The sequence below is a fragment of the Catenulispora subtropica genome (assembly GCF_039531675.1).
GTDB classification, from domain to species: domain Bacteria; phylum Actinomycetota; class Actinomycetes; order Streptomycetales; family Catenulisporaceae; genus Catenulispora; species Catenulispora subtropica.
This window is the reverse complement of sequence record NZ_BAAAQM010000048.1, coordinates 1-84,612: the sequence shown is the minus strand read 5'-3', so window position 1 is coordinate 84,612 and position 84,612 is coordinate 1. Positions and strand designations below refer to the sequence as shown.

Here is an 84,612-nt window from a genome sequence, read left to right as displayed (position 1 = left end):
CCGGGGCGGGCCGGCCGCGTCCGCCCAGCCTCCGCGAGCGGGAGGCGGCGGTGCGCGCCTTCGGCGCCGGCCTGCGCCGCTCCCGCCGCAGGATCGCGGCCGTCGCGGCCTCTCTGGTGCTGGCCGCCGCCGTCGCTGCCGCCGCCACCGCCTGGTTCGACGGCGTCGCCGGCGCCGCCGACCGGGCCGCGGTGGTCTCGTTGTCCGTCGACTCGGTGGTGGACGGCGACCCGGCCGTCGCTAAGTACGACGCCGCGCACATGTCGGCCACGGCCGAGTACGTGGTCGAACTCGCCAACAACAGCCCGGACGCGGTGACCCTGGCCTCGGTCGGCTTCGACGCCGGCACGCTGATGGCCAGCACCGGCTGGAAGCCGGTCGGCGGCTCGCCGCGCATCCCCGGCGGCGCCACGGCCGAGGTCACGCTCAGCGTGCGGCTGTTCTGCCCGATGATGGTGGTGGGCGTGCAGACCGGGAGCTTCGGCGTGGCCGCGCGCGGCGGCAACGGGGCCTCCTCGATGCCGTTCCCGGCGCTGGACGTCGTGGTCCGCGACGGCGCCGGCGACGAGCGCAGCCTGACCCTGCCGACCCACGTCACCGTGCCCTCGCTGCTGCGCGGCGACTCCGGGGACCTCACGTTCGTCGGCAGCGGCCTCGAGCCCATCCCGCAGGTCGTCACCGCCGACGCCGGGGCCTGCGCGCAGTGGGAGGCCGACCGCGAGCGCCAGCTGCTCCAGCGCGAGCTGGCGACGCCCCCGGACACCGACCCCGAGCGGACCACCGGCGGCCTGGCCTTCACCTACGACAAGCCGCTGTCTCAGTCCGGCTCCACCTTCACCCTGGGCGTCAACGTGCGGAACACCACCACCCACGCCCTGACCCTGACCACCCGCAGCGACGCCGGCTCCCTGCAGAATCCGGCGGTGCGGACCGAGTGGCAGCCCACGGACCTCACCATCGCCGCGGGCCAGACACAGCAGGTGCGGCTCACGGTGACGGTCCGGGAGTGCCGCGAGCTCCAGAACGGCGACGTCGGTCGGGGCGGCGTCCCGGGGCTGGCCGAGGCGCTGCTCGAGGTCGACGACCCGGGCGCCGGCGTGACCTTCCCGGTGTACCCCGACCAGCTCATGACCGGTTCCCTGCGCATGGCCCGCGACACGGCCCAGGAGATCAAGGCGGCGTGTGCATGACCGACCTCATCGAGTCCGAGGACGAACTGCTCGAGCCGCAGCCGGCGCCCGGCCCCTCCGGGGTCACCGGACTGGCCGCTCTGACCCGGCGGCTGCGCGCCCGGACTCCGTTCGGCGGCTCCGGCGCCGACCCGCAACGGCGCCCGCGCGCCGCCCTGGCCGGCGTGCTCGCCGTGGCCCTGGCGGCCGGCGCCGCCGCCGCGGGCGTCGCCGTGCACCGCGCTGACCTGCACCGCGAGCGGACCCGCGGGCAGGACCGGATGCTGCTGCACCTGCTCGGCGGCGGAGCCTCGCTGGCCTACGCCGGCACCGGCGCCCGCAGCGGCCAGGCCCTCCCCGACGCCTTCGACGCCCCGCTGCCCACCGACTTCACCATCGGGGTCCGCAACGACGGCGCGAAGGCCCTGGAGATCACGGCCGTCCGCATCCGCCAGCCCGGCATGGACGTTGTGGACTCGGCGCCGAAGGCCATGGTGAAGCCCGGCGAGTCGGTGGCGCTGACCACCCGGGTCGCTGTGCACTGCACCGCCTCGGACCTGCCCCGGTCCCCCACCGGCGCGACGGTCGTCGTCCGCACCGCCGCCGACAAGGGCAAGAAGGCCGGCGACCCGATCGAGGTCCCCCTGACGTTCACCAGCGGTTCCGCGGAGGGCGCCGTACCGAACCCCAACCAGTCCCAGAGCTACCTGGTCGGTTCCTACGTCACCGGCAACTTCTACCACCTGTGCGCCAACGTGCTGGCGAAGATGCCGGCCGGGATCAGCGTCCGGGCCTCGACGCTGGACGCCACCCTGGGGAACCCGGTGGTGCGCTACACCATGCACATCGACGGCACCCGCGGTGCCTCCCAGATCGTGACGGCGTCGACGACCGCCCCGACGATGCCCGGAGTCACCTCCGAAACCGATCTGAAGGGTCCACTGCCGATCGGGGCCTCCGGGGTGGACGTCGCGATCACCGACCGGATCACCGACTGCACGGCGTTCGGCGACTACCTCGCCATCCGCGGCGGGGCGGCGACGGCCGCCCTCTGGCTGAGCTCGGTGGCGCCGCTCAGTGTGGAGGCCGCCGATCCGCGGTTCCGGCTGCCGCAGGAGCAGAGGTCGATGATGCAGAGCCTCGAAACGTTCGGGGAGCTGAGCGACGACAGCTTCCAGGACGCGTTGCTGGGACAGCTGGCCGCCGCCTGCCCCGCCTTGTGAGGCGGGGGGCGGTGGGGGCTCGCACCCTGCGGGCCCCGGCGCGGCTGCCGGAGCGGATCAGGCCCCGGCGGGGGGCGGCACCGCGGAACTGCCGCCCTCCGAAGCCGCGATCAGCTCCAGCACCTCGGCGCCGTACCGGTCCTGCTTCGCCTTCCCCACTCCGGCGATCTTGGTCAGCGCCGCGGGCGTAGTCGGCCGCGCCTCGCCGATCGCGATCAGTGTGGCGTCGGTGAACACGCAGTACGCCGGCAACTTCTGCTCCTTCGCCCGCGCCGAGCGCCACTCGCGCAGCGACTCGTACAGCTCCGGGTCCAGCGTGCTGGGGCAGTCCTCGCAGCGGCCCATCTTGCGCTCGGCCGGGTCGATCAGGGCCTTGTGACAGGACCGGCAGGTGATGGGTTCGACGGCCCGCCGGGACCGGCCCTCGCCGTCGCCGGAGCCTGAGCCGGAGGTGGGGCGCCGCCGCCCGGCCCCGCCGCCTCTTATGACGCCTCCGGCCGCGCCTTCGCGCGAGTCCCGGCCGACGCCGCCCCGCAGGCCGTCCAGGAACCGCGACGGGCTCCGGTTCGCCCGGCCGCCCGGGGAGCGCGCCAGCGACCACGACAGGAACAACCGCTCCCGGGCGCGGGTGACGCCGACGTAGAGCAGCCGCCGTTCCTCCTCCACCTGCTCGGGGGTCTCGGCGTAGGTGATCGGCATCATGCCCTCGGTCATCCCGACCAGGAAGACCGCATCCCACTCCAGGCCCTTGGCGGCGTGGAAGGTCGACAGGGTGACGCCCTCGACGGTGGGCGCGTGCTGGGCGTCGGCCCGCTCGCGCAGCTCGGCGCTGAACCGGTCGAGGCCGGCGTCGGGATGGGTGCGGCCGTACTCCTCGGCCAGGGCCACCAGCGCGGCCAGCGACTCCCAGCGCTCGCGCAGGCGGCCCGCGCCCTTGGGTGCCTGCGGGCTCCAGCCGTGGCTGGAGAAGATGGCGCGGACTTCGGAGGCCAGGTCCTCGCCGGCGTCCGAACCGTCGGCACGGCCCGGGCCGCCGGTGCCCGGCACCATGTCGCCGGCGTGGTCGGAGCGTGCCTTGGCGGCGCCCCGCAGCCAGACCTGGATCGCCTCGCGAACCTCGGGCCGCTCGAAGAAGCGCTCCACGCCGCGCAGTATGTAGGGCACGCCGGCGTCACTGAGCGCCTGCTCGTACTCCTCGGACTGCGCGTTGATCCGATAGAGCACCGCGATCTCGGACAGCTTGCCGCCGGCGTCGACCAGCTTCCGGATCTCCCGGGCCACCTCGCGCGCCTCGGTCTCGGCGTCGGAGTACTCGGCGAACTTCGGCCGCGGGCCGTCGGCGCGCTGCGCGATCAGCTGGACCCGGGCCTTGGCCGCGCGGCCCTCGGCGCGGTCCAGCAGCGCGTTGGCCAGGGCCACCACCTGCGGCGTGGAGCGGTAGTCGCGGACCAGCTTGACCACGGTCGGGTCGTCGTAGCGGTCGGCGAAGTCCAGCAGGTAGCGCGGGTCGGCGCCGGTGAAGGAGTAGATGGTCTGGCTGGCGTCGCCGACCACGCAGACGTCGGCCCGGTCGCCCAGCCAGCAGTCCAGCAGCCGCTGCTGCAGGGGGTTGACGTCCTGGTACTCGTCGACGGTGAAGTACCGGTACTGGTTGCGCACCGTCGCGGCGATGTCCGGGCGGTCCTCCATGATGCCGATGGTGAGCAGCAGCACGTCCTCGAAGTCGATGGCGTTGCGGTCCCGCTTGGCGCTCTCGTACTCGGCGTAGACCTTGGCCACCTCCGCGGCGTCGCGCGGCGGGGTCCGCAGTGCCTTCGCGGCGGCCCCGGCGTAGTCGTCGGCCACGACCTGCGTCGACTTGGCCCACTCGATCTCGCCGGCCAGATCGCGCAGCTCGGCCCGTTCGGCGTGCAGCCGCAGCCGCCGCACCGCCTCGGCGACCAGCGGGATCTTCGACTCGATCAGCTGCGGCGCCGGCCCCCCGACCGCCTTGGGCCAGAAGTACTGGAGCTGGCGCAGCGCCGCGGCGTGGAACGTCCGCGCCTGCACCCCGCCGGCCCCGAGCTGCCGCAACCGCCCGCGCATCTCCCCCGCCGCGCGCTGGGTGAAGGTGACGGCCAGCACCTGCGAGGGGATGTACTCACCGGTGCCGACGCCGTAGGCGATGCGGTAGGTGATGGCCCGCGTCTTCCCGGTCCCGGCCCCGGCCAGCACGCACACCGGCCCGTGCAGCGCCTCGGCCACCGCCCGCTGCTCGGGATCGAGCGCGTCGAGCAGCGCGGCTGCGGGTAAGGGGGCCTGCCCTGGTGTCGTCTGCGGCATCTGCCCATGTTCCCATCCGACCCCGACACACTCCGCACGACTTCGCGGAAGAATCGAACGCCCGCCGCGGTTGCACACAACCGGATGTCCCCGACAGCGACAGGATGTGAGAGATGAGCGACCAGATCACGATGTACTCGACGACCTGGTGCGGTTACTGCCGCCGGCTCAAGAGCCAGCTCGAGCGTGAGGGCATCGGATTCGCGGAGGTCGACATCGAGCAGGTGCCGGACGCCGCGCAGTACGTGATGTCGGTGAACGGCGGGAACCAGACCGTGCCGACGGTGGTCGTGCTGTCCCCGTCCGGGGAGAAGGTCGCGATGACGAACCCGTCGCTCGCCCAGGTCAAGCAGGCAGCGGGGATCTGAGGCGGCTCGTCCGCCGCTGCTGCGCGTCAGGCCTCCGGCCCACCGGCCGGAGGCTCTTCGTCGTCCGCGAGCGGCTCCCCCTCCACGAACTTCACGTCCGGCTCCGAGGCCGGGTTGATCCAGGCCCGCATGGTGATCGACGGTGACCAGGCCTTCGGTTCCTCCTGCCAGGCGGCCACGGCCTCGCGGAAGTCGGGGTTGGCTATACCGAGGGACAAGCTCGGGAAGGTCTGGACGGTCGTGGAGTCGTCCTCTAGGTAATGGCCCCAGGACTTGCCGCACTTGCAGAAGCGCTTCTCGGGAAAGAGCTTCACGATGTCGTGGCAGTGGGCGCAGTACATCAGTTTCATGGCCGCACGGTAGCGGCGCCCTTCCCGCGAAGGCACCGCCTTTTCCGGCACCGTCTTTTCTTCGGCGGCCACCCCACCTTCGAGTGGCTTACCCACACACCGCGTGACGATCCCATCACTCTGCGACTACACCTGATCTCATGCTGACCAAGGCCGCAGGGATCCTCGTCGCCCTCATCATCGTCGGGGTCGCGACCACGCACTCGCACGCCGCCCGCCCCGTCTGCCCCTCCGGGCCGAGGTCAGCTCACGCGACGAACACCGCGACGAGCACCACGGGGCGTTAGCGCGGGCTACGGCGCCGGCGAACTGTCCGCGATGGTGAACAGCTGCTTCGCCTTCGCGTCCAGATAAGGCCCGGCCAGCCAGTTCCCGCCGTGCGCGTTGTGCGCACTGCCCACCGACGTGTTGGTGATCAGCGAGAGGTCGCCGGCGGCCTGCCCGGGTGCGCGGGCGAACCAGCCGCCTCCTGAGGCGCCGCCGGTCAGATCGCAGCCGGCCCGGTACTCCTTGGCGTCCGGGCCCAGCTCGGTCACGTTCAGCAGCTGGACCGAGTCCGCCGTGCAGCCCCACTGCGCCATGCCGTTGAACGGCTCGGCCGCCGGGTAGCCGCGGATCGTCATGGACGGGGTCTTGTCCTGGCCGGTCGGGGCGTTGAACCAGAGCGGGACCGGCTTGGCGCCCGCCGCCTCGACCGCGTCGTCCAGGGTCTGGCCGTCGTCGTTGCGGCCGACCTCGATCACCGCGTAGTCGTGGGCGAGGTCGCCGCCGTGCTCGTCGCCGGTCTTCACCCACTCCGGCGAGGTCCACACGTGCACCGCCGAGAAGGTGCCCAGCGGGGCGTACTGCGCCAGGTCCGAGGGGTCGACGTTGGGGTCGCCGTCGTTGTTGTCGAAGGCGGGCACGAAGACCATGCCCGAGTGCCAGGTGCCGTCCTTGCCGTCGTGGACGCAGTGCCCGGCGGTCCACACCAGGCTCCGGTTCCTGCTCTTGATCACGGTGCCGGAGCACACGTAGTAGTTCCCGGAGTTCTGGTCGCCCTGCCGGTAGAAGAACAGCTTCCCGGTGATCGCGCCGCTCTTGTTCGTGTACGGGCCCGCGATCTGCCGGGCGGCCACCGGGCTGGGCAGCGGCGCGTTGTCGAAGGAGGGCAGCGAGGTCCCGGTCAGACCGCCGTCCCGGCCCTGGCGCGCGCCGCCGGCCGCGGACGGCTGCTTCGTCGGGCTCATCACCGAGCCGACGATGTCCCCGCCGTCGGAGGAGGCCTGGCCGACGACGCCGTTCTCGGCGCACCCGGCGAGCAGCGCGGCGGCTGCGGCGAGCCCCAGTAGCGTCGAAACCACTCGGCCCTTGTCCCGTCGGTGACGTCGCGGGCGTATCAGCATGGCGTTTCCTCCCCTCCCTTCGACGCCACGACCCTACCAAGCGGTTCTCTGAAAGAAGTCTGACTCGCCCGTGGCCCGGGTTACCCCGCCACCGGGTCGCCGCCGTACCAGTGGTTGATCAGCCGGCGCGAGATGGAGATCTCCAGCGGCAGCATCAGCAGCTCGCCGGTGCTGACCGCCTCCTTCAGCTCGGCGCGGCTGTACCATTTCGCCCAGTCCAGCTCGGTGCCGTCCAACCTCAACGCCGAGTCCTCGACGGTGGCGGCGAAGCCGAGCATCAGCGAGCGCGGCAGCGGCCAGGGCTGGCTGCCGAGGTAGCGCACCGAGGTGACGCGCAGCCCGGCCTCCTCCTCGCACTCACGGGCCACCGCGGCCTCCAGCGTCTCGCCGGGCTCGACGAACCCCGCGAGCACCGAGGCCCGGTTCGGCGGCCAGGAGGAGTTGCGGGCCAGCAGCAGCCGGTCGTCGGGGTCGGTGACAGCCATGATCACCGCCGGGTCGGTGCGCGGGAAGTGCTCGGTGCCGCAGTGGTCGCACTGCCGCACCGAGCCCGCGGACGTGGTGCGGGTCGGGTGCCCGCAGACGCCGCAGAACCGGTGCGTCCGGTGCCAGTTGTCGAGCCCGACCGCGTGCGCCAGCAGCCCGCCCTCGCGGTCCGGCAGCAGCGCGGCGATCTCGCGGACGTGCCGCAACTCGCCCAGCTCCGGCACGTCCTCGGCGGCCGGCGGCCGCGGCGAGGTGAGCGCCGCGCCCGGGGTGGAGGCCGAGCCGGCGGTCGAGGCCGTGGGCTCGCCGTCCGGGCCGGGCGAGCCGACGCTCACGGCGAAGTACGCCGTGCCGTCGGCCACGCCCAGGAAGAGCCGCTCGGCGTCCGCGTGGCGGGCGTCGAAGAACGCGCCGTCCCGGAACACCAGGCTCGGAGCCGGGTCGAGGAGGGCCTCGGCGCGGGAGTCGTCGACCGCGAACACCCGGGTGCCGGGGTCGGCCCAGGCCGCCGCCAGCCACGCGTCGTCGACGCGCCGCTCGGCCGAGCGGTCCACGTCGGACCGGGCCAGCAGCATCCGTCCGAGTTCGCCTTCGAAGTACCGCGCCTGCTCGCTCATGTCGATTCCTCCCCGAACCGATCCCGATCCGTACCGTGTCTTCTCCGCCCGGACTCGCCTCAGCCCTTCTCGGCCAGGTCGGACCACAGATACGCGGCGGCCTCGGCGCCCTTGAGCAGCAGCGGCATCGTCATGCTCTCGTTCGGAGAATGCCAGCCGTCGGAGGGCAGCGAAACGCCGAGGAACACCACCGGCGCCCCGATGACCTCCTGCAGGTCGGCCTCCGGGCCGGAGCCGCCCTCGCGGGTGAACAGCACCTCGCGCGGGGCGTCGGGCTCACCGAAGGCCTTGCCCATGGAGCGGGTGACCGCCTGCACCGCCGGGTGGTCCAACGGGGTCATGCAGGGCTTCACGCCGTCGGACTCCCAGTGGTGCGACCCGGTCAGCCCGGCCGGGACGTTCGCGTAGAACCAGTCCTCGAACTTCTTCGCCACGTCCAGCGGCTCCTGGCCGGCCACCAGCCGCATCGAGATCTTGACGTGCGCCGCGGCCGGGACGATGGTCTTGTGCCCGGGGCCGGTGTGCCCGCCCCAGAAGCCGTTCAGCTCGAAGGTCGGCCGCGCCCAGACCCGCTCCAGGGTGGTGAACCCGGCCTCGCCGGCGGTGGCCGCGGACTTCGCGTTCCCCAGCCAGGCCTGCTCGTCGAACGGCAGCTTCGCGAACATCTCGCGGTCGGTCTCGGTGAGTTCCACGACACCGTCGTAGAACCCGGGGATGGTGACCCGCTTGTCGTCGTCGTGGACCCGGCCCATGATCCGGACCAGCTCGGTCAGCGGGTTCGGGATCGCGCCGCCGAAGGAACCGGAGTGCACGTCGTTGGCCGGGCCGCTGAGATCGACCTGGCCGGTGATCATGCCGCGCATGCCGGTGCAGGTGGACGGCGTCTCACGGTCCCACATGCCGGTGTCGGAGACCACGACGACGTCGGCCCGGACCCGGTCGCGCTTCTCCTCCAGCAGGGCGCGGAAGTTCGGCGAGCCGGACTCCTCCTCGCCCTCGGCGATGATCTTCAGGTTCACGGCGGGAGCGGTGCGGCCGGTCGCGGCCAGGTGCGCGCGCAGACCCAGCAGGTGGAACGCCAGCTGCCCCTTGTCGTCGGCCGAACCGCGCGCGTAGAGCCGGTCGCCCTTGACCGTCGGCTCGAACGGCGGCGTCTCCCACAGGTCCAGCGGCGTCACCGGCTGCACGTCGTGGTGGCCGTAGAGGGCGACGGTCGGCGCGCCCTCGTCGCCCGAGGGCCACTCGGCGAACACCGTCGGCAGGCCCTGGCCGCCCGCGGTCTCCCAGATCTCCACCGTCGGGAAGCCGACCTCCCGCAGCTTCGCCGCCAGCCACTCCGCCGACTTCCGCACATCCGGCGCGCTCGCCGGGTCGGAGGAGATCGACGGGATGCGCAGCCACTCGCTGAGCTCGGCGAAGAACTCGTCGGCGTGTTCGGCGACGTACGGACGGACGGCCTTGTCCGAAGCAGAAGTCATGCCGGAGACATTACTCCTGCCCCGGACGGGACGATCATCCGATCAGATCGGCCGGAACGCCCTGCAAGGCAGCGGGGCGTAGGACGCCCCCGAGGCTTGCGGCACCTACCGGGAGAACCTGCCGCGCGACCGGTCAGCCGACCAGATCGGCCGGCACGCCCTGCAACGCCACCGGCCGCGTGAACCGCCGGATCGCCTCGGTGCCCACCGACGTGCTCCACGCCGCCGAGGTCGCCGGCCACGGCCCTCCGTGCTGCATGGCCTCGACGACCGCGACGCCGGTCGGCACCCCGTTCCACACCACGCGGCCGGCCTTGGCGACCAGGCTCGGCAGCAGCGCGCGGGCCGCGGAACGGTCGGCGTCACTGGCGTCGTCGGCGATGATCGTCGCGGTGAGCTGACCCTCCAGCGAGTCGGCGAGCGCCGGGTAGTCGGCCGGATCGGCCTGCACGAAGACGGTCGCCGGGCCGAAGTGCTCCTCGCGGTAGTCGCCGGTGAAGTCCTTCGCGGAGATCCGCACCGCGAACGGCAGCCCGTCGCGGGGATCAGCCTCCTGCCCGGAGGCCCCCCGCGCCTGGTTCTGCTCGCTCCACCGCCGGTGCGCGGCGGCCATGCCCGCGGTGAGCATCGGGATCGGGCCGGCGCCGCCGATCCGGGACGCGGCGAGGTCGGCGAGCGTCTCGCCGTCGTCCGTCTCCGGCACGAACACCACACCGGGCTTCGTGCACAACTGCCCGCCGGATCCGGTGACGGCCGTCGCCAGCGCCGTCGCCCACTTCTCCCGGCCCGCCTCGTCGGCGACCGCGCCCGGCAGCACGAACACCGGGTTCACGCTGCCCATCTCGGCGTAGACCGGAATCGGCTCCGGCCGGGCCGCGGCGGCGTCCATCAGCGCCCGCCCGCCGCCGAACGACCCGGTGAACCCGACCGCCTTGATCACCGGGTGCCGCACCAGGTCGATGCTCAGCTTGTTCGGGTCGCCGTCGGTCGACTCCGCGTCGAGGAAACCGAAGGTGCCCTCGGGCGCGCCGGCCCCGGCGACGGCCCCGGACAGCACCTCGGCGATCCGCCGCGACAGCCGCAGCTGCGCCGGGTGCCCCTTCACGACCACGGGACAGCCCGCGGCCAGCGCGGACGCGGTGTCGCCGCCGGGGACGCCGAACGCGAACGGGAAGTTCGAGGCGGCGAAGACCGCGACCGGGCCGAGTGGGACGTCGACCGTGTAGACGTCGGCGCCGCCCGGGGCCGCGCCCGGCGAGGTGCGCCCGGACAGGTGCCGGCCGGCCGCGACGTGGTCCCCGTACAGCCGCAGCTGCCCGGTGGTGCGGGTGATCTCGCCGTCGAGGCGCTCCCTGGTCAGCGCGGTCTCGGCCCACGCCAGGTCGACGAGTTCGGGCCGCGCCGCCTCCAGGGCGTCGGCGCAGGCGTGGAGCAGGTCGCGCCGGCGCTCGGCGCTCCAGGCGCCGTAGCCGCCGGCGGCCGCGGCCGCCGCGGCGACCGCCCGGTCCAGTGTCGTGTGATATGTCACCGACCCAGGGTAACCCGGTCCGGCCGCCGCCCCAAGGGCCGACCGGGGGATGGACGCCGTCCACCCCGCCGGCCACTACCCGTGCGGACCCTACTTGGTCGGCGGCGCCGCCTGCCAGAAGGCCCCGGAGTCGGCCTTCAGCTTGCCGATGAACTGCGCGGCGGTCATCTTGCCGGTCATGAAGTCGACCGCGTTTTTCTGAAACACGGTCGTGTACCACTTGGAGTCGTCGCGCATCAGCGCGTCCTGGTCCGGGAAGACCGTGCGGTTGGTGAGGGCCATCTGCACGGAGGCCAGCACCTCCGGGGCCTGGATGTCGGGCCGCGGCGTCATGTTGCCGGCCTCGGTGGAGATCGCCGTGAGCCGGTCCTTGTTCATGAAGTAGAGGACGAACTTCTCCGCGGCGGCGGCGTTCTTGCCGGCCTTGGGCACGGCGAAGCCGAAGAAGTTCACGCCCGCGGAGTTGTCCGCGCGGATGCCGCCCAGGTCCGGCATCGACGGGAAGACGAAGCTGTCGACCCCGTCGGTCCGCTTGGTCTCGCTGGGCGTCCAGGTGCCGCCCAGGATCATCGCGGCCTTGCCCTGCGCCCACGCGTTCTGCTGGTCCTTGGCGTGGGTGCTGTTCGCGCTGGTGTCCTCGGTGGCGTAGCCGGGCGCGAAGTAGCCGCCCTTGACCAGGGCCTCCAGCTTCTTGGCGCCGTCCAGCAGCCGGGCGTCGTCCCAGCGGCTGTCGCCGTCGACGTGGGTGGGGTCGCGCTCCTCGGCGGTGCGCTTGAACTGGCCGGGACCGACCTCGCGCTCAAACGTCCACTCCACCCAGTAGGCGCAGTTGCCCGGGATCGGGTCGAGCGCGAGCGGCGCCTGGCCCTTGGCCTTCACCGCGTCCAGGGTCTTGACGAAGTCGTCCCAGGTGCGCGGGGGGTTGGAGGACAGCTGCGGCAGCTTGGTCTTGTCGAAGAAGATCGCCTCGGACGCGATCTCGTAAGGCACCATGACGACGGCGCCGCCGGAGTCGGTGAGCAGCGGGATGTACTTGTCCGGCACGACGTCGGCCAGATTCTGGTTCTCCCCCGGCACCGGCTGCTGGTAGACGGGGCTCAGATCGGCGACCGGCACCCCGTTGGCAGCCGCTCCCAGAATGGTGTTGATGCTGCCGTCGGCCAGGTCCGGGGCCGGCTTGCCGGCCTTGATGGCGGCGGCCACGTCGTCCAGGACGGCGCGGCCGTGCCACTCGACGGTCACCGTGACGCCGGTCTCCGTCTTGTACTTGGCCAGCGCCTCCTTGATGACAGCGGCCTGTGGCTCGGACTCCTTCCACATGGACCAGTAGGTGAACGTCTTCGACGACCCCGAGGCGGGCGCCTTCGACGTGCTGCTGGAACAGGCGGTCACGCCGGTCGCGGCGACCACCGCCGCAGCCGTCACGGCTATGTTCCGCCTCTGATGTCTTCCCCTGGACTGCGAACGCATGAGGGTAAGGTACGGGCTCCGGGAAAACGCTTTCAACGCGGGGTTCCGACCCTGACACGAACAGCGTGTGACCGGCGGCTTTCTCAGCCCTCGGCGAAGAGCTCCTCGAGCTCCTCCCGGCCGGGCAGCCCGGCCGGGCGGACGGTCTGCCCGTCGCGAACGTAGACGAACGCCGCCGAGACCGACTCCAGCGCCACGCCCCGCATCTCGGCCCAAGCCAGCCGGTAGACGGCCAGCTGCACCGGATCGGCGTCGTGGGCCCGGGAGGTCTTCCAGTCGACGACTTCCCAGCCGTCAGAAGTCTTATATACGGCATCGATGCGCCCGCGCACCACCCGTCCGGCCAAAACCACCTGAAAGGGTTGTTCGACCGCGGCGGGCACGGAGTCCGCCCAGGGGGTCCGCAGGAACGCGTCCTGCAGTTCCTTGAGATCCACCTCGTCGGCGATGTCCTCGTCCGCGGCGCCCGGCAGGTCCTCGTACTCGAACAAGGCCTGCTGCCCGAACAGCGACTCGATCCACGCGTGGAACTTGGTGCCCAGCCGCGCCGACGGCGCCGGCGGCTGCGGCATCGGCCGCGCCAGCTCCCGCCGGAACCGCGCCGGATCGGTGCGGTAGCGCAGCAGCTGCGAGGCGGACATCGACGACGGGAGCGGCGCCTGGCGCTGGATGCTGCTGCCGCGCTTGAGCTCCTCCAGGAGCGCTTCGAGATCGCGGTCCCAGGAGGCGATGGCGGCGCGGTCCTCGGCGGAGGCGGCCTCGGCGTGCTCGGCCGGACGCTGGCCGGGCAGGCCGACACTGACGTCGGTCGAAGCCGCGGCAGCGTCGGCGGCGGTCACTTCAGCGAGTCCAGACGTGGCGGTGCCGGCATCGCCAGGCGCACCAGTGCGGTCAGAGCCATCAGTGCTGCCAATGCCGCCAGTGCCGCCAGGCGCCGCGGCAGGCACAGGCACACCGCCAGCCGTCCCGCTGTCGGCCGCATCGCCCGTGGCGCCGTCAGCCTGCTGCGGCACCGAAGCGGCCTGCCGCTTCCACAGCGCGGCCACCACCATCTCGGCCCCGATCCGCCGCCGCTCGGCGGCCTCGGCGTCGGGCAGCACCGGCCACCGCGCCTCGACCGCGCCCAGGCTCGGGTTCACCGCCTCCGCGTCCGGCTCCGCCGCCCAGGCCACCACCTCGCCGTGGCCCTCCTGGCAGTGCTCGCGCAGCGCCGCGAGCCAGGTGTCCGGCCCGCGCCGGCGCTTCTGCGTCGGCCCCCACCAGTGCCCGGAGGCGACCAGGTCGTAGCGCGGCCGCGTCACCGTCACGTACTCCAGTCGCAGGTCCTCCCAGGACTCGTACTCCTTCGCCTGCTCCTTGAACGCCTTGAACGCCGCCGTGTTGCCGGCGTCGTCCAGCCGCGGCAGGTGCTCGGCGTCGCCGCGCAGCGGGTACGGCAGCACCGCGCCCGACCCGACCCACGACTCCCGCGGCTTCTGCCCCGCGCCGGCCAGGTGCGGGACGAACACCGCGTCCCACTCCAGGCCCTTCGACTTGTGCATCGTCAGCAGCTTCACCGAGTCGCCCTGCGACGGCAGCGAGGCGTCGATCCCGCGCTCGTGGCGCTCGGCCGCCTTCAGGTACGCCCGGAACGCCGTGACCGACTGGTCGCCCTCCAGGTCCTGGAAGTCGGCGGCCCGGCCCAGGAACGCCGACAGCGTCTCCGCCGAGCGCTGCGCCACCAGCTTCGGCGACGCCGCCACCTCCACGTCCAGCCCGGTCACCGAGATCACCCGGTGCAGCACGTCCAGCACCGGCTCCGAGAGCCGCCGCCGCAGGATCCTGATCTCCGCCGCGAACCGCGCGAACCGGATCCGCGCCTCCTCCGAGAACGGCAGGTCCGGCCCCGGATCGGCCAGGGCGTCGGACAGCGAGACCACCTCGGTCGGGTCCGACCCGGCGACCGCCTCGGCCAGCCGGTCCCGTCCCGCGCGGTCCGCGTACTCGGCCGGGTCGCGCACCAGCTCCCGCGCCCGCATCCCGAGCAGCGCCAAGTCGCGGGGCCCGATCCGCCACCGCGGCCCGGTCAGCAGCCGCACCAGCGAGGCGTTGGCGATCGGCTCGTCCAGCACGTCCAGCATCGCGATCAGGTCCGCCACCTCCGGCAGGTGTACGAGCCCGGACAGGCCGACCACCTCCACCGGCAGCCCCTGCGCGTGCATCTCCTCGTACAGCGGCGGGATCTGGTTCCCCTTGCGCACCAGCACCGCGATCTCGCGCAGCGCGATCCCGCCGCGGTAGTGCGCGTCGGCGACCATCCGCGCGACCCACTTGACCTCGTCCTCGGCCGTTTCCAGCAGCCCGACCCGGGTCCAGCCCTTGTCCGCCTTCTCCTCCGACGGCCGCAGCCGCCGCACCCCGGTGTGCTTCTGGCGCAGCGGTTCCGACACCACGTTCGCGAACTCCAGCAGCCGGCCGCCGCTGCGCCGGTTCTCGGTCAGCGCGTAGCCGCGCGACCGGGAGCCGTCGGCGCGCGCGAAGTGCTCGGGGAAGTCGTCCAGGTTCGCCACCGAGGCGCCGCGCCAGCCGTAGATGGACTGGCACGGGTCGCCGACCGCGGTGACCGGATGCCCGCCGCCGAACAACCCCACCAGCATCCGCCGCTGCGCCACCGACGTGTCCTGGTACTCGTCGAGCAGCACGACCTTGAACTTCTCGCGCTCGATCGCGCCGACCTCGGGCCGCTCCTCGGCCAGCCGCGCGCCGAGCACCATCTGGTCGCCGAAGTCGATCAGGTCCCGCCGCAGCTTCAGGTCCCGGTAGCGCTCGACCAGCTCGGACAGCTCGATCCGCTGCTTGGCGACCTCGGCGGCCTTGAGGAAGTCGGTGTAGCCGCGCTTGGCCTTGCCGTTGCGCGGATCGCGGAACGACTCGGCCTGCCCGATGAACGCCTCCTCGTGCTCACGCAGCTCGGCCGGGGACACCAGGTGCTCGCTCAGCTCGCCGTCCAGTGCCAGCACCTTGTCGGCGAGGTCGGCGACCTTGCCCTTGAAGTACTTCAGCTCCTTCGGCCCGCGCACCGCCGTGACCGCGAGCTGGTAGCGCGTGGCGTCGGCGAGCAACCGGGCCGAGGGCTCCAGGCCCAGCCGCAGGCCGTGCTCCTTGATGAGCCGGTCCGCGTACGCGTGGTACGTGGACACCGTCGGCTCCCCCACCGACTCCTCGGCGTCGGTGTCCGGGTCGTCCAGTTCCTCGTCCTCCAGCTTGCGCAGCGCCTTGCGGATCCGCTCGGCCAGTTCGGCGGCCGCCTTGTTGGTGAACGTCAGCCCGAGCACCTGGTGCGGCCCCACCTGCCCGGTCCCGACCAGCCACACCACGCGCGCGGCCATCACGGTGGTCTTCCCCGACCCGGCACCGGCCACGATGACGGCCGGCTCCAGCGGAGCCGTGATGGCTTCGAGCTGTTCTTCCGTGTAGGGAACCCCGAGCAGTGCTTTGAGATCTTCGGTGTCCCGGATCAAAGGAGTTGCTTTCCCTCGGGCTGTTTCGGGCAGCACTTGCGGAAGACGCACGTACCGCACTGCTTCTCGCCGTACGCGGCGAAGTTCTCGTCCAGCACCCGCGCGGCCATCGTCGCGAGCTTCTTCTCGATCGGCGTGTCGCCGGGCCCTTCCACCGCGGGAGCCTGATCAGCGGTCTTGGGCAGCCCCGACGCATCGCCTTCCCGCAGGAACACCAGCTCCGCGCCGCCGGACTCGTTCGAGACGCCCTTGACCGCGCCCTCGCGCACCGCCAGCTGGTAGACCGCGAGCTGCGGGTGCTCCTGCGCCTCGCTCTTGGTCGGCACGTTCTTGCCGGTCTTGAAGTCCACGACGTAGACCAGCCCGGCCTCGTCGGTCTCCACCCGGTCGAACGAGCCCCGTATCCGCAGCTGGAACTCCTCGACGTCGATCCGCACGTCGAAGTCCTGCTCCGAGGAGTGCAGCAGCCGCCCGCGGTCGGTGACGTGCCACGCCAGGAACCGCTCCAGCGCGGCCCGGGCCTCCTCCTTCTGCTGCGGCGACTGCCACTCGGCCTCGAACGACAGCCGGTCCCAGACCCGGTCCAGCCGCTCCATGAGCACGTCCAGCCGCGCCGGGGTGTCGCCCTTGGCCACCTCGTCGGCGAGCACGTGCACGACGTTGCCGAACCCGAGGGCCACGGTCTTCTGCTCGTGCGCGGCGGCCTCGTGGTCCAGGAACCAGCGCAGCGAGCACTCGTCTATGGCCGCGACCTGGCTGGCGGACAGCAGCAGCGGCTTGTCCGGGTCCCGCACCGGCTGTTCGGAGTCGGTCTCCTCGAGCAGCCCCCACCACTTGTCGGGATGCGCCGACGGCACGAGCGGCCGCCCGTCGCCGGACTGCGCGTCGGCCAGCTGCGCGAGCCGCTCGGCGGCGGCCTGCCGCAGCTGGTCCGAGCTCTTGGGGTCGGTCAGCGCCCGCCGCAGGTCGGCGACCAGCGCCGGGATCGCCAGCGCCCGCTTGCGCAGCCCCGGCAGCGGCTGCACGTCGACGCCGAGCTCGTAGACGAACCGCGAGGGCGACTCGGCCGCCGCGTCGTCCCCGATCAGCGCGCTGTCGACGGCGGTGACCACGAGCCGCTCCCGCGCCCGTGTGGCCGCCACATAGAACAGACGGCGCTCCTCGGCGAGGAGCGTCGCCGCCGTCGGGATCTCGTCCGGCGACCGCAGGCCGTGCCGGCCGATCAGGTCGGCCTGCAGCAGCGACCCCCGCATCCGGAGGTCGGGCCACAACCCGTCCTGCACGCCAGCGACGATCACGAACCGCCATTGCAGACCCTTGGACTTGTGCGCGCTCATCAGCCGCACCGCCCCGCCGCGCGAGGACTGCGCGGCCATCGAGTCGCCGGCCAGCTCCTGCGCCTCGAGGTCGGCGATGAAGTTGCGGACGCCCCGGCCGGTGGCCCGGTCCTCGGCGCGCGCCGCGTAGTCGAACAGCACGCACACCGCGTCCAGGTCGCGGTCCGCCGCGCGTCCTGTGTTGCCGCCGCGCTGCGAGGTGCGCTCCAGCCGCTCGGGCCACCGGGTGGAGCTCCACAGCTCCCACAGCGCCTGCTCGACCGATCCGCCACCGCGCAGGATCTGGCGGGTGCGCAGCAGGAGCATGCCGAGCTGGTACGCGGGCCGGGCGACGTCCTCGTCCATGGCGATCAGCCGCGCGGGCTCGGCGAGCGCCTCCCGCAGCAGCACCTCGCTGGGCCGGACGCCGTTCACCGTGGCGTCGGTGACCTCCCGCGGCTCCGGCGCGACGGCGTTCTGGTTCGCCACGCGCTCCTCGGCCCGCAGGGCCCGAGCCAGCTTGCGCAGTTCGAACGCGTCCATCCCGCCGAGCGGCCCGGACAGCAGCGACCGCGCGACGTCCGGCGTCAGGGCCTGCTCGCTGTCGGCCACCCGCAGCGCCTGCAGCAGCACCGCCACCGCGGGCTCGGCGGCGAGCGGCAGCTCGTCGCCGGACGTGTCGACCGGCACCCCGGCCGCGATCAGTCCCCGGCGCAGCGCCGGGATCGACCGCGTCGCGGACCGGACCAGCACCGCGATCTCGTCCCAGGGGACACCGTCCTCCAGGTGCGCGCGGCGGACCAGGTCGACGATGTTGTCGAGCTCGGTGCTCGGCGTCGGGAAGGTGAAGACGTCGACCGAGCCCTGCACCGGCTCGCCGTCGACCTCCGGCCCCTGCGCCGCCAGGTCGCGGTGTTCCCGCACCTTCTCCACCGGCAGCAGCGGGATCGGCATCCGGCGTGTCAGCTCCCGCGATGCCTTCAGCAGCGCCGGGCCGCACCGCCGGGAGGTGCGCAGCACCGCGGTCTCGGCGGGCGAGCCGTCCATACCGCGGAAGGACTCGGGGAAGTCGAGGATCCCGCGCACGTCGGCGCCGCGGAACTGGTAGATCGACTGGTCCGGGTCGCCGAACACCACCAGGTCGGCGCCGTCCCCCGCCAGCGCCTGCAAAAGCCGCACCTGGGAGGGATCGGTGTCCTGGTACTCGTCCACGAACACCGCGCGGAAGTCGTGCCGCAGCTCGCGCCGCACGTCCTCCTGCCCGGCCAGCAGCACGGCGCGGTGCACCAGCTCGCCGTAGTCCAGCACCCCCTGGACGTCGAGCACGTCCAGGTACTCCTCGAAGAACGCCGAGGCCGCGTACCAGTCGCCGCGGTCGGCCCGCCGCGCCGCCCGCGCCAGCTCGGTCGGGTCCAACCCGAGCTCCCGGGCCCGGGCCAGCACGGTGCGCAGCTCTTCGGCGAACCCGCGGGTGCCGAGCGCGGCCCGCAGATCCTGAGGCCACTGGATGCGCTCACCGAGTGCGCCGCCCCCGATGCCGACGTCGAGGCTGCCCGCCACCAGGTCGCGGACGAACACGTCCTGCTCGGGTCCGGACAGCAGCCGGATCGGCTCGGTGAACAGCTCGGGGTCCTGGAACCGCCGCACCAGCGCGTAACAGAAGGAGTGGAACGTGGTCGCCAGCGGTGCGACACCGCTGTTCGAAAGCCGGCGGCCGATGCGGTCGCGCAGCTCGGAGGCGGCCTTGCGGCTGAAGGTCAGGACCAGGACCTGGTCGGGGCGCAGGGCCGCGCGATCAGGGTCCGTCCTCGCGACGACGGCCTCGACCAGCGTGTGCGTCTTGCCGGTTCCGGGACCGGCCAGCACGAGGAGCGGTCCGGACGCGTGTTCGACGACGCGGCGCTGCGCCGGGTCCAGCGGGGGTCCGCTGACCTGGGGCGCGGCCTGCAAGTCGAACAAGGTTTCTAACCCTCCGCGAGCGGGTATACCCGGCTGATACACCACGGTCCTCTATGACAACACAGACCACCGACTGTCACGCGCGCATTGACGACAAAAGGACCCGCGGGGATGTCCCCGCGGGCCCCTCATCATGCCCAACCCGTTCCCGCCCTCCGCCACCGCCCCGCCCGCGGCCGACCGCCGCCCGTCGAGGAGGCGCTCCGCGTCGCGGTGCCGACGGGCCTCACTCGCTCCGCAGCACCTCCGAGATCGACAGCCGCGCCGCAGAGCGCGCCGGCACGAACGACCCGAGCACCGCGATCCCGACCCCGGCCAGGAACATCCCCGCCAGCAGCGGAGCCGAGTACACGTGCTCCAGGCTCGCCGGCAGGTCCATGCCCTGCGCGTGCTCCATCAGCGGCACGACCACCCGGTAGAGCAGGTAGCCCAGCGGCAGCCCGACGATTCCGCCGACCAGGCCGAGCACCCCCATCGACGTCACGATCATCGCCACCACCTGACGCGGGGTCATGCCGACCGACTTCAGCATCCCGAGGTCCCGGCGGCGCTCGCGGGTGTTCAGCAGCACGGTGTTGAACACGCCGAGGGCGGCGACCAGGCTGAGGACCAGGGTGATCGCGGTCGAGAAGTACTTCATCTCGGCGTTCGGGTCCCCGTAGTCGCGCACCTGCACGGTCCACGACGGGTCCAGGTCCCGGAGCCTCGCCGCCAGCGCCTGACGGTCGGCGCCGGACGCGGCCCGCACCTCGAAGTGGTCGGCCCGGCGGCCCGGATCCAGCTGCTGCAGGGTGGTCCAGTCGGCGTTCAGGGAGCTGTCACCGCCGGTGACGTCCTCGCCCACGATGGTGGCGCGGGTGGAGTGGCCGTTCAGCTCGATGGTCAGGGACTGTCCGAGGGCCAGGTGGTGCCGGTTCAGGAACCGGGCCGGGGCGACGATCTGGTTCGGGCCGTCCAGCCAGTGACCGCGCACCATGGTCCAGCCCATCTTCGCCGAGTCGCCGCCGTAGAAGACCGCGTTGATCGCAGTGGTCATGCCGGCCACGCCGACCATGTCCTGGGTGCCACCCGACACCCCGTCCACGCCGGGGGTGGCGCGCATCGCCTTCTCCAGCGCCACCGCGTCCAGGGTCCCCGGCTGCGCCGGGTCGCGGTCGACGTCGTAGCTCACCGCGCCGATCCGGTCCGAGGCCGCCGAGACCCCGGTCATGGCCCGCGCCAGACCGTTGGCGAACACCACGGTGGTCACTCCGAGCAGCACCGCCGCCAGGGTCAGGGCGCTGCGGGCCGGGCGGGCGAACGGCAGGCCCAGTCCCATGCTCACGGACCGCGGCAGCCGCGAGCCGGCCAGCTTGCGCTGGACCACCAGGCCCCGGCCGCGCCTCGGGGCCGCGCCGGCCGAGATCGCGGCGTTCGCCGACATCCCCGCCGCGCGCCGGGCCGGGACGAGCGCCGTCAGGCCGACCAGCAGCGGCACCCCGAGCAGGCAGACGACCTCGGCCAGCGGGCTGATGCCCTGGTTCCCGCCGAGCGAGCTGAACGCCTTGGCCAGCAGCGGCTGGCCGACCACGGTGCCCAGCGGGATCCCGATCACGGTCCCGGCCACCGCCGGCACCGCCATGGTCGCCACGAACACGCTCACGACCTGCCGCGGGGTGTAGCCGATGGTCTTGTAGACCCCGATGTCCCGGTAGCCGGAGACCACGGCGCCGCTGACGACGTTCAGCACGATCAGCACGGACACGGCCAGGGCCAGCGCGCCGAACGCGATCAGCATCGGCAGCAGGGCCTCCAGCTTGGCCAGCATCGAGGCGCGGGTGGTGCGCCAGGACTGGAAGCCGGTGAGGGCGTCCGCGGGCAGTTCCTTGGTCGCGGCCGCGAGGTCGGCCTTCACCTGCTCGTCGGTGTCAGCGTTCTGGAACCGGTACAGCATCTGCAGGTGGTCGGGGTGCAGCGCCGACATCTGGCTCGGCGCGACCCAGGCGTCGGCGGAGCCGGACACCGAGTAGGCGTAGCCGACGACGGTGAAGGTCGGCAGGCCGGGACCGGTGATCGTGTGCTGGTCGGTCGGCCGACCACCCTGGGTCACGGGGCCCATCAACCGCATCCCGGGCGGCAGGGCCATGACGATCTCGCCCGGCGCGGTCGCCCACCGCCCCTTCCACAAGTTCACGCGGTCGACGTCCCCGGAAGCCGGCTGCGCTCGGCCCACCACGGTCATGTGCTCCCCACGGCCGCCCCCGTCCGGCCCCATCACGAGGGACACCGACGCGGCCTGGAACGGCCCGGCCGCGCCCGTGACCCCCGCGGCGTGCGCGGTGGCGGACAGCTGTGCCGCGGAGGCCTTCGCCGCGTCGAAGGCCGCGACGGCGTGCGGGCCGTGCTGCTGTCCGAAGGCCTGCTCGAACGGCCCGTTCGCGGCCTGCAGCAGGCCCAGGCCCAGCACCGCGCTGAACGCGGAGACGGCCACCACCATCCCGATGACGACGGTCTGCACCTTGCGGTGCTTCACGATGGCGCGCGAGGCCCGCCACACGGGCCCTCTGCTCGGCCTGATCACGGCGCTCACGCGGTCCTCTCCAGTTCGCGCTCGGCCACGATCCGGCCGTCCGCGACCTCGACCAGGCGGCTGGCGCAGCGGGTGGCCAGGCGCGGGTCGTGGGTCACCATCAGCAGGGTCTGTCCGAGCTGGTTCAGGTCGATCAGCAGGTCCATGACCTGCTCGCCGGAGCGGCTGTCGAGCGCTCCGGTCGGTTCGTCGGCGAGCAGCAGCGCGGGCCGGTTCATCAGGGCCCGGGCGACGGCCACCCGCTGGCGCTCGCCACCGGACAGCCGCTGCGGGTAGGTGTTCCCGCGGTCGGCGATGCCCAGTTCGCCCAGCAGCTCCAGGGCGCGGCGCCGGGCCTGGCCGGCCGGCGTGCCGGTGAGCTGCGCGGCCAGGGCCACGTTGTCGAGCGCCGGCAGGTCGTCGATCAGGTTGAAGAACTGGAAGATCATGCCGATCCGGCGGCGGCGGAACAGGGCCAGGCCGGTCTCGTTCAGGCGGCCGAGGTCCTCGCCGTGCACCACGACCCGGCCGGAGCTCGGCCGGTCCAGCCCGGCGACCAGGTTGAGCAGGGTCGACTTGCCGCAGCCGGAGGGGCCCATGACGGCGACGGCCTCGCCTTGGCGGATGTGCAGCGTGACACCGTCGACGGCGGCGGTGTCACCGAAGTCCTTGCGGACGTCGTCGAGACGGACAACGGGCTCGTGGGAGGTCATGTGATCACCGTAGGGTGGGGGCTCGTCGCGGCTCATCGGTCCGTGGTGGTAATCGTCCGGGCCACTCATCCTGGGGATGTAGACACGATGGCAGTGCTGGTGGGGGTACTGGTGGGGGCGCTGCTGGCGGCTTCGGCCGCGGCGGGCAGGCTGGCCGTGCTGCTGCGGCGCGAGCGGAAGCGGTACGCCGGATCGGTCGAGGAGCGGGGCTGGCTGCTGGAGCGCGAGCGGGAGAGCTCGGCGCGGACCGCGGTCGACGCCGAGCGCGCGCGGATCGCGCGGGAGCTGCACGACATCGTCAGCCACAACGTCAGCATGATGCTGATCCAGGCCGGGGCGGCCCGGCAGGTGCTGGCGGCCGACGCGGCGAACAGCGACGAGGCCGAGGGCGCGCTGCTCGCCGTCGAAGGCGCGGGGCGCGCGACGATGACGGAGCTGCGGCATCTGCTCGGTGTGCTGGCCCCGGCGCAGGACGGCCGCGACGAGGAGGGCTCGGGCCTGTCACCACAGCCGACGCTGGCGCGGCTGTCGGCGCTGGTCGACAAGATCGCGTTCGCCGGGCTGCCGGTCGAGGTCCGGATCTCCGGCGAGCCGAGGCCGCTGCCCGGCGGGATCGACGCGACGGCCTACCGGATCGTGCAGGAGGCGCTGACCAACGCCCTGAAATACGGCGGGTCGAGCGCCGACCTGACCGTCCGCTACGACGACCGTTATCTCCGCATCGAAGTCCTGACCGCCGGCTCCGCCTCGCTGAACGATCTGGGCTCGGCCGCCCCCGCGGGCGAGAAGCTCGGCACCGGCCGCGGACTGATCGGTCTCCGGGAGCGCGTCGCGGTCTACGGCGGCGACCTCGACGCCCGCCGCCGGCTCGGGGGTGGGTTCCGGGTCCGCGCGAAGATACCTTTGGACGCGCCCACCCGTCTCCCACCACCGCCCGTTGAGGAGACGCTACGCGTCACTGGAAGTAATCCCACCCGTCTCCCACCACCGCCCGTTGAGGAGACGCTACGCGTCACTGGAAGCGATCAATGAGCCCCCGTGTCCTGATAGCCGACGACCAGTCCCTGGTCCGCACCGGTTTCCGCATGATCCTGACCGCCAACGGCATCGAGGTCGCCGGGGAGGCGGCCGACGGCGTCGAGGCCGTCGCGGCCGCTGCCGCCCTGCGCCCCGACGTGGTCCTGATGGACATCCGCATGCCGAACCTCGACGGGCTCGAGGCGGCGCGCCGGATCCTGGCCGCCGACCCGGACTGCCGGATCCTGATGCTCACCACGTTCGACCTCGACGAGTACGTCTACGAGGCGCTGACGGCCGGCGCGTCCGGCTTCCTGCTGAAGGACGTGACGCCCGAGCACCTGGTGGCGAGCGTGCGGCTGGTGGACACCGGCGACGCGCTGCTGGCGCCGTCGATCACGCGCCGGCTCGTCGAGAAGTTCGCGGCGCCGGCCGCCGAGCGCGCGGGCGGGGCGGCCCCGGCCGTGCATCGCGACCTGGCCGCGCTGACCCCGCGCGAGCGGGAGATCCTGACCCTCATGGGGCGCGGCCTGTCGAACTCGGAGCTGGCCGGACAGCTGGTGCTGTCCGAGGCGACGGTGAAGACCCACGTCGCGCACATCTTCACCAAGCTGTCGCTGCGGGACCGGGCCCAGGCGGTGGTGGTCGCGTACGAGACCGGGCTCGTGGCGCCCGGGGACGGGGACTGAACCGCCCCCGGGCCCGCCCTTTGTGCGACGGCGCGCTGGTCGCGAGCCTCAGCGCGCCTCGATCACGGCTGGAGGGACCTCCCCGTCCTCGGGCCACCAGCGGGCCCTGGCCATGTCGATCCGCCCGCCGTCGGGCTTCAGAGGCGTGCCCTCCTCGCGGTAGTTGGCCAGCGCCTCGCGCTCGTGCCCGGGCAGGAAGCCGCCGTCGCTGCGCACCACCCGCCACCAGGTGACGGCCCCGCCGTAGCGGGCCATCGCGGTGCCGACCTGGCGCGGGCCCCCGTCGCCGAGCCACTCCGCGATGTCGCCGTAGGCCATCACCCGGCCCGGCGGGATCCGGTCGACGACATCGAACACCCGCTCCACATACGGAGGCAGTTCGGGTGGTTTGGCCACTTCCATCACTCCCGTCGAAGTAATCCCGCGCGCTCGCGGCGGCCCCGTCGTGGGACGATCAGCCACAGTCGCCGCATGCACGGGGCGCCAGGGACTATCGTCCTTGTGTCCGGCAGAGCGCAACACGAACACAAGACCAGAAGACAGGTGGACAGTGGCAGGGGAGCCCGGCACCGCCTCACCGGCCCGCCCGGGTCCGGTCGAGGCCGTCACGCCGGCCCTCAGCATGCCCGTGCTCGGGCCGGGCCCCGCCTCCGCGCCGCCGCCCCCGGGCCACACCCCGGTCATCGACGAACCGCCGGAGCCGCGCCGCATACGCAGGCCCGCGGACCTGCTGCGGGCCGTGGCCTCCTTCGTGTTCATGCTGCTGTTCCTGGCCCTGGGGATGGTCGCCGGCGGCACCACCCGCGGCGCCGAGTCGGACATCTCCAAGCTGTCGGCCGACCAGAGGCTGCCGCTGGGCCTGGTACTGGGAGTGACGTCGGTTCTGCTGGCGGTGGTTCCCATCGTGCTGGCGATCGACCGCCTGTACCGGCGCGACACGCGGCGCGTGGTGGACTCGGTGCTGTCCGCGGCCATGGCGTACCTGGCGGCGGTGGGGCTGAACGCCGTGGTGGCGTCGCCGCACACGCCGAAGGCCATCCGCGACGCGCTGACCCTGCCGACCAACGCCGCGGGCAACACCGCGGCGTTCCACATCTACCTCACGACGGTCGTCGCCTACCTGACGATCATCGGCTTCGGGAACCGCCACAACTTCCAGACCGCGACCTGGATCGCGCTGATCGCCTACGGCGTGGTGACGCTGATCCAAGGGGACGCGACGCTGATCAGCCTGGCCGAGACCGTCCTGCTGGGCCGGCTCGTCGCCTTCGGCTGGCGCTGGGCCCGAGGGGTGATCAACGACCGGCCCACCGGAGAGGCGGTGTACTCGGCGCTGCTCTCGGCCGGGCTCGGACCGCTGTCCTGCCGCCGGGTGCCGGACGTCGAAGAGGTGCGGCGCTACCGGGTGGCCACCCGCGAGCGCGGCGACCTGGACGTGATCGTGCTGGACCGCGACCAGCAGGCGGCGGGGCTGGTGTACCGCCTCTACCGGCGGCTGCGCCTCCGCGGGCCGGCCCAGCGCCGGAACCTGCTGACGCTGCGGCGGATGCTGGAGCAGGAAGCGCTGATGTCGTACTCGGTGACGGCCGCCGAGATCCGCACGCCCCGCCTGCTGGCGGTGCGGGACCTGGGGCCGGACACCGGGATGCTGGCGTACGAGCTGATCCCGTCCCGGGCCCTGGACCAGCTCGAGGAGGCCGAGCTCACCGACGGCCTGCTGGACGACATGTGGGCGATGCTCGCCGAGCTGCACGAGCACCAGCTGGCCCACCGCCGGCTGTCGGCGAACGCGTTCGTGGTGGACGGCGGGGGCCGGCCGTGGCTGACCGACCTGCGCCTGGGCGAGGTGGCGGCGGGGACGCTGTCGCAGCGCCTGGACACGGCCGAGATGCTGACGGTGACGAGCCTGTACTTCGGGTACGAGCGCTCGGTCGCGGCGGCCGTCGACCGGCTCGGCGAGGACGACGTGGCGGCGGCACTGCCGATGCTGCAGCCGGTGATCCTGACCCGGAACACGCGCACCGCGCTGAAGAAGTCGAAGGGACTGCTCCGGAACATCCAGGAGGCGGTGCAGGCACTGCACCCGTCGGTGGAACCGGAGCCGGTGAAGCTGGAGAGGTTCAGCCCCCGCACGCTGTTCTCGGTGGTCGGCCTGTCCTTCGCGGCCTACGCGCTGATCGCCACGAACCGCTCGTGGTCGAGCCTGACCGCGGTGAACTGGTGGTGGACCGGCGCCGCGGCCGTCGCCTCGGTGGGCACGTACGCCGCGGCGGCGATGGCCCTGGACGGCTTCGTCCCCGAGAAGCTCCGCTGGGGCCGCACGATCCTGTCCCAGGTGGCGGCCTCGTTCGTGACCCTGGTCGCCCCGGCCGCGGTCGGCGGCGTCGCCGTGAACACCCGCTACCTGCAGCGCACCGGCCTCCCGACCCGCGCGGCCGTGACCGCGGTGGGAGCCCAGCAGGTCGTCGGCCTGGTCCAGCACCTGCTCCTGATCCTGGTCTTCGGCGTCATCGCCGGAAGCTCCGGCGACAACAGCGGCGGCGGCTCCCACGCCTCCAGCGCCACCCTGATCGCGATCATCCTGGCCCTGGCCCTCCTGGTCCTGCTGATCGGCACCATCCCCCAGCTCCGCCACTTCGCGGTCAACCGCCTCCGCCCCCTGGTCGCCGGCTCCCTCCCGCGCCTGATCGAGGTCGCCCAGAACCCCCTGAAGCTGACCACCGGCCTCAGCGGCACCGTCCTCCTGTCACTGCTCTACATCTTCGCCCTCTGGGCCTCCATCCAGGCCGCCGCCACCGACGGCCACGCCGCGAAGATCAACTTCGCCACCGTGGCCATCATCTTCCTGACCGCCCAGGCCGCCGGCTCGATCGTCCCCACCCCCGGCGGCGTCGGCGGCGTCGAAGCGGCTCTGACCCTGTCCCTGACGACGTTCGGCCGCCTGGACACCGGCCTGGCCACCACGGCCGTGCTGCTGTTCCGGCTGATGACCTTCTGGCTGCCGGTGCTGCCGGGCTGGCTGGCGTACAACTACATGACGAAGCGCGGGGAGTTGTAGGCGATCACTCGGTCGCCTGAGCGTGACAACCCCAAAAAATGGACCGCCGCCCCGAGCAGGGACGGCGGTCGATCTCGCGCGAACCGCTGAAGCGGCGGTGAACCTCAGTACGTCGGCTTCTCCGGCTCGATCTGGTTCACCCAGGCCAGCACGCCGCCGCCCACGTGCACCGCGTCCTTGTAGCCCGCCGCGTGCACGACCGCGAGCGCTTCGGCCGAGCGCACGCCGCTCTTGCAGTGCAGGACGACACGCTTCGTCGGGTCCAGCTTCTCCAGTGCGCCGCCCATCAGGAACTCGCCCTTGGGGATCAGCGTCGCGCCGGGGATGTTCACGATCTCGTACTCGTTCGGCTCGCGGACGTCGATCAGCTGGATCTTCTCGTCGGCGTCCAGCCAGTCCTTCAGCTGCCGGACGGTGATGGTCGAGTCCTTCGCCGCGTCGGCCGCCTCCTCGGAGATGGCGCCGCAGAAGGCCTCGTAGTCGATGAGCTCGGTGACGGTGGGGTGCTCGCCGCAGACGGCGCAGTCGGGGTCCTTGCGGACCTTCACCGTGCGGTAGGTCATCTCCAGGGCGTCGTAGATCATCAGGCGGCCGACCAGGGGCTCGCCGATGCCGGTGAGGAGCTTGATGGCCTCGGTGACCTGGATCGAGCCGATGGAGGCGCACAGGACGCCCAGGACGCCGCCCTCGGCGCAGCTCGGGACCATGCCCGGCGGCGGGGGCTCGGGGTAGAGGCAGCGGTAGCAGGGGCCGTACTCGGACCAGAAGACCGACGCCTGACCGTCGAAGCGGTAGATCGAACCCCAGACGTAGGGCTTGTTCAGCAGCACGCAGGCGTCGTTGACGAGGTAGCGGGTCGCGAAGTTGTCGGTGCCGTCGACGATCAGGTCGTACTGGGCGAACAGCTCCATGACGTTCGTCGAGTCGAGCCGCTCCTCGTGCAGGTTGACCTGCACCAGCGGGTTGATCTCGCGCACCGAGTCGCGGGCCGACTCGGCCTTGGAGCGGCCGACGTCGCTCTGGCCGTGGATGATCTGGCGCTGCAGGTTGGACTCGTCGACCACGTCGAACTCGACGATGCCGAGCGTGCCGACGCCGGCCGCGGCCAGGTACAGCAGGGCCGGCGAGCCCAGGCCGCCGGCGCCGACACAGAGCACCTTGGCGTTCTTCAGACGCTTCTGGCCGGCCATGCCGACGTCGGGGATGATCAGGTGGCGCGAGTAGCGGCGCACCTCGTCCACGGTCAGGTCCGCTGCCGGCTCGACCAGCGGGGGTAGGTTGCTCACAACGTCTCCCAGAGAAGTCTTCGAGGCGCCTGGGGGTAATCCGCGGCATTCAACGACAACCGTCGCATGCCCGGCTCGATTCCCGGACGCGCGGTCCACTTTCCGAGACCGATGGACGACCCGGTCGGATCAAGCTACCCGCGCGTAGACTGACGACCATGACCACAACCGACGCCGCCTACGCCGAGGCCGCCACGTCCCGGCAGCGGTCCGCCAGGCTGCCTCGGAGCGCCCGCCGCAACCAGTTGCTCGGAGCCGCCGAGGAGGTGTTCGTCGCGCAGGGCTACCACGCCGCCGCGATGGACGACATCGCCGAGCGCGCCGGCGTCAGCAAGCCGGTGCTCTACCAGCACTTCCCGGGCAAACTGGAGCTCTACCTGGCGCTGCTGGACAAGCACTGCGACCAGCTGGTCGCCCAGGTGCGCGGCGCGCTGGCCTCCACCTCCGACAACAAGCAGCGGGTCGCGGCCACCATCGGCGCCTACTTCGACTACGTCGAGCACGAGAGCGGCGCCTTCCGGCTGGTCTTCGAGTCCGACCTGAACAATGAGGCGGCGGTCCGGGAGCGCACCCACCGCGTCACCCAGGAGTGCGCCGAGGCGATCCGCGACGTCATCGCGACCGACACCGGCCTGTCCGACGACGAGGCGATGCTGCTGGCCGTCGGCCTGACCGGGGTGGCGCACGTCACCGCGCGGTACTGGCTGTCCACCGAGGGCGGCCGGATCCCGCGGGACGCGGCGGCGCGGATCGTGTCGCAGCTGGCGTGGCGCGGCATCGGGAACTTCCCGCGCAAGGATTCTGTCTAGATAGCTGGCACGCCAGAGCACCCCAGCCCCTGGCACGCTAGAGCACACCAGTCATCTGGCACCGCTTCGAGCACCTAAGGAAGCCTTCGTGGAAATCAAGATCGGCATCCAGCACACCGCGCGTGAGCTGAGCCTGGAGTCCAACCAGCCCCCCGCCGACGTGGAGGCGGCGATCGCCGCCGCGCTCAAGGACGGCGGCGTGCTGACCCTGGTCGACGACAAGGACCGCAAGGTCCTGGTGCCGGCCGAGAAGATCGCCTACATCGAGCTCGGCGAGCCCACCGGCCGCCGTGTCGGGTTCGGGGCGATCTGACCCGGTTCGAGGGGTGACAGTGGGGTAAAAGGGACGCATGTCCTTCTTCTCACTGCTGTGGCTGGCGGCCCTGGGGCTGGGAATCGGCGCCCTGGGCCGCGCCGTCGTCAAGAACGGCACCCCGATGGCGACGTGGATGACCACGGTCGTGGGCGTCGTCGGCGCGGTCGGCGGCGGCGGTGTGATCCACGCGATCCTCGGCGACGGCCACCTGCTCATCGGCACCGGGCTGGGCGTGGCGCTGGCCGTGCTGCTGGTGACGGCCGTCACCGGCTGGCAGCGCACGCGGGGCCAGGAGTCCTGACCCGCGCCGGGCCCGCACGAACGCGCCCGGCCGGGGCCGCCGGCCACCGGGGCCGGCCGGATCTACGCGCTCAGCCCCAGGGTCGCCATCCGCGCCCCATGGCCCTCGGTCAGGCGCGTCAGCATCTGCCCGACCCGCGCGAGGTCGTCCGCGGTCTCCGCGTCCGGCGCCGCCAGCACCCCGGCCAGCAGCGCCGCGAGCGCAGGCCGTCGCGTCGCGATCTGCTGGGCCTGCGTCAAGGCCTCGCCCATGATGCGGCGCCCCCACAGCGCCAGCCGCCCGGCGACCTTCGGATCGGCCTCGATGGCCGCGCGCACGTGCTCCACGACGAACACGCCGTGGCCCATGTCCTCCAGGACGTCTTCCACGACCCGGCGGGAGTCCGCGTCGAGGAAACGGGCCGCCTCACGGTAGAAGTCGGCGGTGAGCGTGTCGCCGATGTAGGCCTTGACCAGGGATTCGAGCCAGTCCGCGGGCCTGGTGTGCTCGTGGAACGCGTCGACCGCCTCGACGAACGGCTCCATGGCGGCTGTGGGCTCCGCCCCGAGTTCGGCCAGCCGCGTGTGCACCTTCCGGAAGTGGTCGAACTCCGCCGCCGCCATGCTCGCGACCTGGGCCTTCCCGGCCAGCGTGGGAGCCAGGGCGGAGTCGGCGGCCAGGCGTTCGAACGCCGTCAGCTCTCCGTACGCGACCAGACCCAGCAGGTCTGTGACGGCTGTCTCGTAGGACACGGTGGTCGCCGGAGAAGTCATGAGGGCAGTTTATTCAGGTGTTTTCCGTCGGGTACACTGACGGTGACTAGCAGGATGCCCGGTCGGTGGCCCGATCGGCTCCGACCAACTGCGGCAACCGGACTCACCGAGAGTCCCCAGAAGCCGCGAGGTTCGCCCGCTCCTCCAGAAGTCTCATCGCTGGGGTAGACGCGGGCACGTACGCAAACAGCACCAATAGCACCGTGCTGCCCCCCTCGCGCAGTGCCGCTCGACAGAAGAGGCATACATCATCAGCGCTGTCACCACTGACACCGAAGAGCGTCCCGGCACGACCGAGGCCGCCGAAACCCCCGAACCCATCCAGCAGACGTTCCGCGACCTGGGCGTCGACGAGCGGATCGCCGAGGCCCTGGCGGCCGGCGGCATCGTCACGCCGTTCCCGATCCAGGCCGCGACCATCCCGGTCGCCCTCACCGGCACCGACGTGATCGGCCAGGCGAAGACCGGCACCGGCAAGACCCTGGCGTTCGGCATCCCCGTGCTGCAGCGGATGGTGCGCGAGCTCGCCGCCGCCGCGGCGGCCGCCGAGGACGCCGCCGCCGGCGCCCTGACCGGCGGCGTGGCGACAGCCGAAGCCATCGATGCGGACACCGTCTCCGCCGCCCCGGGCGCCGAGACCGCCACCGTCCCCGCCCAGTCCGGGCCGGGCCGCGGCGGCGGCCGGACCCGCGGCCGGGCCGGCCGCAAGCCCTCCTCCGCGCCGTCGCCGTCCGGCACGCCGGGCCGTCCGCTCGGCCTGGTGGTCGTGCCGACCCGCGAGCTGGCCGTGCAGGTCACCGAGGACCTCTCCTCGGCCGGCAAGGTCATGGCCGCGCGCGTGCAGTCCGTGTACGGCGGGCGCGCCTACGAGCCGCAGATCGCCGCGCTGTCGGCGGGCGTCGACGTGGTCGTCGGCACCCCCGGCCGGCTGCTGGACCTGGCCAAGCAGGGCCACCTGGACCTGTCCGGCGTGCGCATGCTGGTGCTGGACGAGGCCGACGAGATGCTGGACCTGGGCTTCCTCCCGGACGTCGAGCGGATCGTGAAGCACGTCCCGAACGACCGCCAGACCCTGCTGTTCTCGGCCACGATGCCGGGCCAGGTCATCGCGCTGGCGCGGCAGTACATGAGCCGCCCGACGCACATCCGGGCCTCCGACCCGCACGACTCCGGCACCACGGTCGCCAACATCACGCAGCGCGTCTACCGCGCGCACGCGCTGGACAAGACCGAGATGCTGGCCCGCATGCTGCAGGCCGAGGGCCGTGGCCTGACGATGGTCTTCTGCCGCACCAAGCGCACCGCGGCCAAGGTCGCCGAGGAGCTGGACGACCGCGGCTTCGCCGCCGCGGCGGTGCACGGCGACCTCGGCCAGGGCGCCCGCGAACAGGCGCTGCGCGCCTTCCGCAACGGCAAGGTCGACGTCCTGGTGGCCACCGATGTGGCCGCCCGCGGCATCGACGTGGAAGGCGTCACCCACGTGGTGAACTTCCAGTGCCCGGAGGACGACAAGACCTACCTGCACCGCATCGGCCGCACCGGCCGCGCGGGCGCCTCCGGCACCGCGGTGACCTTCGTCGACTGGGACGAGGTCCCCCGCTGGAACCTGATCAACAAGACGCTCGGCCTGGACTTCCACGAGCCGCGCGAGACCTACTCGACGTCCGAGTGGCTGTTCGAGGAGCTCGGCATCCCGGCCGGTTCCAAGGGCCGGCTGCTGAAGTCGCAGCAGACGCGTGCCGGCCTGGCCGCCGAAGAGGTCGAGGACCTCGGCGAGACCGGGCGCGGCGCCGGGGTGCGGGCCCGCGGGACGCAGCGGCCGGACCGGTCCGAGCGGGCCGAGCGGTCCGAGCGGGCCGAGCGGCCGGCCCGGGCCAAGCGCGACCGGGTGCGGACGCGGGGCGGCCAGCTGGTCGCCGAGGATGCCGCGCTCGCCGGCGAGACCGGGATCGTCGCTTCGGCCACCGGCCAGGCTTCCGCTGACGAGGCTCTGGCCGTGTCGAACGGCGGCGAGACCGGGGAGCGGCCGAAGCGGACGCGGAACCGGACGCGCGGCGGCGCGAAGACCGAGGCGCCGATCGCCGACGCCGTGGTGGAGGCGGCCGCTGTCGCCGACGCCGTGGTGGAGGCCGGGCAGGCGACCGCGCTCGTCACGGACGCCGCCGAGGACGCGACGAAGCCGAAGCGGACGCGGAGCCGCTCGCGCGGTGGCGCGAAGGTCGAGACCTCGATCGTCGAGACCTCGATCGTCGAGACCGCCGTCGAGGCGGAGCAGGCCGATCCCGCCGACGTCGACGCGGAGGCCACGCCGAAGCGCACTCGGAGCCGTTCGCGGAGCGGAGCGAAGGCCGAGACGGCGATCGCCGAGTCCGCGACCGACGTTCCGGCCGCCGAGGCCGAGGAGAAGCCGAAGCGCACCCGGACGCGGAACCGCGTGACGGCCGCCGAGGTCGAGACGGCGATCGCGGAAAGCGTTGCGGGGGCCGCGGAGGCCGCGGAGGCCGCGGACGCCACCGAGGCCGACAAGCCCAAGCGGACGCGGACGCGCAAGGCCGCCGCGGAGACCGCCGCCGTCGAGGCGGAGGCTCCGGCTGAGAAGCCGGCGCGCACGCGGACTCGCAAGGCCGCCGCCCCCGCCCAGGCTCAGGCGGCCGCCTCCGCCGAGAAGCCGAAGCGCACGCGCCGAACGGGCTCCGACGGCTCGGGCCTGACCGCGACCGGCGTCGCCGTGACCGGGAACTACAACTCGTAGTCGTCGCCATGCCGACGGCCCGGGACCGATCGATCGGTCCCGGGCCGTCGGCATCGCAGGGCATGGGCGCCTCAAGCGCCTCACGTCCCCGCCGACTACCCTCATCACCATGAGCACCCCGCCCTTCGTCGACCTGCCGCCCCACACCAGCGCGGTCCAGCTGCCGACCGTGGGCGGTCCGCTCGCCGCGTTGCGGGCCGTGCCGCCCGCCGGCGTGACGCTTCGCGGCACCGCGGTGCTCGTGCCCGGATACACCGGATCGAAAGAGGACTTCATCGCGGTGCTCGCACCGCTGGCGGAGGCCGGGTACGACGCCGTCGCCATCGACCAGCGCGGCCAGAACGAGTCCGGCGGGCCCGAGGACCCGGGCGCCTACACGCTCGCGCGGCTGGCCGAGGACCTGGCCGACGTGGTGGAGGACCTGGGCGGGGAGCCGATCCACCTGCTCGGGCACTCCTTCGGGGGCCTCGTCGCCCGGGAGTACGCCCTCGCCCATCCCGGCCGCATCCGCAGCCTCGCCGTCTTCGACTCCGGACCGGCGGCCGTGCCGGGACGCTCGGCCGAACAGGCCAAGCTGCTCGTCGCGGCGGCCGGGTTCCTCAGCACGGCGCAGATCTGGGCCGAGATGCAGAAGCTGGCCGCGGCCGAGGGCGCGCCGCAGCACCCTGACGCCGGGGTGCGGACGTTCCTGCGGCGGCGGTTCGAGGCGAACGACCTGGCCATGCTCGCGGGCATGGGGACCGCGATCCTCGAGGCGCCCGACCGGACCGACGAGCTGGCCGCCGCCGGTCTGCCGCTGCTCGTCGCGGCCGGCGTCGGCGACGACGCGTGGCCCGTCGAACTGCAGAAGGACATGGCCACGCGCCTGGGCACCGAGCTGGTCCTGATCCCGGACGCCGCCCACTCCCCCGCCGCCGAGAACCCCGCGGCGACCGCTCGGATCCTGAAGGAGTTCTGGGCTCAGAACGGCTGAACGCCGCTGGAGCGCGCCACCAGCTCCGCGTACACCGCGGGGTCGGTGGTCTCGACGCCCAGCGGTGTCGACTTGCGCGAACCGTGCCAGTCCGACGAGCCGGTGGTCAGCAGCCCGAGCCGCTGCGCCAGGTTGCGGATGTGATCGCGTTCCTTGGGGCCGTGGTCGGGATGGTTCATCTCGATGCCGGCCATGCCGGCTTCGGCGAAAGCGGCGATGTCCTCGTCCCCGACCACCGGTCCGCGGCGCCAGGCCAGCGGGTGGGCCATCACCGTCACACCGCCCGCGCCGCGGATGAGCTCGATCGCCCGGAACGGGTCCATGTCCAGCTTCTCCGCGCGGGCGCGACCGCCCTCACCGAGCCAGTCGGGGGTGAACGCCGCGTCCACCGACGGCACCACACCCGCCTCCACCAGCGCGGTGGCCACGTGGGGGCGGCCCACGACACCGCCGTCGGCGATCTCCTGCACCCGCTCCCACGTGATCGGCGCCCCCAGGTCGCGCGCCTTGGCCACCATGGCCTCGGCGCGGTGCGTCCTCGATGCGCGGATCTCACCCAGTGCGGCGTCCAGGTCGGCGTCGTCGGGGTCGAACAGGTAGCCGAGCATGTGCAGGCCGACACCGTTGATCTTGCAGCTGATCTCCACGCCGGGCACCACGGTGCGGATGTTCGACCACACACCGGCCTCGACGCCGTACCTCAGGGCCCGGCGGGCCTCCGACCAGCCACCGGTGCCGTCGTGGTCGGTGATGGCCACCACGTTCAGGCCCGCGGCCTCGGCCATCGCCACCAGCTCGGCCGGCTCGTAAGTCCCGTCGGAGGCGGTGGTGTGGGCGTGCAGATCGATACGCATGCCCCCACGCTATGCCAGGGAGCCGTCCGCTAGCGGGTCACGGTGCCGCCGTCGACGACCATCGACTCGCCGTTCACGAACGACGCCCCCTCCGAGCACAGCCACACCGCCGCCGACGCGATCTGCTCCGGCCGCCCCACGAACCCGCCGCCGAGCGCGTTCGCCCCGGAGGCCTCCCGCGACTGCTTGGCCACCTCCGGCCGCTCCGCCGCCGAGGCCCGGATCATCGGGGTGTCGATCACGCCGGGGCAGATCGCGTTGATCCGCAGCCCCGCGTTCCGGTACTCCTTCGCAGCGGTCTTCGTCAGCCCCAGCACTCCGTGCTTCGCCGAGCAGTACGGGGACAGATACGGCACCGGCACGAGTCCCGCGGCCGAGGCGATGTTCACGATCGTCCCGGCCCGCTCCGGCAGCATCGCCCGGATCTCGTGCTTCAGCGCCAGGAACGTTCCGGTCAGGTCGATCCCGACGACCCGGTTCCACTCCTCCAGCGCCATGTCGGCGATCTTCGCGCCCGAACCGGCGACGCCCGCGCAGTTCACCGCCGCGTCCAGCCGCCCGAACTCGGCCAGCGCCACCGCCACCGCGGCCTCCATCTCGGCCTCCACCGCGACGTCGGCGCGCACGAACAGCGCGGTGCCGCCGGCCTTGCGCACCAGCTCCACCGTCTCCGGCCCGGAGTTCTCCCCGGACTCGGTCAGATCCACCACCACGACCGCCGCGGCACCCTCGGCGGCGAACAGTTCGGCGGTGGCGCGGCCGATGCCGCTGCCGCCGCCGGTCACCAGAGCGATCTTCCCGTCTGCCAGCATGCGCGCACCGTAGGGCAGACGGCACCAGCCGTCCATCCTCATCGACACGGGTAATAGGCTGGCGCCCGTGGACCAGGACCTTCCCACGTGGGACGACACCCGAGCCGCCGACGTCTTCAACGAGCACCGAAGGCTCCTGACTTCGGTCGCCTACCGGGTGCTGGGCCGCTGGAGCGACGCCGAGGACGTGGTGCAGGACGCGTGGCTGCGCTGGAGCGGCTCGGACTACGCGCGGATCGAGGACCCGAAGGCCTTCCTGGTCACGGTCACCACGCGCCTGGCGATCGACCAGCTCCGCAAAGTCCAGACCCGCAAGGAGTCCTACGTCGGCCCCTGGCTGCCGGAGCCCGTGCTGACCCGGGACGGCGCGGACAGCTCCCCCGACGCCGCGGACCGCGTGGTCCTGGACGACACCGTCTCGCTGGCGATGCTGCTGGTGATGGAGACCCTGTCACCGCTGGAGCGCGCGGTGTTCGTGCTCCGCGAGGCGTTCGACTACAGCTTCGCCGAGATCGCCGCGATGCTGGACCGCACCGAGCCCGCGGTGCGGCAGCTGCTGGTCCGGGCGCGCAACCACGTCCACGAGAAGCGTCCCCGCTACCCGCTGGACGACGCCAAACGGCAGAGCATCGCCGACCGTTTCCTCGCGGCCTGTGTGGGCGGCGACGTCCGGCCGCTGCTGGAGCTGCTGTCGCCGGAGGTCACGCTGGTCGCCGACGGCGGCGGCGTCGTCACCGCGGCCCGGCGGCCGGTGGAGGGCCAGGACCACGTCGCCCGGTTCCTGCTCGGCATCGTCGACAAGTACGCGAAGTTCATGCAGGAGGGCGCGGACCTGCGCATCGAGGTGGTGGCCGGCGGGGTCAACGGCTCGCCGGCGATCGTGGCGTTCCTCGACGGCAAGGTGCTCTACGTCTACACGCTGGACCTGGACGAGGACGGCAGGATCCGCGCGGTGTTCGGCATGGCCAACCCGGAGAAGCTCGAAGGTGTGCGCGCCCTGGAGGTTTGACCTGGTGTGAGGCAGGTCACAGGGAGGCTTGTCACAGGACTCCGGGCGGTCCCGTCCTTGTGGTCGAGAGCGCGGCGAAACCGCCGCCAACCAGACCAAAGGAGAACATCATGCGCATCCTCCTCGCCGGTGCCAGTGGCGTCTTCGGCCGCGTCCTCACCCCGGCCCTGGTCGACGCCGGCCACGACGTCGTCGGCATCACGCGCACCCGGGACGGCGTCCGGGGCATCGAGGCCATGGGCGCCTCGGCGGTCATCGCCGACGTCATGGACCGGGAGCAGCTGCTCGCCGCTCTCGAAGGAGAGCGCTTCGACGCGGTGATCAGCCAACTCACAGCGTTGAAGAAGCCTCCGATGCGCAACAAGGACATGCGCCAGACCAACGTCCTGCGCACCGTCGGCACCGAGAACCTGATGGCCGCCGCCAAGGCGACCGGCGCCACGCGGTTCCTGACCCAGTCGATGATCTTCGGCTACGGATACGGCGACCTGGGCGCCGGGCCGATCACCGAGGACGCGTACTTCGGCCCGTCCCAGCGCAAGGCGTTCGCCGAGCACGGCGAGGCGATGCGGCGCAACGAGCAGATCGCCTTCTCCGAGCCGGGCGTCGACGGCATCGCGCTGCGCTACGGCCTCTTCTACGGCGGCCCCGCGACCGACGTCTACGTGAACCTCCTGCAGGCCGGCAAGCTGCCGATCATCAAGGCCGGGACCGACTCCTTCATCCACCTCGCCGACGCGGCGAGCGCCACCGTCGCCGCCCTGGAGCGGGGGCGAGGCGGGCAGGCGTACAACGTCGTGGACGACACCCCGATCCCGTTCGCGGACATCACGCTGGAGATCGCCGAGGACTTCCACACCAAGAAGCCGCGGACCGTCCCGGCGTGGCTGATCAAGCCGATGCGGTACCTGGACGCGGTCGTCACCGGCCGCTACGTGATCAGCAACGCCAAGGCCAAGGACGAGCTCGGGTGGAAGCCGCAGTACCCGTCCTACCGCGAGGGCGTCCGCGCCGACGCGCGGGGCTGACCGGCGGCACGGCGGAACGGAAGCGGCCCCTTGATCCGGTGAGGGAATCGGATCAAGGGGCCGAGCGTGCGCCGCTCTGCCTTCCGGTCCTACAGGTCGATCCCGGTCAGCACCAGCACCCGCTCATAGGTGTAGTCCTCCATCGCGCTCTTGACGCCTTCGCGGCCGACGCCGGAGCCCTTCACGCCACCGTACGGCATCTGGTCGGCGCGGAAGCTGGGGACGTCCCCGATGATCACGCCGCCCACCTCCAGATCGCGGTGCGCGCGGAACGCCGTGCGCAGATCGTGGGTGAACACGCCGGCCTGCAGGCCGAACCGCGAGTCGTTGACCAGGCGGACCGCCTCGTCGAAGCCGTCGAACGCGCGCAGCACCAGCACCGGGCCGAACACCTCGTCCGCGACGACCTTGGCGCCGTCGGGCACGCCGGCCAGGACGGTCGGCTCGTAGCTGGCGCCGTCGCGGCCGCCGCCGGTGAGCAGGGTGGCCCCGGCGCCGACGGCCTCGCCGACCCAGGCCTCGACCCGCTCGGCGGCGGCGACGCTGATCATCGGGCCGACGTCGGTGCCCGGATCGGTCGGGTCGCCGGTCTTCTGCGCCTCGACGGCCGCGACGACCTTCTCCAGCAGGCGGTCGTAGACGGCGCGGTCGGCGAACACCCGCTGCACCGAGATGCAGGACTGTCCGGCCTGGTAGTTCGAGAACGCGGCGATCCGCTGGGCGGCCCAGTCGAGGTCGGCCTCGGAGGCGTAGTCGGCGGTGACCACGGCCGCGGCGTTGCCGCCGAGCTCCAGCGTCACGTGCTTGTGCGGCACCGCCGCCTCGATCATGGCGCCGACCGGGCCGGAGCCGGTGAAGCTGACCACCGGCAGCCGCGGGTCGGCGGTGAGCGCGGCCATGCGGTCGTTCGGCACCGGCAGCACCGACCAGGAGCCGGCCGGCAGGTCGGTCTCGGCCAGCAGCTCGCCGAGCAGCAGCGCGGTCAGCGGAGTGGCCGGGGCCGGCTTGACGATGATCGGCGCGCCGACCGCGATCGCCGGGGCGACCTTGTGCGCGACCAGGTTCAGCGGGAAGTTGAACGGCGCGATGCCGAGCACCGGGCCGTGGGGGAAGCGGCGGATGACCGCGGTGCGGCCGGTGGCGTTGGCGTCGGTGTCGAGGCGCTGCACCACGCCGCCGAAGCGGCGGGCCTCCTCGGCGGCCCAGCGGAACACCGACACGGCGCGGCCGACCTCGGCCCTGGCCCACTTCAGCGGCTTGCCGTTCTCGGCGGTGATGAGCGCGGCGATCTCGTCGGCGCGCTCGGCGATGCGGCGCGAGACGAGGTCCAGCGCGGCGGCGCGGACGTGGGCCGGCTGGTCGGCGGTCTCCTTGGCGGCCGCGGCGGCCGCGGCCACCGCCTCCTCCACCTGGTCCTCGGTCGGGACGGAGACCGTGGCGACGTGCGCGCCGTCGTACGGCGAGTACACCTCGAAGCTGTCGGTGCCGGTGGCCTGCTTGCCCGCGATCCAGAACGGCGTTGCCTGCTCAGTCATGGATTCAGGGTAGGCGGGGGTGGAGGCGGGTGCCGGTGTACGCGGTGGCCAGTCGGTGCCGCTGTCCGCTCCTCCAGGGCCAGCGGGCGGCGTGGGAGCGGCGTGGGAGCGCCGAGGAGTGGTGGACACCGGAGCCACCAAAACGGCTACTGGCCCTCCTGCACCCGCAGCGCCAGCCACAACTCCATGCGCGCGTCCGCCGAGTCGGCCGCGGTCAGGTCCTTGCCGAGCAGCTCCCCGGCCCGCGCGATCCGGGCCCGCACGGTGTGCCGGTGCACGCCGAGCTCCGCGGCCGCGGCGTCCCACTGGCCGTTGTGCGCGAGCCAGGCGCGCAGCGTCGGCACCAGCGTCGTGCGGTCGGCGTCCTTCAGCGGCCGCAGCACCCCGGCGGCGAAGTCGCGCACCACCTGGTCGCCGAACAGCGTGGTCAGGCCGGATCCGGACTCGGCGAAGAAGACCGGGGAGCGGCCGGTCCTGCGCACCGTCGCCAGCGCCTCCCCGGCCTGCCGGTACGCGCGGCCGAAGTCCGCGTAGCCGACCGCGTCGGACACTCCGCCGGCGAACCCGTCGAAGGCGGCCGGGGCGAGCAGCACCCGCTCCCCCTCCTCCTCCAGCACGAACATCCGCTCCGGCACCGCCTCTTCGCGAACCGAGTCGCGGGAGACGCGGATCGGCTCGGGCGGCAGCGGCACGCGCAGTTCGGCGGCCGCCTCGTGCGCGGCGTCGACGTGGCCGGCCAGCAGCAGCCGCACCACCGCGCGCCGCAGCGTCAGCTCGGCGACCGTGCCGTCCTTGGTCGGCTGCTCGACGCCGAGCGTCAGCAGCGTCAGGGCGACGGCCAGGATCTGGCGCCCCGTGGTGTCCGGGCCGGTGGTGCGGCCGAGCAGGCCGGCGGCCAGGAAGCCCATGACGCGCTTGCCGGCGCCGAGCGCGTGCACCTCGACGTGCCCGGATTCGGTGAGGATCGAGGAGCTGCTCGGCAGCGAGCGGCCGCGCAGCCGGGCCAGCTCCGGCGCCAGGTCCACCTCCGGCGGGACCGGCCCGGCGCTGTGCAGCACCGTGCCGTCGGCCGCGGCCAGCACCGCCCACGCGCCCGGGCCCAGCCCGCGCACCAGGGAGCGGACCAGGGAGCGCTGCGGTTCGGCCGCCAGCGCCGACTTCACCAGCTCCTGCTGGGTCCGGTAGCCCTCGGTGATGGCGCGGTATTCCTCGGCGGCCAGCGTCTTGGAGACGGACTTGGCGATCGCGATGAAGGGCGTGGCCTTCGGGACCTCGAGCACCGGCAGGCCGTGGGCCTCGGCGGCGGCGACGAAGCGTTCGGGCACCGCGGCGTTGTTCAGGCCGACGCCGAAGCCCAGGCCCGCGACGCCGGCCCGGACCAGCCCGGACAGGAACGCCTCCAGGTCGAACCGCGGGTCGTCGAGCCGCAGGCCGGTGGTCAGCAGCAGCTCGCCGCCCTCCAGGAACGGCGCCGGGTCGTTCAGCTCGGTGGTGTGCACCCAGCGGATCTCGCGCGCGGTGTCGCCGGCCGGGCCCCGGGTGGTCAGCAGGCGCAGGCCCAGGGGGCGGTCGGCGAGCAGGGAGGCGATCGTCGGGGGCACGGCTCCAGCCTACGTGCCGGACCCCCGTGGACGTCCGGGCTGTTCAGCGGGCGAACGCTTCGAACAGCGGTGCGCGGGGACCGTACGATGGGGCACGCCATGACGACGACCACCGCGCCGGCGAATGCCGCTTCCGCCGAGGCGCCACTGCGCCTCACCACCGAGGCGCCCCGCAGCCTCACCTTCAGCGACCAGGCCGCGTTCTGGGCGAACCTGGGCGTCAGCCTGATCGGGTTCGCCAGCGCCGCGGTCATCCTGCTGCCCGCCGGCTACTCCCCGCTGCCGATCCCCGCCGCCCTGCTCGCGCTCGCCCTGGGCACCGTGACCGGCATGGCGATGACCGCGCTGGCCGGCGTGGTCGGCACCCGCACCGGCGCCCCGGCGATGGCGGTGCTGCGCGGGCTGTTCGGCACCCGGCTGTCGTTCCTGCCGAGCCTGGCGAACATCTTCCAGCTGATCGGCTGGGGCGTGTACGAGCTGACGGTCATCGTGCAGGGCGTGGACGCCATGACCGGCCGGATACCCCGGCCCCTGGTGGTCGTGGCCGCCGGGGCGCTGTGCACCGCGATGGCGATCTGGCCGCTGTCCGTCCTGCGCATCCTGCGCAAGTACGTGACCGGTCTGGTCGGCATCTCCATGCTCTACTTCACCGTGCAGCTGCTGCGGAACCCGGTCCCGCACCAGAGCGGCACCTCCTGGAGCGGCTTCTTCCCGGCGGTGGACGCCGCGCTGGCCCTGTCGGTGTCCTTCCTGCCGATGGCCGCGGACTACATGCGGCACGCCCGCGACGCCCGCCAGGCCGCCGGCGCGGCGGTGTCGGGCTACAGCATCACGCAGTTCTGGTGCTACGCCATCGGCATCGTGGCCCTGCTACAGGCCGGCCCGGACGGCGACGTCTTCCACACCATGCTCGGCGTCGCCGGCGGCTGGGTCTTCTTCCTGGTGCTGGTGCTGCGCGAGTCGGACCAGTCGTTCGCCAACGTCTACTCCACCGCCATGTCGATCCAGAACCTGCTGCCCAGCGTGGACCGCCGCGTCCTGTCCGGCGCGGTCGGCGCACTGGTGACCGTGATCGCGCTGTTCGTGCACGACCTCACGCAGTTCTCGAACTTCCTGCTCGTCATCGGCTCGGTGTTCGTCCCGCTGGCCGCGGTGCTGGGCATCGACTACTTCCTGGGCCGCGGCAAGGAGGGTCGCTGGGACCTGTCCGAGCGCTCCCCGGCCCGACCGGTCATGCTGCTGCCGTGGGCCGTCGGCTTCGCGGTGTACCAGATCCTGAACCCGGGTTCGGTGAGCTGGTGGCGCCACGGCTGGATGCACGTCCAGGACTGGCTCGGCGTGCACCCGGGCTGGTGGGCCTCGGCCTCGCTGTACTCCTTCGCGGCGGCGGCCCTGGCCACCGGCGCGATCGTGGCCTGGGACCGGAGGCGCCCGGCGTGAGCCACGACGACCTCGTGTTCGGCATGGGAGCCGAGCCGGTCGTGCACCGCGACTGGCCGAGCCTCACACCGGACGAGGTCGGGGCGGTGCTCGGCGACGAGGTCTCGGAGATCGAGTGGCGCAGCCCGCGCCCCCTGTCGACGACCGCCCGGATCCGGACCGGCGACGGCCGGCGGCTGATCGTGAAGCGGCTGCCGCTGTCGCTGCGGACGCCGGAAGCGCTGGCCGAAGAGCACGGGTTCATGGACCATCTGCGGGGGCGCGGGATCCCGGTGCCGCGGGCCTGGACGGCGGGGACCCGCGACGGCTTCGCGTACGAGGTGCAGGAGCCGGGCGCCGGCGAGGACATGTACCAGCACGTGTTCTCCTGGACGCCCTACCACCCGGGCTTCCACGCCGGGCCCGCCGGCGCGATGCTCGGCCACCTGCACAACGCCGCCGTGGGCCACGACGCACCGGCCCGGCCCTGGCGGCCCCTGAAATCAGGCTTCTCGCTCTTCGGCGCGGCGGACCCGATCACCGCCATCGAGCGGATCGCGGCGGAACGGCCGCGGCTGGGCGACTTCCTGGACGCCCGCGACTGGCGCTCCGACGTGGAACGGCTCATGCTCCCGTTCCACCGGCGGCTGGCCCCCCTGCGCGACGGACTCCACCCGCTCTGGACCCACAACGACTGGCACGGCACCAATCTGCTGTGGACCGACGACGGCTGTGACCCGGCCGCCACCTCGGTCCTGGATTTCGGTCTCGCCGACCGCACCACCGCCGTCCACGACCTGGCCATCGCGGTCGAGCGGTTCGCCGTCGACTGGGTCGCGCTGCGCGACGGCGGTCCGGCCGGCATCCAGAAGCGCCAACTCACTTCGTTCCTGCACGCCTACACCTCGGTGCGGCCGATCAGCGGCGCCGAGTTCTTCGCGCTGGCGCACCTGTTCCCGCTCTGTCACGCCGAGTACGAGCTCTCAGAGGTCGACTACTTCCTCTCCGTCGTCCCCGGCGGCAGCGAGGAGAACGCCGAAATCGCCTACCGCGACTGGTTCCTCGGCCACGCGGAATGGGCGAAGTCCGAGGAAGGCATCGCCTTCCTCGGACTTCTCGGAGAGGGTTCGCCGGTCTAGCCGGCGAGGGCTCAGTGCCCCTCGGCCTCCTTGGTGTGCTTCGACATCGAGAAGGCGACGGCCCACGCCAGCACCAGCACCGCGGCGCTGATGCCGAAGACCAGGGTGGCGGCGGCCGGGACGCTGGTCATCATGGTGCCGGCCTTGTCGAAGAACACGGTGCCCAGGGCCGCGACGCCGAAGGCGCCGGCCAGCTGCTGGACCGCGTTCAGCAGGCCCGAGGCGGAGCCGACCTCGGCGTCGTCCAGGTCGCCCAGGACGGTGCCGAAGATCGGACCGAAGATCAGGCCCATGCCCAGGCCGGAGACCAGCAGCGGGGCGATCAGGGTGATGCTGGTCGTGGTGGCGCCGTAGGCGTTCACCAGGATCGCGGCGATCACGGTGCCGACGGACATCACCAGCATGCCGGTCTGCAGGGTGCGCCGCGGGCCGATCTTCGGCATCAGGGCCTGCGAGGCGCCCATGGAGACGATGGTGCCGATCGACCAGGGCAGCATGGTCAGACCCGCGTGCAGGGCGCTGTACCGGAGGCCGACCTGCAGGAACAGGGTGTAGACGAAGAACACGCCGCTCATCGCCGCGCCGAAGGCGAACAGCACGCCGATGCCGCTGTTGAAGGAGCGCTTGCGGAACACGGTCGGCACCACGAACGGGTCGCGGCCGGCGGCGTTGCGGCGGCGCTGGTGCAGGGCGAACGCGGCGAAGGTGGGCAGCGAGGCGGCCATCAGCACGAACATCCAGGCCGGCCAGCCGGACTCACGGCCCTGGACCAGCGGGTAGACCAGCATCATGATGCCGGCGGTGGCCAGCAGCATGCCCACGATGTCCAGCTTGGGCTTCGTGGTGGCGTCGACATGGTCGTCGTGCGGCAGCACCTTGGCGCCGGCGAACAGCGCGACGATCGCGATCGGCACGTTGACCAGGAAGATCGCGCGCCAGCTCAGGCCGAACAGGTCGGCGCCGACCAGCCAGCCGCCCAGGATCGGGCCGAAGGTGGCGGCCAGGCCCATCATCGGGCCGAAGATGCCGAAGACGGTGTTCATCTTCTCGGCCGGGACCATGGCCCGCAGCATGCCCAGGCCCTGCGGGATCATGACGGCGGCGAAGGCGCCCTGCAGGACGCGCGCGCCGATCAGCTCGCCGGAGGTCTGCGCCAGCGAGCACAGGACCGAGCCGGTCAGGAAGCCGGCGATGCCGACCAGGAACATCCGCTTGCGGCCGAACACGTCGCCGAGGCGGCCGCCGGTGGTCAGCATGACCGCGAAGGTCAGGGTGTAGCCGGCGACGATCCACTGCAGCGCGGAGCTGGAGGCGCCGAGGTCCTTCTGCAGGACCGGGCCGGCGATGTTCATGATCGTGGCGTCGAGCAGGTCCATGATGTCGGCGCCGATGATCGCGAACAGCGCGAAGACGACGGCCTTGCCGAGTCCGGACGTGACCTTGTCCCCGGAGTCCGGGGGCGCGCCGTCGCGCTGATCGAGGGTTCCGGCCGGGTTGTCGCTGGTGTCGTCGAGCGTGGCGGTCATGGTGGTCCCCCTCCGGGAGAAAGCTGTGGCGGAACGTGGTTCGGGGTGGAACGAGGTTCGTGGCTGCGAACGGCGTTCGTCGAGACTCACGATATATCTCGTGCGTCGGATGTCAAGCTATATCGCGAACGTCGAACAGCCCTCGCGTCCCCTCGCTCGTCAGACGACGGCCGGCCTTCCGGCTCATCGCCACGAACGCCGTTCGCTGTTCTACGAACACCGTTCTACAACCGAACGCCGTTCGCGTCAAACGCTGTTCGTAGTTACGAACGACGTTCGAAGGGCGTACAGTGTTCGCCACGGGTCGTCAGAACGAAGGGAGAGCCACACCGATGGCGAACGCGGCATCGAACTCGCACGAGACCCCGGGCACCCCAGCCACCCCGGCCCTGCCGGTCCCCCCGTGGGAGCGCACCCGCCGGGCCAAGACGCCGGCGCGCACCCCGCTGAGCCAGGAGGCGATCGTCGAGGCGGCGCTGCACATCCTGGAGACCGAGGGCTACGACGGCCTGTCCATGCGCCGCGTCGCCTCCGAACTCGGCACCGGCGCGGCGTCCCTGTACGCGCACGTCGCCAACAAGGACGAGCTCATGAAGCTGGTCATCGACCGGGTCTTCGACAGCGTCGAGTTCCCCGAACCGGACCCGGAGCGGTGGGTCGAGCAGGTGCGGGAGATGATGCGCGGCACCCGGCGGATCCTGCAGGCGCACCCGGGCATCGCGCGCGCGATGCTCGGCCAGGTGCCCTTCGGCCCGAGCGGGCTGCGCATCGTCGAGGGCTTCATGGCGATCCTGCGCGCCGGCGAGCTGCCGGACCAGGTCGCGGCGTGGGCCGGGGACGTCGTCTCGCTGTACGTGGTGGCCAGCGTCTTCGAGGATGACATCAGGTTCGCCCCGCACGGCGACACCTCGCGGGAGGACATGGAGGCCTGGGCCGGCCAGATGAAGTCCTACATCAAGTCCCTGCCGGTCACGACGTTCCCGAACCTGGTGGCGCTGGCCGACCCGATGTTCGAGACCGGCGGCCCGGACGGCCGGTTCGAGTTCGGGCTGGACCTGATGCTGCGCGGCCTCGCCTCGCACTCCCGCCGGGCGTAGCACGGCGGCCGCGACGGCTCCGGGCCTGGAACAAACGGGCGGCAACCCGGCGCACCCGTCGCGAACCGCCGCGGATCCTGGCGAATCAGGATTTTACCTTTTCTAGACAGACATCCGCCGAGCCGTTTCCTAGTCTCCATCTCACCCCACAGAGATTGGAGACACAGGATGTCTTCTGCCCGTCGCTGGGTCTCGGCCGGTCTGGCGCTCTCCGGAGCGATATCCGCGGCCGTCCTGTCGTCCCCGGCATCGGCGGCCGTCTTCAACGGCACCGCGCAGGGGCTCTCCCACGGATTCCACAGCTCCTCCGGCAACTGGTCCGGCTACGCCGCGACCGGCCGGTCGTTCACCTCGGTCAGCGCCAGCTGGACCCAGCCCGCGGTCTCCTGCGGTTCGCAGACCACGTACTCGTCGTTCTGGGTCGGCCTGGACGGCGACGGCAGCAACTCGGTCGAGCAGACCGGCACCGAGGCCGACTGCTCCGGGGGCCGGGCGGTGTACTCGTCCTGGTACGAGATGTACCCGGCGTACCCGGTCGACTTCTCCAACCCGGTCTCCCCCGGCGACCACTTCACCGCCTCGGTGACCTACAACGGCGGCAACAAGTTCACGCTGGTGCTGAGCGACACGACCAAGGGCTGGTCGCACACGGTCCACTCCACGCTGCGCAACCCGGCGCTGGCCTCGGCCGAGGTGATCGCCGAGGCGCCGTCCAGCGGTTCCGGCGTGCTGCCGCTGTCCGACTTCGGCACGGTGGGCTTCAGCGGCTCGAAGGCCGACGGCGCCTCGCTGTCCTCCTTCTCGCCGGACAAGATCACCATGGCCGGCGGCAGCACCATCAAGGCCGTGCCCGGGACGATCTCCTCCAGCGGCGCCTTCAGCGTGACCTGGAAGCACAGCTGATCCAGCATTGGTCCAGGCTTGATCGAGCGCTGGGAGACGAAGAGCCGGTAGGCGACCGGCCCGGGCCCGGTTCCGCGTGATGGGCGGAACCGGGCCCGGGCGTACCTCGGCCCGGCGGACGCGCCGCCGGGCCGAGGAGTATCACCGGGCCGTATCAGTGTCGCTCAGGTCTCACTTCTGCGCGTCGGCGAGCGCCTTCTGCGCGGCGGCCAGCGCGGTCTGGGCGGCGGTGAGCTTGTCGCTCGCGGCCTGCACGGCGGCCTTCGCGTCGTTCGCGGCCTTGGTCATCGCGTCGGCGGCGGCCTTGGGCGCGGTGTCCGCGGAGGCCACGACCGCGGCGTTCAGGGTGTCGACGGCGGTGCGCACGGCCTTGTCCTGGGTGCCGCCGATCGCGGTCGCCAAATTCCAGGAAGCGGTGGACAGCGCGTCCACCACGTTCTGGGCCGGGTCGGCGCCGCCGGCCTGGTACGCCGCGAGCGCCGTGGCGTAGGCGGTGTAAGCGCCCTGCACCTTGGAGTCGGCCGAGTTCTTCACCGCGTCGAACAGCGCGGTCGCGTCGTCCTTCACGGCCTTGTCGGTGGACACCTGGAGGGTGTGGTAGAACGCGAACACGGACGCGCCGGGCACGGCAGCCGCGGCGTCGTACGCCTTCTGCGCGGCGTCCACGGCGGCCTGCGCCTTGGCCACGGCGTCCTTCAGCTGCTGGACGTAGACGTCGTAGCCGACCGTCAGCAGCGTCTGGACCTGCTTCTGGACGTTCTGCGACACGGCCACCAGACCGCCGAAGATCTTGACCTGCTGCAGCGGGGCGTTGAACCCGACCAGCGCCGCGGCCGTGGCCGGCGGCAGGCTGTTCGGGTCCGTCAGCAGCAGCGCGCCGTGGTTGTAGGCCGCGTAGACGCCGCCGACCAGCGGGTCGGTGAAGATCAGGCCGTTGGCCACGACCGCGGTCTTGCTGTCCTTGAGGACCGCGCTGCCGGCGACCGCGGCGGCGGTCTCGTAGCGGGTCAGGCCGGCGAGCTCGGTGTCCTTGACGCTCAGCTTGTTCACCGCGGTCACGGCCGGCACGCCGACCGAGGTGACGGTGCCCGCGCCCTTGATGAACGCGGCGGTCGCGGCGTCGGTGACGGTGGTGCCGTTGGACAGCACGATCGCCGAGTCCGGCGCGGCGGCGGCCAGCGGGCCGGCCGACAGGGCGTCGGCGAAGTTCATGCCGGTGGCCACGATCGCGTTCTTGGCGTGCAGGCTGCCCGCGATGTCCAGCGCGGTGGCGTAGCGGTCGAAGCCGCCGACCCGGTCCACGTCGTACCCCAGGGCCTTGAGCTGCTTCTCGACCGCCGGGGTGACGGCGACCTCGCCGCCCAGGATCGTGATCTTCTTGCCCTTGGCGGCGTCGCCGGTGCCCAGCAGTCGCTTGATCTCGTCGGCGACACCGGGGGTCAGGGTCTTGGAGTCGGTGAGCAGCAGGGCCGAGCCGGTCTTGGCGGCCAGCGGGGTGCCGGCGAGGGCGTCGACGTAGATGTCGCCGCGCGCGATCACGACGCCCTTGGCGGAGCCCGCGGTCGGGAAGTCGGCCTGGGAGGCGTTGATCGCGGTCTCGTAACGGGTCGCCCCGCCGATCCGGTCGAGATTCGGAGCCGCGTTGGTGGTCGGGTTGGTCCCCGTGGAAGCGCCGGTGTCGGCGGCCATCGCCGGGGCGGCGGCCACGGCACCGGCGGCGACCGCGGACGCCACGAGGGCGGAGATGGCCAGCGGACGGTTCTTGCTCATAACAAAATCCCCATCGTCGGTTTCAGCCGACCCCCCGGTCGGCTGATAAACACCTCATCACAAAGGGATTACAAACGGGAAATCGAGTACTGAGAGCGACGCTCGCCGTCACTCCCGGTCGCGGCCGTCAGGACTCACCCTCGCAGGTCGACCAGCACCGGCGGGGTGCGGAAGCCGTCGGCGGTCGCGAGCGACACCAGAGCGTGGCCGGTCGGGATCTCGTTGATGATCTCCGACGGCGACCAGACGTAGCGCTCGACGGGGCGGGTCGACACAGAGCGCTGCTGTGCCACCGACGAGCCGCCGGTGAGCGCCAGCAGCTGGCCCGGCCGCTTGGCGTTGCGGCCCAGGGACTGCACGCTGCGCTTCCGCTCCGGCGGACCGGTGATGGTGCCGGACCGGGTCGTGTTCTCCTGGCCGGTGGTCACCGTGGTCTCCGGAACCCACTGCTTGCCCCAGAAATCGGCGATATAGGCGGCGTCCTGAGGGTCGATCCCGGCGAACACCGCTTTGCACCCAGTGTTGGCGAACACGGTCGCGCGCAGGTTCTCCGGGAACTCGCGCATCGACTGCGCCAGCAGGATCAGGCCGGCGTTGGCCGCGCGCGCCCGCTGCAGGCCCTGCACCACGTATTCGTCCACGAACCGGCCGGCGTCGTCGACCACCAGGCCCTTGAAGATGGCGCGGTCGACGTCCGGGGCGGACACGGTCTGCACGAACTGCGACACCGCGAGCCGGGCCAGGATCCGGGCGGCCTGCGGGTACGCGCCCTCGGGCAGCGCGATGCGGACCCGCAACGGCTTGTCGATCTCGCGCATCGAGAAGGTCCGGTCCGGGCGGCCGTCGAACAGCTCGACCAGCGCCGGCCGGTCCAGCAGCCGCAGCCGCTCCACCAGCAGCCGCGGGCCGCCCTGTTCCAGTTCGGCGATCAGCTCCCTGAGCGTCGGGTAGCGGCTCTCGCGCTCCCGGAACCAGCTCAGCGCGGCGTCCAGAGCGTTGTGCGCGGCGGCGTCGGCCTCCGGCTCCACCCCGGGCGGCAGCAGGGCGCCGGCCAGCCGGTCGGCGGCCTCGGCCGGGTTACGGGCGCCGCCGTAGAGGTCGAAGCCCCACAGCGACTCGGGGTTGCCGGGATCGATGTCGACGTCGAAGAAGCCGGGCAGCGCGTAGTCGCCGCGCGGGTCGATGACCACCACCGAGGCCATGTTGGTGAGCGTCTGCAGGCCGAGGAGCTCCACGATGGGACGCGCGAAGCTGCGCGTCTTGCCGCTTCCGGGCGGCCCTATCACCAGCAGCGAGGTCCGCAGCACCTCGGCGTCCAGGGCGAAGGTCTGGCCGGCGTGCGTCGCCGGGTTCTTCCCGGACGACGACGCGACGCCCAGCCGCACCTGCCCGGTCATCAGGTCGTGCTCGCCGAGCCGGGCCGGCAGGTCGCGCTGGCCGGAGGCGTGCAGCCAGGCGTGCGGGCCGGCGTCCTCGATCTCGGCGGCGGCCGCGGCCAGCCGGCCCTCGTCGCCGCGGGCCTGGCGGATCACCCGGGTGACCCGGACGTAGTCGACGTCGGTCAGCTCGCCGTGGTCGGCGGCGGCGTCCAGCCGGCTGGCGGCCGCGACGTGCCCGGCCGTCCGCAGGTCCTGCCACAGGTCCTGTTTCGGCGGCGGGGCGGCCTTGCGCTTGCGGGCGGAGCCGGGCAGGCGGTCGCCGTACTGCTCCCACAGGACGCGGCCGACCGGCACCCAGCCGCCGGCCCAGCCGCAGGCCGCCAGCACCGCGGCGAGGAACACGATCCACAGGAAGGCCCCGTGCAGCCCGATCGAGGTGAGGATGATCGAGGCCGGGACCGCCAGGACCACCAGGGCCAGCGGGGCGTACATCAGATAGCGCAGGGCCCGCTGCCGGGCCTCGCGGCTGACCCGCGCCGCGGCCGCCTGCTGCGGGTCGCGGCCGTAGGCGAACACCCCGGGCACGTCCACCAGCCGCGGCCCGTGCACCCAGGCCTGCACGTCCGGCCGGGTGCGCTCGGTCCACTTGGTGCCGGTCCAGTAGCGCAGCTGGGGATGGCCCGAGGGGTCGGCGTACCAGCCCGGCGGGAGGGGACCGGGGGCGGGGGGCTGGCCTTGAGTCGTCACACGTTCTGTGTATCAGAACTACGACTCGGTGAAAGGGAGCACACCGGCCGGCAGGCCCGACTCGCCAATTCGGCTCAACCGCATGCCGCGACCCGCCACCGCGTCCTGTGCCGCCCCGCCACCACGCGCTTAGGCTGCGAAAGAACCCGCGACGACCCAGTGCTACTCCAGGAGTCCCCATGACCGAGCTCAAGCAGGAACGGCGTCTCGTCACCGAGATCCCCGGCCCGAACTCCCGCGAGCTGTTCGAGCGCCGCAACAAGGTGGTCGCGCGCGGCGTGTCCACGACCCTGCCGGTGTTCGTCACCGACGCCGACCGGGCGATCCTGCTGGACGCCGACGGCAACCAGCTGCTGGACTTCGGCACCGGCATCGCCGTGACCTCGGTCGGGCACGCCGACGTCAACGTGGTCCGGAACGCCTCCGCGCAGCTCGCGAAGTTCACCCACACCTGTTTCATGGTGACGCCGTACGAGTCGTACGTCGCGGTCTGCGAGGCGCTGAACGAGCTCACCCCCGGCGACCACGAGAAGCGCTCGGCGCTGTTCAACTCCGGGGCCGAGGCGGTGGAGAACGCGGTCAAGATCGCCCGCGCCTACACCAAGCGCCAGGCGGTCGTCGTCTTCGACCACGGCTACCACGGCCGCACCAACCTGACGATGGCGCTGACCGCCAAGGTCGCCCCGTACAAGGACGGCTTCGGCCCGTTCGCCCCCGAGGTCTACCGGGTGCCGATGGCCTACCCCTTCCGCTGGCCCACCGGCCCGGACAACGCCGCCGCCGAGGCCCTGGCCCAGACCAAGACCCTCATCGAGAAGCAGGTCGGCGCGCACAACGTGGCCGCCGTGCTGATCGAGCCGATCCAGGGCGAGGGCGGCTTCATCGTGCCGCCGGACGGCTTCCTGCCCGGCCTGGCCGAGTGGTGCCGGGAGAAGGGCATCGTCTTCATCGCCGACGAGATCCAGTCCGGCTTCTGCCGCACCGGCGACTGGTTCGCCGTCGACCACGAGGGCGTGGTCCCGGACCTGGTCACCACCGCCAAGGGCATCGCCGGCGGGCTGCCGCTGGCCGCGGTCACCGGCCGCGCCGAGATCATGGACGCCGCCGGCCCCGGCGGCCTCGGCGGCACCTACGGCGGCAACCCCGTGGCCTGCGAGGGCGCCCTGGGCGCCCTCCAGACCATGAAGGAGCAGGACCTGGTCGGCAAGGCCCGCGCCATCGAGGCCGTCATGAAGGACCGCCTGGGCAAGCTCGCCGCCGCCGACCCGCGCATCGGCGAGGTCCGCGGCCGCGGCGCGATGATCGCCGTGGAGCTGGTCAAGCCCGGCACCAAGGACCCGGACGCCGAGCTGGCTGGCGCCGTCGCGAAGCACTGCCACGCCGCCGGCGTGGTGGTCCTGACCTGCGGCACGTTCGGCAACGTGCTGCGCTTCCTGCCGTCGCTGGTGATCAGCGAGGAGCTGCTGGAGGACGGGCTGAACGTGATCGAGGAGGCGTTCGGCGCGGTCTGACGGCGCCCCGCCGCCCCTGCGCGGCGACACGGCCGTTCCCAGGCGCTGGCCGGTGCGGAATCCTCCGCGCCGGCCACCGCCGCGTCTCAGCCGGACAGGCTCGCGAGCAGATCGGAGACCGCCTTCCAGGTCTGGGCCTGCGCCGCCGAGTTGGCCTGCCGGGTGCCGCCCAGCTGAAGGGTGCGGCCGCTGAGGGTGTACGTGGTCAGCAGCGGCAGATATGGGATGGAGCCGACCATGTGGCCGGCCCTCTGGTACTCGTGCTCCGAGTGCGGGTACGGGGCGTGGACGTGGTCGAGCTCTTCGTCGATCTGCCGGGCCCAGGACAGCGACTGCCACAGCTGGTCGTCCGTACCCGCGAAGGTGAGGACCGGTCCGGCCACCTTGTCCACCGGGATGTCCGTGCCAGCCGGGGCTATGGACGCGCCGTGCAAGGTCCAGGCGGCACCGGGCCCGGGGAGTCCATCCCAGATCTCGGCGCTGGGTGCGATCAGGACCGCGCCGTGGATCAGGTCGGGGAAGTCCTGCGCCAACATGAGGGCGGCCTCCGAGCCGCGCGACGCCCCGAAGACCATCGTGTGCTGCTTGGCGACCTGCGGCTGCTGCTCCAGCCACGTCGCCGCCTTCACGAAGTACTCCAGCGGGATGCTCTGCAGCACCGGCGGGGTGCCGGGGACCTTGAAGTAGCCGACGGACAGCACCGGATAGCCGTAGGACGCCATGAGCATCGCGCCCCGGTACATCGACTCGCCGCCATCGGAGCCGCCGATCATGATGAGCGCCGGACGAGGCTTGTCGATCCCCGGCGGGAGGAACAGGTGGCCCTCGAAGCCGTCCTCGGCGACGGTCAGCGCCCGTTCCGTCTCCCCTGCGGATTCGAACTGCCGTGCCACGTCGGCGCTGACCGTCGCGCCCTGGTCCGCCGCCGTGATCGTCGCGGTGAAGCCGTCGCTGTCGAAGCCCTCCGCTGGGCTGCCCGTCGGCGGGTCCATCGACCAGAACAACCCCATCGGGTCCACGCCGCTGTAGCTCCCGCCGGTCGGCGCCTGCCGCGTCAGGTCGACCACGCCTTGGGCGTCGGCCTTGAAGGCGGCCTTGCTCTTCCACGTCACACCGTGCGCGTCCTCGGCCGTCGCGGTCAGCGTGACCGTGGAGCCCGGATCCGCGCCGGCGACCTTGACGCCCACCGGTTGGTAGGCGAGGCCGCTCGGGCGGTCGACGCTCAGCGTCAGGGCCTTCGGCCGCTGCGAGGCGCCGCTCCCACACCCCGCGGCGGCCAGCGCGGCCGCCATCCCCACCGCCAGTCCCAGCACCATGGACCGCGCTCCTAGATTCCCCATCGCACCCTCCCCATCGCGGATCCGTCTCCGCCGCTTCGCCGAGCCATAACTGTTCGTTCCCCGCCGCCCCACCGGACCACCCGGCGCGCGCCGCCGAGTCTGCGGCGTTAGCGTCGCGATGTCCGGTGCGACGATGGGAGGCCTGCGATGCCCGACTACGGCCAGCCGCTGATGTTCGGGACTTTTCTCCCGCCGGACGCGCGCGACGCTGGAGCCGTGGTGGAGCTGGCGGTCCTCGCCGACCAGGCCGGGCTGGACGTGATCGGCGTGCAGGACCACCCGTACAACCCGCGCTTCCTCGACACCTGGACGCTGCTGGCGGTGCTCGCGGCGAGGACCGAGCGCATCCGCCTGTTCCCGGACGTCGCCAACGTTCCGCTGCGGCCGCCGGCGATGTTCGCCAAGGCTGCGGCGACCCTCGACATTCTGTCCGGCGGCCGGGTCGAGCTGGGGCTCGGTGCGGGCGCCGGGGTCGGCGGCCCGCAGGCCACGCTGGGCACGCCGGGCATGACGGCCGGGGACTCGGTGAGCGCGCTGGAGGAGGCGATCGGCGTCCTGCGGACCCTGTGGAAGCCGGGGGCCGGCAAGGAGTTCGACGGCCGCCACTACCAGCTGCGCGGCGCAGCCGGCGGCCCGGCGCCCGCGCACCGGATCGAGATCTGGCTCGGCGCGTACGGCCCGCGGATGCTGCGGCTGACCGGCCGGCTGGCCGACGGCTGGGTGCCGAGCCAGGGCTACGCCGGCCCGGCCCGGATGCGGGAGCTGTCAGCGGAGCTGGACGACGCGGCGCGAGCGGCCGGGCGCGACCCGGCGGATGTGCGGCGGGTCTACAACTTGAACCCGGACCCGACCCCGGAGGAGCTGACGGAGTTCGCGCTGGACCTCGGCGTCAGCGTGTTCGTGGTGCCGCCCAGCGGGGATCCGGCGCGCGCTCTGCGGCGGCTGGCCGAGGAGACGGCACCAGCGGTGCGCGAGGCGGTGGCCCAGGCACGCGCGACCTCTGGAGTGCTGGTGCGCGAGGAGCGTCCCGCGTCACAGCCGACCGCCCCCTGACATCCCTTAGGACTCTTCCCCCCGAGGAGCCACAGGTCATGACCGCGTCCCCTTCTTTGTCCCCGGCAGCCCAGCCGTCGCGCCTGACGCCCCGCGTGGACCGGCTGATCGGCCCGGACGGCGTGCGCTGTCTGCGGGTCGCGCTGTTGAAGGGCGGCTCCCAGGCCACAGAGTTCCCCCGGGCGTACCACGAGCTGTTCGACGAAGCCGAGCCGACGTGCGCGTTCGTGCTGGGCCCGCTGCGGACCCGGCTGGAGGGGCTGGAATGAGGGAGGCCATGAGAGTTCTGCTAACGCTCGCCGCCGTGGCCGCGGTGCTGATACCGGCCGTCGCGACCGCGGCCACCACGCCGGCCGCCGTCGTGACGGCCGTCGACAAGACCACCGCGCCGACGGTGCAGCCGGACCCCGCCGCCCCCGGCGCCCGCATCTGGATCGCCGACGCCCACTGCGCCTCCCCCACCGGGACGGCGACCTCCCCGGCCCTGACCGAGCCGATCACCTTGACGATGAACAAGCTCAGTGGTCCCGGCGTCCTCCGCGACGATCTCATCAGCGGCACGTACACCGTGACATTGCACTGCGGCAGGACCTCGACCGCGGCGGTCCACGTGGTCTCGGCGACCCGCAACGCCGGCGCGGTGCGCCCGCACGGCGCGGACGACGCCGACGACGGCGCCGCCTCGGACCACCTCGGCATCGGCGACGCCGCGCTGGCCTCGGCGTTCGTCCTCGGCGGCATCACGTTCGGCGCCGTGTCGCTGGTGCGGCGCCGCCGCGGCCGCGACAACGTCGTTTAGCACCGGCTGGTGCGGGCACCCTCGCGGTTTCCGGTCGCGGCGTGCCGGTGAGCGGCATAGCGTCGTGACGGATGACCTCTTCGCCGGAGGGAGACCGACATGGCCCAGCCGGACAGCGCGACGGCGTCCTCCAGACAGGCCCGGGAGGACGCTCGGTACGGCCCCCGGGTCCCCCACGAGTGGATGATCCTCGCGGTGGTCAGCCTCGCCCAGCTGATGGTGGTGCTGGACGTGACGATCGTGACCATCGCGCTGCCCTCGGCGCAGGAGGACCTCGGCTTCTCGAACGACTCGCGGCAGTGGATCGTCACCGCCTACGCGCTGGCGTTCGGCTCGCTGCTCCTGGTCGGCGGGCGCATCGCGGACCTGTTCGGGCGGCGCACCGCGCTGATCGGCGGCCTGGTCGGGTTCGGCCTGGCCTCGGCGCTGGCCGGGATCGCGCCGAACGTCGCCGTGCTGACCGGCGGCCGCGCCCTGCAGGGCGTGTTCGGCGCGCTGCTGGCACCGGCCGCGCTGTCCGCGCTGAACACCACCTTCACCCATCCGGCCGACCGCAACCGGGCCTTCGCCGTGTACGGCGCGGTGGCCGGCGCCGGAGGCGCGATCGGGCTGCTGCTCGGCGGCGTGCTCACCGAGTACCTGAACTGGCGCTGGACGCTGTTCGTGAACCTGCTGATCGCCGGGGTCGCGCTGGTCGGCGCGCGGTTGTACGTGCCGAACCACCGCCCGGAGACCCGTCCCACGATGGACCTGCCGGGCACCCTCCTGGCCTGCGCGGGGCTGTTCCTCCTGGTCTTCGGCTTCTCCCGGGCCGAGTCCCGGGGCTGGAGCTCGCCGCAGTGCTGGGTGAGCTTGATCGTCGGCCTGCTGCTCTTGGCCGTCTTCGCCTGGTGGCAGACCCGCGCCCGGCACCCCCTGCTGCCGCTGCGGGTGCCCGGCGAGCGCAACCGCGGCGCGTCGTACCTCGGCATGTTCATCACCGGTGCCGGCATCTTCGGCGTCTTCCTGTTCCTGACTTATTACATGCAGCTGATCCTGCATTACTCGCCGGTCAGAACCGGTCTGGCGTTCCTGCCGATGGTCGGCGCGCTGATGGTGGCCGCTCAGGTGGCCACGGTCGGGCTGCTGCCGAGGGTGGGCCCGAAGCCGCTGGTGCCGCTGGGCATGGGCCTCGGCGCGATCGGCATGCTGTGGCTGACCCGGCTGGACCTGGGCAGCTCCTACGGGCTCCACGTGCTGCCGCCCCTGCTGATCCTCGGCTTCGGGATGGGCCTGATCTTCGCACCGGCGATGGCCATGGCCACCTACAACGTCGGCGAGCACGACGCCGGCGTCGCCGCGGCCATGGTGAACACCTGCCAGCAGGTCGGCGGCTCGATCGGCGTCGCCCTGCTGTCCAGTCTGGCCGCCACCGCCGCGGCGAACTTCGCCAAGGGCAAACCGAACACCTCGCTGGTGGCGGCCGAGGCGCAGCTGCACAGCTACGCCACCGCCTACCGCTGGTCCGCCGGGTTCTTCGTGGTCGGCATGGTCCTGTGCTTCCTCCTGTACCGGCCCGGCGCACCGAAGTTCGATCCCGAGGCGCAGGGCGCCATGCACATGTGAGCCGGGCCGGGCTCCGCCCGGGTCCGCTCAGTTGGTGTCCCGTCGCGTGACCACCAGCAGCGGGACCACCAGCACGACGGCGAGATAGAGCACGCACATCCCCCACGCCGCACCGGTGCTCAACAGGCCGTCGGTGGCGTCGCGCGGCAGGCTCCGCGCGGGGCTCGACATCGCCTCGCCGATCTTCAGGAAGGTCAGCCGTGTGACGTCGGCCTTGATCGACCCCGGCATCAGGTTGGGAATGACGCCCATCGCCACGAACACGACCCCGAAGAACGTCGCGACCGCGGCGGTGGTCTTCTGCAACAGCACGCCGACGCAGAACCCGAACATGCCGATGAAGGCCATGTAGCAGCCGCTGCCCAGCACCGAGATCAGCATGTCGCGGTCGCCGAGCGAGAAGTGGACGCCGCGGTGCCCGAGCAGGAGCTGCGCGGTGAAGAACGCCGCGAACGCCACGACCTGGCCCACCACGAGCAGCACCGCGAGCAGCACTCCGCACTTGGCCGCGATCACCACCCGCCGGCGCGGCACGGTCGCGAACGTGGTGCGGATCAACCCGGTGCTGTACTCCGTCGAAACCGCCAGGACACCCAGGACCCCGAACGCCAGCTGGCCGAACGCCGCGCCCTGCAAGGCCTGCGTCGGCGTGGCCTGATACGTCCTGATGGTCAGCGAGTACGCCGCCGCGATCCCGATCATCCCGACCGCCGCCACGTAGAGCGCCCACCAGCTGGAGCGCACGCTCCACAACTTGATCCACTCGGACTTGATCACGCCTGGGCTCCCCGGTACTCGACCGCCGCGTCGGTCAGTTGCAGATAGGCGTCCTCCAGCGAGGTCGCATGGTGCGCCACCTCCAGCAGCAGGATCCCGGCCCGGTGCGCGAGCCGGGCGACCTGGTCGCCTTCGAGCCCGACGACGTGCAGCGTGTCCGGGCCGTCCGGCGTCACCCGGGCGCCGGCGTCGGCCAGCAGCGTGATCAGCGGGCCCGGGTCATCGGTGCGCACCTTCAGGAAGCCGCCCGCCGACCGTGCGATCAGCTCCCGGGTGGAGACGTCCGCGATCAGCCGGCCGCGGCCGATCACGATCAGGTGGTCGGCGGTGTTCTCCATCTCGCTCATGAGGTGACTGGAGACGAACACCGTGCGGCCCTCGGCGGCCAGGCTCTTCATCAGATCCCGGATCCACCGGATCCCCTCCGGGTCCAAGCCGTTGACCGGTTCGTCGAACAGCAGGACGCCCGGGTCGCCGAGCAGCGCCGTGGCGATGCCGAGGCGCTGGCGCATGCCCAGGCTGAAGCCGCCGACGCGCCGCCCGGCCGCCTCGGTGAGGCCGACGCGGGCCAGCACCTCGTCCACCCGCCGCTCCGGCAGCTTCCCGGCGGCGGCGACCGCGCGCAGGTGCCGGCGGGCGTCACGGCCCGGGTGCACGCCGCCGGCGTCGAGCAGGGCGCCGACGTGCGTCAGCGGGCGGTCCAGCGCGGCGTAGGGCCGGCCGTCGATCCGGATCCGGCCGGTGGTCGGCAGGTCCAAGCCGAGGACGGCGCGCATGGTGGTGGACTTGCCGGCGCCGTTCGGCCCCAGGAAGCCGGTGACGCGGCCGGGACGGACGCCGAACGTCAGGTCCCGGACCGCGTACCGGTCGCCGTAGCGCTTGCTGAAGTTCTCGATCTCGATCACGGCTCTACGCTCGCAGGACCCTGCGGAGGACGCATCGGAGCCGGGACCGGGACCGCTTCTCCTACCGGGGTACGGTTTTCCGGCCCTGAGGTTGATCGTCGTCAGCCGCCCGGCCTACCGTCGGCTCATGGCCGACACCGCTGCGCTGCCCGCCCCGATGCCCGGGCGCGGAAGGCGCTCCCCGCTCGCGAGCCGCCTGCGGCCCTGGCAGCGGATCGCGGTGGACGGCTTCGTGGCACTGCTGTTCCTGGTGCCGTTCGGCTCGCCCCGCCCGCACGGCCCGGTGACCGCGAACCCGTGGCTGTCCCTGCTCGTCGTCACCATCTCGGTGGCGTTCCTGGCCCGGCGCCGCTTTCCGGTGACGGTCTTCCTGCTGCTGACCGCCGGGACGCTGGCGCTGGCCGCGTCCCCGGCCCCCTACAACTCGTATCAGCCCTTCGCGATCATGTTCGCGCTCTACACGGTCGCCGCCACGCGGTCGGGCAAGGTCACCACGCTGGCCGCCGGCGGGATCCTGGCCGTGGCCCTGGTGGTGCTGACCGCGATGCACACGTCGCCGTCGACCACGGTGCTCAGCGCGGCCGCGGTGGCGTTCGCACCCGCCGTCACCGGCTACGCCGTGCGCCAGCAGCGGCTGCATCACGAGGCGCTGGCCGCCGAACAGGCCGGCAAGATCGAGGCCGAGGTCACCTCCCGCCTCGCCGAGGAGCGGCTGCGCATCGCCCGCGAGCTGCACGACGTGGTGGCGCACGCGCTGAGCCTGATCACCGTGCAGGCCGGCGTCGCGGTGTTCCGCGAGCACGAGGCGTCCCGGATGCGCACGACGCTGGCCTCGATCGAGGAGACCGGCCGCACCGCGATGGTGGACATGCGGCAGCTGCTCGGTGTGCTGCGCGGCACCCCGGCTCCCGACTCCTCCGGACCGACGGACCTCGGCCCGGTCCCGGACCTGCTGGACATCGGCACCCTGATCTCCCAGACCGCGCAGGCGGGCTTGCGGATCACCCTGCGGGAGGAAGGCGAGCGCCGCCCGCTGCCGACCGCCGTGGGCCTGGCGGTGTACCGGATCGTGCAGGAGTCGCTGACCAACGTCCTGCGCCACGCCCGGACCACGACCGGCTCGGTGCTGCTGCGGTTCGAGCCGGACGCGGTGACGGTCACGGTCGCGAACCCGCCGCCGCCGGACGGCCTCCCGCCCGCACCGCCCGGCCCGCCCGGCCACGGCCTGCGCGGAATGGCCGAGCGCACGGCGCTGTTCGGCGGGACGTTCACCGCCGGTCCGGCCGGGGACGGCGGGTTCACGGTGGCCGCCAGGTTCCCGGCATGAGCCGCGTCCTGATCGCCGACGACCAGGCGCTGCTGCGCGCGTCGCTGCGAGCGCTGATCAACGGCTACGACGGCTGCGAGGTGGTCGGCGAGGCCGCCGACGGCGCACAGGCGGTGCGGCTCGCCGCCGAGCTGCGGCCCGATCTGGTGCTCATGGACGTGCGCATGCCGGTCATGGACGGCATCGAGGCCACCCGGCGCGTCACCGCGGCCGCCGGCGGGGTGCGCGTCCTGATCCTGACCACCTTCGACCTCGACGAATACGTCTACGAAGGCCTGCTCGCCGGGGCCAGCGGCTTCCTGCTGAAGGACTCGCCGCCGGCCGACCTGGTGAAGGCCATCGAGGTGATCCGCGGGGGCGAGGCTCTGCTCACCCCGGCCGCGACCCGGCGGTTGATCACCGAGTTCGTGCGCGGCCGGACGGCGGCGGGCCGGACGCCGGACGCGGCGGCGGTGGCGGTGGCGGTGGCCGGGCTCACCGCGCGCGAGCTGGAGGTGCTGGCACTGGTGGCCCGCGGGCTGTCGAACACGGAGATCGCCGGCGAGCTGTTCGTCTCGATGTCGACGGTGAAGACGCACATGTCGGCGCTGCTGGCCAAGCTCGGTGCGCGCGACCGGGCCCAGCTGGTGATCCGCGCGTACGAGGGCGGCGTGGTGCGGGCGGGTTGAGAGCCCGCCCGCGATCGTTCTCAGTTGCCTCCGGCCACCCGCAGCACCGCGCCGGTGGTGAAGCTGGCCTCGTCGCTGAGCAGCCAGGCGATGGCCGCCGCGATCTCCTCGGGCTCTCCGGGCCGGCCGAGCGGCAGCAGCGCGCCCCGCTTCTCCGCACGCTGCGGATCGCCCATGTCGGCGTGGATCCGGGTGCGGGTGACGCCGGCCTGGACCGAGTTCACGCGGATGCCCTCCGGGCCCAGTTCCTGCGCCAGGCCCACGGTGATCGAGTCCACCGCGGCCTTGGCGCCGGCGTAGTGCACGTACTCGTTCGGCGAGCCGCGGGTGGCGGCGCCGGAGGAGACGTTGACGATCGCCCCGCCTCCGCGCTTGCTCATCTCCTGGGCCGCGCGGCGGCAGCACAGCAGGTAGCCGATCACGTTCACGTCCACGACCCGGCGGATGTCCGCGGCGTCGGCGTCGGCCAGCCTGGTCAGCGGGCCGGTGAGTCCGGCGTTGTTCACCAGTCCGGTCAGGCCCCCGAGCTCGGCGAGCACGGTGTCGAAGAGGCGCTCGACGTCGGCCTCGTCGGCGGTGTCCATGCGGACCGCCACACAGCGCCGCCCGAGCTCGCGGACCTCGGCCGCGGTGGCCTCGGCGGCCGCCTCGTCGCTGAGGTAGCTGAAGGCGATGTCGTGGCCGTCGCGGGCCAGGCGCAGCACGGTGGCGCGGCCGATGCCGCGGCCTCCGCCGGTGACCAGAGTGACACGGGATTCCATGAAGTCACGCTAACCGGTCGCCTGTGGAACAGTTTCCTTTGATGACTGACATGCACACCGCCGCCTCGGCGTCGGGTCCCGCGGGCCCCGGCGACGCGTCCGGGACCGTGTCCGGCGATGCGCCCGACGACACGTCCGGGATCCGGAGCGCACCGGTTCCCGCCGCGGCCGGGCCCGGGAACCAGCCCTCCGGTCGCCGGCATGCGCTGCGGCAGCCGGAGGTCTGGATCCCGCTGGCCCTGCTCGGGGCCTTCCTGATGTTGTGGGCGCTGGTGCTGGCCCGGCCGACGTTCGTGACCTCCTTCGACCTCGCGCTGCGGAACCGGGTGCAGGACGCCGCCCACGCCGACGTCGACGGCGCCCGCCGCTGGCCGCTGATCAAGGACGTGGCCGACCTCGGCGGCGGGGTGGCCGTGGGAGGCGTGCCGGTGCGGATCCAGCTGGCGATGGCGATGCTCGGCGGCGTCGCTTTGGCCGCGGCCGCCCTGCGACGCAGCTGGCGGCCGCTGGCGGCGGCCGCCGCCGGGTACGCGGCGCTGGGCCTGGTGCTGTTCCTGAAGGCGATCGGCGACCGCCCCGGACCGAGCATGGCCGGGCAGTCGCTCACCGACGGACTGGGCTACTTCCCGTCCGGCCACACCGGCACCACGATGCTCGGCTACGGGACCTCGGCGCTGATCCTCGCGTTCGTCTTCACCGCACGCTGGATGCGCGCCGTCATCGCGCTGGCCATGACGTCACTGGCCCTGGCGGTCGGGTTCTCACTGGTGTGGATGGACTACCACTGGCTGTCCGACGTGCTGGGGTCCTACGCGCTGGGCGGGTCCGCGCTGTTCGTCGTGGCGCGGATCCTCGGCTTCCGGATCAGCGGCTCGACGGCGAGGACGTGAGCGGCCCGAGGTCCACGATGTACCGGCAGGCCTCGGAACCGGCCGGGGTCGTCCAGAGCGAGCTCGGCACCGTGACGACCTTCGCCTTCGTCCCCGAAGGCGGCGTGGTCGCGAACGGCGGCGGCAGGACCATGGTCAGCATGTGATCGCAGTGCCCCGACGGATCGAGGCTCAAGGTGTACCTCACGGAGCCGCTGCCGCTCGGGACGATCCGGACCACGCCGCCGTCGGGCCCGGTGGCCGTGATCGCCGGCGGCGCCGAGGTCGGCGTCGGGCTCGGCCCCGATGTGGTCGCTCCGTGCGAGGAAGAGGAACCGGCCGCGGCCACGGTCTCGCCGCCGCTCCCGGATCCGCCGGAACCCCCGACCGCCAGCACCACGGCGGCCACCCCGACCAGGACCACCGCGGCCCCGGACCCGGCCAGCACCATCCGCCGGCGGCGCCCGGCGCCGCGCACCTTGTCCATGTCCAGCTCGGGTGGCCCGAGCCCGTCCGTCTCCTCAGCCATCGCCGTGTACAACTCGCTTTCGAGGTCGAAGTGATGGATGAAGGCGGCGTCGTGGTCGTTCACAACGCTCTCCTCCCGGAAGGCGGTCCGGCCAGCGCGGGCTCCGGCGGGCCCGGCGGCCCGACCGCGGCCCGCAGCCGCTCCAGGCCGCGGTTGGTCTGCGATTTCACGGTGCCGAGCGAGACCCCGAGCGCCTCGGCCGTCTCGCGTTCGCTCAGGCCCTCCCAGTGCCGCAGCACCAGGGCCGCGCGCATGCCGAACGGCAGCGATCGCAGGGCCCGCATCAGGGCGTCGCGGGTGGCGACCCGCTCGGCCGGATCGGCCGCGGCCTGGGGGACGAGCCGGGGCTGGTGGTCCTCTTCCAGCTCCTGCCACTGCACGCCTCGGCCGGCCCGCCACATGTCGTTGGCCAAGTTCACGATGATCCGCCGGATGTAGGCCTCCGGCGCACCGGTCCCCCGGATCCGCCGCCAGCGCGGGTAGGCCCGCTCCAAGGCCGACTGCACCAGGTCCTCGGCGGTCTCGCGATGGTGCACGAGCAGGTAGGCCGTGCGGAACAGACTGCGGGCCCGCGCGGCCACGAACTCGTCGAAGCTGAGATCCTCCTCCGCCTCCCGTGCCAATGTCCCTCCCGGTTTAGGCGCCTGCCTAAGAGAACGGGATTCAGTGGCCGAAGGTTGAGAGCCCCAGGGCGAGAGTTCGCAGCACGGTCTCGGCACGGATCGTCTCGCGGTCGCCGTCCAGGCGCAGCTCCACGGCGACCGGGGCGAAGTCGGCGAAGGAGCAGGCCACGTAGACGAGCCCCACGGGCTTGCCGTCCTGCTCCGTCGGGCCCGCGACACCGGTGGTGGCCAGGCCGACCTCGGCGCCGAACAGCCGCCGCACGCCGGTTGCCATCTGCCGCGCCACCTCGGCGTCCACCGCGCCCTCGCGAGCCAGCAGGGCGGCGTCCACGCCGAGCACGGAGGCCTTCGCGTCGGTGGCGTAGGCGGTCACCGACCCGCGGAACACGGCCGAGGCGCCGGGGACCGCGGTGATGGCCGCGGCCACCAGGCCGCCGGTCAGGGACTCGGCGACCGCGATCGTGCGGCCGACCTCCGTCGCGCCCCCGACCAGCGATCTCGCCGCGGCCGCGATCTGCTCGGCGTTCACGCCTCGCTCCTCGTCCCGCTCCATCGCAGCCTCATCGCTCGCGCCACATAGTCCAGGCCGGTCGCCACGGTCAGCACCAGCGCGGCGGCCATGGTCGCGACCGCGACCCAGTGCCACCAGGAGGCCGAGATCGGCAGCAGGTAGAACAGGATCGCGAAGCCCTGCAGGAAGGTCTTGAGCTTCCCGCCCTGGCTGGCGGCGATCACGCCGTACCTGAGCACCCAGAACCGCAGCAGCGTGACGCCGAGCTCGCGGACCAGTATCACGATCGTGACCCACCAGGGCAGCTCGCCGAGCACGGACAGGATCACCAGCGCGGTGCCCATCAGGGCCTTGTCGGCGATGGGGTCGGCGATCTTGCCGAAGTCGGTGACCAGGTTCCGGGAGCGGGCGACCATGCCGTCCAGGGTGTCGGTGACGTTGGCGACCACGAACACCGCGCAGGCCACCGAGCGCCACGCCGTCGACTGGCCCTGGTCGTACGCCAGCAGCACGCCGAACACCGGGACCAGCAGCAGCCGCACCATCGTCAGGATGTTGGCCACGTTCCACAGCCCCGCTTTGGAAGCCTCCTGAGTCAGCGGGTCCGGGGGCGCGGGCTTCACCCGACCAAGCTTAGGGGAGTGATCGCCACAGCGTGCAGATCCACCCCCTCGCTGCCCACCACCTTCGCGGGCACGATCGCGCCCGGCGTCAGCTCCACGGCCGGCGCCCCGGGCTCCAGCGCGGGGACCAGCAGGACCGAACCGTCGACCTCGGGGCCCTGGAACGCGGCCCGGCCCTCGGCGACGCCGTCGTGCGCGACCGACTCCACGAGCACGTCGATCCGCTCGCCGACGCGGTCCTCGGCGCGCTGCGCGGTCAGCTCCTCGGCCAGATCGGTGAGCCGGGCCACGCGCTCGGCGATCTCGTCGTCGTCGAGCTTGTCGCCGTAGCCGGCGGCCTCGGTGCCGTCCTCGTCGGAGTACCCGAACACGCCGATGGCGTCCAGCCGGGCCTGGGACAGGAAGGTCTCCAGCTCCTCGAAGTCGGCCGCCGACTCGCCGGGGAAGCCGACGATGAAGTTGGAGCGGACGCCGGCGTGCGGCACCCGGGTGCGGATCGTCTCCAGCAGCTCCAGGAACGGCTCGGTGCCGCCGAAGCGGCGCATCCGGCGCAGTACACCGGGCGCGGAGTGCTGGAAGGACAGGTCGAAGTAGGGCACCACACCCTCGGTGGAGGCCATCACGTCGATCAGGGTCGGGCGCATCTCGGCCGGCTGCAGGTAGCTGACCCGCAGCCAGTCCACACCGTCGATCGCCGCCAGCTCCGGGAGCAGGGTCTCCAGCAGCTTGATGTCGCCGAGGTCCTTGCCGTAGGAGGTGGAGTTCTCCGAGACCAGGACCAGTTCGCGGACGCCCTGCGCGGCCAGCCAGCGGGCCTCGTCCAGGATGTCGTGCGGGCGGCGGGAGAGGTAGGAGCCGCGGAAGGCCGGGATCGCGCAGAAGGAGCAGCGCCGGTCGCAGCCGGAGGCCAGCTTCAGGGGGGCCGACGGGCCGTCGTCCAGGCGCTTGCGCAGCACGCTGCGGTTCGGCGGGGCGATCGGCGACAGGGCCGGGTCGTCGGGGCGCGCCTCGGCCGGGGCCGGTGTCCCGGTCGCCGTCTCGACGGCGACGGACGCGGCGTGGTCGCCGTGGCCCGGGACGGCGACGCCCTCCTTGGCCGACTGCCGCTCCACCGGGCTCAGCGGCAGCAGCGTGCGGCGGTCCCGCGGGACGTGGGAGATCGGGCGCTCGCCGTGCAGGATCGCGCTCAGCCGGGTGCTGATGTCCCGGTAGTCGTCGAAGCTCAGGACCGCGTCGGCCTCCGGCAGCGCCTCGGCGAGCTGCTGGCCGTAGCGCTCGGCCAGACAGCCGACGGCGACGACCGCCTTCGGGCCTTTCTTCCCCGCCGTGTTCTCGGCCTTGGCGTCGGCGGCGGCGATGAGCGTGTCGATCGAGTCCTTCTTCGCGGCCTCGACGAACCCGCAGGTGTTCACCACCGCGATGTCCGCGCTGTTCGGGTCCTCGACCAGGTCCCAGCCGTCGGCGGCGAGCCGGCCGGCCAGTTCCTCGGAGTCCACGTCGTTGCGGGCGCAGCCCAGGGTGACCAGGGCCACGGTGCGGCGCTCGGGCGCGGGGACCAGCGCGGAGGAGGACACAGTGGAGGGGGTGCCGGACATGGTCACCAGGCTACAGCGGGAGGAATAGTTGGACTGACACAACAGTTGTGTGCTAACAATGGTTATGTTGACACAACGTTCTTGGGAGGGGCCGTGCCGGAGTTCTCGAACCGCCGTCGCTATCTGATCCTCACCATCTGCTGTCTGAGCCTGTTCCTGGTCGGGATCGACAACACCGCGGTGAACGTGGCCCTGCCGGCGATCCAGCGCGATCTCCACGCACCGGTCTCGGGCCTGCAGTGGACCATCGACGCCTACGCGCTGACCATGGCGTCGCTGCTGATCCTGGCCGGCTCCCTGGGCGACCGGTTCGGCCGGCGCCGGGTGTTCATGACCGGCCTGTCGGTGTTCACCGTCGGCTCGGTGCTGTGCGCGGTGGCCCCGAACCTCGGGGCGCTGGTCGGCTCCCGGGCCGCGCAGGGGGTCGGCGGCGCCATGATGAACCCGGTCGCCATGTCGATCATCACCAACGTGTTCACCGACGCCCGGGACCGGGCCAAGGCCATCGGCGTGTGGGCGGCCGCGTTCGGCGTGAGCATGGCGCTCGGGCCGGTGGTCGGCGGACTGCTGCTGGACGCCACCAGCTGGCGCGCCATCTTCTGGCTGAACGTGCCGGTGGGGGTGGCGGCGGTCACGCTGACCCGGATCTTCGTCCCGGAGTCCAAGGCGCCCACCGCCCGCCGCTTCGACCCGGTCGGGCAGGTGCTGGGCATCGTGTTCCTGACCGGCGTGACCTACGCGATCATCGAGGCGCCGCACGCGGGCTGGCTGTCGGCGCGCACGCTCGGGGTGGCCGCGGTGGCGCTGGCCGCGGCCGTCGGCTTCGTCCGCTACGAGCTGCGCCGCGAGCAGCCGCTGATCGACCCGCGGTTCTTCGGCAGCGTTCCCTTCGCCGGCGCCACGCTGATGGCGATATCCGGGTTCGTGGCGCTGTCCGGATTCCTGTTCATGAACACCCTGTACCTGCAGGAGGCACTGGGCTACAGCGCGCTGAAGGCCGGCCTGCTGACCCTGCCGATCGCGCTGACCAGCGTCCTGGCCGGACCGCGGTCCGGCCGCTACGTGGCGGCCCACGGGCCCCGGGTGCCGCTGCTGCTGGCCGGAGTGCTCTTCAGCCTCAGCGCGTTGATGCTGACGCGCCTGTCCGCCGACACGCCGGTGGCCCTGCTGCTGGCCGCGTACGCGGTGCTGGGCCTGGGCTTCGGCGCGCTGAACCCGCCGATCACCAACACCGCGGTGTCCGGCATGCCGCGGGCCCAGGCCGGCGTCGCGGCGGCGGTGGCCTCCACCAGCCGCCAGGTCGGCCAGACGCTGGGCGTCGCGGTCATCGGCTCGGTGGTGGTGGCCCGGGCCACCGGCCCGGCCCGCACCGGACTGCCGGCCGCGAGCCACGCGGGCTGGTGGATCCTCGTCGGCTGCGGCCTGGCAGTGCTCGTGCTCGGTATGCTCACGACCGGAACGCGAGCCGTCGCCACGGCGGCCCGCACCGCCGCCCGGCTCACCGAGCCGACGACCGAAACGGGGATCCCCGCACTCCGATGACCGAGTCCTTCCCGGCCGACGCCTACCGCGCGCACGCCGCGATGCAGAAGCTGGTGCTCAACCAGCGTGACGTGCGCACCGCCGTCGCGGAGGCCACCGGTGTCAGCTTCACCCGCGTACGCGCCCTGCGCCGTCTGGTGGACGGACCGCTGCGGATGAGCGAGCTGGCGGCGCGCCTGGGATGGGACAAGCCGTACACCACGATCGTGATCGACGACCTGGAGCAGCGCGGCCTGGTCACCCGGACCGTCGCGCCCGACGACCGGCGGGCGAAGCTGGTGGAGCTCACCGGCCAGGGCCGCGCGGTGGCGATCACCGCGATCCAGATCCTGTCCGAGCCCGCACCTGGCCTGGCCCGGCTGTCCGAGGACGAGATCGCGGTGGTGGCGGAACTGCTGGAGAAGGCGGCGGCGGACGAGGACGACTAGGCACGGCGAAGGGCGGCGACCGGGTGGTCGCCGCCCTTCGCCGTCGGGTGCCGCCGGGCGTCTCAGCCGCTCACGGCCCCGGTCGGGTTCAGCGTCCAGTGCACGACCTGGCCGTCGCCGCCGGCCGAGCCGAGGTCCTTGCCGTTCAGGTTCATGTGCACCGCCGAGGCGTTGCCGAGGGTGACGCCGAGCTGCTTGGCGTCCTTGAAGCTCTGCGTGGTGCCGGCCGGCAGCAGGTTGTCGAACAGCACGCGGCCGTCGTCGCCGGTCACGTTGAGCCAGCTGTCGGCGCCGACCGCGGCGATCCGCACCTCGACGTCCTTCGGCGGCGGCGGGGGCGCCGGGGCCGGCGGGGGCTGGACGGCGGCCGGCTTCGACGGCGGGACCGGCGCGGCGGCCGCTGTGTGCTTGTCACTGTCGCCGCCGACCAGCTGCACGCCGGCGAAGACCACCAGTCCGAGCAACGCCACCAGCATCGCCGCGCTCCAGTTCGCCGACTTGGGCTGGCGCTCGATCTTGCCGGGATTGTTCTTGCGGCTGGGCTGAGGCGGCCGCAGCGGGGCGGAGCCGGAGCCCTGGCCGGCCGCGGTCGTCGCGATGGCGCGGGTCGCCCCTTCGCCGGCCGGGCGGATCACGCGGGTCGGCGCCTTGGCCGCGAAGCGGGCGGCGTTGTCGCGAGCGGCGCTGGTCGGCAGGCCCGCCGAGGCCGGCCGGCTCGCGCTCGAGCCGGCACCCGCACTCCTCGGAGCCGTCTGACCCCCGGCGGCGCCGGAGCCGGCGGGCGACGAGTCCGGTCGCGCGACTATGCGGGACCGGGGCCGCGTCGGCAGCTCCGCCGGCACCACCGGCGGATGCGCCTCGATCAGCGGCTCGGGGTCGACGCCGACACACTTGGCGATCGCCCGCACGTGACCGCGCGCGTAGACGTCGCCGCCGCAGTGGATGAGGTCCCCGGCCTCGATCTCCCGCACCATCCCCGGCCGGATCCGGGTGGCCGCCGCCACCTCGTCGATCGACAGGCCCGCTTTCTGCCGCGCCAGCGCCAGACGGCGCCCGAGGATCTGGGAGTCGGTCAGCCCGGCCGGGTCGATCTGATCGGCCGGATCGCCCGCATCGGCCGGACCCTCCGGGCGGGCGCCCTCCGGTTCCGCACCGGTCGCGGCCGCCGGAACCGCCGCCTTCTCCGCCGCCGGCGAGGACTCCTCGGCGTCGGTGCGCGCCGCAGTCCGCGCACCGCCGCCGGCACCACCGACCTCGTCCCCGGCGAACCGCTCGCCGCGCCGGCCGTCCGCCTCATCGAGCCCGACGCCCGCGCCGTCCCGCTCGTCTTCAGCCCGCTGACCGCCCATGCGACACCGCCTCGATTCACCTCACCCGTAAGCCCGCCGGACCTCCCGCCGCGCACACCCCCGCACTGTCGGCTATGCCCCGGATCGGGGGGATTGAGGCGAGCTGAAGAGTGGATTCGCCCGTATGTCGTATTGATAGGGCGGAGCGGTCGACCCTGATCGATTTATCGACAAAGGGCGTGCGACGCGAGGTGCCGCGCGGGGGGCGTGGGACGCTACGCCCCCGCCTCCGCGCGGATCGAGTCCAACATGCCTTCCAGATCGTCCGGCCGGATCAGCACGTCCCGCGCCTTGGCCCCCTCCGAGGGCCCGACGACGCCGCGGGTCTCCAGCAGGTCCATCAGGCGGCCGGCCTTGGCGAACCCGACGCGCAGCTTGCGCTGCAGCATCGAGGTGGAGCCGAACTGGGTCGAGACGATCAGCTCGGCGGCCTGCAGCAGCAGCTCCAGGTCGTCGCCGATCTCCTCCTCGACCGCCTTCTTCGAGGCGGCCGCGCCGGTCACGTCCTCGCGGTAGCTCGGCTGGAGCTGCTCGGTGCAGAACTTCACCACCGAGGAGATCTCGGCCTCGGACACATAAGCGCCCTGCAGGCGCTGCGCCTTGGAGGCGCCCATCGGCAGGAACAGCGCGTCGCCCTGGCCGACCAGCTTCTCGGCGCCCGGCTGGTCCAGGATGACGCGGGAGTCGGCCAGCGAGGAGGTGGCGAACGCCAGCCGCGAGGGCACGTTGGCCTTGATCAGGCCGGTCACCACGTCCACCGACGGCCGCTGGGTGGCCAGCACCAGGTGGATGCCGGCCGCGCGGGCCAGCTGCGTGATGCGCACGATCGAGTCCTCGACGTCGCGCGGCGCCACCATCATCAGGTCCGCGAGCTCGTCGACGATCACCAGCAGGTACGGGTACGGCTGGTACACCCGCTCCGAGCCGGGCAGCGGCTTGAGCTTGCCGGACCGCACCGCCGCGTTGAAGTCGTCGACGTGCCGGAAGCCGGAGGAGGCCAGGTCGTCGTAGCGCAGGTCCATCTCGCGCACCACCCACTGCAGGGCCTCGGCGGCCTTCTTCGGGTTGGTGATGATCGGGGTGATCAGGTGCGGGACGCCCTCGTAGCTGGTCAGCTCCACCCGCTTGGGGTCCACCAGGATCAGCCGCACCTGCTCCGGGGTGGCCCGCAGCAGGATCGAGACGATCAGGGTGTTGATGCAGGTGGACTTGCCCGCGCCGGTGGCGCCGGCCACCAGCATGTGCGGCATCCGGGTCAGGTTGGCCACGATGTGCCGGCCCTCGACGTCCTTGCCCAGCCCCACCAGCATCGGGTGGGTCTCGCCGGTGGCCTCCACCGAGCGCAGCACGTCGCCGAGCGAGACGTTCTCGCGGTCGGTGTTCGGGATCTCGATGCCGATCGCGGACTTGCCGGGGATCGGCGACAGGATCCGCACGTCCGCCGAGGCCACCGCGTAGGCGATGTTCTTCGACAGCGCGGTGATCCGCTCCACCTTCACCGCCGGGCCCAGCTCGACCTCGTAGCGGGTCACCGTCGGGCCGCGGGTGAAACCGACCACCTTGGCGTCGACGTTGAACTGCTGGAACACCTCGGCCAGCGCGGCCACCACGTTGTCGTTGGCCTTGGACCGGGTCTTCGGCGGCGCCCCGACCCGCAGCATGTCCGGCGGCGGCAGCTTGTACTCGGCGTCGGGGTCGGCGTTGGCGGTGTAGAGCTCCATCGCCGCCTGGACCGCGTCCTTGGGCGAGACCGGGGCCGCCGGCGCCGGTGCCGCCGCCTTCTTCGCCGCCGACTTGCGGCTGCGCGGCACCGCGACCGGGATGGCCACCTGCGTCCCGTCGTCGACCGGCACGGACTCCGGCGGCGCGTCGGCCCCCGCGGCCTCGTCCAGCATCGGGATGAAGATGGTCGGCTCGTTCTCGACGGCCTTCTGCAGCCGCCTGTTCCGCGCGGTGTTGTCCGACGGGTCGTCCTCGTCGCCGAGTATCCCGTACGGGTCGTCGGTCTCCTCGGCGAGCGCGTCCGGCTCCTCCCGGTCGCCGAAGATCATCCAGTGCAGGAACCCGCCCGCGTGCCCGCGTCCGGCCCGGATCCGCTCCGGGATCCGGTAGACCGGCGTCGCGGTGATCACCAGCACGCCGAACAGCAGCAGCAGCACCAGCAGCGGCACCGCCACGAACGCGGACACGGTCTGCACCAGCGGCGCCGAGACGGCGTACCCGACCCAGCCGCCCGCGTTGCGCATCGCGGTGGCGCCGTCGGAGGGGTGCGGCAGGTGGCCGGAGATGTGGATGAGGCCGACCGCGGCGACCGTGAAGGCGCTCCAGCCGATCGACATGCGGTTGGTGTCGGCGGCCTCCTCGGGCCGCCGGATGACGCGCACCGCCAGGCCGAAGACCAGCAGCGGCGTGAACGCCCCCACGCGGCCGAAGGCGCCGGCCACCAGCGAGACGATCGCCTGCGGCACCGCGCCGGGGAACCCGTGCCACAGCGCCGCGGCCATGACTATCCCGAGCCCGATCAGCGCGAACCCGACGCCGTCCCGGCGGTGGTCCGGGTGCAGCGACTTGGCTCCCCGGCCGGCGCGCTCGGCGCCGCGCACGGTGGCCCGGCGCGACCCGGAGGCCAGCTTGCCGATGCCCTTCTCCAGCGGACCCGGGGTGCGGGCCCCCCGCGAGCGCGGGTTCTTCGCGGCGGGCTTGCCCCCGGAACCCCCGGAAGCGGACCCCGAGCCGGAGGACGACGACGGGGCCGCGGCCTTGCCACGCCCCTTCCTGGCGGCGCCCCCGGAACCGCCGGACCCCGCCGAGCCGCCCGAGCCGCCGGCTTTGGACGCGGATGTGGCTGCCGTTGCCTTGCTGTTCTTGGAGGGCGTACGGGTGGCCATGATGACCAGGCTACCGGTGATGTCCCATCGGTACCGCCCGCCACACGCAAGTCACCCCCCGAGCGGGACGCCCGGGGCGATTCCCGTCCTGAGCGCCATTCAGGCTAAAGTAGTGCGGTCGGCCCCGTGTCCGTGTGGCGTACACGCGTGTACTCCCCCAGTCCACGAGGGTCGATCCCAATGGCTGTACCAATCAAGCAGGTTCGTCCGCGCCCGACGAGGGCGCGCCGGGGCTATCGAGGAGGGCCGTCGTGGCCGGTGCCAAGAAGGAAAGCAAGACAGCGCGCGCATCCGTGCGTGCCGGTGCCGGTGGTGCCGGCGGCGGGCGTGTCTTCGGTGACATGAAGCGGTTCACGCCGCTGGGCGGTGGCTTCTGCTACTTCGCCAACAGCGACGGCAAGAACCTGCACCTGAAGGTGGACTCCGAGGAGCTGTTCGGCATCCTCTCCGCCATCGAGGGCGCGGACCGCACGAAGATCGACGCCGAGGTGGCCGAGCTGGCCGCCAAGTTCGGTGAGAAGGTCCCGGCCTGGAAGGCGCTCTCGGAGAAGCTGACCGCCGGCGCCGGCGAGCTCGCCGAGGCCGCCGCCTGAGCCCAGCCCGGCTCGCGCTGATCGACGTACCGCAGGCCCCCGACCCGACCGGGTCAGGGGCCTGCGGCGTATCATGCGAAACCGCGACAGTTCGCGGCGGGCACCGGAGCCAGGGTCCTGCCACACATGCCCCGGGCCGGACCAGGCGGGCCGGCTGAGCTTCCAGGCGGGGGTGAGACGTGGTCGGCATACCGATGAGCGGCGCCGACATGGGCCGCATCGCCTTCGAGACCTCGCCGCTGCTGAACCTGATCCGCGGGCTCGACCCGCTGGGCTCGACCCGGCCCGTCCCGGCCGCGCACCGGCGCTGGCTGGCCGACGTGCGGCGGCAGATCCCCGAACGCTCCCGCCCGGTGGTCGAGTTGTTGAGCGCGATCCCGAACTACGCGCCGGCCTTCCTGATCCCGGACGTCCCGGCCGGCGGCCGCACCCACCGCACGGTGCAGGAGGAGCTGGACGCGCTGCGCGCCGTCCGCGACGCCGACCTGGTCCAGGACTTCCAGATCTTCGACACCTGGGAGCGCCGTCCCTCCCGGGTCTACGACGCCCTGCGGGACCGCGGCGAGCGGCTGATCCCGCTGCTCACCGACGCCATGCACGCGCTTTACCGGGCCTGCGTGGCCGACGACTGGCCGGACATCCGCCGCACGCTCGACGCCGACATCGGCCGCCGGGCCCGGCAGATGGCCGCGGCCGGCCCCGGCGCGATGCTGAACGACCTGCACCCGAAGCTGAGCTGGGAGCCGGACCAGCTGTCGCTGGCGCTGTCGAAGGTCCCGGACTGGCAGTACGACCTGCGCGGTGAGGGCCTGACCTTCACCCCCTCGGTGTTCGGGCAGTACGTCGGGCTGCTGATCGTGCCGGGCCGGCGCTCGGTGATGGCCTACCCGGTCTCAGAGCTGGATGCGGCCGAGACACTGGAGGGCACGGACGCCGCCGGGGACGGCCTGGCCTCGCTCATCGGCCGGGCCCGCGCGGCGGCGCTGCGCGCCATCGGCGACGACCCCACCACCGGCGAGCTCGCCACGCGCCTGGGGGTGAAGGCGCCGACGGCGTCGGCGCACGCCGCGGCGCTGCGCACCGCCGGCCTCATCGTGACCGAGCGCACGGGCCGCAGCGTGCGGCACCGGCTCACCGGGCTGGGCGCGGAGCTCCTGGCGGCGAACCGCCACTAGCCAGCCGGCCCCGAACCGCCACTAGTTAGCCGGCCTCATACCTGCACGAGGGGCGGGGACGTGCCTGGCCGGGCGCCTCGTCATCCGCCGGCAAGCGGATGGACTCGGGCCCGGCCACCCCCGATCGCCCCCGTCCCCCGTGCTGTTCCCCCGTCCCCCTTCGAACCCCTCCCGGACCCCCCGTAGGTGCCATCGCTGGGTTCCCCCGGTCGAAGCGGCGGCTCCGCCCCACGAAGGCCGTCGCTCTTCCGTCATCCATTACAGCCGGGGCACACGCCGCGGGCCATCCTTTCGATGGAGCACCGAAAGGATGGCCCGTAGGGGTATCGCCCGATCAGCCGGATCAGACCTCGACGACCACCGGCAGGATCATCGGCCGGCGCCGCGTGGTGTTGGACACCCAGCGGCCCACCGCCCGCCGCACCAGCTGCTGCAGCTGGTGCGTGTCGCCGATGCCCTCGGCCGCCGCGGCGGCCAGGGCGTCCACGATCAGCGGCTTGGCCTGCTCCAGGGTCTGGTCGTCCAGCCCGAAGCCGCGCGCGGTGATCACCGGGCCGGTGACGATGCTCCCGGTGTCGGCCGAGACCGCCACGAACACCGACACGAAGCCCTCCTCGCCGAGGATCCGCCGGTCCTTCAGCGAGGCCTCGGTCACCGAGCCCACCGAGGTGCCGTCCACGTACACGTAGCCGGCCTCGACCTTGCCGGTGATCCGCGCGACGCCGTCGACCAGGTCCACGGTGACGCCGTCCTCGGCGATCACCACCCGGTCGGCCGGGACGCCGGTCTTCATCGCCAGGTCGGCCGCGGCGCGCAGGTGCCGCCACTCGCCGTGCACCGGCATGAAGTTGCGCGGCTTGGCCAGGTTGAAGAAGTACAGCAGCTCGCCGGCCGCGGCGTGCCCGGAGACGTGCACCATGGCGTTGCCCTTGTGCACCACCGTGGCGCCCCAGCGGGTCAGCCCGTTGATCACCCGGTTCACCGCGTTCTCGTTCCCCGGGATCAGCGAGGAGGCCAGGATGACGGTGTCGTCGCCGGTGATCCGCACCTGGTGGTCGCGGTTCGCCATGCGGGACAGCGCGGCCATCGGCTCGCCCTGCGACCCGGTGCACATCAGCACCACCCGGTCGTCCGGCAGGTCGTCGATCTCCTTGAGATCGATGATCAGGTCCGCCGGCACCTTCAGGTAGCCCAGGTCCCGGGCCACCGCCATGTTGCGGACCATGGACCGGCCGACCAGCGCGACCTTGCGGCCGTGCGCGGCGGCGACGTCGCACACCTGCTGCACCCGGTGCACGTGCGAGGCGAAGGAGGCCACGATGATCCGGCCCTTCGCGCGCCCGAACACCCGGTCCAGGACCGGGGTGATCTCCCGCTCCGAGGTGACGAAGCCCGGCACCTCGGCGTTGGTGGAGTCGGACAGCAGCAGGTCGATGCCGGACTTGCCGAGCTCGGCGATGGTCGCCAGGTCGGTCAGCCGGTTGTCCAGCGGCAGCTGGTCCATCTTGAAGTCGCCGGTGTGGAACACGGTGCCGGCCGGCGTCGTGATCGCCACCGCCATGGCGTCCGGGATGGAGTGGTTCACCGCGACGAAGCGGCAGGCGAACGGGCCGATCTGCTCCACGTCGCCCTCGGCGACCTGCAGCGAGTAGGGCCGGATCCGGTGCTCGGCCAGTTTGGCCTCGACCAGCGCCAGGGTCAGCTTGCTGCCGATCAGCGGGATGTCGCCGGACTCCTTGAGCAGGTACGGCACCCCGCCGATGTGGTCCTCGTGGGCGTGCGTCAGCACCACGCCGACCACGTCGTCCAGGCGGTCCCGGATCGAGCTGAAGTCGGGCAGGATCAGGTCCACGCCCGGCTGGGCCTCCTCCGGGAAGAGGACGCCGCAGTCGACGATGAGCAGTTTGCCGCCGTACTCGAAGACGGTCATGTTGCGACCGATCTCTCCGAGGCCGCCGAGCGGGGTCACGCGCAGCGCGCCCCGCGGCAGCGGCGGGGGTCCGGAGAGTTCCGGATGCGGATGGCTCATGCAGTTTTCCTTTGTGTTCCGCGGACCGCTGGTCCGCTCCTTGCTAAATCTTCACGCCGCCTGCGGCGAGATACGTCTTGAGCTCGGCTTCCTGCTCGCTGGTCGCGTCGACCAGGGGCAGCCGCACCGGGCCGCCGGGAAGTCCCAGCATGTTCATTGCCGCCTTGAGGGAGATCACACCTGGGAGCAGGGTCACACCGGCGTGGACCGGCAGCAGCTCCTGGTGCAGGCGGGCGGCCTCGGCCACCTCGCCGGCCAGGTAGGCGGCGATCATGGCGCGGATCCGCGGCGTCGCGACGTGGGAGGACATGCTCACCACGCCGACCCCGCCGACCGCCAGCCACGGCAGCGTGAGCGGGTCGTCCCCTGAATAGTAGGCCAGATCCGTGTTCGCGATGACGGTGGCTCCGGCCACCAGGTCGCCCTTGGCGTCCTTCACCGCGACCACCCGCGGGTGCTGCGCCAGCCGCATCAGCGTGGCGACCTCGATCGGGATGCCGGAGCGGTGCGGGATGTCGTAGAGCATCACCGGCAGGGCCGTGGCGTCGGCGACCGCGGTGAAGTGCCGGAACAGGCCCTCCTGCGTGGGCTTGTTGTAGTACGGGGTGACGACCAGCAGCCCGTCCGCCCCAGCGGCCTCGGCCCGCCGGGCCAGTTCCAGGGTGTGCGCCGTGTTGTTGGTGCCGACCCCGGCGATCACCTTCGCCCGGTCCCCGACCTCGGCGATCACGGCGGCCAGCAGATCGGCCTGCTCGGTGTCGGAGGTGGTGGGCGACTCGCCGGTGGTCCCGGAGATCACCAGTCCGTCGTTCCCGGCGTCGACCAGGTGCGCGGCCAGGGCTCGCGCCCCCTCCAGATCCAGGGAGCCGTCCGCCCGGAAGGGGGTGACCATCGCGGTGATCATCCGGCCGAACGGTGCGCCTGCGGTCCAGGCGGCGGAGTCTGTGGTGGGGGTCTGGGCCATGGCTCCAAAGGTACCGGCCCGTACCGGTGATCGAATATCTGACGCTGCTTACACGAATCGAACAGCCCAGCTGAATGGCCCGCCCGTCTCCCACCACCACCCGTTGAGGAGACGCTACGCGTCGCAGCATTGGCCCGCCCGTCTCCCACCACCACCCGTTGAGGAGACGCTACGCGTCGCAGTATTGGATGGACCCCGTCTCCACCGCTCGGGGGTCCGGTGGGGACGGGGTCCGCCGTGACTAACAGAGGCCGGGGACACGCGTTACGGGTCGAGCGGGGAGCCGCGGTCGTTTTTCACTCTTTAGGACTACCCAGTGCAACCATTCCGTGACTCGGGCAGTCTACGGCGCGACGCGGCCGTTCCCCTGCCACGCCGCGTAGGTCAGCGGCATCAGCTCGGCCAGGTGGGCTTCCATCTTCTCGGCCACCATCTCGATCTCCCGCTGCGGGAACGAGGGGAAGGTCGCGTCCTCGTGCTTGGTGCGCAGCGACAGGAAATGCATCAGCGCGCGGGCGTTGCACGTGGCGTACATGGAGGAGTAGATGCCCACCGGGAGGACAGTCCTGGCGACCTCGCGGGCCACGCCGGCGTCGAGCATCTCCAGGTAGGCCGCGTAGGACGCCTCGCAGGAGCGGCGGACCGTCTCGTCGACGATCTTGTGCTGCTCGTCGGTGCCCGGGACGAACACGTACTTGCCGGGCTTGCCCTCCTGCACCAGCTTGCGCTCGGGGCCCGGTACGTAGAACACCGGCTCCAGCTTGCGGTACCGGCCGCTCTCCTCGTTGTAGGACCAGACCCGGTGCCGCATGAACTCGCGGAAGACGAAGATCGGCGCGGAGACCAGGAAGGTCATCGTCGAGTGCTCGAACGGCGAGCCGTGCCGGTCGCGCATGAGGAAGTTGATGAAACCGGCGGAACGGGCCTCGTCCTGGCCGGTGGCCGTGTCATCAAGTGACTGCTCGCCCTTGGTCGACACCCGGGCCGCCCACAGGACGTCGTTGTCGGACGCCGAGGCCTTCACCAACTCCACGGTCACGTCCGAGCGGAACCGCACACTCTCCGTCGCATCACTCACCGCTCCAGCCTATCGGCCCGGCGCGGCACGTCAGGGTGACCGGACCGACGCGGACCGTGCCGCCCCGCGCCGCCCCGTGCCGCGGCCGTGTCAGCCCTGCCCGCGCAGCGCGTCCGGCGGCATCATCGTGTCGATGTTGAAGAACGACGCCAGGTTCAGGTCCTGCATCAGGGTCAGCACCCGGGTCACCCGGTCGACGCTCACCGTGGTGGGGAAGGTGCCGAAGGAGATCGACGCGCTCACCGTGGCCGTGGCGATGGTGCCGTAGTGCGCCTGCAGTTCCGCCATCGCCGCGGCCCGCTGACTGGTCACGGTCTTGGCCTGGTTCAGCGCGGTGGTGAAGGCCTTGAACAGGTTGGTGTCGGAGACCGCGAAGTCCTGCTTGGCGAAGTAGCCGCCCATCGGCATGGCCTGGGTCGAGCCGCGGGTCAGGTCCAGCAGCTTGACGACCTTGTCGGTGGTGCTCGTCGAGCTGAAGTAGGGCTCGGGCAGCACCGCGGCCACGTTCGCGTCCAGGACGCCGGTCAGCTTCTCGCCGATGGCGCCGACCGCCATCGTCTTCAGGTGTGCCTGCGCCTCGGTGCCCGAGTCGTCGATCTTGAGCTTCATGCTGTTGGCGATGTCCGGCAGCCGGGTCATCAGCATGACCGTCGGAACGGTGAAGTCGGTGGACGGGTCGCCGGTGCCGGCCATCGGCACCAGGAAGCCCTGCGAGGCCTTGAACACCGTGCGGACCTGGTCTTCGCTGCGGGTGTTGGTGGGCTTGCTCAACAGCTCCACACTGCCGTCGCCGGCGTTGTAGCCCTCGGCCACCAGTTGCAGGCGGTAGTTGCCCTTGGACTGGGCCAGGATCGCGTGCGCGTAGTCGTCGTAGACCAGGTCGACCTTGCCGTCGCCCAGAGCCTTGAGGGTGTCCTGGTACGAGGCGTAGCTGTCGTCGACGGTGACGTCGATGCCCTGGTCCTTGAAGTAGCCCTTGTCGACGCCGGTAAAGATCGGCAGCGCGCCCAGTTCGCCCTTGGGCATGCCGATCCGCAAATGGGTCTGCTCCAGCGGGCCGTGGCCCGCGCCGCCGGCCGCCGCGCCGGCCGCCGACGACTTTCCGTTGCACGCGGCGGCACCCAGCGTGGCCACGGCGAGGACGGCGCTCAGGAGGAGCGCCGACGTCCGCCGCGAACGCGCTCCTAGGTTGGCTGTTCGCACTGCGCTGCCCCCTGCAAAGGTTTCTGACGACTCCGGTCGGCGCATCGTAATACATGGGCGCGCGGACCCCCCACGGTGCCATTGAGATCCTCTAGCACACGTGGACGATTGAGGATACGCACATGCGGGGAGGCGTTGACCGCTTTATCCCGCTTTATGAACGCGAACCGCCCGGAGGCTCACCCCCGCCCTTGGCTGCGCTCGCTTCTCTGTGCTGGAATGCGTTGCTTGAAACCTAGAGACCGCGAGGCCACCGCTGCGCCCCATCCGCCCGCAGACGAGGCCCGGTCGCAAAGAAAGCTGTGAGGGCCAGTGCAGACACGACCCGTGACCCCGCGCCGTCCGCCGGCTCCTTTCCCGGAGCGCGGCGTCGACGGGCCGCCGCCGGGCGGATCGATATCCGACGCGGCCGCCGGCCGCTCCCTACCCCGAGGGCCCCGGGACTCGGTACTGCCGGGGCAGCGTCCCATCCCCACCTCCGACCCGCAGGGCGAGGGCCAGATCCCGCCGCCGCCCCCGCCGCCGGCCGGCCAGGCCAACCGCTTCTCCCCCAAGAACTGGCGCGTCCGCACCCGGCTCGTGGTGCTGGTCATCGTGCCGCTGGTGGCCACCATCGTCGGCGCCGCGGCCCGGATCGTGCAGCAGGTCGGCAACGTGCAGACCTACGACCACGCCAAGACCATGGCCGCGGCCGAGGCCCCGCTGTCGAACCTGATCGACGCCCTGCACAACGAGCGCGACACCTCGGTCGAGATGATCGCCTTCCGGAACCAGAAGACCCCGGACCAGGCCACCCTGGCCAACCTCAGCCGCGGCGCGGACCAGTTGACGCACACCACCGACCGGGCGTCGGCCGCCATGGACCCGGTGCTGGCCAAGATCGACGGCTCCTACCCCAAGGACACCCTGGCCGCGATCGCCGACGCCGAGGCGAACATGACCGGTCTGCAGGCCCTGCGCGGCGCGGTCAGCAGCTCCTCCGACCCGCAGCGGGTGTTCGACCAGTACAACAAGCTGCTGGACAGCGTCGACTCGCTGTACCAGTTCGTCGCCGCCGACGCCGGCGACCAGCAGCTGATCAACGACGCCCGGGCGCTGAACGACCTGGCGAAGATGACCGAGTCCACCTCGCGCCAGCGCGGGTTCCTCACCGTGCTGGCGGTGAGCTTCGACCCCAACACGGCCAAGGACAACAGCGCCAAGCTGCAGGGCACGATCTCGGACCTGGCCTCCACCCGGGCCGAGTTCAAGACGATCGCCGCGCCGAACATGCAGCAGATGCTCAGCGACACCGTGGACGTCGGCGACTCCTACACCGGCGCCAACCAGTACCTCACCGCCATCGGCGACGAGCTGGCCGACGGCACCGCGGGCAGCGGCGCCCAGCTGATCCCGGGCACCGTCTACACCCAGTACGACGCGCTGCTGAACAAGTACCAGAAGGTGCGCGCCGCCCAGGCCGACATCCTGGTGAAGCGGGCCAACCAGCTCGCCGACGGCGCCCGCAACACCATGTACCTCAACATCGGCGTCATCATCGGCGTGCTGCTCGTGGTGTCCATCGCCACCGCGCTGATCGCGCGCTCGCTGGTGCGTCCGCTGCGGGTGCTGCAGAACACCGCCCTGGAGATCGCCGGCAACCGGCTCCCGGAGATGGTCCGCCGCCTGCGCGACGCCGACGGCTCCGAGGTCATCGAGCCGATCAACCCGATCGCCCTGTCCAGCACCGACGAGGTGGGCCAGGTGGCCCGCGCGTTCGACGAGGTGCACCGCGAGGCGGTCCGGCTGGCGACCGAGCAGGCCATGCTGCGGAACAACGTCAACGCGATGTTCACCAACCTCTCGCGCCGCTCGCAGTCGCTGGTGCAGCGCCAGCTGCGGCTGATCGACGAACTGGAGAACGCCGAGCAGGACCCGGACCAGCTGGCCTCGCTGTTCAAGCTGGACCACCTCGCGACCCGTATGCGCCGCAACGGTGAGAACCTGCTGGTGCTCGCGGGCGAGGAGCCCGGCCGCCGGTGGTCGCAGCCGGTCCCGCTGATCGACGTGCTGCGCGCCGCGGCCTCCGAGGTGGAGCAGTACGAGCGGGTGACGCTGCGGGACCTGCCGACCGTCGAGGTCGCCGGCCGCGCCGTGAACGACGTCGTGCACCTCGTCGCCGAGCTGCTGGAGAACGCGACGTCGTTCTCCGCGCCGGAGACCAAGGTCTCGGTCACCGGCAACCTGCTGAACACCGGCGGTGTGATGCTGGAGATCGAGGACTCCGGCATCGGCATGACGCCGGAGGAACTGGACGACGCCAACGAGCGGCTGGCCAACCCGCCGGTGGTGGACGTCGCGATCTCCCGCCGCATGGGTCTGTTCGTGGTCGGGCGGCTGGCCACCCGGCACGGCATCCAGGTCCGGCTGCGCCGCTCGGCCACCGGCGGCATCACCGCGCTGGTGCTGGTGCCGGCCGCGCTGCTGGCCGGCAACCTGGCCGACACCCCGGCCCTGGGCCGCAACGCGCTGGGCGAGCTGACCGGGGACACCGGGCAGCAGCCGGCGGTGACCGCGACCGGCCTGCCGCGGCGCCCGGGCGGCGCGGTCCGCGCCGACCAGCGGGAACTGCCCGGCGGGTCGCGGGACCAGCCGCAGGGCCCGTTCGGCGGGGAGCGGATCCCGGCCGCGGACGCCCCCGGCGCGCTGCCGGGGATGCCGGTGGGCAACTTCGGCGACCGGAACGACGGCTGGGACGACGTGAACCCGGCCGAGCCGCCGTACCGCGGCTCCGGTGCCACCCCGCCGGAGCTGGCCGACCTGCTGGCCGAGACCGAGGCGATGTCCGGCGGCGTGGTCCCGGTCATCCGCGAGGGCGACCCGGGCGACCCGGGCAGCAGCGGCGCCTTCGAGCGCCCCTCGTTCGCGGTGCCGGAGCCGGAGCTGGACAGCCGGCTGGCCGAGGCCCTGGACAACTCCGCGACGTACGACTTCCGGCCCGGCGCCGGGAACCGGCCGCAGCCGGCCCCGAACCCGTCGGAGAACACCGGCCAGTTCCGGATCAGCGCCGCCGGCGCCGACGACATGCGGCTGAACTTCAACGTCGGCAACGCCCCGACGCCGCCGGTCCCGCCGCCCCCGGCCCCGCCGGCCGGCGGCCTGAACCTCAGCTCCAGCTTCGACGACCTGCTGCCGGACATCCCGGAGATGGAACAGACCGGGGAGTTCGCGGCCTACCGCGAGAGCCTGGAGCAGCCCGACGACCTGCTCATGCCGCCGCCCGGCGCCCCGAGCTTCGGTCCCGGCCCGAATCCGGCCGGGGCACCGGCCGGCGGGTTCAGCACCGGCCCGGACCCGCTGGCCGGCAGCGGTCTGAACAACGACCTCGGCGCCGAGCTGGCGGCGGGCAACCCGTTCACCGCGCCCGGCGAAGTGCAGATGACACCGTTCGGCGGGCACCGGGACGCCGGCTTCGGGACTCCGGCTCCGGCGGGGTCCCCGACCGGCGAGTTCCCGGCGCCGGGCGCTCCGGGTGCTCCGAGTGCTCCGACCGGCGGCGACGCGCCGTCGTTCGGCCGGCGCCCCGAGGCCGCGAACCCGTTCACGGCTCCGACGAACCCGCCGAACCCGGCCGCCCCGACCGGGGACGCTCCGTCCTTCGGCCGGAACCCGGCCGCCGAGGCGCCGTCGTTCAACCCCGCGAACCCGTTCGCGCCCGGCGCCCCGCCGAGCGACGCGATGTCCACGGGCGGCTTCCACCCCGGCGACGCGGCTCCGGCCAACCCGTTCGCGGCACCCGGCGCTCCGGCCGCTCCGACCGGCGAGCCGCTGTCGAACTCCGGCTCCGGCTTCAGCACCCCGCTGAGCGACGCCGCGGCCAACCCCTACGCGACCCCCGGCGCTCCCGCCGGCGACGCGAGGGGCGAGTTCGCTCCCCCGACGGGCGACCCGCTGTCGAACTCCGGGTCCGGCTTCAGCACTCCGCTCGGCGCGCCCGGCGCTCCGGTCGGCGACCCGCTGTCGAACTCCGGCTCCGGCTTCAGCACCCCGCTGAGCGACGCCGCCGCGAATCCGTACGCGGCACCCGCCGACCCGCTGGCCGACTCCGGCTCCGGCTTCACCGCCCCGCTCGCCGACCCGGCCCCCGCCAACCCGTTCGCGGACCCGGCCGAGGGCTTCGCGCCGCCCACCGGCGAGCCGCTCGCCGGCCCGGCGTTCGGCGCTCCGGCGAGCTCCGGCGCCGACCTCGCCGCCGAGTTCGCGGCCGACCCGCTCAACGCCCCGATCGAAGCCGTCCCGATGGACTCCGGCGTCCACGACACCGCCATCTTCAACGCGATCGAGTCCGAGTGGTTCCGGGTGCGCGCGCAGGGTCCCTCGGCCCCGCAGAGTGCCCTGGAGGCCGGCGCGATCCCGGTCGAGCCGGTGCGGCCGGTCGTGCCCGGCCCGCGCCTGGAGGCGGCTCCCACGGCCGCTGCGACGCCCGTGGCGCCGGCCCCGCCGGTGTCCCCGGTCGTCCCGCCCGGGTCTCCGGTCATCCCGCCGACGTCCCCCCTGCCCCCCATGTCCCCGGTGCCGCCGGTGGCCGAACCGGAGTCCGTGGTACCGCCGGCCGCGCCCGTGACGACCCCGGCCGCCCCGGCCGCCCCGAGCGCCCCCACTCCGCCGCTCGGCGAGCCGGCGG

General features: G+C 72.5%; 67 protein-coding genes. 31 read left to right on the top strand and 36 right to left on the bottom strand.

The annotated features are described in order from the left end of the window. On the top strand, positions 1-1,190 hold a 1,190-nt coding region (locus tag ABD466_RS32660; protein WP_344661081.1), incomplete at its 5' end, for a hypothetical protein. Then, positions 1,187-2,392, top strand: coding sequence for a hypothetical protein (locus ABD466_RS32655; protein ID WP_344661080.1), 1,206 nt, complete (start codon positions 1,187-1,189; stop codon positions 2,390-2,392). The genes ABD466_RS32660 and ABD466_RS32655, both read left to right, overlap by 4 nt. Positions 2,393-2,449: 57 nt before the next feature. Here the strand turns inward: ABD466_RS32655 and ABD466_RS32650 are convergent, their stop codons facing one another. After that, positions 2,450-4,714 carry an ATP-dependent DNA helicase UvrD2 gene (locus ABD466_RS32650; protein WP_344661079.1) on the bottom strand — a complete coding sequence of 755 codons (2,265 nt, stop codon included), beginning with the start codon at positions 4,712-4,714 and terminating at the stop codon, positions 2,450-2,452. A gap of 113 nt (positions 4,715-4,827) precedes the next feature. Between ABD466_RS32650 and ABD466_RS32645 the strand changes: the two genes are divergently transcribed. Beyond that, positions 4,828-5,082, top strand: coding sequence for a glutaredoxin domain-containing protein (locus tag ABD466_RS32645; protein WP_344661078.1), 255 nt, complete (start codon positions 4,828-4,830; stop codon positions 5,080-5,082). A 26-nt stretch (positions 5,083-5,108) separates the two neighbouring features. On the opposite strand, the gene ABD466_RS32640 is transcribed toward ABD466_RS32645, so the two are convergent. Next, complete coding sequence (locus ABD466_RS32640; protein ID WP_344661077.1) at positions 5,109-5,432, bottom strand: hypothetical protein; 324 nt, start codon at positions 5,430-5,432, stop codon at positions 5,109-5,111. 140 nt (positions 5,433-5,572) lie between these two features. Here ABD466_RS32640 and ABD466_RS32635 point away from each other — a divergent pair, with 140 nt between their 5' ends. Then, a complete protein-coding gene (locus tag ABD466_RS32635; RefSeq protein WP_344661076.1) occupies positions 5,573-5,719 on the top strand; it encodes a hypothetical protein in 147 nt (48 codons plus the stop codon). A gap of 6 nt (positions 5,720-5,725) precedes the next feature. On the opposite strand, the gene ABD466_RS32630 is transcribed toward ABD466_RS32635, so the two are convergent. The 9 genes from ABD466_RS32630 to ABD466_RS32590 form a co-directional block, all read right to left on the bottom strand. After that, entirely contained in the window at positions 5,726-6,775 is a 1,050-nt protein-coding gene (locus ABD466_RS32630; RefSeq protein ID WP_344661075.1) for a trypsin-like serine peptidase, read from the bottom strand. A gap of 122 nt (positions 6,776-6,897) precedes the next feature. Beyond that, positions 6,898-7,920, bottom strand: coding sequence for an NAD(+) diphosphatase (gene nudC, locus ABD466_RS32625; protein WP_344661074.1), 1,023 nt, complete (start codon positions 7,918-7,920; stop codon positions 6,898-6,900). 59 nt (positions 7,921-7,979) lie between these two features. After that, positions 7,980-9,398, bottom strand: coding sequence for a dipeptidase (locus tag ABD466_RS32620; protein WP_344661073.1), 1,419 nt, complete (start codon positions 9,396-9,398; stop codon positions 7,980-7,982). Positions 9,399-9,531: 133 nt separating this feature from the next. Next, positions 9,532-10,926, bottom strand: a complete 1,395-nt coding sequence (locus ABD466_RS32615; protein ID WP_344661072.1) for an aldehyde dehydrogenase family protein — start codon at positions 10,924-10,926, stop codon at positions 9,532-9,534. A 90-nt stretch (positions 10,927-11,016) separates the two neighbouring features. Continuing rightward, complete coding sequence (locus tag ABD466_RS32610) at positions 11,017-12,246, bottom strand: ABC transporter substrate-binding protein (RefSeq protein ID WP_344661071.1); 1,230 nt, start codon at positions 12,244-12,246, stop codon at positions 11,017-11,019. 233 nt (positions 12,247-12,479) lie between these two features. Beyond that, entirely contained in the window at positions 12,480-15,896 is a 3,417-nt protein-coding gene (locus ABD466_RS32605; RefSeq protein ID WP_344661070.1) for an ATP-dependent helicase, read from the bottom strand. Further along, positions 15,893-19,162 carry an ATP-dependent helicase gene (locus tag ABD466_RS32600; protein WP_344661083.1) on the bottom strand — a complete coding sequence of 1,090 codons (3,270 nt, stop codon included), beginning with the start codon at positions 19,160-19,162 and terminating at the stop codon, positions 15,893-15,895. Before ABD466_RS32600 ends, ABD466_RS32605 begins: the two co-directional genes overlap by 4 nt. 235 nt (positions 19,163-19,397) lie before the next feature. Further along, complete coding sequence (locus tag ABD466_RS32595) at positions 19,398-21,740, bottom strand: ABC transporter permease (protein ID WP_344661069.1); 2,343 nt, start codon at positions 21,738-21,740, stop codon at positions 19,398-19,400. Beyond that, positions 21,737-22,432 carry an ABC transporter ATP-binding protein gene (locus ABD466_RS32590; RefSeq protein WP_344661068.1) on the bottom strand — a complete coding sequence of 232 codons (696 nt, stop codon included), beginning with the start codon at positions 22,430-22,432 and terminating at the stop codon, positions 21,737-21,739. The genes ABD466_RS32595 and ABD466_RS32590 overlap by 4 nt, the downstream gene beginning before the upstream one ends. An 87-nt stretch (positions 22,433-22,519) precedes the next feature. Between ABD466_RS32590 and ABD466_RS32585 the strand changes: the two genes are divergently transcribed. Further along, entirely contained in the window at positions 22,520-23,464 is a 945-nt protein-coding gene (locus ABD466_RS32585) for a sensor histidine kinase (RefSeq protein WP_344661067.1), read from the top strand. Next, positions 23,461-24,138: a response regulator gene (locus ABD466_RS32580; protein WP_344661066.1), complete on the top strand. Its 678-nt coding sequence runs from the start codon at positions 23,461-23,463 to the stop codon at positions 24,136-24,138. Before ABD466_RS32585 ends, ABD466_RS32580 begins: the two co-directional genes overlap by 4 nt. Before the next feature lie 48 nt (positions 24,139-24,186). Here the strand turns inward: ABD466_RS32580 and ABD466_RS32575 are convergent, their stop codons facing one another. Further along, a complete protein-coding gene (locus ABD466_RS32575) occupies positions 24,187-24,540 on the bottom strand; it encodes an MGMT family protein (RefSeq protein ID WP_344661065.1) in 354 nt (117 codons plus the stop codon). Between the two features lie 148 nt (positions 24,541-24,688). On the opposite strand from ABD466_RS32575, the gene ABD466_RS32570 reads away from it, so the two are divergent. Continuing rightward, positions 24,689-27,196, top strand: coding sequence for a lysylphosphatidylglycerol synthase domain-containing protein (locus ABD466_RS32570; RefSeq protein WP_344661064.1), 2,508 nt, complete (start codon positions 24,689-24,691; stop codon positions 27,194-27,196). A 104-nt stretch (positions 27,197-27,300) separates the two neighbouring features. On the opposite strand, the gene moeZ is transcribed toward ABD466_RS32570, so the two are convergent. After that, a complete protein-coding gene (moeZ, locus tag ABD466_RS32565) occupies positions 27,301-28,482 on the bottom strand; it encodes an adenylyltransferase/sulfurtransferase MoeZ (RefSeq protein ID WP_344661063.1) in 1,182 nt (393 codons plus the stop codon). A 158-nt stretch (positions 28,483-28,640) separates the two neighbouring features. On the opposite strand from moeZ, the gene ABD466_RS32560 reads away from it, so the two are divergent. The 3 genes from ABD466_RS32560 to ABD466_RS32550 all read left to right on the top strand — a co-directional run bounded on the left by ABD466_RS32560 (position 28,641) and on the right by ABD466_RS32550 (position 29,908). Next, entirely contained in the window at positions 28,641-29,291 is a 651-nt protein-coding gene (locus tag ABD466_RS32560; protein ID WP_344661062.1) for a TetR/AcrR family transcriptional regulator, read from the top strand. A gap of 88 nt (positions 29,292-29,379) precedes the next feature. Further along, positions 29,380-29,604, top strand: a complete 225-nt coding sequence (locus ABD466_RS32555; RefSeq protein WP_344661061.1) for a DUF3107 domain-containing protein — start codon at positions 29,380-29,382, stop codon at positions 29,602-29,604. Between the two features lie 37 nt (positions 29,605-29,641). Further along, a complete protein-coding gene (locus ABD466_RS32550) occupies positions 29,642-29,908 on the top strand; it encodes a hypothetical protein (RefSeq protein WP_344661060.1) in 267 nt (88 codons plus the stop codon). A 62-nt stretch (positions 29,909-29,970) separates the two neighbouring features. Here ABD466_RS32550 and ABD466_RS32545 read toward each other — a convergent pair whose 3' ends face one another. Continuing rightward, positions 29,971-30,660: a ferritin-like fold-containing protein gene (locus ABD466_RS32545; protein WP_344661059.1), complete on the bottom strand. Its 690-nt coding sequence runs from the start codon at positions 30,658-30,660 to the stop codon at positions 29,971-29,973. Positions 30,661-30,979: 319 nt separating this feature from the next. Between ABD466_RS32545 and ABD466_RS32540 the strand changes: the two genes are divergently transcribed. Together ABD466_RS32540 and ABD466_RS32535 are read left to right on the top strand one after the other, a co-directional pair. Next, positions 30,980-33,412 (top strand): DEAD/DEAH box helicase, encoded by a 2,433-nt coding sequence (locus tag ABD466_RS32540; protein WP_344661082.1) that lies wholly within the window; start codon positions 30,980-30,982, stop codon positions 33,410-33,412. A gap of 109 nt (positions 33,413-33,521) precedes the next feature. After that, a complete protein-coding gene (locus ABD466_RS32535; RefSeq protein ID WP_344661058.1) occupies positions 33,522-34,385 on the top strand; it encodes an alpha/beta fold hydrolase in 864 nt (287 codons plus the stop codon). On the opposite strand, the gene ABD466_RS32530 is transcribed toward ABD466_RS32535, so the two are convergent. Together ABD466_RS32530 and ABD466_RS32525 are read right to left on the bottom strand one after the other, a co-directional pair. Continuing rightward, entirely contained in the window at positions 34,373-35,239 is an 867-nt protein-coding gene (locus tag ABD466_RS32530; protein WP_344661057.1) for a PHP domain-containing protein, read from the bottom strand. The two genes, ABD466_RS32535 and ABD466_RS32530, sit on opposite strands and share 13 nt — an antisense overlap. Before the next feature lie 29 nt (positions 35,240-35,268). Further along, positions 35,269-36,051 (bottom strand): SDR family oxidoreductase, encoded by a 783-nt coding sequence (locus tag ABD466_RS32525; protein ID WP_344661056.1) that lies wholly within the window; start codon positions 36,049-36,051, stop codon positions 35,269-35,271. A gap of 67 nt (positions 36,052-36,118) precedes the next feature. Between ABD466_RS32525 and ABD466_RS32520 the strand changes: the two genes are divergently transcribed. After that, positions 36,119-37,060, top strand: coding sequence for an RNA polymerase sigma-70 factor (locus ABD466_RS32520; RefSeq protein WP_344661055.1), 942 nt, complete (start codon positions 36,119-36,121; stop codon positions 37,058-37,060). 110 nt (positions 37,061-37,170) lie between these two features. After that, complete coding sequence (locus tag ABD466_RS32515) at positions 37,171-38,088, top strand: NAD-dependent epimerase/dehydratase family protein (RefSeq protein ID WP_344661054.1); 918 nt, start codon at positions 37,171-37,173, stop codon at positions 38,086-38,088. 89 nt (positions 38,089-38,177) lie between these two features. On the opposite strand, the gene ABD466_RS32510 is transcribed toward ABD466_RS32515, so the two are convergent. Next, positions 38,178-39,623, bottom strand: coding sequence for an aldehyde dehydrogenase family protein (locus ABD466_RS32510; protein ID WP_344661053.1), 1,446 nt, complete (start codon positions 39,621-39,623; stop codon positions 38,178-38,180). Between the two features lie 146 nt (positions 39,624-39,769). Further along, positions 39,770-41,224 carry a PucR family transcriptional regulator gene (locus ABD466_RS32505; RefSeq protein ID WP_344661052.1) on the bottom strand — a complete coding sequence of 485 codons (1,455 nt, stop codon included), beginning with the start codon at positions 41,222-41,224 and terminating at the stop codon, positions 39,770-39,772. Between the two features lie 99 nt (positions 41,225-41,323). On the opposite strand from ABD466_RS32505, the gene ABD466_RS32500 reads away from it, so the two are divergent. Then, complete coding sequence (locus ABD466_RS32500; protein WP_344661051.1) at positions 41,324-42,664, top strand: purine-cytosine permease family protein; 1,341 nt, start codon at positions 41,324-41,326, stop codon at positions 42,662-42,664. Further along, complete coding sequence (locus ABD466_RS32495; protein WP_344661050.1) at positions 42,661-43,782, top strand: phosphotransferase enzyme family protein; 1,122 nt, start codon at positions 42,661-42,663, stop codon at positions 43,780-43,782. Before ABD466_RS32500 ends, ABD466_RS32495 begins: the two co-directional genes overlap by 4 nt. A gap of 11 nt (positions 43,783-43,793) precedes the next feature. Here the strand turns inward: ABD466_RS32495 and ABD466_RS32490 are convergent, their stop codons facing one another. Beyond that, complete coding sequence (locus ABD466_RS32490; protein ID WP_344661049.1) at positions 43,794-45,308, bottom strand: MFS transporter; 1,515 nt, start codon at positions 45,306-45,308, stop codon at positions 43,794-43,796. Positions 45,309-45,640: 332 nt separating this feature from the next. Between ABD466_RS32490 and ABD466_RS32485 the strand changes: the two genes are divergently transcribed. Both ABD466_RS32485 and ABD466_RS32480 read left to right on the top strand, forming a co-directional pair. After that, a complete protein-coding gene (locus ABD466_RS32485; RefSeq protein ID WP_344661048.1) occupies positions 45,641-46,405 on the top strand; it encodes a TetR/AcrR family transcriptional regulator in 765 nt (254 codons plus the stop codon). Positions 46,406-46,573: 168 nt separating this feature from the next. Next, a complete protein-coding gene (locus ABD466_RS32480; RefSeq protein WP_344661047.1) occupies positions 46,574-47,308 on the top strand; it encodes a G1 family glutamic endopeptidase in 735 nt (244 codons plus the stop codon). Between the two features lie 171 nt (positions 47,309-47,479). On the opposite strand, the gene ABD466_RS32475 is transcribed toward ABD466_RS32480, so the two are convergent. Both ABD466_RS32475 and ABD466_RS32470 read right to left on the bottom strand, forming a co-directional pair. Further along, positions 47,480-49,078, bottom strand: coding sequence for a cell wall-binding repeat-containing protein (locus ABD466_RS32475; protein WP_344661046.1), 1,599 nt, complete (start codon positions 49,076-49,078; stop codon positions 47,480-47,482). Between the two features lie 134 nt (positions 49,079-49,212). Further along, positions 49,213-51,204 carry a DUF2510 domain-containing protein gene (locus ABD466_RS32470; RefSeq protein WP_344661045.1) on the bottom strand — a complete coding sequence of 664 codons (1,992 nt, stop codon included), beginning with the start codon at positions 51,202-51,204 and terminating at the stop codon, positions 49,213-49,215. 179 nt (positions 51,205-51,383) lie between these two features. Between ABD466_RS32470 and gabT the strand changes: the two genes are divergently transcribed. After that, complete coding sequence (gene gabT / locus ABD466_RS32465) at positions 51,384-52,715, top strand: 4-aminobutyrate--2-oxoglutarate transaminase (protein ID WP_344661044.1); 1,332 nt, start codon at positions 51,384-51,386, stop codon at positions 52,713-52,715. Positions 52,716-52,801: 86 nt separating this feature from the next. On the opposite strand, the gene ABD466_RS32460 is transcribed toward gabT, so the two are convergent. Then, positions 52,802-54,031, bottom strand: coding sequence for an acyl-CoA thioesterase/BAAT N-terminal domain-containing protein (locus ABD466_RS32460; RefSeq protein ID WP_344661043.1), 1,230 nt, complete (start codon positions 54,029-54,031; stop codon positions 52,802-52,804). A 171-nt stretch (positions 54,032-54,202) separates the two neighbouring features. Here ABD466_RS32460 and ABD466_RS32455 point away from each other — a divergent pair, with 171 nt between their 5' ends. From ABD466_RS32455 to ABD466_RS32440, 4 genes are all read left to right on the top strand, one after another. Then, positions 54,203-55,108, top strand: coding sequence for an LLM class flavin-dependent oxidoreductase (locus ABD466_RS32455; protein WP_344661042.1), 906 nt, complete (start codon positions 54,203-54,205; stop codon positions 55,106-55,108). A gap of 38 nt (positions 55,109-55,146) precedes the next feature. Next, a complete protein-coding gene (locus tag ABD466_RS32450; RefSeq protein ID WP_344661041.1) occupies positions 55,147-55,377 on the top strand; it encodes a hypothetical protein in 231 nt (76 codons plus the stop codon). A gap of 8 nt (positions 55,378-55,385) precedes the next feature. Then, complete coding sequence (locus ABD466_RS32445) at positions 55,386-55,907, top strand: hypothetical protein (RefSeq protein ID WP_344661040.1); 522 nt, start codon at positions 55,386-55,388, stop codon at positions 55,905-55,907. 99 nt (positions 55,908-56,006) lie between these two features. Then, on the top strand, positions 56,007-57,512 hold the full coding sequence (locus tag ABD466_RS32440; RefSeq protein ID WP_344661039.1) for an MFS transporter: 1,506 nt from the start codon (positions 56,007-56,009) through the stop codon (positions 57,510-57,512). Positions 57,513-57,539: 27 nt separating this feature from the next. Here the strand turns inward: ABD466_RS32440 and ABD466_RS32435 are convergent, their stop codons facing one another. Next, the gene (locus ABD466_RS32435; protein ID WP_344661038.1) at positions 57,540-58,289 is read right to left on the bottom strand and encodes an ABC transporter permease subunit; all 750 of its coding nucleotides are present in this window, start codon (positions 58,287-58,289) and stop codon (positions 57,540-57,542) included. Next, entirely contained in the window at positions 58,286-59,194 is a 909-nt protein-coding gene (locus tag ABD466_RS32430) for an ABC transporter ATP-binding protein (protein WP_344661037.1), read from the bottom strand. The genes ABD466_RS32435 and ABD466_RS32430 overlap by 4 nt, the downstream gene beginning before the upstream one ends. A 127-nt stretch (positions 59,195-59,321) precedes the next feature. On the opposite strand from ABD466_RS32430, the gene ABD466_RS32425 reads away from it, so the two are divergent. Both ABD466_RS32425 and ABD466_RS32420 read left to right on the top strand, forming a co-directional pair. Beyond that, entirely contained in the window at positions 59,322-60,521 is a 1,200-nt protein-coding gene (locus ABD466_RS32425; protein ID WP_344661036.1) for a sensor histidine kinase, read from the top strand. Next, positions 60,518-61,189, top strand: a complete 672-nt coding sequence (locus tag ABD466_RS32420) for a response regulator transcription factor (protein WP_344661035.1) — start codon at positions 60,518-60,520, stop codon at positions 61,187-61,189. The genes ABD466_RS32425 and ABD466_RS32420 overlap by 4 nt, the downstream gene beginning before the upstream one ends. A 20-nt stretch (positions 61,190-61,209) precedes the next feature. Here ABD466_RS32420 and ABD466_RS32415 read toward each other — a convergent pair whose 3' ends face one another. After that, positions 61,210-61,950 (bottom strand): glucose 1-dehydrogenase, encoded by a 741-nt coding sequence (locus tag ABD466_RS32415; RefSeq protein ID WP_344661034.1) that lies wholly within the window; start codon positions 61,948-61,950, stop codon positions 61,210-61,212. A 41-nt stretch (positions 61,951-61,991) separates the two neighbouring features. Between ABD466_RS32415 and ABD466_RS32410 the strand changes: the two genes are divergently transcribed. Beyond that, on the top strand, positions 61,992-62,840 hold the full coding sequence (locus tag ABD466_RS32410) for a phosphatase PAP2 family protein (RefSeq protein ID WP_344661033.1): 849 nt from the start codon (positions 61,992-61,994) through the stop codon (positions 62,838-62,840). On the opposite strand, the gene ABD466_RS32405 is transcribed toward ABD466_RS32410, so the two are convergent. From ABD466_RS32405 to rimO, 5 genes are read right to left on the bottom strand one after another with little or no spacing between them, the layout of a single operon-like run. Further along, a complete protein-coding gene (locus ABD466_RS32405; RefSeq protein WP_344661032.1) occupies positions 62,815-63,411 on the bottom strand; it encodes a hypothetical protein in 597 nt (198 codons plus the stop codon). The two genes, ABD466_RS32410 and ABD466_RS32405, sit on opposite strands and share 26 nt — an antisense overlap. Next, positions 63,408-63,971 carry a SigE family RNA polymerase sigma factor gene (locus ABD466_RS32400; protein ID WP_344661031.1) on the bottom strand — a complete coding sequence of 188 codons (564 nt, stop codon included), beginning with the start codon at positions 63,969-63,971 and terminating at the stop codon, positions 63,408-63,410. The genes ABD466_RS32405 and ABD466_RS32400 overlap by 4 nt, the downstream gene beginning before the upstream one ends. A 40-nt stretch (positions 63,972-64,011) precedes the next feature. Next, on the bottom strand, positions 64,012-64,524 hold the full coding sequence (locus ABD466_RS32395) for a CinA family protein (protein ID WP_425558806.1): 513 nt from the start codon (positions 64,522-64,524) through the stop codon (positions 64,012-64,014). Further along, positions 64,497-65,105, bottom strand: a complete 609-nt coding sequence (gene pgsA / locus ABD466_RS32390) for a CDP-diacylglycerol--glycerol-3-phosphate 3-phosphatidyltransferase (RefSeq protein WP_344661029.1) — start codon at positions 65,103-65,105, stop codon at positions 64,497-64,499. Before pgsA ends, ABD466_RS32395 begins: the two co-directional genes overlap by 28 nt. Beyond that, a complete protein-coding gene (gene rimO, locus ABD466_RS32385; protein WP_344661028.1) occupies positions 65,102-66,700 on the bottom strand; it encodes a 30S ribosomal protein S12 methylthiotransferase RimO in 1,599 nt (532 codons plus the stop codon). The genes pgsA and rimO overlap by 4 nt, the downstream gene beginning before the upstream one ends. 93 nt (positions 66,701-66,793) lie before the next feature. On the opposite strand from rimO, the gene ABD466_RS32380 reads away from it, so the two are divergent. Beyond that, positions 66,794-68,242 (top strand): MFS transporter, encoded by a 1,449-nt coding sequence (locus ABD466_RS32380; protein ID WP_344661027.1) that lies wholly within the window; start codon positions 66,794-66,796, stop codon positions 68,240-68,242. Beyond that, positions 68,239-68,670: a MarR family winged helix-turn-helix transcriptional regulator gene (locus ABD466_RS32375; RefSeq protein WP_344661026.1), complete on the top strand. Its 432-nt coding sequence runs from the start codon at positions 68,239-68,241 to the stop codon at positions 68,668-68,670. Before ABD466_RS32380 ends, ABD466_RS32375 begins: the two co-directional genes overlap by 4 nt. 62 nt (positions 68,671-68,732) lie before the next feature. On the opposite strand, the gene ABD466_RS32370 is transcribed toward ABD466_RS32375, so the two are convergent. Together ABD466_RS32370 and ABD466_RS32365 are read right to left on the bottom strand one after the other, a co-directional pair. Further along, positions 68,733-70,019: a RodZ domain-containing protein gene (locus ABD466_RS32370; protein ID WP_344661025.1), complete on the bottom strand. Its 1,287-nt coding sequence runs from the start codon at positions 70,017-70,019 to the stop codon at positions 68,733-68,735. A 215-nt stretch (positions 70,020-70,234) separates the two neighbouring features. After that, the gene (locus ABD466_RS32365) at positions 70,235-72,907 is read right to left on the bottom strand and encodes an FtsK/SpoIIIE family DNA translocase (RefSeq protein ID WP_344661024.1); all 2,673 of its coding nucleotides are present in this window, start codon (positions 72,905-72,907) and stop codon (positions 70,235-70,237) included. A gap of 341 nt (positions 72,908-73,248) precedes the next feature. Here ABD466_RS32365 and ABD466_RS32360 point away from each other — a divergent pair, with 341 nt between their 5' ends. Both ABD466_RS32360 and ABD466_RS32355 read left to right on the top strand, forming a co-directional pair. Continuing rightward, a complete protein-coding gene (locus tag ABD466_RS32360; protein ID WP_344661023.1) occupies positions 73,249-73,500 on the top strand; it encodes a hypothetical protein in 252 nt (83 codons plus the stop codon). 179 nt (positions 73,501-73,679) lie between these two features. Next, a complete protein-coding gene (locus ABD466_RS32355) occupies positions 73,680-74,675 on the top strand; it encodes a DUF5937 family protein (protein ID WP_344661022.1) in 996 nt (331 codons plus the stop codon). Positions 74,676-75,018: 343 nt separating this feature from the next. Here ABD466_RS32355 and ABD466_RS32350 read toward each other — a convergent pair whose 3' ends face one another. From ABD466_RS32350 to ABD466_RS32335, 4 genes are all read right to left on the bottom strand, one after another. After that, positions 75,019-76,704, bottom strand: coding sequence for a ribonuclease J (locus ABD466_RS32350; protein ID WP_344661021.1), 1,686 nt, complete (start codon positions 76,702-76,704; stop codon positions 75,019-75,021). A gap of 43 nt (positions 76,705-76,747) precedes the next feature. After that, positions 76,748-77,668, bottom strand: a complete 921-nt coding sequence (gene dapA / locus ABD466_RS32345) for a 4-hydroxy-tetrahydrodipicolinate synthase (RefSeq protein WP_344661020.1) — start codon at positions 77,666-77,668, stop codon at positions 76,748-76,750. 343 nt (positions 77,669-78,011) lie between these two features. Continuing rightward, on the bottom strand, positions 78,012-78,746 hold the full coding sequence (gene thyX, locus ABD466_RS32340; protein WP_344661019.1) for an FAD-dependent thymidylate synthase: 735 nt from the start codon (positions 78,744-78,746) through the stop codon (positions 78,012-78,014). Between the two features lie 90 nt (positions 78,747-78,836). Further along, on the bottom strand, positions 78,837-79,880 hold the full coding sequence (locus tag ABD466_RS32335; protein WP_344661018.1) for an ABC transporter substrate-binding protein: 1,044 nt from the start codon (positions 79,878-79,880) through the stop codon (positions 78,837-78,839). A 396-nt stretch (positions 79,881-80,276) separates the two neighbouring features. On the opposite strand from ABD466_RS32335, the gene ABD466_RS32330 reads away from it, so the two are divergent. After that, a partial coding sequence (locus tag ABD466_RS32330) for a sensor histidine kinase (protein ID WP_344661017.1) occupies positions 80,277-84,612 on the top strand: 4,336 nt, incomplete at its 3' end.

What these genes read in the sequence shown, in the direction of transcription:
- ABD466_RS32450 (WP_344661041.1), top strand. Translation starts at nt 55,147, where the DNA reads ATGACCGCGTCCCCTTCTTTGTCCCCGGCAGCCCAGCCGTCGCGCCTG.
- gabT (WP_344661044.1), top strand. Translation starts at nt 51,384, where the DNA reads ATGACCGAGCTCAAGCAGGAACGGCGTCTCGTCACCGAGATCCCCGGC.
- ABD466_RS32485 (WP_344661048.1), top strand. Translation starts at nt 45,641, where the DNA reads ATGGCGAACGCGGCATCGAACTCGCACGAGACCCCGGGCACCCCAGCC.
- ABD466_RS32425 (WP_344661036.1), top strand. Translation starts at nt 59,322, where the DNA reads ATGGCCGACACCGCTGCGCTGCCCGCCCCGATGCCCGGGCGCGGAAGG.
- ABD466_RS32440 (WP_344661039.1), top strand. Translation starts at nt 56,007, where the DNA reads ATGGCCCAGCCGGACAGCGCGACGGCGTCCTCCAGACAGGCCCGGGAG.
- ABD466_RS32645 (WP_344661078.1), top strand. Translation starts at nt 4,828, where the DNA reads ATGAGCGACCAGATCACGATGTACTCGACGACCTGGTGCGGTTACTGC.
- ABD466_RS32525 (WP_344661056.1), bottom strand. Translation starts at nt 36,051, where the DNA reads ATGCTGGCAGACGGGAAGATCGCTCTGGTGACCGGCGGCGGCAGCGGC.
- ABD466_RS32510 (WP_344661053.1), bottom strand. Translation starts at nt 39,623, where the DNA reads ATGACTGAGCAGGCAACGCCGTTCTGGATCGCGGGCAAGCAGGCCACC.
- ABD466_RS32375 (WP_344661026.1), top strand. Translation starts at nt 68,239, where the DNA reads ATGACCGAGTCCTTCCCGGCCGACGCCTACCGCGCGCACGCCGCGATG.
- ABD466_RS32500 (WP_344661051.1), top strand. Translation starts at nt 41,324, where the DNA reads ATGACGACGACCACCGCGCCGGCGAATGCCGCTTCCGCCGAGGCGCCA.
- rimO (WP_344661028.1), bottom strand. Translation starts at nt 66,700, where the DNA reads ATGTCCGGCACCCCCTCCACTGTGTCCTCCTCCGCGCTGGTCCCCGCG.
- ABD466_RS32490 (WP_344661049.1), bottom strand. Translation starts at nt 45,308, where the DNA reads ATGACCGCCACGCTCGACGACACCAGCGACAACCCGGCCGGAACCCTC.
- ABD466_RS32635 (WP_344661076.1), top strand. Translation starts at nt 5,573, where the DNA reads ATGCTGACCAAGGCCGCAGGGATCCTCGTCGCCCTCATCATCGTCGGG.
- ABD466_RS32640 (WP_344661077.1), bottom strand. Translation starts at nt 5,432, where the DNA reads ATGAAACTGATGTACTGCGCCCACTGCCACGACATCGTGAAGCTCTTT.
- ABD466_RS32415 (WP_344661034.1), bottom strand. Translation starts at nt 61,950, where the DNA reads ATGGAATCCCGTGTCACTCTGGTCACCGGCGGAGGCCGCGGCATCGGC.
- ABD466_RS32515 (WP_344661054.1), top strand. Translation starts at nt 37,171, where the DNA reads ATGCGCATCCTCCTCGCCGGTGCCAGTGGCGTCTTCGGCCGCGTCCTC.
- ABD466_RS32455 (WP_344661042.1), top strand. Translation starts at nt 54,203, where the DNA reads ATGCCCGACTACGGCCAGCCGCTGATGTTCGGGACTTTTCTCCCGCCG.
- ABD466_RS32410 (WP_344661033.1), top strand. Translation starts at nt 61,992, where the DNA reads ATGACTGACATGCACACCGCCGCCTCGGCGTCGGGTCCCGCGGGCCCC.
- ABD466_RS32580 (WP_344661066.1), top strand. Translation starts at nt 23,461, where the DNA reads ATGAGCCCCCGTGTCCTGATAGCCGACGACCAGTCCCTGGTCCGCACC.
- ABD466_RS32620 (WP_344661073.1), bottom strand. Translation starts at nt 9,398, where the DNA reads ATGACTTCTGCTTCGGACAAGGCCGTCCGTCCGTACGTCGCCGAACAC.
- ABD466_RS32420 (WP_344661035.1), top strand. Translation starts at nt 60,518, where the DNA reads ATGAGCCGCGTCCTGATCGCCGACGACCAGGCGCTGCTGCGCGCGTCG.
- nudC (WP_344661074.1), bottom strand. Translation starts at nt 7,920, where the DNA reads ATGAGCGAGCAGGCGCGGTACTTCGAAGGCGAACTCGGACGGATGCTG.
- ABD466_RS32560 (WP_344661062.1), top strand. Translation starts at nt 28,641, where the DNA reads ATGACCACAACCGACGCCGCCTACGCCGAGGCCGCCACGTCCCGGCAG.
- dapA (WP_344661020.1), bottom strand. Translation starts at nt 77,668, where the DNA reads ATGGCCCAGACCCCCACCACAGACTCCGCCGCCTGGACCGCAGGCGCA.
- ABD466_RS32585 (WP_344661067.1), top strand. Translation starts at nt 22,520, where the DNA reads ATGGCAGTGCTGGTGGGGGTACTGGTGGGGGCGCTGCTGGCGGCTTCG.
- ABD466_RS32575 (WP_344661065.1), bottom strand. Translation starts at nt 24,540, where the DNA reads ATGGAAGTGGCCAAACCACCCGAACTGCCTCCGTATGTGGAGCGGGTG.
- ABD466_RS32370 (WP_344661025.1), bottom strand. Translation starts at nt 70,019, where the DNA reads ATGGGCGGTCAGCGGGCTGAAGACGAGCGGGACGGCGCGGGCGTCGGG.
- ABD466_RS32535 (WP_344661058.1), top strand. Translation starts at nt 33,522, where the DNA reads ATGAGCACCCCGCCCTTCGTCGACCTGCCGCCCCACACCAGCGCGGTC.
- ABD466_RS32655 (WP_344661080.1), top strand. Translation starts at nt 1,187, where the DNA reads ATGACCGACCTCATCGAGTCCGAGGACGAACTGCTCGAGCCGCAGCCG.
- ABD466_RS32460 (WP_344661043.1), bottom strand. Translation starts at nt 54,031, where the DNA reads ATGGTGCTGGGACTGGCGGTGGGGATGGCGGCCGCGCTGGCCGCCGCG.
- ABD466_RS32395 (WP_425558806.1), bottom strand. Translation starts at nt 64,524, where the DNA reads ATGGAGCGGGACGAGGAGCGAGGCGTGAACGCCGAGCAGATCGCGGCC.
- ABD466_RS32365 (WP_344661024.1), bottom strand. Translation starts at nt 72,907, where the DNA reads ATGGCCACCCGTACGCCCTCCAAGAACAGCAAGGCAACGGCAGCCACA.
- ABD466_RS32350 (WP_344661021.1), bottom strand. Translation starts at nt 76,704, where the DNA reads ATGAGCCATCCGCATCCGGAACTCTCCGGACCCCCGCCGCTGCCGCGG.
- ABD466_RS32475 (WP_344661046.1), bottom strand. Translation starts at nt 49,078, where the DNA reads ATGAGCAAGAACCGTCCGCTGGCCATCTCCGCCCTCGTGGCGTCCGCG.
- ABD466_RS32550 (WP_344661060.1), top strand. Translation starts at nt 29,642, where the DNA reads ATGTCCTTCTTCTCACTGCTGTGGCTGGCGGCCCTGGGGCTGGGAATC.
- ABD466_RS32445 (WP_344661040.1), top strand. Translation starts at nt 55,386, where the DNA reads ATGAGAGTTCTGCTAACGCTCGCCGCCGTGGCCGCGGTGCTGATACCG.
- ABD466_RS32545 (WP_344661059.1), bottom strand. Translation starts at nt 30,660, where the DNA reads ATGACTTCTCCGGCGACCACCGTGTCCTACGAGACAGCCGTCACAGAC.
- ABD466_RS32590 (WP_344661068.1), bottom strand. Translation starts at nt 22,432, where the DNA reads ATGACCTCCCACGAGCCCGTTGTCCGTCTCGACGACGTCCGCAAGGAC.
- ABD466_RS32610 (WP_344661071.1), bottom strand. Translation starts at nt 12,246, where the DNA reads ATGTGGAAGGAGTCCGAGCCACAGGCCGCTGTCATCAAGGAGGCGCTG.
- ABD466_RS32480 (WP_344661047.1), top strand. Translation starts at nt 46,574, where the DNA reads ATGTCTTCTGCCCGTCGCTGGGTCTCGGCCGGTCTGGCGCTCTCCGGA.
- ABD466_RS32360 (WP_344661023.1), top strand. Translation starts at nt 73,249, where the DNA reads ATGAAGCGGTTCACGCCGCTGGGCGGTGGCTTCTGCTACTTCGCCAAC.
- ABD466_RS32650 (WP_344661079.1), bottom strand. Translation starts at nt 4,714, where the DNA reads ATGCCGCAGACGACACCAGGGCAGGCCCCCTTACCCGCAGCCGCGCTG.
- ABD466_RS32530 (WP_344661057.1), bottom strand. Translation starts at nt 35,239, where the DNA reads ATGCGTATCGATCTGCACGCCCACACCACCGCCTCCGACGGGACTTAC.